At 57.9% G+C, this 115343-nt stretch carries 100 protein-coding genes and 2 pseudogenes (1 of these 102 running past the window's edge); 78 read left to right on the top strand and 24 right to left on the bottom strand.

Features of this window, described 5'->3' with window-relative positions; translation table 11 throughout:
• Nucleotides 1-143, top strand: partial view of a DegV family protein gene (locus CDO73_RS23165; RefSeq protein WP_088490893.1) — the 3' portion only. Its footprint begins 700 nt before the window's first position; the window shows 143 of its 843 coding nt (coding positions 701-843); its start codon lies off the left edge, out of view; the stop codon is at nt 141-143.
• 131 nt (nt 144-274) lie between these two features.
• Here CDO73_RS23165 and CDO73_RS23160 read toward each other — a convergent pair whose 3' ends face one another.
• The 4 genes from CDO73_RS23160 to CDO73_RS23145 all read right to left on the bottom strand — a co-directional run bounded on the left by CDO73_RS23160 (nt 275) and on the right by CDO73_RS23145 (nt 5069).
• Nucleotides 275-1636, bottom strand: a complete 1362-nt coding sequence (locus tag CDO73_RS23160; RefSeq protein WP_088490892.1) for a dipeptidase — start codon at nt 1634-1636, stop codon at nt 275-277.
• Nucleotides 1637-1773: 137 nt separating this feature from the next.
• Nucleotides 1774-2214: a hypothetical protein gene (locus CDO73_RS23155; RefSeq protein ID WP_088490891.1), complete on the bottom strand. Its 441-nt coding sequence runs from the start codon at nt 2212-2214 to the stop codon at nt 1774-1776.
• Between the two features lie 178 nt (nt 2215-2392).
• Entirely contained in the window at nt 2393-2584 is a 192-nt protein-coding gene (locus CDO73_RS23150) for a hypothetical protein (protein WP_088490890.1), read from the bottom strand.
• A 94-nt stretch (nt 2585-2678) separates the two neighbouring features.
• Complete coding sequence (locus tag CDO73_RS23145; protein WP_088490889.1) at nt 2679-5069, bottom strand: outer membrane protein assembly factor BamB family protein; 2391 nt, start codon at nt 5067-5069, stop codon at nt 2679-2681.
• A 323-nt stretch (nt 5070-5392) separates the two neighbouring features.
• Between CDO73_RS23145 and CDO73_RS23140 the strand changes: the two genes are divergently transcribed.
• The 10 genes from CDO73_RS23140 (at nt 5393) to CDO73_RS23095 (ending at nt 14136) form a co-directional block, all read left to right on the top strand.
• Complete coding sequence (locus tag CDO73_RS23140) at nt 5393-6343, top strand: alpha/beta fold hydrolase (RefSeq protein WP_088490888.1); 951 nt, start codon at nt 5393-5395, stop codon at nt 6341-6343.
• A 37-nt stretch (nt 6344-6380) separates the two neighbouring features.
• Complete coding sequence (locus CDO73_RS23135) at nt 6381-7349, top strand: aldo/keto reductase (protein ID WP_088490887.1); 969 nt, start codon at nt 6381-6383, stop codon at nt 7347-7349.
• A gap of 29 nt (nt 7350-7378) precedes the next feature.
• Nucleotides 7379-8128, top strand: a complete 750-nt coding sequence (locus CDO73_RS23130) for a DUF1361 domain-containing protein (protein WP_088490886.1) — start codon at nt 7379-7381, stop codon at nt 8126-8128.
• Nucleotides 8118-8741, top strand: a complete 624-nt coding sequence (locus CDO73_RS23125; protein ID WP_088490885.1) for an HAD-IA family hydrolase — start codon at nt 8118-8120, stop codon at nt 8739-8741. The genes CDO73_RS23130 and CDO73_RS23125 overlap by 11 nt, the downstream gene beginning before the upstream one ends.
• A gap of 55 nt (nt 8742-8796) precedes the next feature.
• Nucleotides 8797-8994, top strand: a complete 198-nt coding sequence (locus CDO73_RS23120) for a hypothetical protein (protein ID WP_088490884.1) — start codon at nt 8797-8799, stop codon at nt 8992-8994.
• A 43-nt stretch (nt 8995-9037) separates the two neighbouring features.
• Nucleotides 9038-10354 carry a VWA domain-containing protein gene (locus CDO73_RS23115; protein WP_088490883.1) on the top strand — a complete coding sequence of 439 codons (1317 nt, stop codon included), beginning with the start codon at nt 9038-9040 and terminating at the stop codon, nt 10352-10354.
• A 39-nt stretch (nt 10355-10393) separates the two neighbouring features.
• Nucleotides 10394-10918, top strand: coding sequence for a hypothetical protein (locus CDO73_RS23110; RefSeq protein WP_088490882.1), 525 nt, complete (start codon nt 10394-10396; stop codon nt 10916-10918).
• A gap of 245 nt (nt 10919-11163) precedes the next feature.
• Nucleotides 11164-12117, top strand: coding sequence for a phosphotransferase family protein (locus CDO73_RS23105; protein WP_179218809.1), 954 nt, complete (start codon nt 11164-11166; stop codon nt 12115-12117).
• A 137-nt stretch (nt 12118-12254) separates the two neighbouring features.
• On the top strand, nt 12255-12890 hold the full coding sequence (locus CDO73_RS23100) for a DJ-1/PfpI family protein (RefSeq protein WP_088490880.1): 636 nt from the start codon (nt 12255-12257) through the stop codon (nt 12888-12890).
• Nucleotides 12891-13071: 181 nt separating this feature from the next.
• A complete protein-coding gene (locus CDO73_RS23095; protein ID WP_088490879.1) occupies nt 13072-14136 on the top strand; it encodes a lactonase family protein in 1065 nt (354 codons plus the stop codon).
• A 96-nt stretch (nt 14137-14232) separates the two neighbouring features.
• Here CDO73_RS23095 and CDO73_RS23090 read toward each other — a convergent pair whose 3' ends face one another.
• Both CDO73_RS23090 and CDO73_RS23085 read right to left on the bottom strand, forming a co-directional pair.
• Entirely contained in the window at nt 14233-15159 is a 927-nt protein-coding gene (locus CDO73_RS23090; RefSeq protein ID WP_088490878.1) for an AEC family transporter, read from the bottom strand.
• Between the two features lie 115 nt (nt 15160-15274).
• Nucleotides 15275-15586: a hypothetical protein gene (locus CDO73_RS23085; RefSeq protein WP_088491035.1), complete on the bottom strand. Its 312-nt coding sequence runs from the start codon at nt 15584-15586 to the stop codon at nt 15275-15277.
• A 184-nt stretch (nt 15587-15770) separates the two neighbouring features.
• On the opposite strand from CDO73_RS23085, the gene CDO73_RS23080 reads away from it, so the two are divergent.
• The gene (locus CDO73_RS23080; protein WP_088490877.1) at nt 15771-16655 is read left to right on the top strand and encodes an NAD-dependent epimerase/dehydratase family protein; all 885 of its coding nucleotides are present in this window, start codon (nt 15771-15773) and stop codon (nt 16653-16655) included.
• A gap of 143 nt (nt 16656-16798) precedes the next feature.
• Here the strand turns inward: CDO73_RS23080 and CDO73_RS23075 are convergent, their stop codons facing one another.
• Both CDO73_RS23075 and CDO73_RS23070 read right to left on the bottom strand, forming a co-directional pair.
• Entirely contained in the window at nt 16799-17221 is a 423-nt protein-coding gene (locus CDO73_RS23075) for a threonine/serine exporter family protein (RefSeq protein ID WP_088490876.1), read from the bottom strand.
• 13 nt (nt 17222-17234) lie between these two features.
• The gene (locus CDO73_RS23070; RefSeq protein ID WP_088490875.1) at nt 17235-17990 is read right to left on the bottom strand and encodes a threonine/serine exporter family protein; all 756 of its coding nucleotides are present in this window, start codon (nt 17988-17990) and stop codon (nt 17235-17237) included.
• A 345-nt stretch (nt 17991-18335) separates the two neighbouring features.
• Here CDO73_RS23070 and CDO73_RS23060 point away from each other — a divergent pair, with 345 nt between their 5' ends.
• The 5 genes and pseudogenes from CDO73_RS23060 (at nt 18336) to CDO73_RS23040 (ending at nt 24371) form a co-directional block, all read left to right on the top strand.
• Nucleotides 18336-19415: an FUSC family protein gene (locus tag CDO73_RS23060; RefSeq protein WP_088490873.1), complete on the top strand. Its 1080-nt coding sequence runs from the start codon at nt 18336-18338 to the stop codon at nt 19413-19415.
• A gap of 126 nt (nt 19416-19541) precedes the next feature.
• Nucleotides 19542-19880 carry a four-helix bundle copper-binding protein gene (locus tag CDO73_RS23055; protein WP_088490872.1) on the top strand — a complete coding sequence of 113 codons (339 nt, stop codon included), beginning with the start codon at nt 19542-19544 and terminating at the stop codon, nt 19878-19880.
• A 261-nt stretch (nt 19881-20141) separates the two neighbouring features.
• On the top strand, nt 20142-22496 hold the full coding sequence (gene helD, locus CDO73_RS23050) for an RNA polymerase recycling motor HelD (protein WP_088490871.1): 2355 nt from the start codon (nt 20142-20144) through the stop codon (nt 22494-22496).
• Between the two features lie 182 nt (nt 22497-22678).
• A pseudogene (locus CDO73_RS23045) lies at nt 22679-23608 on the top strand (DUF2268 domain-containing putative Zn-dependent protease).
• On the top strand, nt 23580-24371 hold the full coding sequence (locus CDO73_RS23040) for a MerR family transcriptional regulator (protein ID WP_088490870.1): 792 nt from the start codon (nt 23580-23582) through the stop codon (nt 24369-24371). Before CDO73_RS23045 ends, CDO73_RS23040 begins: the two are co-directional and overlap by 29 nt.
• On the opposite strand, the gene CDO73_RS23035 is transcribed toward CDO73_RS23040, so the two are convergent.
• Nucleotides 24338-25273: an AraC family transcriptional regulator gene (locus CDO73_RS23035; RefSeq protein ID WP_088490869.1), complete on the bottom strand. Its 936-nt coding sequence runs from the start codon at nt 25271-25273 to the stop codon at nt 24338-24340. The two genes, CDO73_RS23040 and CDO73_RS23035, sit on opposite strands and share 34 nt — an antisense overlap.
• A gap of 285 nt (nt 25274-25558) precedes the next feature.
• Between CDO73_RS23035 and yicI the strand changes: the two genes are divergently transcribed.
• Entirely contained in the window at nt 25559-27874 is a 2316-nt protein-coding gene (gene yicI / locus CDO73_RS23030) for an alpha-xylosidase (protein ID WP_088490868.1), read from the top strand.
• 181 nt (nt 27875-28055) lie between these two features.
• Nucleotides 28056-28784 carry an MBL fold metallo-hydrolase gene (locus tag CDO73_RS23025; protein WP_088490867.1) on the top strand — a complete coding sequence of 243 codons (729 nt, stop codon included), beginning with the start codon at nt 28056-28058 and terminating at the stop codon, nt 28782-28784.
• A gap of 170 nt (nt 28785-28954) precedes the next feature.
• On the opposite strand, the gene CDO73_RS23020 is transcribed toward CDO73_RS23025, so the two are convergent.
• The 3 genes from CDO73_RS23020 to CDO73_RS23010 form a co-directional block, all read right to left on the bottom strand.
• Nucleotides 28955-29452 carry a MarR family winged helix-turn-helix transcriptional regulator gene (locus CDO73_RS23020; RefSeq protein WP_088490866.1) on the bottom strand — a complete coding sequence of 166 codons (498 nt, stop codon included), beginning with the start codon at nt 29450-29452 and terminating at the stop codon, nt 28955-28957.
• Between the two features lie 238 nt (nt 29453-29690).
• Entirely contained in the window at nt 29691-31454 is a 1764-nt protein-coding gene (locus CDO73_RS23015; RefSeq protein WP_088490865.1) for a sensor histidine kinase, read from the bottom strand.
• On the bottom strand, nt 31451-32179 hold the full coding sequence (locus CDO73_RS23010; RefSeq protein WP_088490864.1) for a response regulator transcription factor: 729 nt from the start codon (nt 32177-32179) through the stop codon (nt 31451-31453). The genes CDO73_RS23015 and CDO73_RS23010 overlap by 4 nt, the downstream gene beginning before the upstream one ends.
• Nucleotides 32180-32362: 183 nt before the next feature.
• On the opposite strand from CDO73_RS23010, the gene CDO73_RS23005 reads away from it, so the two are divergent.
• The gene (locus CDO73_RS23005; RefSeq protein WP_088490863.1) at nt 32363-33604 is read left to right on the top strand and encodes a DUF418 domain-containing protein; all 1242 of its coding nucleotides are present in this window, start codon (nt 32363-32365) and stop codon (nt 33602-33604) included.
• An 81-nt stretch (nt 33605-33685) separates the two neighbouring features.
• Here CDO73_RS23005 and fsa read toward each other — a convergent pair whose 3' ends face one another.
• On the bottom strand, nt 33686-34369 hold the full coding sequence (fsa, locus tag CDO73_RS23000) for a fructose-6-phosphate aldolase (protein WP_088490862.1): 684 nt from the start codon (nt 34367-34369) through the stop codon (nt 33686-33688).
• A 392-nt stretch (nt 34370-34761) separates the two neighbouring features.
• On the opposite strand from fsa, the gene CDO73_RS22995 reads away from it, so the two are divergent.
• From CDO73_RS22995 to CDO73_RS22960, 8 genes are all read left to right on the top strand, one after another.
• Nucleotides 34762-35580 carry a DsbA family protein gene (locus CDO73_RS22995; RefSeq protein ID WP_179218808.1) on the top strand — a complete coding sequence of 273 codons (819 nt, stop codon included), beginning with the start codon at nt 34762-34764 and terminating at the stop codon, nt 35578-35580.
• 184 nt (nt 35581-35764) lie between these two features.
• Complete coding sequence (locus CDO73_RS22990) at nt 35765-36112, top strand: DUF2500 domain-containing protein (RefSeq protein ID WP_179218807.1); 348 nt, start codon at nt 35765-35767, stop codon at nt 36110-36112.
• Between the two features lie 55 nt (nt 36113-36167).
• On the top strand, nt 36168-36731 hold the full coding sequence (locus CDO73_RS22985; RefSeq protein ID WP_088490859.1) for an O-acetyl-ADP-ribose deacetylase: 564 nt from the start codon (nt 36168-36170) through the stop codon (nt 36729-36731).
• 28 nt (nt 36732-36759) lie between these two features.
• A complete protein-coding gene (locus CDO73_RS22980; protein WP_088490858.1) occupies nt 36760-37728 on the top strand; it encodes an acetylxylan esterase in 969 nt (322 codons plus the stop codon).
• Between the two features lie 234 nt (nt 37729-37962).
• Nucleotides 37963-38817, top strand: a complete 855-nt coding sequence (locus CDO73_RS22975) for a VOC family protein (RefSeq protein ID WP_088490857.1) — start codon at nt 37963-37965, stop codon at nt 38815-38817.
• A gap of 142 nt (nt 38818-38959) precedes the next feature.
• Nucleotides 38960-39550, top strand: coding sequence for a phage holin family protein (locus tag CDO73_RS22970; protein WP_088490856.1), 591 nt, complete (start codon nt 38960-38962; stop codon nt 39548-39550).
• Nucleotides 39551-39604: 54 nt separating this feature from the next.
• Entirely contained in the window at nt 39605-40318 is a 714-nt protein-coding gene (locus tag CDO73_RS22965; RefSeq protein WP_088490855.1) for a uracil-DNA glycosylase, read from the top strand.
• Nucleotides 40315-41049, top strand: coding sequence for a YjjG family noncanonical pyrimidine nucleotidase (locus CDO73_RS22960; protein ID WP_088490854.1), 735 nt, complete (start codon nt 40315-40317; stop codon nt 41047-41049). Before CDO73_RS22965 ends, CDO73_RS22960 begins: the two co-directional genes overlap by 4 nt.
• Nucleotides 41050-41145: 96 nt before the next feature.
• Here the strand turns inward: CDO73_RS22960 and CDO73_RS22955 are convergent, their stop codons facing one another.
• Nucleotides 41146-41973: a GNAT family N-acetyltransferase gene (locus CDO73_RS22955; protein WP_088490853.1), complete on the bottom strand. Its 828-nt coding sequence runs from the start codon at nt 41971-41973 to the stop codon at nt 41146-41148.
• Nucleotides 41974-42219: 246 nt separating this feature from the next.
• On the opposite strand from CDO73_RS22955, the gene fumC reads away from it, so the two are divergent.
• The 6 genes from fumC (at nt 42220) to CDO73_RS22925 (ending at nt 48577) form a co-directional block, all read left to right on the top strand.
• Entirely contained in the window at nt 42220-43599 is a 1380-nt protein-coding gene (fumC, locus tag CDO73_RS22950) for a class II fumarate hydratase (protein WP_088490852.1), read from the top strand.
• A gap of 125 nt (nt 43600-43724) precedes the next feature.
• Nucleotides 43725-44141 carry an RrF2 family transcriptional regulator gene (locus CDO73_RS22945; RefSeq protein WP_179218806.1) on the top strand — a complete coding sequence of 139 codons (417 nt, stop codon included), beginning with the start codon at nt 43725-43727 and terminating at the stop codon, nt 44139-44141.
• An 82-nt stretch (nt 44142-44223) separates the two neighbouring features.
• A complete protein-coding gene (locus CDO73_RS22940; protein ID WP_088490850.1) occupies nt 44224-45084 on the top strand; it encodes an aldo/keto reductase in 861 nt (286 codons plus the stop codon).
• A gap of 119 nt (nt 45085-45203) precedes the next feature.
• Nucleotides 45204-45761 (top strand): YfiT family bacillithiol transferase, encoded by a 558-nt coding sequence (locus CDO73_RS22935; RefSeq protein WP_088491034.1) that lies wholly within the window; start codon nt 45204-45206, stop codon nt 45759-45761.
• A gap of 198 nt (nt 45762-45959) precedes the next feature.
• Complete coding sequence (gene bglS / locus CDO73_RS22930; protein WP_088490849.1) at nt 45960-46673, top strand: beta-glucanase; 714 nt, start codon at nt 45960-45962, stop codon at nt 46671-46673.
• 266 nt (nt 46674-46939) lie between these two features.
• On the top strand, nt 46940-48577 hold the full coding sequence (locus CDO73_RS22925; protein ID WP_256972835.1) for an extracellular solute-binding protein: 1638 nt from the start codon (nt 46940-46942) through the stop codon (nt 48575-48577).
• A 377-nt stretch (nt 48578-48954) separates the two neighbouring features.
• On the opposite strand, the gene CDO73_RS22920 is transcribed toward CDO73_RS22925, so the two are convergent.
• Nucleotides 48955-50595: a response regulator gene (locus CDO73_RS22920; protein WP_088490847.1), complete on the bottom strand. Its 1641-nt coding sequence runs from the start codon at nt 50593-50595 to the stop codon at nt 48955-48957.
• Nucleotides 50596-50603: 8 nt separating this feature from the next.
• Nucleotides 50604-52313: a sensor histidine kinase gene (locus tag CDO73_RS22915; RefSeq protein WP_088490846.1), complete on the bottom strand. Its 1710-nt coding sequence runs from the start codon at nt 52311-52313 to the stop codon at nt 50604-50606.
• A 211-nt stretch (nt 52314-52524) separates the two neighbouring features.
• On the opposite strand from CDO73_RS22915, the gene CDO73_RS22910 reads away from it, so the two are divergent.
• Genes CDO73_RS22910 through CDO73_RS22900 form a run of 3 tightly spaced genes read left to right on the top strand, consistent with a single transcriptional unit; the run spans nt 52525 to nt 58829 of the window.
• Entirely contained in the window at nt 52525-53409 is an 885-nt protein-coding gene (locus CDO73_RS22910) for an ABC transporter permease (protein WP_256972834.1), read from the top strand.
• Nucleotides 53410-53424: 15 nt separating this feature from the next.
• A complete protein-coding gene (locus CDO73_RS22905) occupies nt 53425-54303 on the top strand; it encodes a carbohydrate ABC transporter permease (protein WP_088490844.1) in 879 nt (292 codons plus the stop codon).
• A 41-nt stretch (nt 54304-54344) separates the two neighbouring features.
• A complete protein-coding gene (locus tag CDO73_RS22900; RefSeq protein ID WP_088490843.1) occupies nt 54345-58829 on the top strand; it encodes a carbohydrate binding domain-containing protein in 4485 nt (1494 codons plus the stop codon).
• Nucleotides 58830-58945: 116 nt separating this feature from the next.
• Here CDO73_RS22900 and CDO73_RS22895 read toward each other — a convergent pair whose 3' ends face one another.
• The gene (locus CDO73_RS22895; RefSeq protein WP_179218805.1) at nt 58946-60025 is read right to left on the bottom strand and encodes a S8 family peptidase; all 1080 of its coding nucleotides are present in this window, start codon (nt 60023-60025) and stop codon (nt 58946-58948) included.
• A gap of 538 nt (nt 60026-60563) precedes the next feature.
• Here CDO73_RS22895 and rpiA point away from each other — a divergent pair.
• The 8 genes from rpiA (at nt 60564) to CDO73_RS27510 (ending at nt 73175) form a co-directional block, all read left to right on the top strand.
• Nucleotides 60564-61235 (top strand): ribose-5-phosphate isomerase RpiA, encoded by a 672-nt coding sequence (rpiA, locus tag CDO73_RS22890; RefSeq protein ID WP_088491033.1) that lies wholly within the window; start codon nt 60564-60566, stop codon nt 61233-61235.
• 58 nt (nt 61236-61293) lie between these two features.
• On the top strand, nt 61294-61929 hold the full coding sequence (locus CDO73_RS22885) for a GNAT family N-acetyltransferase (RefSeq protein WP_088490841.1): 636 nt from the start codon (nt 61294-61296) through the stop codon (nt 61927-61929).
• A gap of 170 nt (nt 61930-62099) precedes the next feature.
• Nucleotides 62100-63209, top strand: a complete 1110-nt coding sequence (locus tag CDO73_RS22880) for a cobalamin B12-binding domain-containing protein (RefSeq protein WP_179218804.1) — start codon at nt 62100-62102, stop codon at nt 63207-63209.
• Nucleotides 63209-64885 carry an ATP-binding protein gene (locus tag CDO73_RS22875; RefSeq protein WP_088490839.1) on the top strand — a complete coding sequence of 559 codons (1677 nt, stop codon included), beginning with the start codon at nt 63209-63211 and terminating at the stop codon, nt 64883-64885. The genes CDO73_RS22880 and CDO73_RS22875 overlap by 1 nt, the downstream gene beginning before the upstream one ends.
• Before the next feature lie 71 nt (nt 64886-64956).
• Complete coding sequence (locus CDO73_RS22870; RefSeq protein WP_088490838.1) at nt 64957-65385, top strand: GNAT family N-acetyltransferase; 429 nt, start codon at nt 64957-64959, stop codon at nt 65383-65385.
• 174 nt (nt 65386-65559) lie between these two features.
• Nucleotides 65560-66048 (top strand): MarR family winged helix-turn-helix transcriptional regulator, encoded by a 489-nt coding sequence (locus tag CDO73_RS22865; protein ID WP_088490837.1) that lies wholly within the window; start codon nt 65560-65562, stop codon nt 66046-66048.
• Nucleotides 66045-69191 carry an MMPL family transporter gene (locus CDO73_RS22860; RefSeq protein WP_088490836.1) on the top strand — a complete coding sequence of 1049 codons (3147 nt, stop codon included), beginning with the start codon at nt 66045-66047 and terminating at the stop codon, nt 69189-69191. The genes CDO73_RS22865 and CDO73_RS22860 overlap by 4 nt, the downstream gene beginning before the upstream one ends.
• 159 nt (nt 69192-69350) lie before the next feature.
• Complete coding sequence (locus tag CDO73_RS27510) at nt 69351-73175, top strand: IPT/TIG domain-containing protein (RefSeq protein ID WP_088490835.1); 3825 nt, start codon at nt 69351-69353, stop codon at nt 73173-73175.
• A gap of 121 nt (nt 73176-73296) precedes the next feature.
• On the opposite strand, the gene CDO73_RS22850 is transcribed toward CDO73_RS27510, so the two are convergent.
• Nucleotides 73297-75378, bottom strand: a complete 2082-nt coding sequence (locus CDO73_RS22850) for a GTP-binding protein (protein ID WP_373447024.1) — start codon at nt 75376-75378, stop codon at nt 73297-73299.
• A gap of 209 nt (nt 75379-75587) precedes the next feature.
• Entirely contained in the window at nt 75588-76016 is a 429-nt protein-coding gene (locus CDO73_RS22845) for a hypothetical protein (protein WP_088490833.1), read from the bottom strand.
• A gap of 181 nt (nt 76017-76197) precedes the next feature.
• Between CDO73_RS22845 and CDO73_RS22840 the strand changes: the two genes are divergently transcribed.
• On the top strand, nt 76198-77877 hold the full coding sequence (locus CDO73_RS22840; protein ID WP_088490832.1) for a glycoside hydrolase family 13 protein: 1680 nt from the start codon (nt 76198-76200) through the stop codon (nt 77875-77877).
• Between the two features lie 53 nt (nt 77878-77930).
• A complete protein-coding gene (locus tag CDO73_RS22835; protein WP_088490831.1) occupies nt 77931-78860 on the top strand; it encodes a Yip1 family protein in 930 nt (309 codons plus the stop codon).
• Between the two features lie 108 nt (nt 78861-78968).
• Here CDO73_RS22835 and CDO73_RS22830 read toward each other — a convergent pair whose 3' ends face one another.
• Nucleotides 78969-80996: a beta-galactosidase gene (locus tag CDO73_RS22830; protein ID WP_088490830.1), complete on the bottom strand. Its 2028-nt coding sequence runs from the start codon at nt 80994-80996 to the stop codon at nt 78969-78971.
• Nucleotides 80997-81119: 123 nt separating this feature from the next.
• On the opposite strand from CDO73_RS22830, the gene CDO73_RS22825 reads away from it, so the two are divergent.
• The 6 genes from CDO73_RS22825 to CDO73_RS22795 all read left to right on the top strand — a co-directional run bounded on the left by CDO73_RS22825 (nt 81120) and on the right by CDO73_RS22795 (nt 86168).
• Nucleotides 81120-81947, top strand: a complete 828-nt coding sequence (locus CDO73_RS22825; RefSeq protein WP_088490829.1) for an AraC family transcriptional regulator — start codon at nt 81120-81122, stop codon at nt 81945-81947.
• Nucleotides 81948-82112: 165 nt separating this feature from the next.
• Entirely contained in the window at nt 82113-82766 is a 654-nt protein-coding gene (locus tag CDO73_RS22820; protein WP_088490828.1) for an SGNH/GDSL hydrolase family protein, read from the top strand.
• Nucleotides 82767-82822: 56 nt separating this feature from the next.
• The gene (locus CDO73_RS22815) at nt 82823-83719 is read left to right on the top strand and encodes an SMP-30/gluconolactonase/LRE family protein (protein WP_088490827.1); all 897 of its coding nucleotides are present in this window, start codon (nt 82823-82825) and stop codon (nt 83717-83719) included.
• A gap of 263 nt (nt 83720-83982) precedes the next feature.
• The gene (gene rsmD, locus CDO73_RS22805; RefSeq protein ID WP_088490825.1) at nt 83983-84582 is read left to right on the top strand and encodes a 16S rRNA (guanine(966)-N(2))-methyltransferase RsmD; all 600 of its coding nucleotides are present in this window, start codon (nt 83983-83985) and stop codon (nt 84580-84582) included.
• Entirely contained in the window at nt 84579-85088 is a 510-nt protein-coding gene (coaD, locus tag CDO73_RS22800) for a pantetheine-phosphate adenylyltransferase (RefSeq protein WP_088490824.1), read from the top strand. The genes rsmD and coaD overlap by 4 nt, the downstream gene beginning before the upstream one ends.
• 48 nt (nt 85089-85136) lie before the next feature.
• Nucleotides 85137-86168 carry a YlbL family protein gene (locus CDO73_RS22795; protein WP_306437544.1) on the top strand — a complete coding sequence of 344 codons (1032 nt, stop codon included), beginning with the start codon at nt 85137-85139 and terminating at the stop codon, nt 86166-86168.
• On the opposite strand, the gene CDO73_RS22790 is transcribed toward CDO73_RS22795, so the two are convergent.
• Complete coding sequence (locus tag CDO73_RS22790) at nt 86165-87409, bottom strand: tRNA(Met) cytidine acetate ligase (RefSeq protein ID WP_088490823.1); 1245 nt, start codon at nt 87407-87409, stop codon at nt 86165-86167. The genes CDO73_RS22795 and CDO73_RS22790 overlap by 4 nt on opposite strands.
• 306 nt (nt 87410-87715) lie before the next feature.
• Between CDO73_RS22790 and CDO73_RS22785 the strand changes: the two genes are divergently transcribed.
• From CDO73_RS22785 to trmD, 19 genes are all read left to right on the top strand, one after another.
• The gene (locus CDO73_RS22785; protein ID WP_179218802.1) at nt 87716-88225 is read left to right on the top strand and encodes a YceD family protein; all 510 of its coding nucleotides are present in this window, start codon (nt 87716-87718) and stop codon (nt 88223-88225) included.
• A gap of 110 nt (nt 88226-88335) precedes the next feature.
• Complete coding sequence (gene rpmF / locus CDO73_RS22780) at nt 88336-88509, top strand: 50S ribosomal protein L32 (protein ID WP_018975076.1); 174 nt, start codon at nt 88336-88338, stop codon at nt 88507-88509.
• Nucleotides 88510-89043: 534 nt separating this feature from the next.
• Nucleotides 89044-89718: a transcription factor FapR gene (gene fapR / locus CDO73_RS22770; RefSeq protein ID WP_256972819.1), complete on the top strand. Its 675-nt coding sequence runs from the start codon at nt 89044-89046 to the stop codon at nt 89716-89718.
• Nucleotides 89715-90740, top strand: a complete 1026-nt coding sequence (plsX, locus tag CDO73_RS22765) for a phosphate acyltransferase PlsX (protein ID WP_088490819.1) — start codon at nt 89715-89717, stop codon at nt 90738-90740. Before fapR ends, plsX begins: the two co-directional genes overlap by 4 nt.
• Nucleotides 90740-91729: a beta-ketoacyl-ACP synthase III gene (locus CDO73_RS22760; RefSeq protein ID WP_088490818.1), complete on the top strand. Its 990-nt coding sequence runs from the start codon at nt 90740-90742 to the stop codon at nt 91727-91729. Before plsX ends, CDO73_RS22760 begins: the two co-directional genes overlap by 1 nt.
• A 76-nt stretch (nt 91730-91805) precedes the next feature.
• Nucleotides 91806-92741: an ACP S-malonyltransferase gene (gene fabD, locus CDO73_RS22755; protein ID WP_088490817.1), complete on the top strand. Its 936-nt coding sequence runs from the start codon at nt 91806-91808 to the stop codon at nt 92739-92741.
• 41 nt (nt 92742-92782) lie between these two features.
• Entirely contained in the window at nt 92783-93532 is a 750-nt protein-coding gene (fabG, locus tag CDO73_RS22750; RefSeq protein WP_088490816.1) for a 3-oxoacyl-[acyl-carrier-protein] reductase, read from the top strand.
• A gap of 110 nt (nt 93533-93642) precedes the next feature.
• Nucleotides 93643-93876, top strand: coding sequence for an acyl carrier protein (gene acpP / locus CDO73_RS22745; protein WP_037282458.1), 234 nt, complete (start codon nt 93643-93645; stop codon nt 93874-93876).
• Between the two features lie 120 nt (nt 93877-93996).
• The gene (gene fabF / locus CDO73_RS22740) at nt 93997-95241 is read left to right on the top strand and encodes a beta-ketoacyl-ACP synthase II (protein WP_088490815.1); all 1245 of its coding nucleotides are present in this window, start codon (nt 93997-93999) and stop codon (nt 95239-95241) included.
• Nucleotides 95242-95253: 12 nt separating this feature from the next.
• Entirely contained in the window at nt 95254-95943 is a 690-nt protein-coding gene (gene rnc, locus CDO73_RS22735; protein ID WP_088490814.1) for a ribonuclease III, read from the top strand.
• 134 nt (nt 95944-96077) lie between these two features.
• Nucleotides 96078-99647, top strand: coding sequence for a chromosome segregation protein SMC (smc, locus tag CDO73_RS22730; protein ID WP_088490813.1), 3570 nt, complete (start codon nt 96078-96080; stop codon nt 99645-99647).
• A 63-nt stretch (nt 99648-99710) separates the two neighbouring features.
• Complete coding sequence (gene ftsY / locus CDO73_RS22725; RefSeq protein WP_088490812.1) at nt 99711-100724, top strand: signal recognition particle-docking protein FtsY; 1014 nt, start codon at nt 99711-99713, stop codon at nt 100722-100724.
• A gap of 286 nt (nt 100725-101010) precedes the next feature.
• Nucleotides 101011-101652: a PAQR family membrane homeostasis protein TrhA gene (trhA, locus tag CDO73_RS22720; protein WP_088490811.1), complete on the top strand. Its 642-nt coding sequence runs from the start codon at nt 101011-101013 to the stop codon at nt 101650-101652.
• 271 nt (nt 101653-101923) lie between these two features.
• Nucleotides 101924-102280, top strand: coding sequence for a YlxM family DNA-binding protein (ylxM, locus tag CDO73_RS22715; RefSeq protein WP_088490810.1), 357 nt, complete (start codon nt 101924-101926; stop codon nt 102278-102280).
• 79 nt (nt 102281-102359) lie between these two features.
• Entirely contained in the window at nt 102360-103736 is a 1377-nt protein-coding gene (ffh, locus tag CDO73_RS22710) for a signal recognition particle protein (RefSeq protein ID WP_088490809.1), read from the top strand.
• A gap of 62 nt (nt 103737-103798) precedes the next feature.
• Nucleotides 103799-104071 (top strand): 30S ribosomal protein S16, encoded by a 273-nt coding sequence (rpsP, locus tag CDO73_RS22705; RefSeq protein WP_087800849.1) that lies wholly within the window; start codon nt 103799-103801, stop codon nt 104069-104071.
• Between the two features lie 23 nt (nt 104072-104094).
• Nucleotides 104095-104325 carry a KH domain-containing protein gene (locus CDO73_RS22700; RefSeq protein WP_087800850.1) on the top strand — a complete coding sequence of 77 codons (231 nt, stop codon included), beginning with the start codon at nt 104095-104097 and terminating at the stop codon, nt 104323-104325.
• 132 nt (nt 104326-104457) lie between these two features.
• Nucleotides 104458-104979 carry a ribosome maturation factor RimM gene (gene rimM, locus CDO73_RS22695; RefSeq protein ID WP_088490808.1) on the top strand — a complete coding sequence of 174 codons (522 nt, stop codon included), beginning with the start codon at nt 104458-104460 and terminating at the stop codon, nt 104977-104979.
• An 11-nt stretch (nt 104980-104990) separates the two neighbouring features.
• Nucleotides 104991-105860, top strand: coding sequence for a tRNA (guanosine(37)-N1)-methyltransferase TrmD (gene trmD / locus CDO73_RS22690; protein WP_088491031.1), 870 nt, complete (start codon nt 104991-104993; stop codon nt 105858-105860).
• Between the two features lie 141 nt (nt 105861-106001).
• On the opposite strand, the gene CDO73_RS22685 is transcribed toward trmD, so the two are convergent.
• The 3 genes from CDO73_RS22685 to CDO73_RS22675 are packed head-to-tail and all read right to left on the bottom strand — an operon-like array spanning nt 106002 to nt 107883.
• The gene (locus CDO73_RS22685; RefSeq protein ID WP_179218801.1) at nt 106002-106955 is read right to left on the bottom strand and encodes a DUF4097 family beta strand repeat-containing protein; all 954 of its coding nucleotides are present in this window, start codon (nt 106953-106955) and stop codon (nt 106002-106004) included.
• A gap of 2 nt (nt 106956-106957) precedes the next feature.
• Entirely contained in the window at nt 106958-107560 is a 603-nt protein-coding gene (locus tag CDO73_RS22680; protein ID WP_179218800.1) for a DUF1700 domain-containing protein, read from the bottom strand.
• Nucleotides 107557-107883, bottom strand: a complete 327-nt coding sequence (locus CDO73_RS22675) for a PadR family transcriptional regulator (protein WP_088490805.1) — start codon at nt 107881-107883, stop codon at nt 107557-107559. The genes CDO73_RS22680 and CDO73_RS22675 overlap by 4 nt, the downstream gene beginning before the upstream one ends.
• 204 nt (nt 107884-108087) lie before the next feature.
• Between CDO73_RS22675 and CDO73_RS22670 the strand changes: the two genes are divergently transcribed.
• The 6 genes and pseudogenes from CDO73_RS22670 to CDO73_RS22645 all read left to right on the top strand — a co-directional run.
• Entirely contained in the window at nt 108088-110493 is a 2406-nt protein-coding gene (locus CDO73_RS22670) for a TPM domain-containing protein (protein WP_088490804.1), read from the top strand.
• A gap of 171 nt (nt 110494-110664) precedes the next feature.
• Nucleotides 110665-111009 carry a 50S ribosomal protein L19 gene (rplS, locus tag CDO73_RS22665; protein ID WP_088490803.1) on the top strand — a complete coding sequence of 115 codons (345 nt, stop codon included), beginning with the start codon at nt 110665-110667 and terminating at the stop codon, nt 111007-111009.
• Nucleotides 111010-111220: 211 nt separating this feature from the next.
• The gene (lepB, locus tag CDO73_RS22660; RefSeq protein ID WP_088490802.1) at nt 111221-111847 is read left to right on the top strand and encodes a signal peptidase I; all 627 of its coding nucleotides are present in this window, start codon (nt 111221-111223) and stop codon (nt 111845-111847) included.
• Between the two features lie 31 nt (nt 111848-111878).
• Nucleotides 111879-112742, top strand: coding sequence for a ribosome biogenesis GTPase YlqF (gene ylqF, locus CDO73_RS22655; protein ID WP_088490801.1), 864 nt, complete (start codon nt 111879-111881; stop codon nt 112740-112742).
• A complete protein-coding gene (locus tag CDO73_RS22650; protein WP_306437546.1) occupies nt 112660-113538 on the top strand; it encodes a ribonuclease HII in 879 nt (292 codons plus the stop codon). The genes ylqF and CDO73_RS22650 overlap by 83 nt, the downstream gene beginning before the upstream one ends.
• 248 nt (nt 113539-113786) lie before the next feature.
• Nucleotides 113787-115343 (top strand): annotated as a pseudogene (locus CDO73_RS22645) (hypothetical protein); the annotation flags it as partial.

Below are 115343 nucleotides of genomic sequence, written 5' to 3'. Positions count from 1 at the left end.
AAGGCTGCAAATTGGCCGAAAGCCTGCGCGACAAAATCGCCGAGCTGACCGGGTACTCGCAGATCGAGATCGATTACACGACGCCGATCATCAGCACGCATACGGGACCGGGCGCGATCGGCTTCACGTATTATTTCGAATAAGCCGGATTTTTTTCGGGGTAGAGAGCGGGATCGCGATCAAAGCGGTTCCTGCGCGAACGACGAAAAACGCCGGTTCAAAAAAAGCCTGTTTGCGGATTCCGCAAACAGGCTTTTCGGTATGAAATTCGAACTTATACGGTCTTCAAATATTGAACCAGCGTCAGCAGGCCTTTATCGAAGTTCTCCAAGTTGAAATGTTCGTTCGGGGCATGCAGGTTCTCGTCGGGAAGACCGAAGCCCATCAGCACGACCGGAGCTTGCAGCACGCGGGAGAACGCTTCGATGATCGGGATCGAGCCGCCGTCTTTGGTGAACAGGGCGCGAGTGCCGTATACGGCTTCGTAAGCGTCCGCCGCTTTTTGCAGGAACGGATGGGACGGGTCGATATTGAACGCGAACGCTTTCTCGCCCGGCACGATCGTCAGCTTGGCGCCGACCGGCGTATGAGCATGCAGATGGCGTTCGATCTTGTTCAGAATATCCTGCGGATCTTGATTCGCCACGAGGCGGCAGGTGATCTTGGCGTGCGCTTCTTTGGGAATGACGGTCTTGGTGCCTTCGCCTTGGAAACCGCCGTACAGACCGTTCAGCTCCAGCGTCGGACGCACGCCCGTGCGCTCCAAGAACGAAAATCCTTCTTCGCCGAACAGCGAGTCGAGACCCAGGTCGCCGCGCAGCTTCTCTTCGTCGTACTGCATTTTCTCGAGTTCGCCTCGCAGTTCGTCGGTCAGCGGCAGTACGTCGTCGTAGAACCCGTCCACGAGCACGCGGCCCGTCTTCTCGTCGTGCAGCGAGTTCAGCAGGCTGACGATCGCGTGCAGGGCGTTCGGAACGCCGCCGCCGAACGAGCCGGAGTGCAGGTCGGTGTTCGCCGTGTTCAGCGCCACTTCGAGCGAACAGAGTCCGCGCAGCCCCGTGCTGATCGCCGGTTTGCCGCGTTCGAGCAGCGAGGTATCGGAGATCAGGACCGCGTCGGCCGCCAACTTGTCTGCGTTCGCGTCCAAGAATTCCACCAAGTTCGGGCTGGATACTTCTTCTTCGCCTTCGATGCAGAGCTTGACGTTGACCGGCAGCTTGCCTTCCTGATCCAAGATGGCTTCGAGCGCTTTCACGTGCAGGAACACTTGGCCTTTGTCGTCCGTCGCGCCGCGCGCGTACAGTTTGCCGTCGCGCTCGGTCGGCTCGAACGGCGGCGTTTCCCACAGGTTCAGCGGATCGACCGGCTGTACGTCGTAATGGCCGTAGATCAGCAGCGTCGGCGCGCCTTCCGCATGGAGATGATCGGCCGTCAGGATCGGATGTCCCGCCGTCTCGTGCAGCGTCACGTTTTCGAGGCCCGCTGTTTCGAGCGCGTTCTTGAGCCATTCGGCGGCGCTTCGTACGTCGCCTTTGTTCGCGGACAGGGCGGAGATGCTCGGAATGGCCAGCCATTCCTTAAGCTCGCCGAGGTGCTTGTCGCGGTTCTGCTGGAAATAAGTCGTATAGTTGTTCATCGGGTTAAAAAGAAGCCTCCTTGTACAATCGTCTCGGGGCTTATTGTACTACAAAAAAACGCATGCCGGAAAGGCATGCGCGTTCGTCCTGTCAAAATGAGGTTCCGCCGTGGACGGACAGCCGCCTTGCGGGACGTTTATTCGTGCAGCGAGAAATTGATCGTGCCGACCATCGTGCCGCTGCGGGCGAAAGTCACTTCGTAAATGCCCGGTTCCCATTTCGCGTTGTCCAGATCGAGCCGAACCTGCTTCGTCGAAGCGTCTTCGTCGACTTCGGTCTTCTGGATCACTTGGCCGCTGCTCTCGGAGATGACCGACAGAATCGCCGTATGATCGAGCTTGACGCCGCTCTCCGGGTAACTGGCGATCACGTGGATCGGTTTGCTGCGGCTGAACGACGTGCCGTTATCGGTAACGCCGGTGCCGTCTTCGTTCAGCGTCTGGCCCATTTGCAGCCGGAACGGATTTTCGGCCGGAGCCGATCTTGCGTAGACCAGGAAAACGACCAATGCCGCGATCAATAAGGCGGCGACGATTCCGCCCGCGACGACAAGGGTTTGATTCTTTTTCGCATTCATCTATTTGTGCCTCCTCGGTATTCGGTTCCGTTATTCAGTATACGTCAAACGGCCGGCTTCAGGAAGCGCGGCGGCAAGCAGCGGTCAAGCGCCGGGCGAAAACGCGGCGCAAATAAGAAGGGAGCGCCCGAAGGCGCTCCCGCATATGGTCGGTCTTCCGTCGGAGTCGGCGAAGCGATTACCCGATCCGGCGGCGGCTTCTTCTGCGAAGCAGATATACTTGGTCATGCATGGCAAGGTGAAACCGAATACTGTTCATCAGTTCCGGATTGTCCTCCCGTTCGACTTCTCGGATGCGCTGCTCTTTGACGGGGTCCGGACTGAGTAGAAACTCGGTCATCCACAAAGAATAATTCGGTGTGCCTGTCATAACGGTCCCTCCTCGAAATTTGGGGTGAGGTTTGTTTGGAGCTTAATTCCATTATACGCCTCCCTCGCAAAAAAAGATGAGTCCCGGATTAAATTTATTCGTTCGGCTCCGGATTTTCGTTCGGGTTCTCGAACTGGATTTGTTCGGTCAGCGCGTCGGCGTCGAACGCCGCGAAACGTCCGTTGGCCGAACCGACGTAAAGCGTTTCGCCGTCGCGGTTCAGCGCGCCGTTTCGAAGAAGCGGGCTATCGTTTTCGACATAGGCGAACGCGACTCCGTCGATCCGCCGCAGCGGCGCGCCCGTTTCGGCGTCGAAGGTCAGCAGGTCGGGTCCGTAAGGAAGCAGCAGAATGCGGCCCGCTCGAACGAAACTTCCGGCGTCGACGCGGCCGTGCGGATTCGCGAGCGCGAATTCGGACGTCGCCGTTTTCCATACCGGCTGCCCGTCGCTCAGGGAGAGCGCCGTCGGCACGCCGCCGAGCAGTCCGTAAACGAGATCGTCGCTCAGCATGGCGCGTTCCAGCTTGCCCGGGATCTTCCAGACTTCCCGCTGCTGCTTCGTATCGTACAGCGACGTCTCGAACAGCGAGCCGCCATCGTAATTCTGCGAATCGATCGAGCGGCGAACGAGCAGATAGCTTCCTTGCAGGACTTCTGCGCGTTCGTTCGGCGAGATCGCGTAGCGGGCGAGAATCTTGCCGCCGGAAGTATCCAGACGGACCCGATCGCGGCCGAACGTCACCCAGCGCGTGCCGTCGCCCCGCTCGAACGGATCGATGCGAGGCGCGACGGGCGTTCCGGATTCCAGCGCGGAATCGGGCAGCGTATCTTCGTCGGTCTTGATGCTCCAGACCGCTTTGCCGGTACGCGGTTCCAAGGCTTGAATCCAGCGGTTCTGCTGAACCAGGACGTAAGGATCGTTTGAACCTTCGTTCAACACCTTATAAGGGTCGACGAACTCTTTGGTCCACCGAACGGAGCCGGATCGCTGCGAAAGCGCGGTCAGCGTTCCTTTGCCGCCTTCCGAAGGTTGGGTGCTGAGCAGTACGGACGTATCGGCGGCGGACAAACGGACAGGCCGCGAAGATTCCGCGGTTTGCGGCGCCGAACCTTCGGCTTCGCGGCTCCACAGCACTTTTCCGTCACTCAAACGCAAGCTGCGCAGCAGCGGCTTCCCGCCGTTTCGCGGATCGGCTCGGGTCAGTACGAGCGCGGAGCGGCCGTCTTGCCCGAGCAGCGAATCGAATCCTCCGCTTCCGGTCTCGACCTGCCACAACCGCGTGCCGTCGGAACGGTCCAGCGCGTAAAGTTCTTCGCCGAGCCCGGCACCGCCGTCCGCCGATCCGCGCACGAGAAGCGTGTCGTCCGAAGCGGCCGACAAATATTGGGCATCCAGATCGGATTGCGCCTGCCATAGCGCTTGAGGCGAGATCGAAGGCATCGGCGTCAACAGTCTGAAATCGTAAGTGAACGCGTACGGCGGTTGGTTCGGATTGACTTGCGCCTGCGCGGCTTCGGCGGTCGGAAGAATCCAATTCCAGCCGGCCAGCTTGCCGCGAGTATCGAAAGAAACGGTGAACTGCGCGACGCCGCGTTCGTACCGCCATAGTTCGCCGCGCTTCCCGGTGCCTGCCGGGTCCGAAGTGGAATAATGCGGCAAAGGCGTTCGGGAATAAGGGGTGCCGAGCAGCGCCTCCGCGTCTTCTTCCGAGGTGCCTACGGCCAGCGAAGTTTCGGCCAAGCTCCGGACCATCTCGAGCGGCACGGTGGAATCCGCCGCCAGCAGACCGGTCACGATCTGCTGCGTGCTGGCCACTTGGCTGCTCTGCACCCAGAGCAGAGAAGGACGGATCACCGAACCGCCGGCATAGGCGGGAGAAGCCGGCAGGACGACTCCGTACCAATCGCCGGAACGAACGGCGGAGATCAGACCCGAAGCGGCGTAATCGCCGGGCCAGTTCGCTTCGCTGCCCGGGTACAGATGCAGCGAGGCTTCCGGCTTAAGCTGGAGAATCAGCGGCTTCGCCGCCGAAGCTTCGTAGGCGGCGCTGCCCGTATACCAGCTTGGGACATAAGCTTTCTCGCCGCCCGGCGTCAAGACTTCGAGCATCTCGCCGGAGCGGCCCGTCACGTTCAGCGACGAACCTGCCGCTTCGTAATAGTTGACGCCGAGCGAAGCCCGGTCGCCGCTCTGCGGCAGCGCTTTGAAATAAGGCGCCGCCAGACGGAGTTCCGCCGCTTGCCGGGCGGCGGAGGCCGGGCTTGCCTGCTGCGCCGCCGGGGCGGTGCCGGCGGCAGCGGCCGTTCCCGGCAGGGCTGCCGGCAGCAGCATCAGCGGCAGACAGAGCGCCGCTCCGAAGAGGACGGCGGAACGAGGTCCCGCCTGGGAGCGGGATAGGCCGGACGCGAACCCGGGCTTCCGTGTCGTTCGGTACGCTTTGTTGCGGGTTGTTGGAACGGATGTCTCCGTGGATGAACGTTTCATTGCGACCTCCCTGTGCCGGCATGCCGCTTGACGCGAAGCTGCCGGTCTATTCTGTATATTCGAGCGTATCTCTAAATGGACGGATTAAAGCCAGCCCGTTCCCGGTTAAACAAGAAGGACTGCTTCCTCTCTTAATTAGACCGATTTTATCCGCTTAGACGCTCCGCGAAGCAAAAAAGTTCACGTTCGAGCGCAAAAATTCGCGAATTCGTAGTTTGCCTGCCGGGCGTAGTATAATATTTCCGAAATCAAAGTTTGTCCAAACGAACGGTTCGACAGCACGAGAGAAGCGGCGGCCGTTCGTTGGTCAGGAGGGGGAGCCGATGAACAAAAAGACCGAACGGAGCGTGCTCCTTCCCGCGGGGAAAAAGATCGACGGCCTGCATGCGGTGCTCGAAGGCGCGGCGGGCGATTATCCGCCCGTCGTATTCGAACACGGATGCGGCGTATCGTCCGAGGTGTGGGCGCTCGTGTATCCCGAGATCGCCCGTATTACGCAGACGCTGGTCTACGACCGCGCAGGCTACGGATTCAGCGATCCCGGCCCGCTGCCGCGCACCAGCGACCGCTGCGTGGAAGACCTGCATCGGCTCGTCGAACGTCTGGGCATCGTCCGCCCGTTCATTCTGGTCGGACATTCGCTCGGCGGGTTCTATGCCCGCCTCTATGCGGAGCGATACCCGGAAGACGTGGCCGCGCTCGTCCTGATCGACGCTTCGCACGAAGACGAGATTCGCGGCATTTTCCCGCTTCCTTACCTCAAGCGGCAGCGCTGGAGCGTTCGCCTATACGGCTTGGCGAAGCAGGCCGCGCGGATCGGGCTGCTGCCTTGGCTGGCGAAGCATCGCTGGATTCCCGGTTTCGGCAGCTTCGTGGCCAAGCTGCCGGAACGTTCGCGCGAAGCGATGTGGACGCGGGTCTTTACCGCCGAGAGCATGGAAGCGGCCGAAAGCGAATACGACTGCTTCGTCGGCGAGACGGGCAGCGTTCCCCGTTCGCGTTTCGCCCGCCTGCCGCTGGCCGTCGTCAAAGCGGGCATCTACCAGCCGCCGCGTTCGCGCAAGATCTCCGGACGCGAAGAAGTGAAGCGCAAGCTTTACGACACCGCCGTCAAAATGCAGAAATTGTCGGCGTCGGGCCGACTGATCGAAGCCGACGGAAGCGGACATCACGTGCAGGTGGACAAGCCGGGGACCGTGATCGGCATCGTCAAGAGGCTGCTGGAACAGACGAGAACGACATCCGTATCGACAGAAGGACAGAGCGAAGGTTGACCCACAAACGGCTTCGGCCGAAGGAGGAGACGAAAACATGAAACAAATGCCTTTGAACGCAAGAGGAATTCCGGCCAGCCGATTGGTGCTGGGCTGCATGCCGTTCGGCGGGGAATGGGATCATTCCCCGCTGACGGACGAACGGGCTAAGCTGTCGGAAGCCGCCGTCGAAGCGGCGCTGTCGATCGGCATCAACATGTTCGACCATGCGGACATCTATACGCGCGGCAAATCGGAAGAAGCGTTCGGCCGCATCCTCAAAGCCAGACCGGAACTGCGCGATCAGATCGTGCTGCAATCCAAATGCGGCATCGGCTTGGCCGACGAGACGCTGCCGGCCCGTTTCGATTTCTCGCGCGATCATATTCTGGAGTCCGTGGACGGCTCGCTGCGGCGGCTCGGCACCGACTATCTCGATATTCTGCTGCTGCATCGCCCCGATCCGCTGATGGAACCGGAAGAGATCGCCGAAGCGTTCGGCCGTCTGAAAGCATCCGGCAAAGTGCGTTATTTCGGCGTCTCGAACATGAGCGAAGCGCATATCCGCTTTATCGAGAGCGCGTTGACGGACCGGCTGGTGGTCAATCAATTGGAGATGGGACTCGGAAGGCTGGACTTCGTGGAAGAAACCGTGCGCGTGAACCAGACCAAAGGCACGGACGTGAATTTCTCGCACGGCCTGATGGAATTCAGCCGCGCGGAAAATATTCAGCTTCAAGCTTGGGGACCGCTGGCCCAAGGGCGTTTCACCGGCAAAGACGTCAGCAGCGAGTCGGAAGCGGTCCGCAAAACGGCCGATCGGGTCGCGCAGATGGCCGACGAACGCGGCACGACGCGCGAAGCGATCGTGCTCGGCTGGCTGATGAAACATCCGGCATTGATCCAGCCGGTGATCGGCACCATGAACCCGGAACGGATCAAAGCCTGCGCGGACGCGCAGCGTCAAGCGGATCAGATGAGCCGCGAAGACTGGTACCGGCTGTACATGACGGCGCGCGGAGACTGAAGCCTCCGCCGCTCGACGGAGGAGGGCTTATGGACAAACTCAAATCGCTGCAGTATCCGTGGAAACTGTATCTGTGGCTGACGTTATTGCTGTTGACGGCGATCGACCTGGCCGTGCTGTTCGATATTCGTACCGGGGCGGGAGGACGACCGTACCGGTTCATGATCTGGAATTTCTTTCTCGCATGGCTGCCCGCGGCGGCGGCGGTCGCTCTGGACGGATTGGCGCTGCTGCGCAAAGGAGCGGCGAAGATGATCCTGACGGCGGGAATGGGACTGCTCTGGCTCTTTTTCTTTCCGAACTCGGCGTACGTCGTGACGGATCTGCTGCATGTGTTCCGCAATTACGATTTCGATCCCCGGCAGCGTTTCTGGAGCGAGATCGGCTTCTGGCATCAACTGCTGCCGATGCTGCTCGCCGCCGTGCTGGGTCTGCTGATCGCGTGCGCTTCGCTTTATTCGGTGCATAAGCTCGTCGCGCGGGCGTACGGCAGGGCGACCGGCGCGGCTTTCGCCGTCGTCGTGCTGCTGCTGTCGAGTTTCGGCATCTATATGGGCCGCTTCGTGCGTTGGAACAGTTGGGACGTCGTGTTCGATCCGCTCATGCTGCTGCGCGACATGCGGGATTTGTTCGGCGACCCGGATTGGGTACGGCATCTGATGCTGTTCGGCGGAGGGATACTGGTTCTTCAAACCGGCGTATATGTCGTGCTGTACCTGTTCACCAAACTGAACGACTACGCGCGGACGACGAAGGAGGAACCCGGACATGGCCGCTGATCGGACGAGACCTCAGCTCGTGTTCGACGTCGGCGGGGTGCTGGCGGCGAATCTGGACGAGTTCTGGATCGGAATGGCCGAATCCTCCGGCCTGCCGCTGCCCGTTCTGCGCGCTCGTTACAAAGCGGAGATCGGAGCCGAACTCTGGCGCGGCACGGTCGCCGAGGCGCAGTTCTGGGCGTGGCTGCGCGGCGTTTGTCCGGCGGTAACGACGGCCGAAGCGGAAGCGCTGCTGCGCGGCGTTCTGATGCCTCTGCCCGCGATGGGCAGATTGGAGCATTGGAGCGAACGCGCGGACATTCATATTCTGAGCAACCATGTGCAGGCATGGATCATGCCTTTGTTCGCCGGACTCGAACACGTCCTGTGCAGCGTGACCGTATCGAGCGAAGCCGGATTCGAGAAACCGGATCTTCGGCTGTTCGAAGCGGCCGCGTCCCGTCTGAGAAGCGCCGAAGTCTGCTTTGTCGACGACAAAGCCGCCAATCTGGAGGCCGCCCGGCATCTCGGTTGGGATACGCTGCTCGCCGATCCGGAGCATGCTTGGATCGGCGAGTTGGAACGCCGGCTCGCGCTGTCCGCCGATTCCGTTCAGCCTCGCGAACGCGCCTGAGCGTTTGCGGCGCAAGGCACACGGTAATCGGAACGGGGGAAAGGGGTTGGGGAGGTTGACCTTTATTTGGGGACTGGCGATGTTGGCGATCGGATCGAACTTCCTGTACGGCATCGTTCGGCGGGGCAAGTCGCCGATTCGGGTCCGGCTGCTCGGCATCGCCGTCCCGCTTCGACTGATTCAGGCGGCCGCCGCTTTGCTGCTGCTCGGATGCGGCATGTATCTGATCTTCGGCGGTCGATTTTTCGGATGATCGATAGCTTTCATTCAGACCAAGAAAGCGGGGAACGCCATTCATGGAACAGCGAACGGAACATTTGACGCAAGGCGCCAATACGGCGCTGGGAAAGTCGGGACGCGCGCTCGTCGAACTTCGTTGGGACTCGTCGCCTTCGCCGGTGGACGCGAGCGCGTTTCTGCTCGGAGACGGCGGCCGCGTGCCTTCGGACGATTATTTCGTGTTCTACAATCAGCCGGAAAGCCCCGGCGGAAGCGTGAAGCTGATCGCTTCGGACGAGCGTTCCGCGACGTTCGAGATCGATCTGGAAGGCCTGGCGGCCGGACAAGCGCGGCAAGCGATGTTCGCCGCCGCTTTGGACGGTCCCGGCATTTTCGCCGACGTCCGCGGGCTGTCGGTTCGCGCGAAGTACGCCGGACGGGAGATCGAATGCGGTTTGGGAACGCCAGGAAACGAAGCGGCTCTTGTGCTGGCGGAGATTTACCTGTATAAAGAGTCGGTGAAGCTTCGCGCGATCGGTCGAGGGTTCGACGGAGGTCTGGGGCCGCTCGCGCAATCGTTCGGCGTCGACGTGGAAAGCGAAGAACCGGCAGGCGAATCTTTTTCGTCCGCTGCTTCGTCGCCTTCCTCGTCCGACGCCGGCTCGGCGGCAGCCGTCCCGGCAGCGTCCGCGCCGCCGTCGGCCGAAGGTCTTGAGCAGCCGCTCGGACGGATCGACCTGTTGAAGAAAAAGGTCGCCGTCTCGTTGGAAAAGAAAAAGATTCCGCGTCAAAAAGCGAAAGTCGCCGTAGTGTTCGACGCTTCCGGTTCGATGAACAAGCTGTACAAAAACGGGACGGTGCAGCGCGCGTTCGAACGCATTCTTGCCGTGGCCGCCAGCATGGACGACGACGGAATGCTGGACGTCTGGATGTTCGCGTTGGAATTCGTGCGCGCAAAGCAGGCGACGGCGTCGGAATACGAAGGCTACGTGGATCGGGTCTATCCTTTTCCGGGGGCGGGCAGGCGCAATAACGAGCCCGCGGTCATGGAAGACGTGATCCGCAAGTTTACCGTCGAAGAACCCGATCCGGCGATGCCGGTGTACATCGTCTTTTTCAGCGACGGCGGCGTGGTGGAGACCAAGAAGATTTCGCGTCTGCTGACCGAAAGCTCGCTGCATCCGCTATTCTGGCAGTTCGTGGGACTCGGCGAGTCGAATTACGGGGTTCTTCGCAAGCTGGACGATCTGCCGGGCCGATTGGTGGACAATGCGGGATTCTTCGCGTTGGACGATATCGACTCGGTCGGAGACGAAGAACTGTACGACCGGTTGTTCGAAGAGTTTCCGTCCTGGCTTCAAGAAGCCCGGACCAAAAACATATTGAGGGATTGACTCCGGCTTTCGAGCCGGAGCCGTTACGGAGGGATCAAGATGAATTTGCAGCAATGGATCGGTGCCGCGCTGAGCGGCGATATCGCGGAAGACGACGTACAGCATGCGTTATGGCTGCTGTCGAATACGCCGCTGTTGTACGACGACGGCAAGACGATCGCCGAAGAAGATTATCTGAGAGGGCTGGAGCATCAGCCTTCCGCCGAAGAAGCGGAAGCTTTGAACGAACTGTTCGGCATCGCCGCCGCTCTGGCGCGCCGTTATGCCGAAGCGGCTGACTATGATCGCATGCAGGACGTGATCAGCCTGCAATTCGATCTGTGGGCGCGCGGCATCCTGCGATTGGAAGATTGGATCGCTTGGCTTCAAGGCGCGGCGGAAGGCCGAATCGATCTTCCGGTTTACGATTTCGACGAAGTGCTCGGCAGCGCGCCGGAAGGCTTCATGATCCAAGATTTCCACGACGAGTTGAATTTTCGTTTGGAAGACGCGCCGGACGACGAATGGTCGCTGTCGCATCTTGACGAATTGTATCGCAGAGTCGGCGTACGCCAATCCGCGTAAAATGGCGAATAAGGGTTGACGCCCTTGTACAAAGCCGATATGATGGGAAACAACGAGAGACGAACCGATATCGGTTTGTCTCTCGTTTTGTCGTTTTAACGGTTTTTATGTCTTTTCAGCAGCGATTTCCTCTAATTGCCTTCAAAAAGGTTTTTTTTCGGCGTATAATCAAGCACAATCTATTATTTCGGAAAAAGCGGAAAGCGCGAACACGGACAAAACGGAACCGGAAGGGAGGAACACGTTTGAACAACGAGGGGAAAAACAACGGAACGAAGGAAGATCCGGAGCTGGAGGGAAGAACGATCGCTCCGCTCGGACAGATCCTCGAAGCCTATCCCATCTTCGAAGGCGAATCCGGAGAGCGCAAGTATCGGGTACATTTCTACGGATACGACGCCTCTTATCTGCTGCGTTTGTTCGACGAATCGTCCTTTGCGTCCAAAAAGGCGGAATTCGAAGCGCTGCACCGGATGCAGTCGATCAGCGTGCATTGTTCGCGTCCGATCGCGATGGGACAGTGGGAGGCGGGCCGTCTGTATTTTCAATTGCTGTCGTACATAGAGGGAGAAAACGCGGTCCGGGCGCTCCCGGAAGCGTCGAAGCCTCAGCAGCTTCGGGTCGGCATACAAGCGGGCGAAGAGCTGCGGCGAATCGGCGGTTACGACGCGCCCGAAGAACTCGAACCTTGGGCGGAACGTTATCGCCGCTGCGCGACCCGAACATTGGCGAGAATCGAATCGGCGAACGGGCTGCCGGATTGCGCGCGAGCGGCGGTCCGCAAGGTCAAAAGCGGGCTGGCGCTCGTCGACGATCGGCCTTCGGTGTTCCGGCACGGCCGTTATCTGCCTTCGAATCTGATCGTCAAAAGCGGCCGTCTGGCCGGCGTTGTGGGATTCGGACATTTCGATTGGGGCGATCCCGTATACGAGTTCGCGATGCTCGGCTCATGCGGTCGAAACCTGAGTCCGGTATTCTGCACGGGTCAGATTCTCGGCTATCACGGAGGGCAGGAACCGGAAGCCGAGTTTTGGAAATTGTATTCGCTTTACGCGGCTTCCGGCGCGCTGTCGCTGATTGCGCACGCTCTGGACGAAACGCCGGAGAAGCTGGACGAGGCGATTGCCTGTCTTGAACGTTTGGCTCGCGACCATGAAGGATTTTCCGAAGATTCGCCGTCTTGGTTCGGTGCCTTATAATCCCTTTTTAGAGTTATTTATGACAAATTTTTGAATGGCGATTCGTCCGCTTCTTTTTCGGGTTATGTCTCAGGTAGAGGTTTTTCGGCTCGTGCTTGAAAAAGCTTTGCAGCATAACCTGAGGGGGAAGAGCAAGAATGAAAACTTACATCTTGGTATATAACGATTTTGCCCAATTCGAGGTCGTACTGGCGGCAAACCTTATGAAGACGGCAGGAGAAATCGTCACGGTCGGCTTGTCTCCCGAGCCTGTGGTTTCGCAGGAAGGCTTCCGAATCGTTCCGCATACGACGATCGAGCGGGTAGAGGCATGCGCCGTCGACCTGTTTATCGTGCCGGGCGGAGACCTGAAGCAGATCTCCCGCCTGAGCGAAGTGGAGAATCTGCTCAAAGCCGTGCAAGCGTGCGGCGGAAAAGTGGGCGCGATCTGCTCGGGCTCGCTGCTGGCGTTGGAAGCGGGCTTGGCGCGCGGACGCAAGTATACGTCTCCGCTGCCGGCAGGAAGCGACGTCGTCGCAGGCGATCGGGTCGATCTGCCCGTCGTGGCCGACGGAGGGCTGGTTACTGCGCAAGCTTACGGTTATGTCGATTTCGCGTTGGAGTTGGGACGTCTGACCGGTATTTATCGCGACGAAGCGGATTACGAAGAAACGGTACGATTCTTCAAGTTCTTCCTGCCGCCTGTCGAATCCGGCAAATCCGATTCCAAAGTAGCGGAACGCAAAGTCGAAGCGAAGCAAGAGATTCTGCATGACGCCGGAGTCGCGGTGTAAAGTTCTGAATCGTAAGAATCGGAAGCGCTCCGAGAGGAGCCCTAAGATCTTGCTCATATGCGGCCGAATCGGAGGAATTGCCGGTTCGGCCGCTTTCGCTTGGGATTTGCTCGGCATTACGATATAATTGAGCCATATCGCTCGTTTGACGAGCGGCGAATGAGGATCAGGAGGAATAGACATGACACAAGAGCAAAAAATGTTCGTTTTCGTCGGCTCGTATGCCGAATCCGCGACAAGCGGCGTATATACGTACGAATTCGACGAAAAAGAAAGCACCTTGAAGCTGCTGGACCAGACTTCGGGTCTGAAGAACCCGACATTCCTCAACGTGGACGTCGCCAACTCGCATATTTACGCGATCGGCGAAACGGAGCCGACGGACGGAAGCGCCAAAGGCGGCGAAGTCATGATGATCCGTTTCGACCAAGACGGCACCTTGACCCGGTTCAACCGCACGAATACCACTCCAACGACGACCTGCCATGTGCAGCGGGACTCGGAAAATAAATTTTTGATCGTATCCAGTTACCACGGCGGCAGCGCCGGTCTGGTCTCGCTCAAAGACAACGGGCATGTCGGCGAACTGCTCGACGTGCAGACGCACCGTTCGGCGGAAGGAGAGACTTCGCACGTCCACTCCGCATTCTTCAGCCCGGACGAAAAATTCTTGTTGGTGCAAGATTTGGGTCTCGACTTGATCCGCACGTATTCGATCGACCGCGAAGCGGGACGCTTGGTTCCTCACGGCGACACGCATGCGGCAAAAGGCGCAGGCCCTCGCCATCTCGCGTTCCATCCGAGCGGCAAATTCGCGTTCGTGATCAACGAGCTGAACTCGACGATCGCTTCGTACCGTTACGACGCGGAAGTCGGCACGCTGAGCGAAATCGAAGTCGTGCCTACGCTTCCTTCCGACTATACGGGAGAAAACGGCTGCTCCGAGATCGCGGTATCCGCGGACGGACGTTTCGTCTACGGCGCCAACCGCGGTCATGACAGCATCGTCGTCTACGCGTTCGACGAAGCTGCGGAGAAACTGTCGCTGGTCGAACACGTATCGACCGAAGGCGGACATCCGCGTCATTTCGCGTTGACGCCGAGCGGCGACCACCTGCTTGCCGCGAACCGCGACGCCAACAATATCGTCGTGTTCAAGGTGGACAAAGCCACCGGCCGCCTGACGTCCACGGGCAACAGCGTTAGCGTGTCCAAACCGGTCTGCGTCCGCCCTTATTACGTATAAGCCGAATTTTCGGCCGAGCCCAAACGAAAAGCCCTCCGCTTTCCCTGTCGAACGGGAAAGGCGGAAGGCTTTTCTTTTTTCGACGATAAAAAGGCGTTAAGGCATCGTCCATACCAACAGCAGAGGAAGGACGAGGAACGACGCCAACGTCGTCCATAAGATGCAGCGGGAAACGAATTTGGGCGACGCGCCGAACTGTTCGGCCAGAATGACCGCGTTGACCGCCGTCGGCATGGACGCGAGCACGAGCAGCACGCCGAGCAGCAGCGGATCGGCGCCGAGCAGCAGCAGGATCAGCCAACTGAGCAGCGGAGCGACGGCCAAGCGCAGCGCCAGACCGGCGCGGAACGCTTTTTGCAGATTCGGCTGCCATTCGCCCGGAGCGGCTCCGATCATCTGCGCGCCGAGGATCACCAGCACGACCGGGGAATAGGCGTCGGCCAGCAGGTTGACGCCGGTCCACATCGGCGGAGGCAGCGTGATTTCGGTCAAGCGCAGCAGAACGGCGAATACGGCGACGTACAACGAAGGCAGCTTCAGCACGGCAAGGGCTGCCCGGCGGGCGGAGAATTGCGAACGGGCCGCGAAGAAGACGCCGACCGTATTGACGATGATGATCTGCAAGACCACGTAGACCGCGGCTTTGTCGAGTCCGGCCTGTCCGAACGCCAGCAGCACGAGCGGAAGACCGTAATTGACGCAGTTGGTAAACGAAGCGACCAGCGTCAATCCCGATCGTTCCGCGTCGCCGAGTCGGAGCAGCCGACCCAGCAGCAGGGATACGCCCCACATGGCCAACAGATTGATCAAGCTGAACGCGACCGTGATCCCGACGTCGTCCGCGGTCACGCGCGCATTCGTCAGCGTGGTGAACAGAATGGCCGGACTCAGCAGATACAGCGACAATAGGGATAGCGGCTTCGTGTCGAGTCCTTTGAAGCGCCGAAGCAGAATGCCGGCGAGCACGGGAAAAGACAGCGGCACGAATACATGATAGAACGTGGCAAACAAAGCGAGCAGCATGGCAACCATCCTTCGGCAGCCGGCGGCGGACGGGGAAATTCCGCCGGGTTCCGGTGTAATGCCTTTTACTTTACAGTCTGAGGCTCCGAGCGTCCAATATGCGCTGCCTATCCGTTTATAGGCGGCCCCGTTCCACGAACCGGCGAAGTTGATCGGTCAAGCCTTCCCGCCGCAGGATCTCGGCTTGTTTCGGCCCGATCAGATCGAAGTGCGGATAGCGGTCGCGGCGATGGATATAAGCGGGGTTAAGCCCGTTGTCCCGGCACCAATCCGCCAAGCGATCCAGATCGGAGCAGCCGACCTTGGTGACCGACGTGACGCCGGGAAACCGGGGGTCGAGCCAGAAATGGGTCAAATACGCGATCTCGCCCCGCTCCACGGCTTCTTTCCAGCGGGAGAGTTCTTGCCTGTCGATTCCGAATGCCATGAAATTCCCTCTTTTCTTCAAACGTTCTTTCATTATAACAATCCTTTCGCCATCGCGAAAAGACGAGGAGATCGCCGGATTTGCCGGAAGCGGGGTTTTATTCGCAAGCGGATTCGTATATGCTGTTCTACGTAAAAGAAAAGTTGCAGCGACCTTTTGGCCGACGAAGAGGAGGACCTACATAATGACGCAAAATGTGCTGGTGTTGGGCGGAACGCGTTTTTTCGGCAAAGACCTGGTTGAAAAACTGCTTGAAGCGGGGCACTCCGTGACGCTCGCGACGCGAGGCCTGACGGAAGATTCTTTCGGAGATCGCGTGGAGCGCCTGCGTGTGGACCGTACGGACGAAACGGCGCTGGAAGCTGCGGTTCAAGGACGTTCTTGGGACGTCGTTTACGACAATATCTGTTATACGGCGGACGAAGCGCGTGCGGCGATCCGGGTATTTACGGGCAAGGTCGGCCGTTACGTATTGACGTCCAGCCTGTCGGTCTACGAACCGGGCTCGGCCGAACATCGGGAAATCGACGTCGATACCGCCGCGCTCGAAGTACCGCCGAGTCCGGTAGGCAAAGTGCCGTACGGCGAAGGCAAAGCGCAGGCGGAAGCCGTTTTGTTTCGGGAAGCGCCGTTCCCGGCGGCTGCCGCGCGATTCCCGATCGTGTTGGGGCCGAACGATTACACCAAACGGCTGCATTTCCATGTGGACCGGATCAAAAGCGGCGTGTCGTTCGTCATGCCGAATACCGACGCGCGCATGTGCTTCATCCATGAGCGGGAAGCGGCGGATTTCCTCGAATGGTTAGGCGGGAGCGACGTTACGGGACCGTTCAACGCTTCTTCGGTCGGCAAGCCGAGACTTCGCGAACTGATCGCGGCGATCGATCGCGAGACGGGCGGTCAAGCGATCGTCCTGCCGGAAGGCCCGGAAAGCGAGACTTCTCCTTTCGGCGTTCCGGAAGATTGGGCGATGGATCTGTCGCGCGCCGAAAAAGCGGGATTCGTTTTCCGCGAGCTGGACGATTGGCTTCCCGAACTGATCGGAATATTGGCGCGGGGCGAAGCGTAAACGGAACGTTCGACGCTTAGTGCTGCACGGGTATCGTTAACCTTACCCGAGCTTCGCGTTATCTGCATATCGAAAACCGCCTCGCAGAAGATCCGCGGGGCGGTTTTGTTCGTTCCTTCGAAGCTGTACGGCTTCTTCGCCGATCATATTTTTTTCGGCCGCATCATCTGGTTCAGTACTTCGGACAGCACCAGACCGGCGGCGATCGCGCCGGCGATCATCAAGGTCTGCGCGCCGATCTGAAGCGCTTGGTCGTACTGGTTCTCGACGAAACGCCGCATGGCGTTATAAGCCATGCCGCCCGGAACGAGCGGAATCACGCCCGCGACGCTGAAGATGATGACCGGCGTACGGTAGATCTTCGCGAACAACTGGCACAGAATGCCGACGAGCAGCGAAGCGGCCAGCGTGGCGGGCGCTTCGCCGATCTCGCCGCGCACGGCCACGTAGAGCACCCAGCCGAGCATGCCGACAAGCCCGCATTGCAGCAGCGATTTCTTCGGGGCGTTGAACAGGATGACGAACGAAGAGGCGGCGAAGAAGCTGGTCAGAAAATGAGCCCACATAAACGTTGTCCTCCTAATGGAAAAAGATGATCGCGACGGCGATTCCGGCCCCGATCGCGAACGCGGTCAAGCAGGCGTCGGCGCCTTTGGAGATGCCCGACACGAGATGGCCGGCCATCAGGTCGCGGATCGCGTTCGTGATCAGCAGTCCCGGCACGAGCGGCATGACCGAACCGACGGCGATCCGGTCGAACTCGCGGCCCAGTCCGGCCCAGACGAACAGCAGTCCGAGCAGGCCGACGAGCAGCGCGGCGGAGAATTCCGCGAAGAACTTGACCTGCACGATCCGGTGCAGGTAGACCGAAGCGGCGAACCCCGCGCCGCCCGCGATGAACGCGGCCGCGAAATCGTACCAGATACCGCCGAACATGATCAGGAAGCACGCGCTGGTCAGCGCGGCCGCGAGAATCTGTACGGGCAGTTTATAATTGAACGAAGCGGCTCCGGCCTTGAGCAGCAGCGCTTTGGCTTCGGGCGCGGACAGCTCGCCGAGCGCGATGCGGCGCGAAATGGAATTGACTTCGGCGATCTTGTGCAGATCGGTCGTCCGCTCTTCGATCCGGATCAGCTTGGCGGGCTGCTCGCCGCTGGTCGAGAAGATCAAGGCGGTCGGCGTGACGTAGCTGTGGCTTTCCGTCAGTCCGAACGCGGTCGCGATCCGTACCATCGTGTCTTCGACCCGGTAGGTCTCGGCGCCGCTCTGAAGCATGATTTTCCCGGCCAACAGGCAGAGTTCGATCGTTTCGTAAATGGAAGTTTTCTGATCCAACGTTTTCGTTCCTTTCGATCGCAAATAAAAACATGACGCGCGTTGAAACATTCGGCAACTCATTGTAACACAACTGAAATCTGTTTTTCAGCTCCTCTTAATCTTTGCGGGGTAATCTATGAATACAACCCCCTTTGGAATATATATCTTGGACCGTCGGCGAGAAAATCGCCCGGCGGTCCCTTTTTTTGCGCCGGATATCGCGCAGCGGTTATACTTAGAAATCAAGCTTTCGATCCGGGCGCTGCGTAGTTTCGCGGTACAAACGGGTAATATTGGAAAACGAAAAACGAAAGCGGGCTTTTTCGCGGAGAGAAAGTCCGAACGAACAAAGGAGGAATCGGCTTGAATTTCGGCGCGCGTATGCTGAAAACGGGGATCGCGGTAACCCTGGCTTTATACCTGACCATGCTGCTCAACCTGACGCCGCCCGTAATTGCCGCGATCGCGGCCATTTTTGCCATGCAGCCGACGATCTACAAATCATGGACGTATTTTCTCGATCAACTGCTCACCAATACGCTGGGCGCGGTGATCGCGGTGGCGGCGGGGCGTCTGTTGTCCCATGAACCGATCGCGGTAGGCTTGACCTGCATCGTCGTGATCATGATCTGTCTGAAAATGAAACGCGCCGATACGATCGGTCTGACGTTGGTCACGGTCATCTCCGTCATGGAAGCTTCGGGACAATGGGACTTTGCGCTGAACCGTTTCCTGATCAACGTCGTCGGTATTTTTTCCGCGTTCATCGTCAATGTAGTGGTGCTCCCGCCCAATCCCAGAAGCCAATTCTTGGGGCAGATCCAATCGACGTTCAATCAGCTCTCGCTGCTGATGCGAACGGCCGTCTCCGACGAGATCAAAGAGAACGTGTTCCGCGATCAGCAAAAAGAGCTGGAAGGTTCGATCCAATCGTTGGCGGACAAATACAATCTGCTCGAAGAAGACCAGCACAAACGCAAACGTCCTTCTTACACGGAGAGCCGCCATCTGGTCGTCTACAAACAGATGCTGCGAACGCTGCGCAAAGGAAGCGAGGTCGTGGAAGCGGTAGAAGAGCATTATTTCCCGGCTTCCCGAACCCTGCCGCTCGACCAATTGTTCGATCAACAGCTCGAGTATATGGTCAAATACCATGAACACGTGCTGTTGAAATTCGAAGGCAAACTGAAACGCGACGACGAACCGTGGCAGAATCTGGAGGAAGAGAACGAACGGTTCGCTCGGGCGATGCAGGAGTATATGGAACAGCGCGAAGACAGCACGATGCGCCTGTCGATCGTGGCCGCGGAGATCCATGCGTACGGCTACCAGCTGGAGCGGCTCAATCGGCTGGTCGAACATTACGGAGAAGGCGATCGCGGAGAAGGCAAACCGTGGACGCACTGGCTCAATCCGAAAAATTGGCGCGGCGAAAAATCGTGACGCGTCGGGAACGATGCAGGTTCGGCGCTTTTTCCGTCGCTCCCGTTCCGTTTACCTCCGGACAAGAAGGGTAATGAGATACAGAAGCTTGACCCTGATCCGTCCATTACAAGGAGGAATTCGAACATGACGAAGGAAGAAATGCGCCGCTGCATCGACGAATGCCTGAAATGCATGGAAGCTTGCAACCATTGTTACGACGCCTGCTTGCAGGAAAAAGACGTGGCGATGATGAAAGATTGCATCCGACTGGATCGCCTTTGCGCGGATACGTGCGAGTTCGCTGCCCGGTCGATGACTCAAAACAGTCCGTACGCGGCCAAGGTCTGCGCTTTGTGCGCCGAGATCTGCGAAGATTGCGCGGCCGAATGCGGCAAACACGACATGGATCACTGCCGACGCTGCGCGGAAGCTTGTCGACGCTGCGCCGAAATCTGCCGGGAAATGGCTTCTCAGGCGGCTTGAACGCGGTCGTTCCGACGTGCGGAAAGGGAAGGAAACCCGGGTGTCCGGCGCTCCTTCCCTTTCTTTATGGCCGAAACGGCAGAGCGCATAGTAAAATGATACCCGGAAACGCTTTGCGGATTCGCTGCGAAATCGGTTGATTTCGAACGTACGCAGGCGTACAATAAAATTCTGTCCGTATGAAAAAGTACTTAAATTAACAAATATTCCATAATTATATATTTCGCTATAATCGATGCGAAGGGTCAGGAGGGGACGGGTATGGAAATCACCGATTCGGAATGGAAACGGGAGCAAGAACGCGTAAGCGAGGTGACGTCGAAGATCGTCCGGCGCATAAGCGGTCTGGAAGCGCAGGTCGGCGAGATGAGAGGCGACGTCGTGGGGCTGCGCAAAGAATTCTGGGACGAAGTCACGATGAACTTCGCCGAGCCCGACGATCTGGGCGAGACGTCCACCAGCATGCGGCAGCAGTCGCAGGTGTTGGCGGAGCGGGAGTTCGGCCATAAGCGCGCTTACTCGCAGCTCGGCAAACTGCGCAGGCTTCGCAATTCGCCTTATTTCGGGCGGATCGATTTTCGCGAAGAAGGGGAGAAGCAGGCGGAACCGATCTATCTCGGCATCGCTTCGCTGCTCGACGATAACGAACAGGACTTCTTGATCTACGACTGGCGCGCGCCGATCTCGAGTCTGTATTACGACGGTTCTCCGGGCGGCGTCTCGTACCGGACGCCGGGCGGAAGCGTCGAAGGCGAGATGGAATTGAAACGCCAGTACGTGATTCGCGACGCGAAGATCCGGGTCATGTTCGACACCGGCATGACGATCGGAGACGAGCTGCTCCAAGAAGTCTTGAGCCAGAGCGCCGACGACAAGATGAAGAGCATCGTCTCGACGATTCAGCAGGAGCAAAACGCCATTATCCGCAACGAGCAGAGCCGCCTATTGGTCGTGCAGGGCGCGGCGGGCAGCGGCAAGACCTCGGCGGCGCTTCAGCGGGTCGCTTACTTGTTGTACCGCTATCGGGACACGCTGAGCGCGGATCAACTGGTGCTGTTCTCGCCCAACTCGCTGTTCAACAGCTACGTCTCGACGGTGCTTCCGGAGCTCGGCGAAGAGAATATGCTGCAAACGACGTTCCAAGCGTATCTGGAACGGCGGATCGGCCGCGAATTCGAATTGGAAGACGCGTTCGATCAGCTCGAATACCTGCTGCGCGGCGACGATTTCGATTACGACGCAAGATTGGCCAGCATCCGCTACAAATCTTCGCTTCATTATCTGGAAGTGATTCGCGCTTACCGGGAACACTTGGCGGAACGCGATATGATGTTCCGTCCGATCCGCTTCCAAGGGCACGAGATCGTGTCCGCCGAAGACATGCGCCGCCGATTCTACGAATTCGATCCTTCGATCAAGATTCCGAGCCGGATCGAGCAGATGGGCAAATGGCTGCTCAAAGAAGTCGGCGATTACGGCAAAAGCCAGCGCGACGAGGAATGGGTGGACGACCAGATTCAACTGCTCGATTCCAGCGCGCTGCACAAAGCGTACAATCAGATGCGCCGCAACCAAAAAGGCGCGGCCGACACGTTCGACGATTACGATCAGCAGCGCGAAGCGGCGGCCCGCATGATCGTCAACGACTGGCTGAAGCCGGTGCGCAAATGGATCAAACGCCAGCGTTTCGTCGACGTCAAAGGCATGTATCGCAGGCTGTTCAAAGACGAAATGCTGTTCATGCGCTTATCCGGCGGCCGTCCGCTGCCCGCGATGTGGCACGAATTCGCGCGTTTGACGCAGGACAAACTGGCGAAGTCGGAATTGTTTTTCGAAGACGCCACTCCGCTGCTGCTGCTCCGCGAGCTGCTGCAGGGGTTCATCACGAATACCTCGATTCGCCATATCATCGTCGACGAGGTGCAGGATTACACCCCGTTCCAGCTCGAATTCCTAAAAAGGCTGTTCCCGCGAGCCCGCATGACGGCGCTCGGCGACCTGAACCAAGCGATCTACGGCCACGATTCCGCGCTGGACGATTACGATCCGCTGCTGAACCTGTACGGACGCGAAGAAAGCATGGTGCTGCGCTTGACCCGAAGCTACCGTTCGACGCGCGAGATCACGGAGTTCACCAAAGCCATGCTGCCGGAAGGCGAAGCCATTCAAGCCTTTACCCGCAGCGGAGAAAAGCCGGTGCTGAGGCGGTTCGAGCCGAATGCCCGAGCCGACATGGACGACGCGATCGTGGCGGATATCGAAGACCTGCGGGAGCGCGGACTGGATTACACGGCGATCATCTGCAAGACGCAGAGCGAATGCAACGAACTGCAAGAGCGGCTCAAAGACCGTTTGCATACGCGTCTGATCACCAAAAACACGCCGGCGTTCGAAAAAGGGACGGTTATCGTTCCAGCTTATCTGGCGAAAGGCATCGAATTCGACGCGGTGCTGCTGTACGGCGCGTCGGCCGATCGCTACGCCCGCGAATCCGAACGCAAACTGTTCTATACCGCGTGCACCCGGGCGATGCATATGCTGCATCTCTATGCGGCAGGCGAAATCAGCCCGTTCGTGACCGAAGTGGATCAAGCGCTGTACCAGATTCGGCAGTAGGCGTAAATTTCGGCCTGCTTCCTCTGCCGGACCGACTTTCTCGCCAGCCTGAGAACCCCGAAAATATCGGGGTTCTTTTTTTCGGTATGCCGCGCTTTCTTTCTGGACGGGCCTCTTGACTCTGACGCTGCGTCATCCTTTAGAGTGGGAAGCGGATCAAGAGAGGAGAGAAAAACATGAAGATCAATATTGCGATGCTGCGTTCCGACCAAGTCTATAACCGAATCGTGTCGGCGCCGCGCGAAGACAAGCAAGAGCTGTATCGAACCGAGATGTTGGGGCCTTTCGGAGGGAAATGGGAGATTCAGCAGATTCCGTTTCGGGCCGACGCGCCGGGCGGATTCGACGTGCTGACGTTAAACGATGCGATGTATCTGCCGCCGTTCGATATCGACGAATCGACGGTTCCTCAAATACGGGCGATCTCGTCCGAACGCTTCTGGCAAGAGTGCGAGCAGACGGTCCGAGACAGTCTCGAAGCGTTCGAGCGGCAGGGAATCGAGCTTCCGGTGCGGAATTACGTATGTACGGTGCTGCTCGGCAATCCGAAAAGCGAGATCTTGCGCTTGAACGAAGGGTATACGGGGGACGGCGGAATTCCGGGTTACGTCTTGACCGCATTGACGCCGAATGCTTATACGCTGCCGCGGATCCGGGCCGCGCTCGCGCATGAATGCAATCATAATGTTCGTTACCAATTCGTGCGTTGGGACCGGAACGTGACGCTCGGCGAACTGCTCGTCGGCGAAGGGCTGGCGGAGAATTTCGCGGTGGAACGCTGAGGGGAAGAACGGCTCGGACCGTGGGTCGGCAAGACGGACGGGAAGACGTTGAACGGAATCGTCAAACCGGCTTTGAAGACGATGCTGAACGTCACGGGCTGGGAGCGGATCGCGCCTCGGTTATACGGAGACCAGATCGCTTCGCTGCAAGGGTTCGCGCCCGCCGGTCTGCCTTACGGAGCCGGCTATGCCTGCGGTTATCACTTGATTCGCCATTACCTGCGGAAAACGGGCGAACCCGTCGAACGGGCCACGCTGAAAAGCGCCGACGAAATCTTACGAGTCGCGGAGGATTATTGGGATGTCCAAACGATGGTTGACGGTGCATGAAGTCGCCCGCATTACCGGCGCGACCGTTCGCGCTCTGCATCATTACGACCGGATCGGTCTGTTGAAACCGGCATCCGTAGGAGAGAACGGGTACCGGTTATACGATCGGGATAATCTGGAGAGGCTTCAAATCATCTTGTTTCTGAAAGAAGCCGACGTGAGCCTTCAAGAAATAGCGGCGCTGCTGGAGCGTCCCGAAGCCGAACGGCGTCAGGCGCTCCATAAACACCGGGAACGATTGACGGAGCGAAAACGCGAGCTGGAACGTACGATCGACGCGTTCGACCGTTACCTCGCGGCCGGGACGATCTTCGGTCCCGAACCGCCGGAACTCTCGGGCGTGCCGCTGCGCGAACAGTACGAGCGCGAAGCCGAAGCCGTTTACGGCCGAACGGAGGCTTACGCGGAATACAAACGGCGGGAGGAAGAGCGCGAGCGTCTGCCCGCGGCCGAACGGGAACGCGCTTTTTCGGAAACGGAGCGGCGGATGAACGGCATTTTCGCCGAATTGGCGTCGTTCATGGAAGGTCGGTCTGCCGGCAGCCCGGACGTGCAAGCTCGAATCGCCGATTGGCACGAGACGTTGAAGCCCTACGTGGACGCGAACCCGGAACTGCTGCGGCATATCGCGGAGAATTATCGGAACGACCGGCGTTTTCGCGCTTATTTCGATGCTTTCGGCGGCCGGGACGGCGAATTCGGACGTTTCCTGCACGAAGCGATCGACATTTACTGCCGTTCGCTGACAAGCGGACCCGAATAGCCGAAGGCCTGCTGAACCGCCGCGGTTCCGGCCAGCCGTTTCCGGTACTGCGAAGGCGTGCATCCTTGATGCTGCTTGAAGACGGAGATAAAATAGCTCAGGCTGTCGAAGCCGACTTCCATCGCGATCTCGACGATCTTGTGGCCGCTGGTCTCGAGCAGCCGGCAGGCCTGTTGGATGCGGTAGCGGTTGAGATAATCAACGGGACTTTTGTGGACCATGCTTTTGAAAAAGCGGCAGAAATGCCCTTCGCTCATATCCAGCAGTCCCGCCAATTCGCCCAGCTTGATCGGGGACGGATAATGCTCGTGCATATACCCCAGCACCGTCTTGAGCCGTTCGACTTTCTCGCGATCGCCGGCGGGGGAGACTTGCGCCTGCTCGCGCATATGCCCTTGCAGCACGGCGAAGATCTGCAGCAGCCGGGCTTTGGTCGTCAGTTCGAAAGCGGGAGACCGGCGTTCGTTATCGGCGATCACGGCGGCGATCAGCGCGAGGACTTCGCGTTCCCAAGCTTCGTTTCGGCTGATAAAAGCGGGCGGAAGCACTTTTTTTTGCAGCAGGGGGTCGATGAATTTGTCTTGAAGCGCGTCATAACCCCGGCTCGACAGAAACTCGGGAGCGAACACGACCGCCGAGAAAGCGCACGGTTCTTCGCCGACGCGGTAACCCGCATGAAGTTCGCCGCCGTGGACGAACATCGCTTCGCCCGCGGAGACTTCGTAGTATTCGGTTCCGATCTGGAATTTGACCTTGCCTCGGGTGACGATCGTGAATTCCCATTCTTCGTGCCAATGGCAGTCCATGATCGTCGTGTAGTCCAGATCTTCCATGACGTAAGAACTGACCGGATACATAGGATTGCCGTGAATACGCTGTTCTTTGAGCAAAGCTCGGTTCATAACGGCTGAGTCTCCTTCGGAAGCGGGACGCAGAGTCCGAACGGTATCACACCTGCGCCGCCGAATATGAAATCGTTTCCAAATAGTGGCGGATTGAAAAGCGTGAATCGAATAAAAGATCAAAATATTGATAGTTTAGATCAAAATAGCGGAAGAAATTTAGCTAAAAGATCAATATCATTATAAACGTAAAGACCGCGAAACGAAAGCGGTCCCGAAGATTCCCGCATCGGCGGGCCGATCGGCTCCCGAGCGCTTCCACAACTGCCAAGGAGGCTGTAACGAATGAAATTTACCGATGGATATTGGTTGGTCCGCGACGGATACAACATGCAAAGTCCGGTGGACATCCGCGACGTCGTAAAGAAAGACGATTCCTTTACCGTATACGCGGCAACCAAAAAGGTAGAAAAACGCGGCGACACGCTGAACGCGACGCTGCTTAAAGCAACCTACAGCTCGCCGATGCCGAACGTGATCCGCGTGCGTCTGAACCGTCACGCCGGCGGCGTGAAAAAATCTCCCGAATTCGAACTGTACGGGTCCGAGACGAACGTGCAGATTACCGATAACGACGACCTGCTGGCGCTGCAAAGCGGCGAGCTGAAAGTCAGCATTCAGAAAAATACCGGTTTCGCGAGCGAGTTCCATTACGGCAGCCGCCGCTTGACGGGCAGCGCGTTCAAGCGCGCCGCGCATATCGAAGCCAAAGCCGAAGGCAAAACGTATTTCCGCGAACAGCTCGATCTGGGCATCGGCGAATACGTCTACGGTCTGGGCGAGCGGTTCACTCCGTTCGTCAAGAACGGCCAGACGGTCGACATCTGGAACGAAGACGGCGGCACGAGCAGCGAGCAGTCTTACAAGAACATTCCGTTCTATATTTCCAACAAAGGCTACGGCGTGTTCGTCAACCATCCGGAAAAAGTATCGTTCGAAGTCGCTTCGGAAAACGTGTCGAAAGTGCAGTTCAGCGTCGAAGGCGAAACGCTCGAATACTTCATCATCGGAGGCGAGACGCCGAAAGACGTGCTCGACAACTACACGAAGCTGACCGGCAAACCGGCGCTCCCGCCGGCTTGGACGTTCGGTCTGTGGCTGACGACTTCGTTCACGACGAACTACGACGAAGAAACGGTCAACCATTTCGTCGACGGCATGAGCGAACGCGATCTGCCGCTGTCCGTGTTCCACTTCGACTGCTTCTGGATGAAAGAATACCAATGGACGGACTTCGAATGGGACAAGGACGTTTTCCCGGACCCTGCGGGCCTGCTGAAGCGTCTCAAAGAAAAAGGATTGAAAATCTGCGTCTGGATCAACCCGTACATCGCGGAAAAGTCGATCTTGTTCGAAGAAGCGATGGAAAACGGCTATCTGCTGAAATGCAAAGACGGCAGCGTCTGGCAGTGGGACATGTGGCAGGCGGGCATGGGCATCGTGGACTTCACGAACCCGGCCGCGGTCAAATGGTACCAAAGCAAACTCGAAGAGCTGGTCGATCAAGGCGTGGACTGCTTCAAAACGGACTTCGGCGAACGGATCCCGGTGGAAGACGTCGTCTACTTCGACGGCTCCGATCCGGTGAAAATGCACAACTACTACACGTTCCAATACAATAAAGCGGTCTTCGAAGTACTGGAGAACAAACTCGGCAAAAACGAAGCGGCGCTGTTCGCCCGTTCGGCCACGACCGGCGGCCAACAATTCCCGGTTCACTGGGGCGGCGACTGCTCGTCCACGTACGAATCGATGGCGGAAAGCCTGCGCGGCGGCCTGTCGCTCGGCGTATCCGGCTTCAGCTTCTGGTCGCACGACATCTCCGGTTTCGAACAAACGGCTCCGGCCGACGTCTACAAACGCTGGGTCCAGTTCGGCCTGCTGTCTTCGCACAGCCGCCTGCACGGCAGCGATTCGTACCGCGTGCCTTGGCTGTTCGACGAAGAAGCGGTGGACGTGCTGCGCAAATTCACGAAACTCAAAAACTCGCTTATGCCGTACCTGTTCAACCAGGCTGCGGAATCGGCGGAACGCGGAATTCCGATGATGCGTCCGATGTTCTTGGAGTTCCCGGAAGATCCGACCTGCGCGCCGCTGGATCTGCAGTACATGTTCGGCGATTCGATTCTCGTCGCGCCGATCTTCAATGCGGAAGGCGACGTGACCTATTATCTGCCTGCGGGCAAATGGACGGGCCTGCTGGACGGCCAAACGAAAGAAGGCGGCCGTTGGTACAGCGAGAATCACGATTTCATGAGCCTGCCGGCCTTCGTCAAAGAAGGCACGCTGCTCGCGGTCGGCGGCGAAAACGGCAAACCGGATTACGATTATGCGGACGGCTTGACGCTGCACCTGTTCGAGCTGGCGCCGGGACAATCGGCTTCGGCGAACGTCGTAGGCTTGGACGCGAAGACGGCGGTCGAAGCTTCGGCGGTCCGCAGCGGCAATACGATCAAGATCGAAGTCAAAGGCGGACGGAACGTCAAAGTCGCGCTCCGCGGCATCGATACGATCGAAAGCGCCGAAGGCGCTTCGCGCGAAGCGGGCGAACAAGGCATCGTTCTGACGCTTGAAGGCGGCAGCGCGACGGTGAAACTGTAAGATCTCAGTCCGGCGAAAAGAGGGCAGGGCCGCGTTTCCGAAAGGAGACAAGGCTCTGCCCTGTTTGCGTATGCTTTCCGTTCGATTCGGCGGTCTTCGGGAAAACGCTTGACAGCTTCCCGGCCGACTCTTATGGTCAAAGAGCGAAGAAGTATAACAAGCGGAACGGAGCGATCGAAACATGAGCGTCAAGAAAATCACGGAATCGATTCGAAGCGTAAGCGTCTGGGTGGGCCTGCAAATCCAAGTCTGGTTGGTGATCGAGCCGGACGGCATCACCTTGATCGATACGGGGATGGGTTTCATGGCCAAGCCGATCCTCAAAGAGATCGACCGCATGAACGCGGGACCGCTCAAACGGATTCTGCTGACGCACGGCCATTCCGACCATGTGGGCGGGTTGAAGAAGATCTTGGCGGCGCATCCGGTGCCCGTCTACATGCATGCGGCGGAGATCCCGTACGCCGAAGGCGACCTGGCATACCCGGGCAAAGACAAAGCGATGGTTTACGTCGAAAAAGGCATTCTTCAGCCGATTCCGACCGTTCAGGGGCGCGGCGGAGAGTTGGCGGCATTCGATTCGCTTAAGCCTTATTTCACGCCGGGGCATTCGCCGGGCCATACGGTCTACTTCCGTCAGGCGGACCGCGTGCTGCTGGCCGGCGATCTGTTCAACGCCAAGCGCGGACGGCTGATTCCGCCGAGATTCACGCCCGACCCGGATCAGGCGCTGCGCAGCGCGGACATTCTGCATAAGCTGAATCCGGAGCAGCTTCAAGTGTGTCACGGCGGCGCGGTCTACAGTTCGCCGGCGAAGCTGGACGATCTGCTCGAACAGGATCGGCAGGCCAAGCTCGTAGCCGAGCGGATGAAAGCGCGCAAAAACAAAAAGGCCAAGCAGGCCCGCTGAAACCTGCAATAGCGGGGGCGAGAACGAACGGGAATCGAGCCGACCGTTCGAGCTTCAGGACGCCGCAAACCGGCTCGGCAGAAAGACAACAAAGGCCGCAGAACCGCGAAATATCGCGTTCTGCGGCCTTTTGCGTAAGCCAAAGTCCGTGCGCCAAGCCGGGCCGGCAGCTATTCGTCTTCCGCTTCGAATCCGTCCTCTTCGTTGGACTCGGCATGAGGATCGATCGGCGATCCTTCGTCGTAGCGCTCGGCGTTGCGTTCGATCTTGCGAAAAGCGTCCGCGAGCAGCTCGAGCTGCTCGGGCGTGAAGTTCTCGATCATGGCGGCGTTATGGTGCCGTTCGATGACGGCCGTTTCTTCCGTGACCTTGCGTCCTTTTTCGGTCGGGTAGATCAGATAGGCCCGACGGTCGGCGCGGTCGCTGCTGCGCATGATCAGCCCTTTGCGGTGCAGAACGTTGAGGATGCGGGTCACCGTCGGCTGGTCTTTGACGGTGCGTTCGGCGATCTCTTTCTGATTCATGCCTTCCTTGAAGCAGATGCAGCACATGACCGACCATTGTTCGGGCGTCAGGTCGTAATCTTTGAGCCGGGCGGCGAGTCGATTGCTGACTTTGCGATAGATGACGCCCAGTTGAAAACCGATGGAATCTTGCGGCTGGTACAAGGTAGTTCCCCCTCTAGAGCGGCCGAATATCGCCCGCTGGTACCTGATCGACTCCGGATCGGAGCGTCGATCCCGGATCAGGTAGGGGGCCGGCCTGCTGATTCTGGCTTTGCTGCTTGCACACGCAAGTATACGAAGTTCGGTAAGCGGTGTCAAATCTTGGGCGGCCGAAAAAAGCTCGAGCGTTCCGCTTCGGGCACGGGAACGGAAACCGCGCAAAGCGTTCCGCCGCTTTCTGTCACAAAGCGGGGAACTTCAACGCGATCACCGTTCCGTTTCCCGGACTCGATCGTACGGCGATCGTTCCGAGATGCGCCGTAACGACCGCGTGCGCGATGCTCATGCCGAGCCCGGAACCGTCGACGTTCTCGTCGGTGCTGGTGCCGCGGTAATAACGGTCGAACAAACGGGCTTGGGTCTGTTCGTCCATGCCTACGCCGTCGTCGCGCACGGTCACTACGGCGCTGCCTTCTTCGCGCCGCACCTCGATCGAGATAGCGGTACCCGCTCCGTTATGTTTCACCGCGTTGGAGATCAGATTGTCCAGCAGCCGCTGGAACCATTTGGCGTTCGCCATGATCCGGATCGGCGCGCCGTTCTCTTCGAATTCGAACGAGACGTCGGACCAAGCGGGATCGTTGACGTAGCGAAGTACGGCCCGCCGCACGAATTCGTTAAGTTCCATCGGTTCGAGCCGTTCGCCGGGCGTATGGTTTTTGAGTTCGAACGTCAGCGAGAAGTCCTGCAGCAGTTCCAGCATATAGCTGCTTTTCTCGCGGATCGTCGCACCCATCTCCAGAAGTTCCTGCTCGCTCCAGCGGAACTGCCCGCTTTCAAGCAGATGCCCGTAACCTTGAACGGCCGAAAGCGGCGTACGCAGATCGTGAGAAATGCCGGCCATCCACTCTTCGCGCGAACGCTCCAGCCGAAGACGTTCGTTCCGGGCTTCGGCCAGCCGATCCGCCATATCCGAAAATCCGTCGATCACCTCGCGGTACAATTTGTAGCGGGCGCGAAAACGTCCGTTTTTGCGGAAAATCCGCCGCTGTTCTTTCTCGGTGAAGACCTGCTCGTATTCGCCGCGGCCCATTCGTTCGAAGCCTCGGATAAACAGCAGCAGCGGGCCGCCGTAGCGGTAGCCGTGCCAAGCCGCGAGGCCTAACGCCAGCAGCAGGATAACCGCGCCTACGACGGCGGACACGAGGATCACGGTCCGAAGAAGAGGCTGTTCGGGCTGCGCGGCATCGGTACGGGGCGTTTCGAGCAGCCAAGTGTACCCGGTCGTTTCGTCGTAGAAAGAAGAATATTTGATCTTCGACTTGGCCGGTTCGAAACGGTTGGCGACCAGATCCAGCGCTCCGTAATTCTGAACGCCGCCGTCTGTTCCCGCGCTCTGAACGATCCGACCGTTCGAATCCAAAACGCGCAGCGAACCTTGTCTCTGTCGGACTTCGGCGTCCAGCGCGCGCAAGCCGTCCGGAGTCCGGATCTTTCCTTCGTCCGCATATTGCCCGAACCATCGTTCCAGCACTTTGCGGTTCTGATCGAGCCGTCCGAGCAGATAGAGACTGCTTACGCCGTCGAATTCTTCGTACAGCGTCGCTACGTCGTATTCGTCCCATTGTCCCGTGCTGTCGATCCGCAGCAGGTCGACCGCCGAATAACGACCGGGCACTTCATTGGGCGCGTTAGCCGAATAGACGACGCTGCCTTGCCGGTTTACGATTTGCAGCCAATATCCCATATCTTTCAGTTGGTCTTTCCATGTATCCGGCAGGTCCGCGCCGTCCGGATCGATGACCGCTTCCAACGACAAAGAACTGAGTACTTCGTCCGGAAGATCGCTTCGGATCTGATCTCTGGCCGTAAAATAAAACAAGGCGAACACCGACACGAATACCGTGATCAGCACGGATACCCAGATCGCGAAAAATTGGGCCGTAAAATGCAGGCCGAGCCTTCCGGCGATCCGTCGGGTTTTGGCTTCGGGAGGATGCTTCATGAACGGTTCACCCGTACCAGCTTATAGCCGAGCCCGCGAATCGTCAGCAGGTAGCGCGGATTGCTCGGGTCGGGTTCGATCCTTTCCCGGATCTTGCGGATATGGACCATGACGGTGTTGTCGTCGCTCATCCCGTCGAATCCCCATACCTCTTCGTAGAGCTGCGATTTGGAGAAGACGATATCGGGATTGCGGCATAAAAACAGCAGCAGTTGATACGCCTGAGCGGGGCAGGGCACGGGGGTTCCCTCCACGCTTAACTCGCCTGCGCGTTCGTCCAGCACGAAGCCGCCGAAATCGTAACGGCGCCGGGCATCGGAGAAAGCGGGAGCGGCGGGCGAAGCGATCGGCTCGGCGCCGTCCCTGCGCAGTCTGGCTTTGATCCGCGCCGCGATCTCCAGCGGATTGAACGGCTTGGTGACGTAATCGTCGCCGCCGACGGCAAATCCGGTCAGACGGTCGAGATCGGTCGTGCGCGCCGTCAAATAAATCAGATGAGCGTCGGATAACGCGCGGATTTGCGGGCCTAATTCGAAGCCTGTCCGGTCGGGCAGCATCACGTCCAGCAGAATGACGTCCGCTCCGTTGGCGCGCAGCAGTTCCATCCCTTCCGCGGCGGTGCCTGCCGAATACAGATGTTGAAAACCTTCTTTGCGCAGCGCGATCTCGATCATCTGCACGATGGCTTTTTCGTCGTCGACGATCAGAATTCGGGTGGGGTACATCTCGGGTTCCTCCTTGCAAATAGGGATAAGTCGGCTTTAGCGGTTTCCGACAGTGTACCAGACAAACCTTAACACGCGTTAAACGGAAAAATCTCTTTTCCCGGAGAGTTAAGCGAATGTTAAGGCGGCGTTTAGCGGTTCTTCAAAGCGGAGCGTTAAGCTGAACGCAGAGGTGATTGAGGAATGAATACCAACAAAAGAGTAACCCTGATCGACGCGTTAAGGGGATTCAGCTTATCGGGAATCATCGTGGCGAACATGCTGATTTTCCAATACGGAAGCTTCGGAGAAAACCATCCCGAATGGTTCGGCATCTCGGGAGCGGATCTTGCGTTTCATTCGTTTCTGTTTATCGCGGTAGTCGGAAGCTTTATGCCCATCTTCGCGTTCATGTTCGGATTCGGCATGGCGAAATCGGCGGACAGTCTCCGAGCGCGCGAACTGAGACCCAAATGGCATCTGGCCCGCCGCTTTCTGCTGCTGTTTATTTTGGGGATGCTGCATGCGACGTTTTTATGGGAAGGCGACATTCTGACTTTTTACGGAATGACCGGATTTTTCCTGCTGCTGTTCCTGAACCGCAAACCGAAAACGCAGTTGGTCTGGGCCGTCGTGCTGATGATCGCGACCGGCGCTCTCGGCTTCGTGCCGGACGAACCGGGCGTGCCCGCATTCGGCGAATCGGAACATACGAAAGCTTACGTGATGCAGAGCCGGGATGTCTACGGCAGCGGCACTTATGCCGAGATCAAAGACTTCCGCAACAACGCCGACCCGTTCGACGAAGGAGAAGGTTGGTTGTTGGCGCTCGGAGGCCTGCTTGCGCCGCTGCTGATCGCGCCTATGTTCCTGCTCGGCATGAGAGCCGCCAGAACGGGAACGTTCGACGATCCTCGGGCTTCCCGCAGGCTGTATATGCGCAGGGCCGCGGTCTTGATTCCCGTAGGTTTGCTGACCAAAACATTCAGCGTATTGGCTCCTCAGATGGGCGCGGCGCATATCCCCGGAGCGGCACTCGGCTCGACGATCGGCGGTTCGCTGCTGGCTTTGGGTTACATCTACGCGTTCGCGCTGGCCTATCCGCGGATTCGCGATTTTTCGCTCACGGCAAGGTTCGAAGCGGTCGGCAAACTGTCGCTGACGAACTATTTGATGCAGACCGTAATCTGTACGACGATCTTCTACGGATACGGCTTGGGATTGTTCGGCCGGGCGGGCGTATTCGTCGGCACGGCGATCGTGCTGGCCGTCTACGCGGTTCAACTCTGGCTCAGCCCGCTGTATCTCAAGAAGTTCCGCACGGGCCCCGTGGAGAAGCTGCTGCGGATCTGGACGTACTGGAGTTGGACAGGGCAGCCTCGCAAAAAGCGCAAGCTCCCGGCCGCGCAATCCGAAGAAACGCGCGTTTCCCGACAAACTTCGTAAGCCGGGCATCGCCGACGGCAAAAAAAAGGTCCTCCCCGCAAAGGGAGGACCGTTCGGCGTTCGGATTTCCGCGCGTCGGTTTTAAGATTTGGTATCCGCTTTTTCTTTGACGGCTTCGGCGGCTTTCGGTACCGTTTCCCAGTCTTTGAGGAACTGGTCGATGCCTTTGTCCGTCAGCGGATGCGCCCACAGCTTCGGCAGGATCGAACCCGGGATGGTCGCGATATGCGCGCCGGCGAGCGCCGCCTGCTGCACATGGCCGATATTGCGGATGCTGGCCGCGATGATCTCGGCTTTGAGACCGTACGTATCGAGAATCTGACGCAGATCGGAGATCAGCTCCATGCCGTCCAAGCCGATGTCGTCGAGACGGCCGATGAACGGGCTGATATACGTCGCGCCCGCTTTGGCGGCCATCAGGCCTTGCGCCGCGGAGAAGATCAGCGTCACGTTGGTTCGGATGCCTTTTTGGCTCAACTGGTTGCAGGCATACAGGCCTTCTTCCGTCATCGGAAGCTTAATGACGACGTTAGGCGCCCACTGCGCGATCTCCAGCGCTTCGGCGATCATGTCGTCGCCTTTGAGCGAGACCACTTCGGCGCTCACGGGACCGGGAACGATTGCCGTGATTTCCTTGATCACGTCCTGAAATTGGCGACCTTCTTTCGCGATCAGCGAAGGGTTTGTCGTCACGCCGTCTACCAAGCCCAAACGAACGATCCGCTTGATTTCATCCAGATTACCGGTGTCCAAGAAAAATTTCACGTCAATTCCTCCTTGTATCGATTAGGCCGTGTACGCAAACTTAACGACGTGCATCTTTAGCCGCCTTTTCGCCCTCCACGGCGTCAGTGCCCCTTGACGTGCCCCGGCACGCCTTCGGAACCCTTCCTTGTTGAGAACGAAAATTCGTCTAAATCTGCTTCCTTCGAAGTTTGCGTACACGCCCTAGGAAATTACGCGTATAAGCGCAAAATCCCCGCATCTATTATTTTCCCCCGCCGGAATGCGTTTGACACATTTTTTTGCCGGACATGCTTGCAAGCTTGAATCATGGCCTCGAAACTCGATATAATCAAAAGCAGTCGGGTCTGTCCGCCAGCGGCCGAACGCGGTCGGGGTGCAGACAGGCAAACTTAAGGATAAGGGGAAAAAGAATGAGCAAAAACAAAAAGCCGGCGCCGAAAAACGGCAAGCCGCAGCAGTCCGTCAAAAAAAATACGGGAGGCGCGCCGAAACCGCAAAATCCGAGTTCGGCGGCTTCGCAGTGGACTTCGGGCTCCAAACGCAACAAAAACAATCTGGGCGCCATCGCGCTCGGGTTCGTCGGTCTGATCGTGGTGCTGGCGGTATTGATCTTCGTGCTGACCAAAGTCGGCGAGAAACAAGCGACGCCTGCCGCTTCCGCGCAGCCGCTGGTGCTGACGAGCTACGATTCGTCGAAACAGCCGACGCTGGGCAAAGCCGATTCGGACATCAAGATCGTCGAGTTCGGCGATTTCAAATGCCCGGATTGCAAAATCTGGTCGGAAACGGTGCTGCCGGAACTTCAGACGAAATATCTGGACACGAACGAAGCTTCGTTCCAATTCGCGGATTATCCGTTCCTCGCCGACGACTCCAAACTGCTGGCGTTGGGCGGACAAGCGCTGTACGAACAAAATCCCGAGTATTTCTGGCCTTATTACAAAGCCGTTTACGCCAAACAGGATACCAATAAGGTCCGCGAAAGCTGGATCACGGAAGACTATATCGTGAATCTGGTCAAAGAAAGCGTGCCGGACGCCGATATCGAGAAGTTTACCAAAGATCTCAAAGACAAAACGTATCAAGCTGCCGTGGACGCCGACGTCAAAGCGGGCGACGACAGCAAGATCACGGGTACGCCAACGATCTTCGTCAACGACAAGAAAGTCGACAACCCGACGCTGGCCAACGTGGAAGCGGCGATCGAAGCGGCCAAGACCGTAAACTGATCGGCTTTCCGGCTTGCCTATTTTCTGAACGAACCCTTCGTGGACGCCTGTCTGCCGAAGGGTTTTGTTCGTTCGCGGCCGATTTCGATTCGAAACTTTATACGATCCGGCGCGTTAATGGGATGTGAAAACATAAAAAGGAGAGAATCGAATGGATGTAGGCAGTTTTTTTGGAGGCGACCCTTTGTGGTTTACGATTCCGTTTTTTCTAATCATTCTGCTGATTTTTGCCGTCGTTATTTTCGTGATCGTCTGGGCCATCGTCAAATCGGCTAGGGAGAAAAGAAACAATGAAGCGGCAGGGCACTCCGCGACAGCGGCGCGAGTATTCGGCAAACGCGAAGAAATGCGCGGAGGCGGCGAAACCCGTATTCGGACGACTTATTATCTGACTTTCGAACTGGAAGGCGGAGAACGCAAAGAATTCGAAGTGCCGAGCGAGCTGTACGGTTTGACGGCGGAAGGCGATACCGGAACGCTGCGTTTCATGGGAACGAAATTCGAAGGATTCGACCGACATCGTAACCTGTGATTTTCGGGTAAAAAGAAAGCGTAGCGAATACGGCGAAGCCGAGGAGGACAAACAGATGGAACGAACCGTGAACGGAACGACGATCAAAATCGTGCGCGGCGACATCACGAAATACGAGACGGACGCGATCGTGAACGCGGCCAATTCTTCGCTGCTCGGCGGAGGCGGCGTGGACGGCGCGATCCATCGCGCGGGCGGCCCCGAGATTTTGGCGGAATGCCGCAAGATCCGCGATCGGCAGGGCGGATGCGACACGGGCGATGCCGTGGTCACGACGGCGGGCAAGCTTCCGGCGAAGTTCGTCGTGCATACGGTAGGTCCGGTGTATCGCGGCGGACAGAGCGGAGAACGCGAGCTGCTCGAGAGCTGTTACGTTCGCTCGATGCAGGAAGCGCGGACGGCTGGAGCGCGCCGGATCGCTTTTCCCAATATCTCGACCGGCATCTACGGGTATCCGAAAGAGGAAGCGGCCGAGGTTGCGTGGCAAGCCGTGTCGGAATTTCTTCGAGGACAAACGGACGATTCCGTCGAAACGTTTCTGGAAGAAATCGCTTTCGTCTGCTACGATGAAGAGAACGAACGTCTTTATCGGGCCCTGATGCAGCAGGAAATCGAGTAAGGCGAAACAAAGGAGAACAAGAGCAGCCATGACCAATGCAATCGAGGCGCGAATTCAAGATCTGGAACGGTATAACCCGTCCCAGACGGCGGAAGCCGATCTGGACGAATTCTGGGCGCGAACGTTGGACGAGTACGCGGGCCGGCCGTTAAACGGGCGGCGCGAAGCCGTCGGCACGCCGATGAGCGGCATGAACGTCTACTTGACGACCTACGAAGGAGCGGACGATACGCCGCTGCATGCTTGGTATTTGACGCCGAAAACGGAAGCGGGACAAGACGCCAAATTTCCGTGCATCGTCCATTATCACGGCTATACGGGCAGCAAAGGGATGCCGGAACATTTCGCCCATTATATTCTGATGGGATTCGCCGTGCTGTCCGTCGACGTGCGCGGTCAAGGCGGCGACACCGGCAACCGGCTGGAGCAGAACTACGGCGCGGTCCGAGGCTGGTTGACGCCCGGCATTCTGGACGCGGAGACGGCCTATTACCGCGCGATCACGGTCGACGCGATCCGCGCGGCCGAATGGGCGGCGGCGCAGCCGGAGACCGATCAAGATCGCGTGCTCGTGATCGGCGGCAGTCAAGGCGGCGGACTGGCGATGATCGTCGCCGCGCTCAGCAGCGTACCCAAAGCTTCGGTCGCGCATATTCCGAATATGTGCCATATGGACTTCGGCATCTTGAATTCCAACAGTTCGCTGTCCGAAGCCGCCGATTTCGTCAGCCGCCATCCCGAACATTTGGGCGCCGTGCTGAAGACGCTCAGCTACTTCGACAATCTGAATCTCGCGCCGCGCATCAAGATTCCGATCATGGTCTCCTGCGGGCTCAAAGATCCTTGCTGCATGCCGGAGACGGTCTATGCGGCGTACAACCGGATCGCTTCGGAAAAAGAGATGCAAGTCTATCCGTTCGACGGACACTGGGTCTCCGACGGGCAGAACCGCAAAGCGATGGAATTCCTCGCGCGTCATGCGGGTCTTCGGTTTTGACCGAATGGCGCTTGGCGCTGCATAAACCGGCATCTTCGCGATAGCCGGATCTCGAATCGATCAAGAAGCTCTCGAATTCGCTTGGTTAAAGCGGTTCGCGGGCTTTTTTTATGCGCTAATTTTCTTTTAATCACATACTTTACTTTTCTCACAAGCTATATTATTATGTATTCATAAAGAACATTACTCAAACTAAACAAATGACGATATAACTAAAAACGGGAGGCAATATACATGACCGCTTATCGTATTCATCCTGAAGCCCATATGGGCCGCGTACAATTGAAAGTCAGCCAATTGGAACGCTCGATCGCTTTTTATACGGAAATCATCGGACTCGAACTGCTGTCGCAAAGCGAAGGCCGCGCGGAATTCGGCGTCGAAGGCAGCGGCGTGCTGCTCGGCATCGAAGAAACCCCGAACGCGCGCATCCTGCGTCCGCAGAGCGTGACGGGACTGTACCACTTCGCGATCCTGCTGCCGAGCCGCGAAGCGCTGGGTACGACGCTGCTGCACTTGGCCCGTACGGGAATGGAGATCGGACAAGGGGATCATCTGGTCAGCGAAGCTTTCTACATGAACGATCCGGACGGCAACGGTATCGAGATCTATGCGGACCGTCCGCGTTCGCAGTGGCAGACGGACGCCAAAGGCGAATACGTGATGGCGACCGATCCGGTAGACGTCGATTCGCTGCTGAAGCTGGCGGGCGAGTGGAAAGGACTGCCTGCCGGCACGGTGATCGGACACGTCCATCTGCATGTCGGCAATCTGCCGGATGCCCGCAAGTTCTACGTGGACGGTCTCGGTTTCGACGTCGTGCTGCATTTCGGAAACGCCGCGCTGTTCGTCTCGGCCGGCGGCTATCATCACCATATGGGACTCAACACTTGGGCGGGCGTCGGCGCTCCCGCGGCTCCGGCCGATGCGGTCGGCTTGCAGTATTTCACGCTCGTTTATCCGAACGCGGAAGAACGGAGCAAAGCCGTCGCCGCGCTGCAAGAAGCGGGATTCGAAGTGTCCGAGACGCCGGAAGGTCCGTCGGCGCTCGATCCGTTCGGCAGCCGCGCCGTGTTGACCGTCGCTTAACGTTCGATATCTGCTGCGTAACCTAAGGCCTCTTCGCTTCGGCGAACGGGGCTTTTCGTTTTTTTCGGGCAAAAGTCTTTGACAACGAACAAGCGGTATGCGACCTTGTATACATGGAATTCAGCAAGCGGGAGGGATGACAATGAAAGTCATAGGCGTGATCTTGAACGTCGTAGCGGCTTTGTGGGCGGCATTCGGCGTGCTGCTCATGTTAATTCAGACCGACGGTTATACGATGGCGGAGAACGTGCTGTACGCGAGTATCGCATTCTACGTACCGGCCGCGATCGTGATCGCGGTCGGTTCGCTGCTGGTGCGCGCGGGCAACCGCAGAAAACGGCGCCAAGAATACGCCCGCTCCGATCGCGAATACGATCGCCGCTTCGGAGAAGGCGGGACGCATGATCCGGCATTCTCGGACTACAGAGACTCCGAACGTTACGGCGAGCCGGATCGGCGGCGGGATACCGGCTTTGCGCCGCCCGATCCGGGCCGGCGAACGAACGGCGAACCTTACGACTCTTACCGCGAACCTTACGATCCGCACCGCGACGCCGACGCCGGCCGTACGATCAGAGACGATTTCCGCGGTTCCGGCCGCTCGGAACCCGCGCGTCCGGCTTCGGGTGTGCTTACGGAAGCCGTCTGCCGATCGTGCGGATCGCGCAAAACGCTGCGCGCGGGCACTTCGGCGTCGTGCGATTATTGCGGCTCGGAGATTATCGCGGAGTAAGCCGGCCGCGCCGGCAATCGACGACAGATTTTTTCGGGAAAGGATACGAATGCGATGAAACCGATTTTCGACAACGATTGGGCGGATATCCTGCATCCCGAGATGCAGAAGCCTTATTACCAAGAACTGCGGAGCAAGCTGGCGGACGAATACCGTTCGCGCACCGTCTACCCGGACATGTATCGTATTTTCAGCGCGTTTCATCTGACCTCTTTCGCGGATACGCGGGTGGTCATTCTGGGGCAGGACCCGTATCACGGGCCTCGTCAGGCGCACGGCCTCAGCTTCTCGGTACAGCCCGGCATCAGCGTGCCGCCGTCGCTGGAAAATATCTATCGCGAACTGCAAGACGATCTGGGCTGCGCGCCGGTCCGGCACGGATTTCTGGAGCATTGGGCCAAGCAGGGCGTGCTGCTGCTCAACAATGTATTGACCGTGCGCCGGGGAGCGGCCGCTTCGCATCAAGGCATGGGTTGGGAGACGTTCACGGATGCGGCGATCGCCGCGATCAACGAACGGCAGACGCCGGCCGTGTTTATTTTATGGGGACGCAGCGCGCAGGAAAAAGGTTCGTTTATCGACGCGGAGCGGCACCTGATCATCAAATCGGCGCATCCGAGTCCGCGTTCGGCCGATCGCGGATTTTTCGGCAGCCGGCCGTTCTCGCGCACCAATGATTTTTTGCGATCGAAAGGTCTGCCCGAGATCGATTGGTGCCTGCCCGCCGTACCGGAAGTTTCGCAGGAAGAAGGGAAAACGACAACATGACCGCTTATCGCTATCTGTTATTCGATGCCGACGATACGCTGCTCGATTTTCGGCGCTGCGAACGCGAAGCGCTCGCGGGAGCGCTGAACGAAGCCGGCATCGACCTGGCTTACGACGACTGCTTGACCTGCTACTCGGCGATCAACCGCGCCCTCTGGCTGGACTACGAGCAGAACAAGATTACGCAAACCGAGCTGCGCGGCGAACGTTTCCGCCGCATGTTCGCGCAGCTCGGCATCGGGCAGGACCCGGAGGATTTCGGCGCGCTGTACCTTCGGCATTTCGCTGCCGGTTCTTTCCTGACGTCCGACGCTCTGGCGGTATGCGACGCGCTGAAGCCGCGTTTCGATCTGTCGATCATCACGAACGGCATTCGCGACGTGCAATATTCTCGGATCGGCGGTTCGGAGTTGAAAGACCATTTCGACCACATCATCGTGTCCGACGACGTCGGTTTCGCCAAACCCGCGCCGGAGATCTTCGATTACGCGCTGCGCCAGATCGGCTGCGAAGACAAATCTCAAGTGCTGATCGTCGGCGACTCGTTGTCTTCGGATATCCGCGGCGGATCGGCTTACGGAATCGATACCTGCTGGTACAATCCGGAGCATGCGGAGAACCGCAGCGGAGTCCGGCCGACTTACGAGATCGCGAGTCTGACCGAACTGCTGACGCTGCTCGCAGCGGAGGCGGCGGAAGGTCCGCGGGAGCTGAAGATTCGGCAGGACTGAGCCACGGATACGAAAAAGGAGCTTCCTTAGCGGAAGCTCCTTTTTTCGCAATAAGCGACCAGCGAATGCTCCGCGCAGGAGCCGCCGTTTCGTCGATCAGCGCACCCGGTAATGATGCCGGGCCACGATCTCGAAGCCGAGCTGCTCGTATAACGCGATAGCCGGGCGATTGTCTTGAAGCACCTGAAAATACAGCTCTTCCGCTCCGCGATCGGCGGCCCAACGAATCAGCTTGGTCATCATCGAAGCGGCCAATCCGCGTCTGCGGAACTGCGGCGCGACCATCAAGTTGCTGACGTAAGCATACCGGCCTTGAGCGACCGCGGTAGCGAGCGCAGCCGTCTCGCCCGCTATCGATATTCGGGCAAACGTATGCTGCGCCGCGATCCCGCCGAAGATCGCCGCGTAAGCCTCTCCTTGCTCGGCCGACATCTTTTTGAACGCAAGAAAATCTTGCATCCATGCCGCGTTGACCTGCCGGTCTTCGGCTTCCGGCAGATGGATCCGCATTTCGGCATTCGCGGCGTTCGTCGGCCTTTCGCTCATGAGCCGAAGCGCGAGTTCCGCCGATCCGGCCATCAGGTAGCAGGGTTCCGCCAGCCGATAGCCGGCGGCGTCCAACAAAGTATCCAATCCGTCCGGCGACGTCTCGCTGACGTAGAAGCAGGAAGAGATGCCGTGACGCGCGGCGAAAGCTTCGGCTCGTTCCAGCCAGTCGTTATCTTCGGCGCCGAGAACCGGGAAAGGAGCGGCCGTCCACACGCTGTTGCCGCGCCGGCTCACTCCCGCCGATGCCCGCAGCATCCAGCCGTCCAGAGGCTCCCGAACGACGGGCGGCCAAGCTTCGATCGTCAACTGTTCCAGCAGGCGAGCCTTCAGCAGCCGATCTTGATCGGAAGCCGAAGGTGCATGAATATCCGTCATCTGAAGCCCTCCCAACGAACGTTAATGTTCCCGATTATAGACCGTCTCGCCCGCCGAGACAACCGAATTCGCAATTTCCTTAAAAACTTTGGCTTCTGCCCTATCCTTTTGACTATTGAAAACGCTACAATTAGAATCAGAGTGTGAGACGACGCCGACAGCGTTCCGTCTGACCGACGCCATGCGAACGTTCGAAACGCGCGCGGCGTATTCATTTTGTGATCGCGACGAAGGAGGAGACGGATTTTGGATTACCGGATCGAAAAAGACACGCTAGGGGAAATGAAAGTGCCTGCCGACAAGATGTGGGGGGCGCAAACGCAGCGCAGCAAAGAAAACTTTCCGATCGGCCAGGAGAAAATGCCTTCCGAAGTCATTCGCGCCTTCGCCGTTCTGAAAAAATCGGCGGCGCTCGCCAATAAGGATCTGGGCAAATTGTCGGAACACCGCGCAGGAGCGATCGCTCAAGCGGCCGACGAGATTCTCGAAGGCCTGCTCGACGACCAGTTCCCGCTCGTGGTCTGGCAGACGGGGAGCGGCACGCAGTCCAACATGAACGTGAACGAAGTCATCGCGTACCGCGGCAACCAACTGCTCGAAGAGAAAGGCATCGAAGGCGAACGCCTGCATCCGAACGACCACGTGAACATGTCGCAGAGTTCGAACGACACGTTCCCGACCGCGCTGCACGTCGCCGGCGTTCTCGCCGTCGAAGAGAAGCTGCTGCCGGCGATCGCCGTGCTCAAAGCGACGTTCGACGAGAAAGTCGAAGCGTTCAAAGACGTGATCAAGATCGGCCGCACGCACCTGATGGACGCGACTCCGCTGACGCTCGGCCAAGAGATCAGCGGCTGGTCGGCGATGCTGGAGAAAAGCGGCAATATGATCAAAGAGAGCGTGCAGCATATGAAAGAGCTGGCGATCGGCGGCACGGCCGTCGGTACGGGCATCAACGCGCATCCGGAATTCGGCGACCGGGCGGCCGCTTATATCTCGCAGTTCACGGTGTCGAAGTTCACGTCCGCCAAAAACAAGTTCCATGCGCTGACCAGCCACGACGAGACGGTCTACACGCACGGCGCGATCAAAGGCTTGGCGGCCGATCTGATGAAGATCGCCAACGACGTGCGCTGGCTGGCGAGCGGTCCGCGCAGCGGCCTCGGCGAGATCCGGATTCCGGAGAACGAACCGGGCAGCTCGATCATGCCGGGCAAAGTCAATCCGACGCAGCCCGAAGCGATCACGATGGTCGTCGCGCAGGTGTTCGGCAACGATACGACGATCGGATTCGCCGCAAGTCAGGGCAACTTCGAACTGAACGTGTTCAAGCCGGTCTTGATCTACAATTTCCTGCAATCCGTCAATCTGTTGGCCGATTCGATCATCGCGTTCAACGACAAGTGCGCGGTGGGCATCGAAGCGAATCTCGACAAGATCGATCATAATCTGCGCAACTCGCTGATGCTCGTCACGTCGCTCAACCCGCATATCGGCTACGAGAACGCGGCGAAGATCGCCAAAAAAGCGCATGCCGAAGGCACGTCGCTCAAAGAAGCGGCGCTGGCGACCGGCCTGCTGACGGAAGAAGAATTCGACCGTTACGTCGATCCGACGAAAATGATCTAAAATATACGCAAATTCCAAAAGCGGACGTCCGGTTCGGTGCTATTTGCCGAGCCGGGCATTTTCAAGTTGCGAACTAAATATAATGGATATATAGTATAAGAAGAATGAAAAAGAGGATGAAGCAGATGGCCTATTCGACCGCATTATCGCAAGCGACCGCGATTTTGATCTATGTGCACGGGCTGGTCGCGGACGGCTGTTCCGATTATTTATCGACGCGCCTGATCTCCGAACAGCTCAATATTCCCGCGCCGACGACCGTCAAAGTGCTGCGAAGTCTGGCCGATGCCGGCTTGATTCGTACCAAAGAAGGCGCGAAAGGCGGCATTCTGCCCGCGAAGCCGCCGGAGCACACGACTTTGTTGGACGTATTCGACGCCGTGGAATCCGGCAAAGCGCTGTTCAAAGTGCATACCGACGTCGCTTTGAGCGGCGAAGCGACCGATACGGTAAAGCGCAAGCTGACGGAAAGTCTGGAGCAGGCGGAGACCGCGATGCGCGATTCGTTGGGAAAAGTAAAACTGAACGAGCTTCTGGGTTGAATGCCGGGAAGCCGTCCGGTTTTCTTTTTGGCTATAACTAAATAAAATTAATATCTATTTTAATTAGAATGGAGCGATCTTTATGAATTCGCCTTCGGTACAAGCGCGCAACGGCGTCGATATTCCGCTTCTCGGCTTCGGCGTGTACAAACTCGATCGGAAAGAGCAGCTCGCGCAAGCGGTAGACGAAGCGATCCGAACCGGATATCGGCATTTCGATACGGCGCGCATTTACGGAAACGAACGCGACCTCGGCGAAGCCGTTCGCCGCAGCGGGCTCGATCGCCGGGAGTTTTTTCTGACTTCGAAAATCTGGAACACGGATCTGGGGTACGTTTCGGCGAAAAAAGCGTTCGAGCGTACATTGAAGAAGCTGGGAACCGATTATCTCGATATGTATCTGATCCATTTCGCCGCTCCCGGATACCCGGAAGCATGGCGGGCCTTGGAAGAGCTGTACGAAGAAGGGAAGGTGCGGGTGATCGGCACGGCGAATTTCGGCCAAGCTCAGCTCGAACGCCTGATGGAAGGCGCGCGGGTCCTGCCGATGCTGAATCAGATCGAAACGCATCCCGAATACGCGCGCCAAGACATCCGTTCGTTCATGGACGCTCACGGTATTCTGCATGAGGCATGGGCACCGCTGGGACAAGGCAATCCGGAATTGCTCCGCCATCCGCGGCTTCGAAAGATCGCGGAGCAACACGGCAAAACGGTCGCGCAAATCATCCTCCGCTGGCATATGCAGCGCGGAACCGTCACGATTCCCAAATCCGCGAACCCGCGGCGCATTCGCGAAAACTTCGATATTTTCGGGTTCGCTCTCAACGAGTCGGATATGCGGACGATCGACGCGCTCGATCGCAACCGGAGATACGCTATCGATCCGAACGGATATATCGTCAATCCGCTGTATAACAAAGCGATGCGTTTATTCTTATGAAACTTGCGCAGCGGTTGCGCTCTTCGCCGCATCCGCATACAATCGAAGACAAGCAGCCGCTCGTTCGACGACCGAACGATTACGGCCCGAAGCTTCGCTATGCGAAAGGGGACCTATCCATGACCGAATCTATTCACGACGACAATGAACTCGAACGCCTGCGTTATCCGATCGGACGGCCCGCGGACGCGGCCGAATCGACTCCGGAGCAGCGCGAAGCCTGGATCGAAGAGATCCGCCGCCTGCCGGACCGGCTGGAAGCGGCGATCGAAGGCCTGAGCGAAGAGCAGTTGGACACGCCGTATCGCGACGGAGGCTGGACGGTCAGACAGGTCGTGCATCATCTGGCGGACAGCCATATGAACGCCTATATCCGTCTCAAGCTTACTCTGACCGAAGAAGGGCCTACGATCAAACCTTACGCCGAAGGCGATTGGGCGACAGAACCGGATGCTTCGGGGATGGCGGTAGGCGCTTCGTTGCTGATCCTGCGCGGACTCCATGCACGGTGGGCTTTCCTGTACGAATCGCTGACGCCCGAACAGTGGGAGCGGAAATTCTATCATCCCGAATCGGGCCAGTGGACGCGTCTGGATACGCAGGCTTCGCATTACGTGTGGCACGGACAGCATCATACGGCGCAGATCGCGACGCTGCGCGAGCGTTCCGGCTGGTAAACGGAAGACAAATGCAGCCGGAACGCAGCGGAGGCCTTTTCCCGGTATTTTTCGGGGAGAGGCTTTTTTGCGCATGTTCGAAAATGAATACGTTTCTTGCAACCTTGTTATGGTTCGCGGAACATACTCCTTATAATATGGAAACACAGCCTATGTAAGCGTTTTATTTTAGGTTGATATCCATTTCGGAGGTGCACGATGAAAAAGAAAACAGGATTGGCGTTCATGGCTTCGGCATGTCTTTCGTTATTGCTTTCGGTTAACGCGTTTGCCGGGTGGACATTCTGGGAACCGCTGACGTATCATAATCCGAGTACTTGGCAGAAAGCGGACGGTTATTCCAACGGTTCGATGTTCAACTGCACCTGGCGGGCGAACAATGTCAATTTCACGAACGACGGCAAGCTGCGGCTCAGTCTGACCAGCCCTTCGAACAACAAGTTCGACGGCGGCGAATACCGGTCGACGAACAAATACGGCTACGGCTTGTACGAAGTCAGCATGAAGCCGGCCAAAAACACGGGCATCGTGTCTTCGTTCTTCACCTATACCGGTCCTTCCGACGGCACCCAATGGGACGAGATCGATATCGAATTCTTGGGCAAAGACACCACCAAAGTCCAATTCAATTATTATACGAACGGCGTCGGCGGCCACGAGAAAATCGTCGATCTCGGCTTCGATGCTTCGCAAGGGTTCCATACTTACGCGTTCGATTGGCAGGCCGGGTCGATCAAATGGTACGTCGACGGCGTGCTCAAACATACGGCGACGAGCAATATTCCGAAAACGCCGGGCAAGATCATGATGAACATCTGGAACGGAATCGGAGTGGACTCTTGGCTCGGATCGTATAACGGCGCCAATCCGCTGCATGCCGAATACGATTGGGTGAAGTATACGAGCAATTAAGATAGGACGCGTTTCGGAAAAAGGAAAAGATCGGCGCGCGCGGCTCGTCTGCGTTTCGTTCTAGGCGGGCCGTTGCACAAATCCAACATCCGTATTCACTTTTTAATATCCTTTATTAGTATCATAAATGTTGCAATATTAGTATGGGCATACCCTCGGCTCATTCATTATGATGAACACGTAATCGATCACCGCACATAGACAGGGGGATACATAAGTTGAAAATCACCAAAACGAAAAAAGTCGGCGCGTTCGCGTTCGCCGGAATGTTCGCGCTTTCAGCGATCCTGAGCGGCTGTAACAGCGGAGCGACCAAAGAGGCCGCGCCGAGCACGCCGAGCGCCGCTCTGACCATGAAAGACGGGAAATACGATCCGCCCGTCACGATCAGCTACTTGCGTCCTTGGGGACCCGACGTCAAGTTCAAATCCGGCGAGGATCAAGACAACAACGTGCATACCAAATGGGCCAAAGACACGCTCGGCATCGATCTGAAGAACCAATGGATCTCGCCGTCGACCAACAACGCGTTCGAAACCAAACTGCGTTTGTCGCTCGCTTCGAACGCGGAAATGCCCGACATCATCTCGTACCGCGGCGAATTCAATCTGGTGCGCGAGCTGATCGAAACCGGAAAATTCGTGGATGCCGGCGAACTGTTCGACAAATACGCCAGCGATACGTGGAAAGCCGCGATGAACGAAGATCCTTCCGTCTGGTATCCGTACATGCAGGACGGCAAACGGATCGGCATTCCGATTCTCGATTATTCGTACAACGGCGATCCGGTGATGTGGATTCGCGAAGACTGGATGAAGAAGCTGAATCTGAAAGCGCCGGAAACGTTGGCCGATCTCGAAACGATCATGGACGCGTTCACGAACCAAGACCCGGACGGAAACGGCAAAAAAGACACGTACGGCTTGACGATCGGCTTCAAAAACTGGTTGAACACATGGATGTCCGACGCGGGCTGGATCTTCGGCGCGTACGGCACGATGCCGAACCAATGGAACCTGAACGCCGACGGCAAGCTGGAATACGGCTCCGTGAACCCGGGCACCAAGCAGGCGCTGGCTACGCTGCATGACTGGATGCAAAAAGGTTATATTCCGGAAGAAGCCGGCGTCTACGACGAGACCAAAGCGTCGGAAGAATTCACCGCGGGCAAAGCGGGAATCGTGGTCGGACCGCACTGGATGCCTTCTTGGCCGCTCGAAGACGTCAAGAAAAACGATCCGAAAGCGGAATACAAAGCGTATCCGATTCCGTCCGGACCGGACGGCAAAGCCGGAAGACACGGGACATCGAACGGCAACGGCGTCGTCCTGATCAACAAAGACATGAAGAACCCGGAAGCGTTCTTCACGTACCAGAACTACTTGTTCGACCATTACGCGAATCCGAAAGCGGGCGACGTGTTCGAGAACGGCTTCGCCGAAGGGTACGACTGGGCGATGAAAGACGGCAAACCGACGACCGACGCTAGCGCGACAGGCGGCTATGCGCCGGAGAAATATACCTTGACGTTCGACGGCGCCCGGATTCCGAGCTTGAGCATGGAGACCCTCGCCAAGCTGGCAAGCGGAGAAGAAGCGACGACGCCGTTCGAGAAAAAGATCAAATCCGGCGTGCCTCAGCCGATGATCGACGCGGCCAAAATCGTGTTGGATCAAAAAGACATCGCGATGAACCAAATGTTCACCGGCGCGCCGACCATGACGATGCAGATGAACAACGACATCTTGTCCAAAATGGAAAAAGACACGTTCTCGCAGATCATTTACGGCAAAGCCCCGGTCGACGCTTTCGATAAGTTCGTCGAAAACTGGAACGCCTCCGGCGGCGAACAGATCACCAAAGAAGTGAACGAATGGTATCAATCCGTAAGCGCTAAGAAATAAGCATTAAGAATCAAGCAACAAGCAGCAAGCTATGCTGGAATAGCCCCACGAACCCAAAACCCCAAAAAACCAAAAGCCTTGCCGGATATTTACCGGCAAGGCTTTTTGGGTCGAGAAACACCAACGTAACTGGAAGGGAGAAGACGGAGAGAAAATTCAGTGGAAGAGCTAAAGCATTTCGAAGAAATGCACTTCGGAAGCATATGCTCTAGATCGCCTTTGAAATCGGGAAGACACCTTTAAAAGTCTAATCATTCTTCCCGATTTCAACACGCGACTGGAACGAATTTTCTCGGAGTCGGCTCTCTTCCCTAGCCTACGTAACTTTCTCGACACCCAAGCCTTGCCGGTTGCTAATCCGGCAAAGCTTTTCCACGTCACACCGGCATATTCTCCCGATATTCCTGCGGCGTCACGTCATAGAACTTTTTGAACACCCGAATAAAATAAGCCGTATTGTTATAGCCGACCAGCTCCGCGATCTCGAACACCTTGGCGCCGGACGAACGCAGATAATAAGCGGCTTTCTCCATCCGAAGCCGATAGACGTAAGCCGTCAGCGCTTCGCCGGTCTCCGCTTTGTACACTTTGGACAAGTACACCGGATGCAGATGCACATGCTCCGCGATCGCCGGCAGCGACACGTCGGAAGCCAGATGCAGATCGACGAAACTTTTGACGCTGCGCACGATGACGCTGTGATTGTCTTTCAGCTCCTGCTCCGCGTCTTCGCCGATCGCCCGCAGCGTGCGCATCGACCAGTCTTTCAACTGCTGCGCCGTCGCATAGCCGGGAGCCTGAAAATATTTGTACGTTTCGGCGGGCAGGATCGAAGCGATCTGCTTGCCGTTTTTGTGAATGATATAAGCGAAAGCGCCCGCCAGCGCATGATAGACCTCGATCGTCGTTTCCGCGATATCGTGCTGCTGACCCGATTCGAGCAGTTCGTCGAAAATCATGTCGATCTTCTGCTCCACCTCGTCGAAACGGCCGGCTTCCAGCAGGCTGATCAGCGTAGGCGGTTTGTACAGAGAACGGATAGCGGGCAGAGGATGGACGTCTTTGTTGTCCGAAGCCGTCACGAACAGCCCTTGAGCGTGACCCATGCGTTTGCGCATCGAGCGGACGGCGCCTTCGTAGATCTCGCCGATCTCGTCCGGGAATTGTCCCCAATGCGACACCGAGATCGAGATCGCTCCTTTCAGATACGTTTGCACGTTCGTCTGAACTTGGGCCGCGTACTGCTCCAGCAGCGTTTGAGGATGCTCTTCTTTGCTTTTGCCCGCAGAGACGCCTTTTTTGACGCTGACCAGCACGACCAGATAATCGTGGACGTCCCGCGTATGCCAGATATGAAAATGATGCCGCATCACTTCGCTGACGATATTCGAGATCGCGTACTGCATCAGCGATTGATCGCGATCGGCCATCTCGGACAGATGTTCTTCCATGCGGATCACGAGCATGCCCATTTCTTCACCGACCGAATACGGCAGATTCAGCAGTTCCAGCTTGTCCGCGAGCGCCGAAGGCGAGTAAGTCTTGCCCGTCAGCAGTTCATGGAGCAGCGTGGATTGCAGCAAAGGCAGATTGTCGCGAAAAGCGTGCAAAGCGCGCTGATAAGAAGCGGCGGTTTCCCATTTCTGCTTGATCCGGTCGACCAGCCGCCGCACGGTCTCGATCAGGTCTTCGTCGCTGACCGGCTTCAGCAGATAATCGAAACTTTCTTGAGCCATCGCCTGCTTGGCGTATTCGAAATCCGCGAAGCCCGACAGCAGAATCGTCTGCACCTGCGGCCATTTCTCGCGGACCGCCGTGATCAGATCGATGCCGGACATCTCCGGCATGCGAATATCGGTCACGAGAATATCGATATCGTGATTCTCCATAATCTCCAGCGCGACTGCGCCGGACAACGCTTCGTGCACGGTGCCGATCCCGCAGCTTTCCCACGGAATCGTCTCCGCCAACGTTTCGACGACCGATCGTTCGTCGTCGACCAACAGAATTTGCAACATAAATTCACCTACAGATTGAGAGTATTGTGCCAAGCGATGCAGACTTGGACGCCGCCGCCCGGCGAATGCCGATAACGCAGCCCGGCTTCTTCGCCGTAGAGGAACGACAACCGCTGATGCACGTTCCACGTGCCGCAGCCCATATCGCCGTCGAGCGGTTTGCGAAGATTGCGCAGCAATTCCTGCATCTGAGATTCGGTCATGCCCCGCCCGCTGTCTTCGACCGTGATCGTACACATTCCGTCTTCCAGACGTCCGGTTACGGAGATATGTCCGTCTTCCGTGCGCGGTTCGATGCCGTGAATGATCGCGTTTTCGATAATCGGCTGAAGAGTCAGACGGGGAAGCGTATTCGACATCATTTCGTCCGGCACGTCGATCGTGAAATGCATGCGTTCCAGCCGGAGCGCTTGAATTTCGAGATAATTTTTGACCATCGTCAATTCTTCTTTGACGGTGGCCTGATCGTCTTCGGATCGGGTGATATAGCGGTAATATTCGCCCAGATTCAGCGCCATCGCCACGACGGCTTTTTCGTTTTTCATCCTCGCCATGTTTTTGATGAAAAAGAGGCAGTTGTACAGAAAATGCGGGTTGATCTGCGATTGCAGTTGTTTGAGCGTCGCTTCGCGCCGCCTTAACTGTTCTTCGTAGACGTTCTCGATCAATTGCTGAATCCGCTGCGCCATGACGTTGAACCGCTCGACCAACAGGCTGAATTCGTTGCGCGACGTCGGCCGCAGACGAACGGAGAAGTCCCCGACCGCCAAGCGGTTCGTGCCTTTGACCAGTTGGAGCAGAGGAAGCTGCACGCTGCGGTACAGCACGTAGAGCACGACGATGCACATCGCGATCAGCACGGCGATCGACGCGTAGAACAGATTCCGGCTGTTCGTGACCGGTCCCAGAATCTGCTGCATCGGGACGTAATCGACGTAATACCATCCGAGACTGCCCGAGCGAATATACGAGACGTAATATTCTTTGCCGTCAAGCGTCGTGGTAAATCCGCCTTTTTCGCCCAATCGCATGTCTTTCAGTTCGGATTGCACCACCGTCAACGCGTCGCTTCCGCTGCTGTTGCCGATCAAGCCGAGCTGCGGGTGGAACATGAACGGATCGCCTTTGTTGTTCAATTTGTTCTGATCCAGCATGTTCGTCAGGTGGCGCGCGGGAAAACTGATCTTGGTGATCAACCGCGACTTGGCCGGCGTGTCCATCGCCGTCGTCGGCTCGGTCGTGTACCACTCGAATCGGTTGCCTTGATAGACCCACGATTTTGATAGCGGTTTCGAAAATTCGCCGGTCTCGTACGGGATATAAGCATAATAATCCGTCGAAATGACTTTTTGCAACCTCGGGAAGTAGAGCGTGATCGTCGAATGCCACTTGCTGGCGGCGTTGTACAGATTCATTTTTTCCAGAATCGCGCTGCCGACTTTGACCCGTTCGTAAGGTTCGTTTTTGTAATCCGGACGCTGATATTCCTGAATGCTGGAGTCTTGGCCGATCGACATGCCGTACAGCGACAATTGGTAGATGTTGGACTCGACGGAATCGGCGAAGCTCGATAACCGGTTCGTGGTGTTGGTCTGGATCTCGTGTTCGATCACGCGCACGCTTTCCCGGTTCGAATACGTGTAGAGAAACAATACGAGGACAAGCAGCGATACGAACAGCAGCGTGATTTTGGTAAAGACGTTCAGACGAGCAAACAAAGCCCGACCTCCTCAACTCGTTAAGATATTGTTATGGTTGTTGCAATATTAGGATATAGATCGCGAACGGCCGTCGTTATAATTTTAATATACAAGTTCATAACTGCTTGTAAAATACAAATTTTGAATTATGGGGGATGTAGGGGTGAAAGAACAGACGTTGAGCGCGCCTCGCAAAGAGAGGGTCGTTAAAGCCAGACAGCGCTGGAATATGCGGCGGAACTGGTCTTTGCATATCATGCTGCTGCCGGCGGTTCTGCTGGCGATCGTGTTTCAGTACATACCGATGGGCGGAATCGTTATCGCTTTTCAAGACTTCAAACCTTACTTGGGTTTTACAGGCTCAAAATGGGTAGGTTGGGATAATTTCAAGTATTTATTTTTATATCCGGATGTCGGTCAAGTCATTTGGAACACGCTGCTGATCGCGTTCTTCAAGATCGTCGCCGGGTTGATCGCGCCGTTCTTGTTCGCGATTCTGCTGAACGAAGTCCGTTTGACCGCGTTCAAAAGAGTCAGCCAGACGTTGGTCTATCTGCCGCACTTTCTGTCGTGGGTCATCTTGGGCGGGATTCTGCTCGATATCCTCTCGCCGCAAGGGGGCATGGTCAATCAACTGATCGTCGCGCTGGGCGGCAAGCCGATCTTCTTCTTGGGCGACGGAACATGGTTCCGGGTTACGCTGATCGTCAGCGACGTGTGGAAAGAATTCGGCTTCGGCACGATCGTATTCTTGGCTTCGCTCTCCGGCATTAACCCGGCGCTGTACGAAGCGGCCGAAGTGGACGGAGCGAACCGCTTCAAGCAGACGCTGCATATCACGATTCCCGCGCTGATGCCGATCACGATCGTGCTGATGACGCTGTCGATCGGCAACATCCTGAACGCGGGCTTCGATCAGGTATTCAACCTGTACAATCCGCTCGTGTACGACAAAGGCGATATCATCGACACCTTCGTCTACCGTCTGGGCATCCTGAACGGCAAGATGAGTTTCGCGACGGCGGTCGGGCTGTTCAAATCGGTGGTCGCTACGATCCTGATCGTGATCTCGTACCGGATGGCTTACAAACTCGCGAATTACCGCGTGTTCTAGAGAGGAGCAAAAGGCTTGTATTACAAAACAAAAGGCTATCGGCTGTTCAGCATCTTCAACTATACCTTTTTGGGCATCTTGTCGCTGCTGTGCATTCTGCCGATCGTGCATATCTTGGCCGTCTCGTTCAGCAGCATGGCGCCAGCTTCCGCGAATCTCGTAGGCTTCTGGCCGAAAGGCTTCACCACGGACGCTTACGTCAAAACGTTCGGCAATTCCAACTTTATCGATTCGCTGCTGGTCTCGGTCAAACGGACCGTGCTCGCGACCGCGATCGGCATGTTCGTCATGCTGATCACCGCCTTCCCGCTGTCCAAAGAAGATCTCAGCTTCAAAGGCCGCTCGATCTATACGTGGTTCTTCGTGTTCACGATTCTGTTCAGCGGCGGCTTGATTCCGAGCTACATCCTGATTCAGAAGCTGGGCTTGATGGATACGATCTGGGCGCTGGTGCTTCCCGGGGCGTTGTCCGTATGGAACGTGATCTTGATGATGAACTTCTTCCGGGGCCTGCCCAAAGAAATGGAAGAAGCGGCTTACCTGGACGGTGCGGGCCATTTCAAAACGCTGATGCTCGTGTACATCCCGCTGTCCATGCCGGCGATCGCGACGCTGTCGCTGTTCACGATGGTCGGTCAATGGAACTCTTGGTTCGACGGCATGATCTACATGTCCGACGTCAAAAATTATCCGCTGGCTTCTTTGCTTCAGACGATTATCGTCCAGCAGGACCTCAGCAAGATCAACGTCGATCCGTCCATGCTGGAAAACGTGTCGCAGCGTACCGTTCGCGCGGCGCAGATCTTTATCGGCGCGCTGCCGATCTTGATGATCTATCCGTTCTTGCAGCGCTTTTTCGTAAAAGGCATCGTGATCGGAGCAGTCAAAGAATAGACGGCTCCTTTGAACGAAATAGATTCGCGGGAGGAATACGAGTGAAAAAAAGCTTGGTTTGTCTGGTAGCGAGCAGCATGATCGCGTCGTTGGCGGTTCCGGCAGCAGCCGGAGCGGCAGAAGGAAAACCGCAAACCGCAGCGGAACGGGGGCAGGCGTCTAGCCTGCTCTCGGCTCCCTACACAGATTTGCAAGGCCATTGGGCCGAGAACGCGGCGGCGCGCTTGCGGAGCATGGCGCTGAGCGAAGGGTACGCGGACGGCACGTTCAGACCGGGCGAACCGATCAGCCGCGCCGAATTCGCGGTCATACTCGACCGGGCCTTCGGATTCGCGGGAGATCAAGCAGCGGGGAGCTATGTCGATCTTAGCGAAAAAGATTGGTATTACGACGCGCTTACGCGGGCAAGCGGCTCCGGCATCCTTCAAGGAACCGACGCTTCGCATCTGTCTCCCAAGCTTGCGATTACCCGCCAAGACGCGATGGTGATGGCCGACCGCGCGTTCGGATTATCGACGGGCGGCGAGAACGATACGCTGAATGCCGCGTTCCGAGACGGGCAGGACGTTGCCGGTTATGCCAGACAAGCGTTGAGTTACTTCGTTAAACAGAAAATTGTAAACGGATACAACGGTGGTCTGAATCCGAAATCCGAGATTACGCGAGCGGAAGCCGCCGTGCTGCTGTCGTCGATGATCGCCGATGTCCGCAGCGTTCCGGGAACTTACGAATCCGACGTTAACGGAAATCTGATCGTGAGATCGGCCGACGCGACGTTGAAAAATATGACGGTTAACGGCAATCTGCTGTTGACGGAAGCGATCGGGGAAGGCACGGTAACGCTCGAAGGCGTGACCGTTACCGGAAGCGTGATCGTTCGAGGCGGAGGGAGCCATTCGATCAACATCCAAGATTCCAAACTGAATCGGGTCGTGGTCGACAAAAAATTCGTTCCGGTCCATCTCACGATGACGGGAACCACGCAGATCGAAGAAATGGTCGTCGAACGGCAATCCGAATTGGAACTTGCGGCGGAGAGTACGATCGCGACATTGAAAGTAAATAGTCGGGCCGCTCGTACGGCAATCGAAGGTACGGGCGTGATCAAACAGTTTGAAGTGAGCGCGGCGGACGTGTCGCTAAACGGCAAAACGGTCGCACCGGGACGATACGCGGACGGCACGGCGCCTGGAAGCGTTCAGGTTCAGTCGACGCCGTCTAAACCCGCTTCGCCTTCGGCTTCTGCCGGCGGCGGAAATTCTTCGAACACGGGCGGAAACGGGTCTTCGAATCCCGGCGGCACGACACCTTCCGTTCCCGGTACGCCTTCTGGAGAAAAGCCGGTGCCGTCCACGACCATTCCGGACGAACAGTGGCAGATGGTCTGGAACGACGAGTTCGACGGCTCCGCCGTGGACGCGTCCAAATGGACGGTCCAAGATACCGAGCTGGTGTATAACAACGAACTGCAATATTACAGCCCGGACAATACGCGCATCGCCAAAGACGGCAGCCGCAGCGTGCTGCAGATCGAAGCCAAAAAACAGCAAAAAGGCAGCAAAAATTATACGTCCGGCAAGCTGATCACCAAAGAAAAAGGCGATTGGACGTACGGGAAAGTCGTGGTCAGAGCGAAACTTCCGACGCAGCAGGGCATGTGGCCGGCGATCTGGATGATGCCGACGGACGAAGCGCATTACGGAGGCTGGCCGGCTTCCGGCGAGATCGACATCATGGAACTGATCGGCGGCGCGGGCAAAGACCACGAAACGTACAGCACGATCCACTACGATTCGGTCAAAGCGGACGGTTCGCACGGCCATGATCAAGGCAAATTCACGCTGCCGCAGGGCGAATCTTTTGCCGACGATTATCACGATTTTCAAGTCGAATGGCTGCCGGGCATGATCCGGTTCTACGTGGACGGCAAGCTGCATCATCAGATCAACAACTGGCAGACGACGGCGGCCGGGCAGCCGGAGAGCTATACGTTCCCGGCTCCGTTCGATCGGCCGTTCTATCTGATCCTCAATCTGGCGGTCGGCGGAGATTGGCCGGGAGCACCGGACAGCGCTTTCGTTTCCGAGCAGATGAACGTCGATTTCGTGCGGGTCTATTCCTATAAGAATCTGGATCAATGGCCCGACGTGACGTCGGCTCCGATCGAGCCGGAACGTCAGCGCGCGCCGCAGGCGGACGGCAATCAGATTTATAATGAAGCTTTCGCTAAAGGATCGGACGCGAGCGGCGTGCCTGCCGACTGGAAATTTATCGAGAACGCGGGCGGGAAAGGCAAAGTCGAAGTAGTCGACGATCCGGTCAAAGGCCGAGCGGCCAAAGTCTCGATCTCCGAAGCCGGAACGGAAAGTTATTCGATCCAGTTGACGCAGATGCCGATGTACCTGCAGAAAAACAAAAAGTATAAAGTCGAGTTCGAAGCGAAAGCTTCGGCGAACCGGACGCTGCGCTCCAAAGTCACGCAGTTCGAGAAAAGCTGGACGAACTATTCCGGAGAAAAATCGTTCCCGATCACGACCGATTGGCAGCCGTACAGCTACGAATTCGATATGCGCGGCGGTTCGGACAATAACGCCCGGTTCGAATTCAATCTGGGGCTGGAAAAAGGCGAGGCGTGGGTAACCAACGTCAAGTTGACGGAGATCGGCGAAGCCGATCCGGTTCAAGTCGAACGCAAAGCGCTTCCGGACGGCAACTACGTCTATAACGGCACCTTCGATCAAGGCAAAGAACGCCTCGGCTTCTGGAAGACGGAGATTCAGCCGGGAGCGGAAGCGCAGGTATCGGTCAATAACTTCTTGAAATTCCCGATCATGGAGCGGCAGCTCGTGGTCGACGTCAAGAAAACGAACGGTCAGCCGCAGCAGGTCGCCGTCGTTCAACCGGGCCTCAAGCTCGAAAGCGATACGGCTTACGGATTCTCGTTCGAAGCCAAAGCCGATACCGCAGGAATCATGGATCTCGGATTGTCGACGGCCGAAGGCCATGACGTGCAGATCACCCAAGGACAGCAGCTTCAGATCGCTTCCGAGATGAAGACCTATTCGGGCGAGATCTCGATCGGAGCGGGCGAGCAGGTCGCGACGTCGGAACTCCGACTATTGTTCGGCGGCTCGACAGGCAAAGTCTACGTCGATAACGTCCGGTTGACCAAACGCGGAAAAGCGGTCGGATTCTCGAATTACGTCCATATCCCGGCAGCCGACGCTTATGCGATGCAGGGCTTGCAGCTCGAAGATTCTAGCGAAGGCGGCAAACACGTCAGCTATATGGACGAAGGCGATCGCCTGCAATTCAAGATCACCCCGGCAGGCGACGGTCCTTATATCTTCTCGACGCGGATGGCCAGCGCCAAAGCCGACGCGAAGGTTCGGTTCTCGGTGCAAGACGAGAACGGTGTCGACGTCGCGAACACGGATCTCGTATTGGGCGATACCGGCGGCTGGCAGACTTATCGCACCGTATACCTGCCCGCGGTTACGCTGGAAGCCGGCAAAACGTATTACGTGAATTTCGAAGGCAGCGAGTACAACACGCGCTGGCTCGACATTTCGCGCAGCCAAGTGAAGAACGGCGAGTTGAGCGCGGCTGCGGCGGATTGGACGATTCCTTCTGCTGCGACGGCAACGGCTTATAGTTCCGAGCAGGGCATCAGCCTGACGCTGCCGAGTACGACGCAGAACTGGTGGGACGCGATCTTGCAGCAGGGGCAGCTCTCGCTCGAAGCGGGCAAAACGTATCGTTTGAGCTTCGACGCTTCGGCTTCGGCAGACAAATCGATACAGGTCGTCGTGTCCAAGACGGGCAGCGACGAAGTCAAATATTTGGATCAGCCTGCGGCCTTGACGACGGCTTCTCAGTCGTATGCGTATACGTTCACGATGGGCGAGACGGCGGACGACAACGCTTTGCTGAATTTCGGTCTGGGCAATCCGCCGACGGCGGCAGGCGAGCATCAAGTATCGATCCGGAACGTGCGATTGTTCGAAGTCAATTCGGCCGCCGATCAAGGAGGTCAACCGGTACAAGTCAATCTGATCGCCAACGGCGACTTCTCGAACGGTACGACCGGTTGGTTCCCGTATGCCGCCGGCGACAAACCGGACGCTCTGACGATCAGCGCCGATAACGGCAAATTGCAGGCCAAGATCGCGCAGGTCGGAGAAAATCCGTGGGATCGGCAGTTGATCCAAGAAGGTTTTGCCATGCAAAAAGGCTATACGTATAAGCTGACCTTTACGGCCAAAGCGGACAAAGCGCGCAAATTGGGCTTAGGCATCGGCTGGGTAGACGTGCCCGCCAATTACGAATGGACCGGGTTCTACGGCAACCGAGTAGACCTCGCGACGGAAGAACAAGAATTCACGTTTACGTTCCCGGCGACCGAAGACAGCTACGCGAACAGCCGGATCGTGTTCGATATGGGCAAGATCGACGGGACCGAGCAGGCGGATACGACGATCGCCTTGTCCGGAATCAGCTTGGTCAATCTGGGCAAAACGCAGTAAAACGCGGCGCATCTCCAAAAACGCCCTTCCTCCGAAAAATATCCGGGGGAAGGGCGTTTGTTTTGCCGGGCAAAGGTATATCCCGGCAGTATTCGAAGCCGAACCGAGTCGCACAATCAAGGCGAAGTCGGGGCAGCGGAAGCGCTGTTGTTCGAAGCCGGCACGTTCGAAGAAGAATCCGCTGCTGTCGCTTCGGCGATGACCGAATTTTTGCCGATCAACTGGTCGAACGAAATCAGTCCGTATCCGTATTGGGGATCGCGTCCCGGCGTGCCCAGATCGATTGCACCGAGCTGCAATGCGGTCCGGATCTGGTCGGCGTTCAACGTCGGGTAAGCTTGTTTCAAGACGGCCACCATACCGCTGACGAAAGGTGCGGCCGTGGAAGTTCCTTCGCTGATCTTATATTTGCCCGAGATGCTGCTGCTGACGATGCCGACGCCCGGCGCGGAAAACTCGACTTGGTTGCCCGTGCCGGAGAAGTCGGCGCGTTTCAGATTGGAATCGACAGCCGCGATCGCGATCGTTTCCGGAGACTGGGCCGGATAAGCGAGCGTATCGCCGCTGCCGTCAGACTTGCCGGCATTGCCGGCGGCTACGATCACCGTAATTCCTTTTTCGTTCGCTTTGACAAGCAAGTCGTCAACGGCCGGGGAATCCTGCGGGTAGGATAACGACAGATTGACGACATCCATATTGTTGCGGATTGCCCAGTCGAGTCCTTCGGCTAAAGACGTCGTCGAACCGTTTCCGTCTTTATCCATGACTTTGACGGCATAGATAGAAGCGTCCGGGGCAATGCCTTTATACGCTTTGCTTTTAGCGCCGATGATTCCCGCTACGAACGTGCCGTGCCCGTTATCATCCTCGTAGGAAGAAACGCCGTCGATCGTGGAAGTTCCGCCGCTGATCTTCAGTCCCGATTCTTCGGAGATGCCCGTGTCGAGCACGGCGATCTTGACGCCTTTGCCGGTATAACCGGCTTGAGCCGCTTTAGCGGTGTCGATAGCTCCGTAACCCCATTGTCCTTGTTTCAGCTTGGAAGCGGAAGAAACCGGGGTCGAGGCAGGCGTTTGATCGTTCGGCAGGATCGAACTTTGCGGGAGACCTTTGTAATCTCGGCTCAGTTCGATCGAGGCGATCGAATCGTTGCTGCTCAGCTTGGCAAGACCTTCCGCATTCGTGCGCAGTGACATCATCTTCATATCCCAGTAGATATGGTACTGCAAATCGTGCGTGACGTTGAGAGCGGCGCGCTCTCCGGTTTGATCCGTATATTTAACGAAAATGTCGAAAACCGGTTTGGGAGATACGAAGCTGACCGGTTTATTTGTCGAATTTCGATCTGCCCATCCTTCGTGGTCGAAGCGCGTCGAAAGTTGAAAACCTACAACAGCAGTAAACAGAGTAACAGTGGTTATTATGGAGAAAAAAGCTTTTTTAGTCACATTTATAGGTTTCATATCTATTAATCTCCTCTTTTTTGCATTTTTCGATCTTATTCGATAGTTAGATATCGGATATTTTTCGAACATTTTAAAGGTCAAATGACAAATTCGACTAAAATTTCTCTAAAAAGTGATTTTATTCGACAAATTATGCAACTGTCTATGTAACGAAGCCGGCAAGCTTTCGGATCACACGAAATAAACACTGTCGCAGGAAAATTTTTTGCTTTACAATGAAGGAGGAAGGTTTTTTTACAAAATGTCGAATCGGGACGGAGTGGTAGCGATGAACACGAAAAAATTGGCCGCCGAGCGAGCGGTGGAATCGATAGAGGACGGTATGACGGTCGGTCTCGGAACGGGATCGACGGCTTATTTCGCGATCGAAAAGCTGGGGCAGCGCGTGCAAGAAGGACTGACGATCCGAGCGGTGGCGACTTCGAAACGTTCGGAAGAACAAGCGATCGGGCTCGGCATTCCGATCGTTCCGTTCGCGGAGGTCGGCATCATCGACATCACGATCGACGGCGCCGACGAAGTCGATCGCCGTCTTCAACTGATCAAAGGCGGAGGCGGCGCGCTGCTGCGCGAGAAAATCGTGGCGGCCCGGAGCGCGAAAATGTTCGTGATCGTCGGCGAAGACAAATTGGTCGATACGCTCGGCGCGTTTCCGCTGCCGGTCGAGATCGTTCCTTTTGCCCATGAGTGGACGCTGGACGCGCTGAAAGGGCTGCAGTTGAATCCCGAGCTCAGACTTGCGGACGACGGCGAACGATACATGACCGATAACGGAAATTACATCGCCGACTGCCGTGCGGAAGCGATCGAAGACCCCGCGGCGCTGCATGCCGAATTGAACGCGATTCCGGGCGTCGTAGAGAACGGTTTGTTCGTCGACATGGCGCACACGGTTATCGTGGGCCGCGAAGACGGCAGCATCGATACGCTCACGAGATAAGCCGATCGACCCGTTTCGCTTCCGATATATTCCGAAGCGGAAACGGGGGAACAGAACGATGCATGAACAGGAAAAGAAGGAATTTGCGGAAACGAACGAAAGCCGGGAAATCAAGACGCTGCTGCAAGGAGAAAAGGTTCGTCTGCGCAGCGTGACGCCGGAGGATTATCGGGAGTTGTACGCATTGGAATACGAAGACTCGGATCGACAATGGACAGAATGGGATGCGCCTTACTTCAAAGCGGAGGAACAGCAGGAGAGTTTCGAAGAATTCGTGCAGGGATACGAGCGGCTCAAGACGCGAGAACTTTCTTGGGAACCGAGGCTGCTGGTCGAGACGCCGGAGGGGCGAATGTTGGGTATCGTCTCTTCTTATTGGGAGCATCGGCCTTCCAATTGGTTGGAGGCCGGAATCGTGCTGTTTCGAAGCGATACGTGGAGCAGAGGGAGCGGGACCGAAGCGCTGAAAATGTATGTCGGTTACTTGTTCTCGCATCTGGACGTGCCTCGCGTAGGCATTACGACTTGGTCGGGGAACGAACGGATGATGCGGACCGCGTCAAGAATCGGCATGCAGGTGGAAGGTCGAATGCGCAAATGCCGAATCGTCGACGGTCAGCTGTACGATTCGATTCGGATGGGCGTCCTGCGGGAGGAATGGGAAGCGCTCTACGGTTCGCTTCGCGGAGACTGACGCGCCGCGCCGGGTTGCGCGCGGCGTTCCGGTATGGGAAGATGAACCCGAGGCGGGTGATGGAAGGCCGAAGCGCGGACATCGATAGGCATAACAACTGGGGGGGATGCGTAGATGGCCAAGCGAATACGAACAAGCCGATTGCGCCGCTTCCCGGGCGGGCGATTCGTATGACGGCGCAGGAAACGGAATCTTTGTTCGCCGATATCGAAGAATTGGCGCTCGAAGTCACGGAAGAACAGTATAAGATCCAGCCCGAGCTGATGGAGCGTTACGGTCGCCCGGGCTTCGAAAAGTCGCGAAGAGATGCGGTCTACACGCTTCATTATCTGGCGGAAAGCGTACAGATGGACAGTCCTTCGCTGTTCGTCCATTATATCGGATGGCTGAAGCAGCTTCTGGCAGGGTACGGTCTGAACGAAAAAGATATTCGGATCAAGCTGGAATTGATCCTCGGACGCATACGCGCGGCCGTGCAGGGGGAGGAACGGGAACGGGCGGTACGCATTCTGGAAATGGGGATTCTGCGAATGTCGGAACCGGCCGAACAACCGTCTTATATCTCGGAAGAGCAGCCGTTGGGTCAAGAGTGCCGAGCCTATCTCGATGCGCTGCTTCGCCGCGACCGTTCGGGCGCGTATGCGCTGATCGACGCGGCCATCGCAAGCGGGGCGAGCCTGCGCGAGGTTTATCGTCATATTTTTCAGACCTCGCAATACGAAGTGGGCCGCCTGTGGCAGACGCAGCAAATCAGCGTAGCCGACGAGCATTATTGTTCGGCGGTCACGCAGAGTGCCATGTCCCGTCTGTACGCCGATTGGATCGGTCTGAAAAAACAAGATCGCACAGGAGTTCTCGTCTCGGCTTGCATCGGCGGGGAGATGCACGAGATCGGACTTCGGATGCTGACCGACGTGTTCGAACTCGAAGGTTGGGAGACTCATTATCTGGGTTCCCGCGTGGACGAAGAAGAGTTGATCGAGACGGCGGCGAAAAGCGGTGCCGATCTGATCGCTTTGTCGGCTACGATGACTTTTCATGTCCATTTAATGAAGAAACAGATCGCGAGACTGCGAGCGGACGAGCGGCTGGCCGGCGTCAAGATCATGGTCGGAGGGCTGCCGTTCAACGTCGACGCGGCTTTGTGGCGGCGCGTAGGCGCCGACGGATATTCGCCCGATGCGGATCGGGCGCTGTTGGAAGCCGGTCGTCTCATGCGGATGAGCCGGTCGGAACGCGAGCGGACGGAAGACGTCGGCGCGGAAGGGGGACATGCTTGATGGATGTCGATCCGCAGCAAGAGATCGAGAGTCTGCGCGCCATCGTCGAAAATCTGAACGATCGGATCGTGCGCGGCCAACTTCAGGAAGAGAAGATCTTGAACGACTTTTCGGCGATGAACAGCGAGCTGGTCACGCTGCAGCGCGAACTGGCCCGCCGCAATGCGGAACTTCAGGAAGCGCTGCGCGAAGCCGAACGAGCGGGCGAAGGCAAAAGCCGCTTCTTGGCGATGATCAGCCACGAAATCCGTACGCCGATGAACGGGATACTGGGAATGACCGAGCTGCTGCAATCCAGTTCGCTTAGCGAAGAGCAACGAGGATGGACCGCGTTGATCGAGGAGTCGGCTTCGGCGCTGCTCGGCATGGTGAACGATCTGCTCGATTTGTCGAAGATCGAAGCGGGCGTACTGGATATCGAGGAGAAACCGTTCGATCTTCGCGAGGTAACCGCGCATGCCGTGCAGCTTCTTCAACCTCGGGCGGCCGCCAAGCGGAACGTGATCCGGTACGAAGTAGACGCGGCGATCGCCGAGCGTTTGAACGGCGACGCGACCCGCATTCGTCAGATCTTGATCAATCTGATCAACAATGCGAATACGTTCACGAAAAACGGGTTTATCCGGTTGTCCGTCCGTCCGGTCTTGGGCCGTACCGACACGTTCCGTTTCGAAGTGAGCGACAGCGGAATCGGCATCTCCGCGGCGAATATCGATAAGCTGTTTCGGCCGTATTCGCAAACGGAGGCCGGCAAAGCCGAGTCCGGCACCGGACTCGGGCTTACGATCTGCAAGTCGCTTGTCGAAGCGATGAAAGGACGGATCGGCGTCTTGAGCCGCGAAGGCGAAGGCTCCACTTTCTGGTTTGAACTGCCGCTGGTTCCGCTGGAGGAAGAGAAAGCGCCGGGCGCGGCGCTGCATATGATCTCGACTTTCGGAGCGGACGAAGCGGATCTGCCTATTCTTGTGGCCGAAGACAATCCGATCAATCGGCAGGTGATCGCGATGCAGCTGGGCAAATTGGGCTTGCGCGCGGTCGAGATCGTGCATGACGGACAAGAAGCTTTCGCGGCTTTTCTCAGTCGGCCTTTCGCGCTGATTCTGATGGACCGTCATATGCCGGATTCGGACGGAGTCGAAACGACTCGCCGGATTCGGGAATTGGAACGCAGCGAGATGCGGCGTCCGATTCCGATCATCGCGCTTACTGGCGATTCGCTCGAGACGGAACGCCAGATCTGCGCCGAAGCGGGCATGAACGATTTTCTGGCCAAACCGGTCGGGCTGGAAGCGCTGGGCGCGACGCTTCGGCGCTGGATTCCCAGAGCTTCCGAGCAGGCGCTGAACCCCGAGGTCGTGCGCGAGATTCTGGAATTGGACGACGGAGGCGAACCGGAAATTTTCCGCACGCTGCTTGAAGTCTACGAGCGCGAGACGCCGAACAAATTGATCGAACTCGAACGGCTGGTGCTGACGGGCGAGACGGAAGAAGGAATGCGTACCGCGCACAATCTCAAGTCCGGCAGTCTGACGCTGGGCGTTCATTATTTTGCCAAACTGCTTCAGCAGATCGAAAATTCGCTCCGCGAAAGCAGAGCGGAAGAAGCGCGCGACGTGCTGCCCAAGCTATGGGGAGCCTACGACGCGGCTTGCTCGGAACTGCGCCGGTTTGCCTGAAGAGGCGAACCGGTTGTTTCGTGTCCGAGCGAAAGACGGTACTCGAATAAACGATAGGAGGCTATACGAACATGCTGCAATCGGTCAAAAATCAGGTGCGCGATCCGCAGATCGCCGCGCTGGTAGAACTCTCGATCTTCCCCGATCCCGAACATCTGGAACGGGCTCTTGCTTTCTACGAAGAACAACCGGACGCCGAGCTTCTGGCTTACGAGGAAGGCGGAGACAAGATCGGCATCGTCGGTTTCAAGCCGAGCGGCGAAGGCGAGATCACGATCACGCATATCGCCGTGGAACCCGAAAGCCGGGGAGGCGGATACGGGCGCGGGATGCTGCTCGAACTGATGGTCCGGGAGAAGCCGCAGCGCGTTATCGCGGAAACGGACGAGGAAGCGGTCGATTTTTATCGCAACGTCGGCTTCGCCGTCGTCAGTCTGGGCATCAGCCCGTCGGGACTGGAACGTTTCCGCTGCGTGTACGAGGTCGAAGAAGAAGAATAAACCGAATCGCCTTATCGCAAGCCTGTTCCCGGATTTTCGCGGAACAGGCTTTTTGCCGCGTTCGCCGAGAGTTGACAGAGATAAGCAGAAAATATATAGTTTCATTGTTGAATAGTTTTATTATCGAACAGTTCGCGTGGAGAACCAATAGCAGGCGAAAAAGGAGGAGATGAGATGGACGAGCGGACTCGCCCGGATGCCGAGCTGCCGGCCGTAGACGCGAAAAAGTTGATTGATCGATTTCTCGCTTCTTGGCTGACGATCGAGAGAGGGATGGGCTCGGTGGTTCGAAGTCATATGCAGGAAGCCTTGACCAGCGATCAATATTATTTGCTTCAGCATATTATGCAGCACGGTCCTCGCACGTCGTCGGAATTGGCGGAGACGTTCAAAGTGGTCAAAAGTTCGATTACGGCGATCGTCACCCGATTGGTGGATCGCGGTCTGATCGAACGGACGCGCAGCGAAGCGGATCGCCGCGAAGTCTACCTGTCGCTGACGGAGCGCGGGCAGCAGATCGCCGAGCAGGTCGATCTGCGGATTTCGGAAGCGGTCGGCGTTTATTTGCGGCATTTTAAAGAAGAAGAAATCGAGACGGTCCTGTCCGGGTTCGAAAGACTGGCCCGTCTGGTTGTCGAAGATGGAGGCAGAGAGAAAGAATGAGAACCATACTGAAAGCGAGATGGCTGGTGCTGGTCCTCTGGATCGCGGTCGCGGTCGGATTGTTCCTGACGGCGCCTTCGATGTCGGATCTTGTCCGGGAAAAAGGCGGATTCTCCGTGCCGGACGGCTATACGTCGAAAGAAGCTTCGCAGCTGCTCGACGAATTGGCCGCTCAGGAAGGCGGTTCGGAAGGCACGACGATCGCGCTCGTGTTCCATGATCCGGCCGGTCTGAGCGCCGAAGAGAAATCGCAAGCGAAACTGGCGACCGAAGCGCTGGAGAAAAACAAAGAGAAGCTTCATATCAAATCGATTCTGAGCCCGTTCGAGCAGAGCGAGCTGGAAGAACAGATGGTGTCCAAAAACGGACAAACGATTCTCGTTTCGCTCAGCGCCGAAGTGGCCGAAGGCGAAGCGACTCAGGTGCGGGACGGCATCGAACAAACGCTGTCTTCTTATCAGGTCGACCATTATCTGACCGGTGAATCGCTGATCAGCGAAGATACCGTGCGCAGCTCGGAAGAAGGCTTGAAGAAATCCGAGTATATCACGGTCGTCTTCATCCTGTTGATCCTGATCCTCGTGTTCCGTTCGGTCGTGGCGCCGTTCGTGCCGCTGCTTACCGTGGGCATCAGTTACATCGTCTCGCAGAGCGTGGTCGCGTTCCTCGTCGACCGCTTCGATTTCCCGCTGTCGACGTTCACGCAGATTTTCATGGTCGCGGTCATGTTCGGCATCGGGACGGACTACTGCATCCTGCTGATCAGCCGTTTCAAAGAAGAAATGGGTCGGCAGGAAAACAAATGGGACGCGATCGTCGAGACGTACCGGACGGCCGGACGCACGGTGCTGGTCTCGGGGCTGGCCGTATTGGTCGGTTTCGCGGCGATCGGATTGTCGCAGTTCATGCTGTACCGTTCGGCCGTTGCCGTTGCCGTCGGCATCGCGGTCATGCTGCTGGCGATGATCACGATCGTGCCGTTCTTCATGGCCGTGCTCGGACAGAAAATGTTCTGGCCGTCGCGCAAAGCGATCGGCCATAGCGAGAACCGGCTGTGGGGCTGGGCCGGACGTTTCTCGCTGAAACGTCCGTGGGCCGCTTTCCTGATCGTGCTCGCGGTCTCGCTGCCGTTCCTGCTGACTTACAGCGGCAAGCTGTCGTTCAACAGCTTGGAAGAGATCCCGCCGAACTACGAATCGGTCGAAGGATTCAATATCATCTCCGACAGTTTCGGGGCAGGACAAGCCATGCCGGCGAAGATCGTCATCAAGAACGACGAAGCGATGGATAACGCCGAATACGTCGCGCTTGCCGAGCGGATCAGCCGCGAAGTCGGCAAGGTGGCGGGCGTGGATACCGTACGCAGCGCCAGCCGCCCGACAGGCGAAGAGATTAAAGACTTCAGCGTGGCCGATCAAGCCGGAACGCTGAAAGAAGGATTAGGCAAAGCGGGCGACGGTTTGACCAAGATTCAAAACGGCTTGGCCGACGCCAGCAAACAAATGAGCGACAATGCGCCGAAGATCGAAGAGGCGGCCGCCGGCGCGGATAAGCTGGTCAGCGGTACGAACGATCTCAAGACCGGCGTCGCCGAGCTCGGCAACGGCTTGTCGCGGATCGAGACCGGCATTCGTTCCGGAGCGACCGGCGCGGGACAGTTGAAATCCGGTCTTCAGCAGATGAAAGCCAGCGCGCAGCAGTTGGCCGATGCCAACGCCAAACTGCTCGCCGGTTACGAGCAGGTCGGAACCGGCCTGAACGCGCTGAACGGCGGGATGTCGCAGATCGGCGATCAGTTGAAAGCTCTGTCGGGCGCGCTGAACGGCGTGCAAGGCAGCTTCGGCAGTCTGGAGAAGAAATTCCCGCAGCTGCTTCAAGACCGGGATTATCTGACGATCCGCGGCACGGTGATGCAATCAGGTCAAGGCACGGCCGCTCTGGCGCAAGCTTTCGGACAGATTCAAGGTCAAGTGTCGCAGGTCGCCGCGGGAATCGGGCAGGCCAACCAAGGATACGCGCAGGCCGTATCCGGCGGGCAGCAGCTCGCGGCAGGATTCGATCAACTGATCGCGGGCATCGATCAGCTCGAAAGCGGGCTGAATCAAGCCGCGGACGGTCAAGGGCAGATCGTCGGCAACGTGCCGTCGCTGACGAACGGACTCGACCAGCTTCAAGGCGGCCAAGAGCAGCTCGCCAAAGGCTTCCGCGACCTGTCGGGCCAATTGTCTCAATTGACGGACGGCCTCGATCAGAGCGTCGACGGTCTGAAGCAGGTCGGAGACGGACTGGGCTCCGCGCAGGATTATCTGGGCCAACTGCAAGAAAACTCGGATTCGCAGCTCGGCGGTTGGTTCGTGCCGAAAGAAGCGCTGGAGAATGCGGATTTCCAGAAAGTCTTCGATACCTACATGTCGAAAGACCGCAAGATCATGACGCTGGACGTCGTGTTGAAAGATAATCCGTACAGCACGCAAGCGCTGGCGAACATCGACGATATCCGGGCGGCAGTCGACCGCGGAACGCAAGGTACCAAGCTGGAACAAGCCGACGTGGCGATCAGCGGGGTAACCAGCACGTTCGCCGATCTGCAGACGGTATCGAACAACGACTACAGCCGAACGGTCTATCTGATGATGGGCGGTATCCTGCTGATCCTGATTCTGCTTCTGCGTTCGATCGTGATGCCGATCTACCTGATGCTGTCGCTGTTCGTGACGTATTATGCGGCACTCGGCGTGACGGAAGCGATCTTCGTGCATCTGCTCGGCTACTCGGGCATCACATGGACGACGCCGTTCTTCGGTTTCGTCATGCTGATCGCGCTCGGCGTCGATTACAGCATCTTCTTGATGGACCGCTTCAACGAACATCGCGATCTCGATCCGAGAGAAGCGATCGTCCATGCGATGCGGAACATGGGCACGGTCATCTTGTCGGCCGTTCTGATCCTCAGCGGCACGTTCGCTTCGATGATTCCGTCGGGCGTGCTGTCGATGATGCAGATCGCGACGGTCGTATTGGCCGGGTTGGTCATTTACGCGCTTTTCATGCTTCCGTTCTTCGTGCCCGTCATGGTGAAGACGTTCGGGAAAGCGAATTGGTGGCCGTTCGTGAAGGAAGACGGCGGGGAAAGCAGGAAATAAACTTCGTTAAAGAATATGGAAACAAGAAAATCGGTGTCCGAATCTTTCGGCACCGATTTTTTTATTTGCGGATAAAAGGGAAGAAGCAAGATATCAGGAGATCGCAAAACATTTTTTGGATTTTTAAACTAAACAAAGAGTTTTTTAGTATAATTCAAGATGGGATTACATATTTATCTAAAACGGAGGTGTGACATGTTTTTACCGAGAAGGGTTAAAAGAAAGATTATTTCTTCTATTGCTGCATCGTCGCTGGTACTGACTCCTTTTTCGTCTGTTTTTGCCGCAACTGGTTTTACCGATATCGACAGCTCTTATGCGAAAAGCGCAATCGAAGAGTTGGCGAGCAAAGGTATACTTAACGGACAAAGCGACGGCAAGTTTAATCCTACGTCCCAAATTTCACGTCAAGATTTTGCAGTCGTGTTAGCAAGGGCTTTGAAGTTGGATACTTCGTCTCCGACACAGATGCCTTCTTTTACTGATGTTCCCAGATCAAGTTACGCTTATGGAGCTATTGAAGCATTAAGCAAAGCTGGACTTATTTCGGGTGTGGGAGATCGTAAATTTGGTATGGGTCAATCACTTACACGGGAACAAATGGCAGTACTCTTTGTTCGCGCTTTGGGTGCGAATCCAGCCGGAAAAGGAAATTCTTTGAGTTTCTCCGACGTCGCTTCTATTTCTTCATGGGCTAAAGATTCCGTGGGCTATGCAGTGAGCGAAGGTTACATGCAAGGCGTTGCAAAAGATAAATTTGATCCCAAAGGCATAGCTGACCGGCAACAGGTAGCAGTAATTACTTTGAACTTTATCAAAAACGATTCCTCTGTTCCGACAAATCCTACCGACCCGTCCGGTCCGTCAGTTCCTTCTGCTCCTCTTGCGATTCTTCCTGCCGGAACGTTAAGCGTTCCGGCAGGCGATACCCTCCAATTATCGGTAACGGGTTCAACCGGCCCGGTGGTCTGGTCGGTCGAAGGTAACGGAACTATCGATCAAACCGGGAAGTTTAGAGGATCTTCAGAGGGGACGGCTACGATTACTGCTGTTGTAGACGGTAAAACATTAACCCGATCGGTTAAGGTCACGACGGTGGGCGTTGCGGTCACAGGCATTACGCTAAATCAGACGGCTTTGACTTTATATGCAGGCGGAGGGGCGGCTCAATTAATGGCTACCTTGTCACCGGATAACGCCGCGAACAAAAATGTAACATGGAGCAGCAGCAATCCTTCTGTTGCTTCGGTCAGCGCAAACGGACTGGTCACTCCGCTTACTGTCGGAACCGCTACGATTCAGGCGACATCAAGCAATCCGTCCGTCTCGGCGGCTGCTAGCGTAACGGTTGTTCCGAGTTTTGTTCCGCCGCCGATAACCCAAACTCCGCCTCCTGTTTCTTCAAGTACTTTGACAAGCATCCAGACTCCTACGCCGATTACCGGTCTTGTGAACGGTACGGCTAAGACTGCCGTGGCTCTCGGACTGCCGAGCACAGTGTCGATTACGACCGATTCAGGAACAAAAAATGCGGCTGTGACTTGGAACGTAGCGGATTCGAATTACAACCCGTCCCAGACGACTTCTCAAACATTTACAGTAAACGGAACCGTAACTCTTCCGTCGGGAGTAGCCAATCCAAATAACGTGCCGTTAACTACGCAAATAAGCGTCTCGGTCAATTCACAATCGGCGAATGTGACAGTGACCGACGTGACTCCTTCTTCCGGACCGGCTGCAGGCGGTACCACGATCACTATAACGGGTACCGGGTTCACGCCGGGAGCGACAGTCACGGTCGGCGGAAACGCCGCAACGTCAATCACGGTAGACTCTCCTACGCAAATTACAGCAACGACGCCGGCGGGAACGGCAGGAGCGGTAGGCGTAAGCGTAACGACGACAGGCGGAACGGCAACGGCTAACGGTGCCTTTACGTATATCGCGGCACCGACGATCGCCAGCGTCAGTCCGACATCCGGACCGGCTGCAGGCGGTACGACGATCACGATCACGGGCACCGGATTCACTTCCGAATCGACGGTAATAGTCGGTGGATCAATCGGCGGGGTGAATGCCACGAACGTAAACGTGGTATCTCCGACGCAAATAACTGCGGTTACTCCGCCGGGAACCGCAGGGGCCAAAAGTGTAAGCGTGACGACGGCAGGCGGAACGGCAACGGCTAACGGTGCCTTCACGTATATCGCGGCACCGACGATCGCCAGCGTCAGTCCGACATCCGGACCGGCTGCAGGCGGTACGACGATCACGATTACCGGCACCGGATTCACTGCCGGGTCGACGGTCACGGTCGGCGGAAACGCCGCAACGGCAATCACGGTAGACTCTCCTACGCAAATCACGGCAACGACGCCGGCCGGGACGGCAGGAGCGGTAGGCGTAAGCGTAACGACGGCAGGCGGAACGGCAACGGCTAACGGTGCCTTCACGTATATCGCGGCACCGACGATCGCCAGCGTCAGCCCGACATCCGGACCGGCTGCAGGCGGTACGACGATCACGATTACCGGAACCGGATTCACTGCCGGGTCGACGGTTACGGTCGGCGGAAACGCCGCAACGTCAATCACGGTGGACTCTCCTACGCAAATCACGGCAACGACGCCGGCCGGAACGGCAGGAGCGGTAGGGGTAAGCGTGACGACGACAGGCGGAGCGGCAACGGCTAACGGTGCCTTCACGTATATCGCGGCACCGACGATCGCCAGCATCAGTCCGACATCCGGGCCGGCTGCAGGCGGCACGACGATCACGATTACCGGCACCGGATTCACTGCCGGGTCGACAGTCACGGTCGGCGGAAACGCCGCAACGGCAATCACGGTGGATTCCTCGACGCAAATCACGGCAACGACGCCGGCCGGGACGGCAGGAGCGGTAGACGTAAGCGTGACGACGGCAGGCGGAACGGCAACGGCTAACGGCGCCTTCACGTATATCGCGGCACCGACGATCGCTAGCGTCAGTCCGACATCCGGACCGGCTGCAGGCGGTACGACGATCACGATTACCGGCACCGGATTCACTGCCGGGTCGACGGTCACGGTCGGCGGAAACGCTGCAACGGCAATCACGGTAGACTCTCCTACGCAAATTACAGCAACGACGCCGGCCGGAACGGCAGGAGCAGTAGGCGTAAGCGTAACGACGGCAGGCGGAACGGCAACGGCTAACGGTGCCTTCACGTATATCGCGGCACCGACGATCGCTAGCGTCAGTCCGACATCCGGGCCGGATACGGGCGGTACGACGATCACGATTACCGGCACCGGATTCACTGCCGGGTCGACGATTACGATCGGCGGAAACGCCGCAACGGCAATCACGGTGGACTCCTCGACGCAAATCACGGCAACGACGCCGGCCGGGACGGCAGGAGCGGTAGGGGTAAGCGTGACGACGGCAGGGGGAACGGCAACGGCTAACGGTGCCTTCACGTATACCGCGGCACCGATGATCGCCAGCGTCAGTCCGACATCCGGGCCGGCTGCAGGCGGCACGACGATCACGATTACCGGCACCGGATTCACTGCCGGGTCGACAGTCACGGTCGGCGGAAACGCCGCAACGTCAATCACGGTGGATTCCTCGACGCAAATCACGGCAACGACGCCGGCCGGGACGGCAGGAGCGGTAGACGTAAGCGTGACGACGGCAGGCGGAACGGCAACGGCTAATGGCGCCTTTACGTATATCGCGGCACCGACGATCACCGGCATCACTCCAAATTCCGGATCGACAGCGGGCGGTACAATAATCACGATCACCGGTACCGGATTTGTGACGGGAGCGACGGTTACGGTTGGCGGAAACGCCGCAACGTCAATCACTGTGGATTCCTCTACACAAATTACAGCGACAACACCAGCTGGAGCAGCTGGAAATGCGGATGTCTCTGTAACTACGCCGGGCGGAACGGGTTCGTCTTTCGCAGGTTTTACTTACATTGATGGCCCCTGATAAAAAAGCATGATTCTATATAAAAAGCTGATTCCTGTAAGATACAGGAATCAGCTTTTTATATTTTATATTAGATTTTCTTTTCTGATAACTTAGGCATGACAACATCGAATCACTATTTTCACAAAGCGCTCCGCGCGCTCAAAATATATTTCGCTTCGTCCAGCGGATTGATCCCGCTTCGAGCGCGGACGGCTTCCGTGCCTTCCGGGGCGTCTCGGTAGCCTTCGAACGAAGCGGTCATGACGCCTTTGCCTCCGCTGAACGAACGCAGCGTCGCGAAGTAATCCATCGAAGTGGCGGCGGGTACGGTGCCTTCGACGACGAAGCGTGCGCCTTCCGCAGCGGGCGCGGCGAATTCGGCCCGCATGCGGGACAGATCGCTCATCACGCGGCCCGCGTATTCTTCCGGTACGGAGATGCGGAAACGAAGCACCGGCTCCAGCAGCTTGGTTCCGCCGGAGGCCAAGCCGTTCATGATGCCCATCGGCGTCGCGATCACGAAATCGAGCGGATGCGTATGCCAGACGTGATGCTGGCCGTACGTCAACGTGACGATCAGATCCGTCACCTCCCAGCCGTGCAAGCCCTGCTTGAGCGCTTCCGGCACGCGGCGTTCCACTTCGTTCTGATAAGCCGGAAGGATATCGTCCGCCCGCGCTTCGGAGCGGTAGACCAGACCGCTGCCGCGCGCTCCCGGCTCGATGCGGAAATGCAGGATCGCCCAGCAGGGCTTGGGCGCCAGATAGGCGACTCGGCCTTCGCAGACCGCGGCCGGCGTTTCTTTGTAGATGACGGCCGGCGGTCCGAAGCCGACACGGAGACCGAAACGCGAGTACATGATGCTGGCCAGCACTTCGAGCTGGATCGTGCCCATCATGCGCACATGCAGCTCCCGCAGTTCCGGCAGCCAAGCGAGACCGAGCAGCGGGTCCTCGTCCGTCAATTCCCGCAGCGCTTCGGCGGTGCGGGTATAATCGGCTTCGCTCTCCGGCAGCACGCGCGCCGTCAACAGCGGCACCGCCATCTCGGGCGTTGTCGGCACGAGCGCCGGATCGCCGATCTTGTCGCCGATGGCGGCGTCCGTCAATCCGTAGACGGCGGCGATGTCCCCCGGCTTGATCTCGCCGGCGTCCACGAGCTTCAGCCCGTCGAGCACGCGAATCTGCGTGATTTTCTGTTCGGTCTCGCGGCCTTCGAGCTTGACCGCGTCCCGATTGCGAAGCGTGCCTCCGTAGAGGCGCACCCAAGCGGCACGCCCCATCGAACGGTCGCGTTCGATCTTGAACACGATGCCGGACAGCGCAGGCCGAGGCGGCGGAGCCGGAAGAAAAGCCAGCATCGCGTCGAGCAGCTCGCCGATGCCGATCCCTTTCGCCGAGCAGCCGCAGCAAACCGGGAAGATGCGCCCCGACGCGGCGTACTCGGCAAGAAGAGAAACGGTCTCGTTCAGTTCCGGAACGTCGCCTTCGATATAACGCAGCAGCAGTTCTTCGTCGAACTCGGCGAATTTTTCGGCTGCGGCCGACCGGAAAGCGTCCTCTTCGTCAGTGGAAAGACCGGAGTCATCGGAAGGCGGCCCGGTTCGAGCCAGCGCGGAATGGGCCAGCCCGGGTTCGGCGAATGCGTTTTCGGCGAATCCGGCGTTTGCCGCGTTTTCTCGGCTTCGCCACAGCTCGCGCACGCCCGCGAACCCGCCTTCCTCGTCCGGCAGCGGACGCTGCACGGCCAGCGCGTTCGGCGACAGCAGGCGGGCGATGTCTGCCAAGGTACGCTCGAACGAAGCGCCGACCCGGTCCAGTTTGTTGACGTAAATCAGCGTGGGAATATTCATCAGGCGCAAAGCTTCCCACAGCACTTCGGTTTGAGCCTGCACGCCTTCGGCGGCGGAGACGATCAGCACCGCGCCGTCCATGACGCCGAGCGAGCGTTCGACCTCCGCCAGAAAATCCGCGTGGCCCGGCGTATCGACCAGATTGATCCGGGTTCCTTGCCAGAGCAGCGAAGCCGAAGCCGCTTTCACGGAAATGCCTCGTTCCCGTTCCACGTCGAGCGAATCGGTAGAGGTCGTGCCGTTGTCCACGCTGCCGGCGGCGCGAATGCTGCCGCTTCGGTAAAGCATATATTCGGTAGTCGTCGTCTTTCCGGCATCGATATGGGCGAAGATGCCGATATTGCGAACGGTTAAAGGCGAATGCAAGATGTCTCGACCTCGATTCTGCACGGATTGCCGAAACGACGTCCTTCAAGCGGATCGTCGGGACTCGGCATGTTATTGTACCATGCGGGCGGAAGTTGTTCGAAGCCTCCGCGATCACAAAAAAACGCTCGCCGACAAGGAAATTCCCGCGGCGGGCGTTTTTCGTCATTGTCTCCGAAACCGATTATCCGTTTTCTCGAGACGATCTCGAATTATTTTTGCTTTTTGATCGTATACGTGAATTCCCAGACGGCGGTATGGCCGGAATAGCGTCCGCGATTTTCCGTAACCGTGACTTGCAGTTTGACCGTTTTGCCCGAAGCCGATACGGACGACGCTTTGATCGTTCGGCTCGTTTCCGCGACATCGGGAATTTTGTCTTGCTCTTCGGCGTAGGCGTACAACTTGATGTTGTCCGCCGAGACGTTGACGCTCACGCCTTCTTCGATGTTCTTTCCGTTGACCTGCGCCTCCGTGTACCATTCGTTGCCGACATGGCTGTTCGAGATCAATCTCGCGCTTTGGAACGTGACCGAATACGTACCTGCGGCGGATGCCGCGTGCGGCGCGAAAAGACCTCCCAGCGCAAGCGCGAACACGACCAGCAGGATTCCCGATGCTTTCGTAACCATCCTGTTCATTGCTCAAACTCCTTCTTTTATAGGAAATGGGAAACAAACCTATTTTATAGAAAAATGAAATTTGCGTGTAGAGGCTTTTTAAGAAAACAAGCTTCCTTTTTGTGGGTAAATGGGTTAAGACGGTGCTTGCTTCCGCCATGCGGAGCAAAAGAAAAGCGACAGCGAGGAGGCAGATATCAAAATGGAACGCGCATCTTGGAAAGAAGCGGTGGTGTACCAGATCTATCCGCGAAGCTTCATGGACAGCAACGGGGACGGCATAGGCGATCTGCGGGGCATCATCATGAAGCTCGATTATCTCAAAGAATTGGGCGTGGACGTGATCTGGCTGTCGCCGGTGTACAAATCGCCTAACGACGACAACGGCTACGATATCAGCGATTATCAAGACATCATGGACGAATTCGGCACGATGGCGGATTGGGACGAACTGCTCGCCGGTCTGCACGAACGCGGCATCAAATTGATGATGGACTTGGTCGTCAACCACACGTCGGACGAGCATCCGTGGTTCGTCGAGTCCGTTAAGCATCCGGAAGGCGAATACGGGGATTATTACGTCTGGCGCGACGCGGCTCCGGACGGCGGCCTGCCGAACAACTGGGAATCGTTTTTCAGCGGTCCGGTCTGGGAATACAACGAGGAGCGCGGGCAATATTATCTGCATCTGTTCTCCAAGAAGCAGCCGGATCTCAATTGGGAGAATCCCAAGGTACGCCGCGCCGTCTACGACATGATGAAGTTCTGGCTGGACAAAGGCGTGGACGGATTCCGCATGGACGTCATCAACCTGATCTCCAAAGTGGAAGGGCTGCCTTCGAACGGAGAAGCTCCCATCGCGGACGGCAGCATGTATTACGTCGACGGACCGCGCATCCACGAGTTTTTGCGGGAGATGAACGAAGAAGTGCTGTCGAAATACGACGTGATGACCGTCGGCGAGATGCCGGGCGTCACGGTCGAAGAAGCGAAGAAGTATACGGCCGAAGAACGGCGCGAGCTTCAGATGATCTTCCAATTCGAGCATATGCGTCTGGACGGCGGTCCCGGCGGCAAATGGGATATCGTGCCGTGGAAGCTGCCGCAGTTCAAAGCGGTCATGCATAAATGGCAGATCGGACTGGCGGAAAAAGGCTGGAACAGCCTCTATCTGAACAACCACGATCAGCCTCGGATGGTCTCGCGTTTCGGCAACGACGGCGAATACCGCGTTCCGTCGGCCAAGCTGCTCGGCACGCTGCTGCATACGCTCAAAGGCACGCCGTACGTCTATCAAGGCGAAGAGCTCGGCATGACGAATGTGAAGTTCGCGATGATCGACGATTACAAAGACATCGAGAGCTTGAACATGTACAACGAGCGGGTCACGCACGGCGGCGCCGATCCGGGCACGGTCATGGCGGCGATCCAGACGCGAGGACGCGACAACGCGCGGACGCCGATGCAGTGGAACGACGGCGATTACGCGGGCTTCACGACAGGGACGCCGTGGATCGAGGTCAATTCGAATTACGTGACGATCAACGCGGAGCAGCAGACACGCGATCCCGATTCGGTGTTCGGTTATTACCGGAAGCTGATCGCCCTGCGCAAAGAACATCTCATCTTGACCTACGGCGATTACGAGCTGCTGCTGCCGGATCACGAGACGATCTACGCGTATACCCGTACGCTCGGCGAAGAGACTTGGCTGATCGTGCTGAACTTCAGCACGGAGCCGACGGTTTTCGACTGGCCGCCGAAGCTGGCGAACGGCGAGAAATCGCTGATCATCGGCAACTACGGCGAAGACGGAATGGACGACGCGCAGTGGAGACCTTACGAAGCCAGGGTCTATTCGATCAAGCAAGCAATCGGTTAAAATAGCAATAGGCAGAAGATGCCAAATCAGAAAAAGAAACGGTGGGGCTGGCTATGGACGGAAGGTACGGAGGAAGCGGCGGAGACGACGATCGCGCGCGCCGCGCGGCAAGAAGAGAAGACGACGGGCCGGAAGGAGGAGGACGTCCGCGTATCGAATTGGATAAGCGTCCGGGCGGCGAACCTTATCGCGACGCTTACCGGGACGATCGCGATCGGCAGGGCCCGTATCGGCAGGACCCTTACCGAAGAGATCCTTACAGGGAAGATCGCTATCGCGACGATCGTTACCGTCATGCCGGAAACGGCCGGATCTCGCGCGCGGATTACGTGCCCAGCGGCTTGTCGCCGTGGCGGCATATCTGGCTGCATCCGAGATTGGTAGCCCGGGATTTTCTGTATTCGGCCGACCCGCTGCGGAACGCGCTGCTGCTCGCTCTGATCGCGGGATGTTTTACCGCGCTGAACACGGCGTCTACCCGAAACTGGGGAGACGATATGTCTACCGGCGGGCTGATCGCGAGCGTCGTCATCGTCGGCTTGATCGGCGGACTGTTGACCTATTATCTGGGCGCTTGGCTGCTTAAGGTGGTCGGCGGATGGTTGGGCGGAGTCGCTTCGACCTCCGAGATGCGGATTATCAGCGGCCGGATTCAAGGCATGCTGTCGATCATGGTCGGTTTGTTCTGGATTCCGGAACTGCTCATCGCGGGCAAAGAGAATTTCACGCTGCTCACGCCCGTCTTGGACGCAAACTTGACTCGAAGCCTGCTGTATTTCGGCGTGAGCATGCTCGAATTAGCAGGCAGCGTGTGGTCGGGGATATTGATTCTGCACGCGACGGGCGAAATTCACGGGTTCTCGGCTTGGAAAGCGCTGCTCATGTACGTGATCGTCACCATTATCGGAATGCTGATCGCCTTCATTCTGATATTCTTGGTGATCATGATCGTCGGGACCGTCATCACCGGATTCAGCTTGTAAAAGATCCAACCGGAAAAAGACTTTCAACAAGAAAGGCGCTCTATGCAAAAACGTCCGCGTATCGGCAGCCGATCGCGGACGTTGCTTACTCTTTTTTCTTTTTTCGGCTTATTCGGCAGGGCTCAAGATCTGTACGTCGCGCCCGGCGATGGTCGTCGAACCGCTCAGCGAATCGCCGGTCAGCAGGTTCGCGTAGCGGCCGCCGAGCTCGTAAGACGCTTCGTCGGCATTGTGGTTCATGACGAACAGGAATTCTTGGCCGTCTTTGACCCGTTTGGTCACCTCGACGCCCTGCGGCGTATCGAGCAGCGGCTTGATGCCTTTGTCCGCGCAGAGGTGTTCCAGCAGTCCGTCCAAGAACGGCTGCTCCGGATCGGAAGCGACATAGTAGGCTTGACCTTTGCCGAAACGGTTGCGGGTGAGTACCGGCATGTCTTTGTAGAAATCTTCTCCGTAACGGGCCAGCGTCTCGGCGCCTTCCGTATGCAGCAGATCGCACAGCATGCCGCACTCGTATTCGCCGTTCAAGCTGCCCAGCTCGCCTGCGAGCACGATTTTGTTGCGCATATCCGGGAACAGCGCGTCGATTTCTTCGACCCAGATGCCCAGCAGTTCGCGGAGTTCGCCCGGGTAGCCGCCCGTCGTGACGAGGTCCGATTCGTTGACGATGCCGCTGAAGAACGTGGTCAGGAAAGTGCCGCCCGACTGAACGAAAGCTTCCAGCTTGCCGCTCAGTCCCGGCTTGACCATATACAAGACCGGCGCGATGACGATATCGTAGCCGCCGAAATCGGAATCGACGCTGATCAGATCGACCGGCACGTTGCGTTCGTAGAACGATTTGTAATACTTGTGGATCTGATCGACGTAGTTCAGCGCGACGGTCGGTCCGCTGGATTTCTCGACGGCCCACCAGTTTTCCCAATCGAACAGGATGCCCACTCTGGCCGGAAGGCGCGAGTCGAGCAGGCGATCGCCGAGATCGCCGAGTTCGCGTCCGAGTTCCGACACTTCGCGGAAGACGCGGGTGTTCTCGTGGCCGACGTGTTCGATGACCGCTCCGTGGTATTTCTCGCACGCGCCGACCGAACGGCGAAGCTGGAAGAACATGACCGTGTCCGCGCCGTGCGCGACTGCTTGGTAGCTCCATAAACGCATGACGCCCGGACGTTTGAGCGAGTTGTACGGCTGCCAGTTCTGTTGGCTCGGCGTCTGCTCCATCAGCATGAACGGATCGCCGTTTTTGAGCCCGCGCATCAGATCGTGGGCCATGGCGGTGTAGCTCACCGGCGTCTGAAGGCCCGGGTAGTTGTCCCACGAAACGATGTCCATCTCTTTGGCCCACTTGAAGTAGTCGAGCTGCTTGAAGAAGCCCATCAGGTTGGTGGTGACGACGGAATTCGGGATATGCTTTTTGATCGCGGCTTGTTCCAGCTTGTAGCAGTCCAACATGCTGTCGGAATTGAAGCGGGAGTAGTCCAGCGAGATTCCTTGGAACGTGGAATTGTTATTTCCCCAATGCTCGCTCAAATTGTTCGGCACGACGATCTCGTCCCAATCGTAGAACGTATGCCCCCAGAAATTCGTGTTCCATGCCCGGTTCAGGCGGTCGATCGTGCCGTAGCGTTCTCTCAGCCAGACCCGGAAAGCCTTTTCGCAGTTCTCGCAGTAGCAGTCGCCGCCGTATTCGTTGGAGACGTGCCAGACGAGCACCGCCGGATGGTCTTTGTAACGTTCGGCGAGCTTGTCTGCAATCGCTTCCGAATATTTGCGGTAAGTCGGGCTGTTCGGGCACGAGTTGTGGCGTCCGCCGAATTTGCGCTTGCGGCCGTCCGCGTCCGTGCGCAGAACGTCGGGATACCGTTTGGCCATCCATGCCGGATGCGCGGCCGTGCTGGTTGCCAGGCAAACGTAGGTGCCGTTCGCATGCAGGCCGTCGATCAGTTCGTCGAGCCATTCGAAATTGTAGGTCGTCTCGTTGGGTTGGTTCAAAGCCCAAGCGAATACGTTAACCGTGGCGATGTCGATCCCTGCCAATTTGAACATCCGAAGGTCTTCGCGATGGGTGGCTTCGTCCCATTGTTCCGGGTTGTAGTCGCCCCCGTAAAAAATTTTGGGGAGTTTGGTGCTGATCATTTAGGTCACCTCGACATATAAGAATAATTCTATGTTAATCCAAGTCGAAATATTATAAAATATAATAAAAAGGGAGAAGCGTATAAGAAAAAAGAAATATTCGGTTCCGAAGGGGATACAGCGATGAACAGCGCGCACAGAAGATATTTTACGGAACTCAAAGACCAGCCTCTGCCGCTCTACATGGAGAGCATCGGGTACAATCCCGATCAGGAATCGTTCGTGCGTCCGGACGGATATAACTGTTACCATTGGCTGCAAACGGTCGGCGGAAGAGGCGAATTCACGATGGGCGGCGTTCGATATTTGCTCGAGAAAGACTCGGGCATCCTGCTGCTTCCGGGCGAAGCGCACGAATACCGGCCGCTGGAAGGACGCTGGGAAACGTATTACATGACGTTCGGCGGAGCGCAGGCCGGAGCGATCCTCGGGACGCTGGGCCTGCCGGTATCGTCGTATTACGGATGGGACAGAGAAGCGGAATTGGGCACTTTCGTGCCTTCGCTGCTAGGCGGGATCGGCGGCGAACGCGACGTGTCCGGGCTCAGCATCTCCGTCGAAGTGTATCGGTTCTTGACGCTGCTCAAGAAGGACGGGCGGGTCAACCGGCTGCCTTCGCTTTCGAATTCGGTCAGAAGACTGACGCCGGTGCTGGAATTTCTGGACCGCTACTATGCCGATGCGGATATCGGACTCGAAGACATGGCCCGTCGCGCGGATATCACGCCGCGGCATCTGAATACGCTGTTCAAGCAGGCGTTCGGCATGACCGCCTACGCTTACTTGATTCTTTTGCGGCTTCGCAAGGCCAAAGAGATGATGACGCTGCATCCCCGCATGACGGTCAAAGAAGTCTCGGGACTGGTCGGGTTCCGGGACGCCAGCCATTTCGTGGCGACGTTCCGCAAACAGGAAGGCGTGACTCCGGAGCAGTTTCGCGCTTTGCATTAAGAGGTATAGGCATTAAGAGGTGCAGGAAGGAATCGCGGCGACGAACCGCGAATTGCTGTTCAAGCGCGTTTTGATCCTCCGAACGTCGGCGGGGCGCCGTTTCGGCCGGTTTCCGGTAGGGTCGCGTGCGGAATGAAAGGTACAAGCCGAGGAGATGGACGCAGAATGAAATTAGGAAAAAACGAAAAGCTGCTGCTGATCGGAGATTCGGTGACCGACGCGGGAAGAGCTTTTCCGATCGGTTACGGAAACGGTCTCGGGAACGGTTACGCGGCGCAGGTCAACGCTTTGCTGCAGACCGGATATCCCGAACTGAACGCGCTGGTGCTGAATACGGGCATCAGCGGCAATACGGTGCGCGACCTTAAGAAACGTTGGCAGACCGACGTGCTGGATCTGAAGCCCGACTGGCTCTCGATCATGATCGGCATCAACGATGTCTGGCGGCAGTTCGATACGCCGGGCGAGATGCAGCCGTTCATCGCGCTGGACGAATACGAAGCCGCGCTGCGCGAACTGCTGGATGCCGCGCAGCCGGGATTGAAAGGCCTGATTCTGATGACCCCGTATTATATGAGCGGTCAAGAAGATTCGATGCGTTCGACGATGGACCGCTACGGCGCCGTGATCAAGCGTCTGGCCGGCGACTACGGCGCGGAACTCGTCGATACGCAGGCGGCGTTCGACCGGATGGGGCATCACGTCATTCAAGCGTCGCTGTCCAACGGTTGGGACCATGTGCATCCCAATGCCGTCGGAAGCATGCTGTTGGCGCGAGGCGTGCTGAACGCGTTGGATTTCGAGTGGGAACGCAGTTAAGCGGCGCCAAGGCGAATCTGTAAACGACCATTTCACGATGCGGAGGGAACAAGCTTATGAACGAACACGAATGGAAAGGCGTCAAACCGGAACCGGTATCCCCTTACCGGGCGGTGCTCGGAGAAGGCCCTTGCTGGCTCGAAGACCGTCAGCAGTTGATGTGGATCGATATCGAAAGCAAACAGCTTCGGTTCTACGATCCGGAGAGCGGCAGCGAAGACGTTCACGAACTGCCTTCGAGAATCGGGACGGCAGCCGGATATTCGGAAGAACAAGTGGTCGTCGCGCTCGAAGACGGCTTCGCTTTCTATGACTTGAAGACCCGCGAACATCAAGCGATCCATGATCCGGAACGCCGCGAAGACAACCGGTTCAACGACGGCAAATGCGACGCGGCCGGACGTTTCTGGGCCGGTACGATGAGCTTGGTCGGCAAAGACAAGCAGGGCGCTTTCTACCGCATGGACAACGATCTGAGCGTCCGGCACGTGTTCGGCGAAGTGTCGACCTCCAACGGTCTGGGTTGGAGTCCGGACGGAACCGTGATGTATTACATCGATACGGGTACCAAGCAGGTGCGGGCTTTCGAATTCGACGTCGAAAAAGGCGAACTCGGCGCGGACCGGATCGTGGTTTCGTTCGAAGAAGAGGAAGGTTGGCCCGACGGCATGACAGTGGACGCGGACGGCGATCTGTGGATCGCTCATTACGGCGGAGGCCGCGTCAGCAAATGGGATCCCGTCGCCGGATTGAAACTCGGCGAGATTCTGCTGCCGGCCGACAACGTGACGAGCTGCGCGTTCGGCGGCGCCGACCTCGGCGATTTGTATATCACGACCGCGCAGGACGGCTTGTCCGACGAGCAAAAAGCGCAGCAGCCGCTTGCCGGCGCGCTGTTCGTTTGCCGGCCGGGACCGAAAGGTCAGCCGATGCATTCTTTCAAACGGTCGTAAGCGAAGGCAGGGAACGCGAAGCCCGGATCGATGCGGGCGGCGCGAAGCTGCTTAGCTCGGCGCGGCGGCCGCACGGCAAGGGCAAGCAAGGTCAGACCGGTTTCGACGGCAGGCTCCTTATCGGGAGCCTGCCGTTTTTCTTTATGCCCGGACATCGTCTTTTCCCGGGCAAAAGAAGCGCTGCGCATGGTCGCCGCCGCCCGCGTATGGTACGATAGTCGATGAAAATACAGCAGTTCGACAGAACGGGAGGACAATCTAGCGTGAGAGTAGTAGCGGGGGAAGCCAAAGGAAGACCCCTTAAAGCGGTGCCGGGCAGCGGAACGCGTCCGACGACCGATAAAGTCAAAGAAGCGATATTCAGCATGATCGGTCCGTTCTTCGAGGGAGGAACGACGCTGGACCTGTTCGCCGGAACCGGAGGATTGGCGATCGAAGCGCTCAGCCGCGGCATGGAGCATGCGATCTTGGTCGACGCCGATGCGAAAAGCATCGAAGTCGTGCGCGCCAACCTCAAAGCGACGGGATTCGAACGGAGAGCCGAAGTTTACCGCAACGATGCGCAGCGAGCGCTCAAAGCGTTGAGCAAACGGGATACGAAACTCGACCTGATCTTTCTCGATCCGCCTTACCGCATGAAGAACGGCGACGAACTGATGCGGCAGATGGAAGAAACGGGACTGCTCGAGTCCGGCGCGGTGGTGGTGCTGGAATACGAATCTTCGTACGAATATCCCGAGACGGTCGGTTCTTTCTCGCTCAGACGCAAAGCGGTTTACGGCGAGACGGCCGTCTCGATCTACCATTGGGAACCGGAGAACCGCGAAGCGTCGCGGCCGGAAGAGGAGGAATCGGAGTCGTGAGCGAACAAGAAAGCAGAATCGAACGGATCGCCGTATACCCGGGAAGTTTCGATCCCGTGACGCTGGGGCATATGGACATCATCCATCGCGCCGCCAAACAGTACGACCGCTTGATCGTTGCCGTGTTGAACAATTTGAGCAAAAAGCCGCTGTTCAGCGTCGAAGAACGGGCCGAACTGCTTCGTCAGGCGACGAGCGATCTGCCCAACGTCGAAGTGGACGTGTTCCGCGATCTGCTCGTCAACTATGTGGAGCAGAAAAAAGCGCAGGTCGTCGTGCGCGGCGTGCGTTCGGTCACGGATTTCGAGTACGAGCTGCAAATCGCGACGACCAACCGCAAGCTGAACGAAAACGTGGAAACGATCTTCATGATGACCAATCCGCTGTATTCGTACTTGAGTTCGAGCGTGGTCAAAGAAATCGCGCAGTTCGACGGAGACGTAAGCGAGCTGGTGACGCCCGAAGTCCAAGCGGCGCTCAAAGCCAAACTGCACGGCGGCGAATAAGCGGCGCGTTCTCGCGGGAACTCAGCAAGCGGGAGGAGATGAACGACCATGATGACGCTGCGCTCCAAACTGCCGCGGATCCGGACTTTGGCTTATTTGGCGTGTCTGGCCCTGCTGGTCTACGTCATGGTGTATATGCCTACGCCTTACACGATCGAACGGCCGGGCAGCGCGGACGAGATTCGTCCGATGGTGCAGGTCGCCGGCGGCGACGAGCAGGAACGGGGGACGTTCATGATGACCACGGTCTCGGTGACCTACGCCAATCTGGCGCTGCTCGGTTTGTCGTTGTTCGACGACAATGCGGATATCGGCAAACGCAATACGGACCAAGACGACGACGAGTACCGGATCACGCAGCAGTATTACATGAATTCGTCCCAATCGTCGGCGATCGCGGCGGCTTACCGGGAAGCGGGCGTCAAGTTCGACGTGAAAACGGAATACGTGTTCATCACGACGGTACCGGATCGCGACCCGCAGCAAAAAGAATTCGTGGCCGGAGACAAGATTACGGCCGTGGACGGCCGCAAAGTCGCCACGTTGGAAGGATTGCGCAAACTGCTGGAAAACTATTCGGCCGGAGATTCGGTCGAAGTGTCGTTGGATCGGGGAGGAAATGCGGTCAAGCAGCGGGTGAAGCTGGTCGATATTCCGAACGAAGACGGCACGACCCGGGCCGGGTTCGGCGTATCGACGGGCGAAGTGCTCAGCATCGAACCCGGAAGCCGAGCGGACGTCGTGCATTTTATTCAGACCCAGGTCGGCGGGCCTTCGGCGGGCTTGATGTTCACGCTGGAGATCTACAATCAGTTGACGCCGGGCGACTTGACGCGGGGGTACCGCATCGCGGGCACCGGCACGATCAAGTCCGACGGAACGGTCGGCGAGATCGGCGGCGTGCAGCATAAGATCGTCGCGGCGGAGCGCAAGAACGCGGATATCTTTTTCGTGCCGGAAGCCAATTACGCCGACGCGAAAAAGAAATTGGACGAGACGCGCGGCCGATTGGAGCTGGTGTCCGTCAAAACGCTTCAGGACGCGCTCGATTACATCGACCGGCTGCCGGTCAAAAATTAAAATTCGGCGATCGGCGGCGCGTAATAGTCGGCGTACATCTCCCGAATATCCGGCGAAGGAAACGCCGAAGCGTGAACGGCGGAAGCTTGAACGTCCAGGGCGAGCTGCGGATGAGGAAAATCCGCGGCGCGCACGACGACGGGAAGCTTCGCCGTTTTTTTCATGGTTTTGAGCAGCCGTCTTCCTTTCGGCGAGAAGCCGAGCACGCGGAGATACTGCGGTCCGCGGGCGAGGCTGTCGCGGCCGAACGTCGGGCCGCGGTGGTTCAGCAGCGCGTGCGCCAGCAGCCGCTGAAGCCGGGTGCGCGTATAGCGCTTGGTCTTGATAGCGGCGAGCAGCGCCTCCACGCCCGGTTCGGGCAGGCGCGGCAGCGCGGCCGCGATGCGGTGTTCCAAGCCCTCGGCGGCTTCGGGGACGAGGGCCAGCTCTTCCGGCGCGCGGGTAATCAGCGCGGCGAAGAGAGGCTGCGCCAGCGCCTCCCAGCCGGAAGGCAGCATGCGGCCGGCTTCGGCTTCTCGCCGCAGCACGCGCAGCGAGGAGGCGGGCAGGTACGCGGCGGCCTCGTTTAGGCCGCTTTCGCCGCGGGCGATCGCGGCGCGCACCGCGGTCGCGCTGGCGATGCTCCCGCCCGCGGGCAGGCCGGCGTCGTGGTAGCCGGCCTGTTCGCGCCGCACGGCGAGCGGCGTCATGGTGCTGGCGAGGCGGCGCAGCGCCAGCACGTAATGCAATCCGAGCGTATCGTTCGGATTGCCCAGCAGGGCGGCGGCCGCGGCGGAATCGCCGCCGCCCTGCTCGGAGGCCGCCTTCGCGTAGGCGGCCGGGAAGCTCAGGCCCGCGGCCAGGGCCTGACGCAGCGCTTCGCGCATAGCGGGCGTCTCGCCGCCTTCCATGCGCGAAGCCAGCAGGGCGAGCGGCGCGATCTCGCCGCTCTCGCTGCCGAAACAGACGCTGTCCGCGACGCCCGTGGCGTCAAGCAGCGACACCGCGCCGAATGCGAACCATTCCGCGGGCTGCATCGCGTAGAGAATCGGCAGTTCCAGCACCAGATCGACGCCCGCGGCCAGCGCCATCTCCGCGCGCGCCCGCTTGGACAGCAGCGCGGGTTCGCCGCGCTGGGTGAACGGGCCGCTCATGACGGCGATCGACGCTTCGGCGCCCGAAATTTCGAGCGATCGCCGCAGATGCAGCAGGTGTCCGTTATGGAACGGGTTGTATTCGACGACCAAACCGACGGTTTTCATGGAAATTCAGGCTCTCCTCTCTTAACAGGGAACAAAAGATATGATAGAATAAAGATTCGTCCGGCGTGACAAGGTCTGCCGCTTGGCAGTCCGGAATTCAATGCCGCAAGGAGTCGCGAGCGAATGGCGCGAAGCGATCCGCGCTTCTCCTAAGCTTACACGCGCGAAAGCTCGGGCGAAAGGGCGAAACTTCGTCTTAACCCGCGCCGTGCGCCGAAAAGGGCGTAAATGAAAAATACTTGACTGACTGTTGACAAAACGGAAGTGAAGTCGATATAATAACTTTGTTTGTTTGGAGTGATGAATATGCGTCTGCATTTGCGCAGAACGATTCAAAACGGCGAACCGGTTCGTTTGGACGGCAATGTGCCGGTCGAACGATCGATCGAAGGTCGCACGGACGTGATTTCCGCTTCTCCTTTCCAAGCCGATTTGACGGCTTATCCGTCGCTGGACGGCATGGTTGAAGTTCGCGGAACGCTGACGGGACATTTGGATATGGTTTGCTCGCGCTGTCTGGAGCCTGCTCACGTCGATCTGCATATTCCGTTCGAAGAACGGTTTAAGGAGCGCGAAGAGGGCGAGGAAGACCTCGAAGACGAAGAAGATTTCATCTTTTCGGATGAAGACGCCGTCGAATTGTCGCCGTATTTGGAAGAATACGTGACGCTGGGAATTCCGGCTGCTCCGCTCTGCAAGGAAGACTGCAAGGGCTTGTGCCAGACTTGCGGAACCAATCTCAACGAAACGGCCTGCGGCTGCGACAATACGGTAATCGACCCCCGGCTTGCCGGGCTTAAAGATTTCTTTAAGTGAGTATCGATACCGCCGCATGAATGAAGGCGGTTCGGCATGAACGCGACAGCGTTTCAGGCATGATGCACCCGGCCCTCGGGCCGGTTGACTTGAATAAGGAGGTGTTAAACATGGCAGTACCTCAACGTAGAACGTCCAAGACGCGCCGCGACAAACGTCGCACGCATTTCAAGCTGGCGGTGCCAGGCATGGTAAAGTGCGAACAATGCGGAGAGCTGAAACTGGCTCACCACGTATGCAAAGTTTGCGGAACTTACAAATCCAGAGAAGTTATTTCTCAATAATGAATGACGGAGCGCGAGCTTGAGTTCGCGGCTTCGGAATTCGCCAGCTTCACGGAAGCCTCGCCTTTTCGGCGGGGCTTTTCTTGTGCGCCGAAGTTGGCTCGAAGAGGAATCGGGTACGACGGAACGATTCGCTCCGCCGGAGCGATCTCGGGCCGTACGCTCCCGGCTTTTTCGTTTCTGCCTTTGCCGACGACGAAAGACGAGCTTTCCTCAAACGGACCGCCGGTTCGGAGCACCCCTTTCTTTTTCCGGAAGAATGATTTATACTAGCGGTTAGTACCAGGTTCTAAAAGTCGGCGCGGCGGACCTACATAATGAAGCGCACTGGATTGCGCGGCTTTCGCGAAGGCTCTGATTCAAAGGGGAAGCGGCCCGGAAACGGGCGCGAAATCGGATCGGCGCGTTCCCGGCGGATTTCCGTCCACGGATGGATTTCGCCGGGAACGCGCATGCATGAAAAGATACGGGCGGCGTAGGGCATGCCTTCAAATACGGGACTGTATGTGGAGCGCGCGTCCTAGGGAACGGCCGGTGTTCGGCGAACACCGGCATAAGGAGGAGACCGGCATCGAACGTTTACCGAAACGTCAGCGTCAGCAGAGGCTCGTCGAACTGATCGACGAGAATCCGTTCGTTACCGACCGGGAACTGACCCGCCGCCTCAAAGTCAGCATTCAGACCATTCGTCTCGACCGGATGGAGCTCGGGATTCCCGAGCTCCGCGAGCGAATGAAGCTGATGGCGGAACGTTCTTACGATCAGGTGCGGTCGTTGGCTGCGGAAGAAGTCATCGGCGACATTATTGATCTTCAACTCGACCGGAGCGGGATTTCGATCTTCGAGATCCGCGAGGAGCATGTATTCAGCCGCACGCAGATCGCGCGCGGACACCATATTTTCGCCCAAGCCAATTCGCTCGCCGTCGCGGTGATCAACGACGAGATCGCGCTCACGGCTTCCGCCGATCTGCGCTTCGTCCGTCCGATTCATCTCGGCGAGAAATGCATCGCCAAAGCGTATGTCCGGAGCAGTCCGGGCAAAGCGGGACGGGCCAAAGTCGAAGTCTTGTCTTACGTGGGCGAAGAAATGGTTTTTCAGGGCAATTTCATCATCTACCGTTCCGACGACAAAAAGCCGGCGGACTACGGACTTGCTCCGCCTGAACGGCAGGAACAAGCCGCGAACGAGGAGGACACGCGGACATGATTATTGCAATAGACGCGATGGGCGGCGATCACGCGCCGGAGAGCACGGCGGCGGGGGCTCTTGCGGCCGCCGCCGAATGGAGCGACGTCACGATCAAACTGATCGGCGACGAGAACAAGCTGAAGCCGCTGATCGGCGAAGGAAGACCGAATCTGGAGATCGTGCACGCGGGAGAAGTCATCTCCGGCGAAGACGAACCGGTTCGGGCCGTGCGCCGCAAGAAGGACGCTTCGATGGTGGTAGCCGGACGGATGGTCAAAGAAGGCGCTGCCGACGCGATGATCTCGGCGGGCAACACCGGCGCCCTGATGACGACCGGACTGCTGGTGGTCGGCCGCATGAACGGCGTGGAACGTCCGGCGCTCGCGCCGATGATTCCGACGCTCGACGAGAGCGGCCGAGGGACGCTTGCGCTCGATCTGGGAGCCAACATGGACGCCAAGCCCGAACATCTGGCGCAGTACGCGCTGATGGGCAGCTTGTACCGCGAGAAAGTGCACGGCATCAAGCAGCCGCGAGTCGGTCTCTTGAACGTCGGCACCGAACCGGGCAAAGGCAACGAACTGACCAAAGCGGCGTTCCCGCTGCTGTCGGAACTGCCGATCAATTTCGTCGGCAACGTCGAAGCGCGCGATATTCTCGAAGGCGTCTGCGACGTGCTGGTATGCGACGGTTTCGCGGGCAACATTCTGCTGAAGGCGCTCGAAGGCACGGCCGGAGCCGTATTCAAGCTGCTAAAGCAGGAATTGACTTCTTCGTTCAAAGCGAAGATCGGCGCGGCGCTCGTGATGCCGCAGCTGCGCGGTCTTCGTTCCAAGATGGATTATAAAGAACACGGCGGCGCGCCGCTGCTCGGTCTGCACGGCCTGGTGATCAAAGCGCACGGGTCGTCCGACGCCGAAGCGATCAAGAACGCCGTGCGGCAGGCGCGTACGGCGCTGGAACATCGGCTCGTGCCGAGCATCTCGGCCAGCATGGAAACGGTAAATCAGCAAATCAGCGGGAAGCGAGTGACAGATTAATGAAAAACTTACGGCCGGTCGGCGTGATCGGAACGGGCAAATACGTGCCGGAACGCATTTTGGATAACGCGGAACTGGAGAAAATGGTAGAGACGAACGACGAATGGATCGTCAGCCGTACGGGGATTCGCGAGCGTCATATCGCGGCTCCCGAACAAGCGACATCCGATCTGGCTTACGAAGCTTCGGTCAAAGCGTTGGCCGCGGCGGGCCTCAAGCCGGAAGAACTGGACCTGATCATCGTGGCGACGATCACGCCGGACACGTCGTTCCCTTCGACGGCCTGCATTCTGCAAGAGAAGTTGGGCGCGAAAAAAGCCGCGGCGTTCGATCTGAGCGCGGCCTGCTCCGGCTTCGTCTACAGTCTGGCGGCCGCGACGGGATTCATTCAGAACGGCATGTATAACAACGCGCTGGTCATCGGCGCCGATACGCTGTCGCGGATCACGGATTATACGGACCGCAATACCTGCGTGCTGTTCGGCGACGGCGCGGGCGCGGTCGTGCTGGGCGAAGTCGCGCCGGGGCGCGGTTTCCAGTCGTTCGATCTGGGCGCGGAAGGCGCGGGCGGCGATCTGCTGAAGCTGCCTGCCGGCGGTTCCCGTCTTCCTTCTTCGGCGGACACGGTCGAAAACAAGCTGCATTTCATTTCCATGAACGGCCGCGACGTGTTCAAGTTCGCCGTGCGCGTCATGGGAACCGCGACCGAAGAAGTGCTGCGCAAAGCGGAGCTGACCAAAGACGATATCGATCTGTTCATTCCGCACCAAGCGAATATCCGGATCATCCAATCCGCGATGCAGCGCCTGAACCTGTCGGAAGATCGGGTCATGATCAACGTGGACAAATACGCGAACACGTCGGCAGCTTCGATTCCGCTGGCATTGGTCGAAGCTTACGAAGAAGGCCGGATCAAAGAAGGCGACCGCGTCGTGATGGTTGGCTTCGGCGGCGGCTTGACTTGGGGCGGCGCGGCGCTGATCTGGTAAGAGACGTTCGATCGGCGCTCGGAAGCCGCGGAGTTCGGCCCGAGCGCGACTTCAACGGAAGCGAGGAATAATGACGATGGGTAAAATAGCATTCGTGTTTCCGGGTCAAGGCGCGCAAAGCGTCGGCATGGCCCGCGACGCTTACGATACGTTGCCGGAAGCGAAAGCGTTGTTCGAATCGGCCGACGCGAAGCTCGGATTCGAACTGACGAAGCTGGTCTTCGAAGGACCGGCGGAAGAATTGAAGCAAACGGCCAACACGCAGCCTGCGCTGCTGACGGCAAGCTTGGCGCTGCTGCAAGCCGTGCAAGCCAAAGGCATCAAGCCGGATTACGCGGCCGGACACAGTCTGGGCGAATACAGCGCGCTCGCCGCGGCGGGCGTACTCTCGTTCGAAGACGCCGTGTCGATCGTCCGCGCGCGCGGGCAATTCATGGAAGCCGCCGTTCCGGGCGGACAAGGCGCGATGGCGGCCGTGCTCGGCGCGGAACGCGCCGCGTTGACCGAACTGTGCGCGGAGATTTCGGCGGCCGGCACGGTCGTCGAACCCGCCAACATGAACTGCCCGGGTCAGATCGTGGTCTCCGGTTCGGCCGAAGGCGTGGAAGCGCTGAGCGCCCGCGTCAAAGAAATCGGCGCGAAACGCGCGATCGCGCTGGAAGTCAGCGGTCCGTTCCACTCTTCGCTGATGAAAGAAGCGGCAGAGAAGTTGGGAGCGAAACTTGCCGAGGTTGCTTTTAACGAAGCGTCCGTTCCGGTCGTCGCCAACGTCAGCGCGCGTCCGGTAAGCGGCAGCGATGCCGTTCGGGAATCGTTGATCGCGCAGGTCTATTCCCCGGTACTGTGGGAAGACAGCGTGCAGTGGTTGATCGGCGAAGGCGTCGACACGTTCGTCGAGATCGGTCCCGGCAGCGTATTGGCCGGCCTGATCAAGAAGATCGACAAAACCGTGCGCGTATTCAGCGTGAACAGTCTGGAAAGCGCGGACGCGCTGGCCGAGGCTCTTGTCTAAGGGCGGAAACGACCACGACCAAACGGGAGGTTAACGGAAATATGGAACAGTCTATCCAAGGACAAAACGCGCTGGTCACCGGCGCTTCGCGCGGCATCGGCCGGGCGATCGCGCTCGAACTGGGACGCCGCGGCGCCAACGTGGCTGTGAACTACGCGGGCAACGAAGCCGCCGCGCTCGAAGTCGTGCGAGAACTGGAAGCGCTCGGCGTCAAAGCCGCCGCTTTCAAAGCGAACGTAGGCAAAAGCGCGGAAGCCGAAGAGTTGGTCAAAGCGGTAACCGCCGAATTCGGCAGCCTCGACATCCTGATCAACAACGCGGGCATCACCCGCGACAATCTGGTTATGCGGATGAAGGAAGAAGAATTCGACGACGTGATCGAAACGAATCTCAAAGGCGTGTTCAACTGCATCAAAGCCGTAACCCGGCCGATGATGAAGCAGCGCTCCGGCAAGATCGTCAACATCTCGTCGGTCGTCGGCGCGATCGGCAACGCCGGACAGGTGAACTACACGGCGGCCAAAGCCGGCGTGATCGGCATGACCAAGTCGTGCGCGCGCGAATTCAGCAGCCGCGGCATCACGGTCAACTGCGTCGCTCCGGGCTTTATCGACACGGATATGACCGACGTATTGTCCGAAGACATCAAGACGGGGCTGCTCGCGGGAATTCCGCTGAACCGTCTCGGCCGTCCGGAGGAAGTCGCGACGGCCGTCGCTTTTCTGGTTTCGCCCGACGCTTCTTACATGACAGGTCAGGTCCTGCATGTGGACGGCGGTATGTATATGTAGGCCGGTCTTGCGGCAGGGTTACAAACGCCTGTTTGCAAACCGGGTCCGTAAACAGTGGCATTTTGGCGAAGCTTCTCGTATAATACCATTTGAAGAGGAGGTGAATCGGAATGTCTGATGTAATGGAGCGCGTGACTCGCATCGTCGTGGACCGTTTGGGTGCCGACGAGGCTGAAGTTACGCCGACGGCTTCTTTCAAGGAAGATCTCGGAGCGGACTCGCTCGACGTGGTCGAATTGGTAATGGAGCTTGAAGACGAGTTCGACTTGGAGATCTCTGACGAAGACGCAGAGAAAATCACGACCGTAGGTGACGTTGTGAGCTACATACAATCGCATACCTAAGGGCGTTTAAGAGTCCCGCTCCGCGCTTTTTTATAGAGCCGGCTCGGGACTTCTCCTTCATTATGGAACAATAATAAGAAATCCCGACAGCGGGGATTCGCAAATATAGAGGTGACCCATATGGAGCAGCAGCATAGAGTAGTCGTGACCGGTATGGGAGTCGTGACTTCCCTCGGCAAGGACGTGGAAACGTTTTGGAACAGTTTGCTCGCGGGCAAATCGGGGATCTCGAAAATCGAGAGCTTCGACGTCAGCGAGTATCCGACGCAGATTGCCGCGGAGATTCACGACTTCAATCCGGAAGACTACGTGGAACGCAAGGAAGCGCGCAAGATGGACCGCTACGTGCAGTTCGCTTACGCGGCATCCTCGCAGGCGCTGCAAGACAGCGGCCTGAAGATCGGCGAGACGATCGAAGCGGAACGGATCGGCGTCATCGTCGGTTCGGGCATCGGCGGACTCGGCACTTGGGAAGACCAGTTCACGACGTTGATGCAAAAAGGACCGAAGCGGGTCAGCCCGTTCTTCATCCCGATGATGATCGCGAACATGGGATCGGGCGACGTATCGATCAAGCTCGGCGCCAAAGGCCCGAACACGTCGGTCGTGACGGCCTGCGCGACGGGCACGCACTCGATCGGCGATTCGTTTAAGCTGATCGCGCGCGGCGACGCCGACGCGATGATCTGCGGCGGCGCGGAAGCGACGATCCGTCCGACGGGCCTTGCCGGATTCTGCGCGATGCGCGCGATGTCCACGCGCAACGACGATCCGTCCAAAGCCAGCCGCCCGTTCGACAAAGACCGCGACGGTTTCGTCATGGGCGAAGGCGCCGGCGTATTCGTTCTCGAATCGCTGGAACACGCTCGGGCGCGGGGCGCGCATATTTATGCGGAAGTGGTCGGCTACGGCCTCAGCGCGGACGCGCACCACATGACCGATCCGGACCCGGACGGCGCCGCGCGATGCATGACCATGGCGCTGAAGAGCGCCGGCCTGAAGCCGGAAGAGATGGATTATATCAACGCGCACGGAACGTCGACGCCGGCAGGCGACAAGTCGGAAACGACCGCCGTCAAAAAAGCGTTCGGCGACCATGCGTACAAGCTGGCGGTCAGCTCGACCAAATCGATGACGGGACACCTGCTCGGCGCTGCCGGCGGCGTGGAAGCGGTCATCTGCGCCTTGTCGCTCGAACATCAGATGCTGGCGCCGACGATCAATATCGAAAATCAGGACGAAGAATGCGATCTCGATTACGTGCCGAACACGGCGCGCAAGGCGGACCTGAACGTGGTCATGTCCAACTCTTTCGGGTTCGGAGGCCATAACGCTTCCGTCATTCTCAAAAAATTCGAAGCGTAAGGAGCCGGAACGTTGAGCGGAGATCTGAAACAACTGCAGCAAAAACTAGGAATCCAGTTTGCGGACAAGCCTCTGCTTAAACAGGCTTTCACGCATGCGTCGTACGTCAATGAACACCGGTTCAGCCAGCATCACGACAATGAGCGGCTCGAATTTTTGGGCGACGCGGTACTAGAGCTGACGGTGTCGGAATTTCTCTACAATCGTTTTCCCGGCCGTCCGGAAGGCGAACTGACGAAGCTGCGCGCGGCGATCGTCTGCGAGCCTTCGCTGGTCAAGTTCGCGGAGGTGCTGAATTTCGGCGCTTACGTGCTGCTCGGCAAAGGCGAAGAACTCACGGGCGGCCGCAGCCGCCCCGCGCTGCTCGCGGACGTGTTCGAATCGTTCGTGGGAGCGCTCTATCTGGATCAGGGATTGGAAGCGGTGCGGTCTTTCCTTGATCGCTACGTGTTCCCGGAAGTCGCTTGGGACGGCAAACTGCAAATGAGCGATTTCAAAACGGAACTTCAGGAACTGACCCAACACCACAATCTCGGCGTGCTCGAATACCGGATCGTGGAAGAACGCGGCCCGGCGCACGAGCGCGAGTTCGTGTCCGAAGTTTATATGGGCGATCGCAGTCTGGGTCGCGGAACCGGACGTTCCAAGAAGGAAGCCGAACAGCAGGCCGCGGCTGCGGCGCTGGAGACGCTGAAACTGTAATACAAGTGAAGAGCAAAGAGCGGCCGCATGTTCGACATCCGGGATGATCCCGATTTGCCTGTGCCGCTTTTTGCTCTTTTCTTATTTTAAAAGAAGGCACGCATCAAGAATATAAGGGGAGGTGAGGGCCGGTCATGTATCTGAAACGGATCGAACTCGCCGGATTCAAATCGTTCGCCGACAAGACGGAGATGGAATTCGTGCAAGGAATCACCGCGGTTGTCGGCCCGAACGGAAGCGGAAAAAGCAATATCTCCGACGGCATCCGCTGGGTTCTGGGGGAACAAAGCGCGAAAAGCCTTCGGGGCGGCAAAATGGAAGACATTATTTTCGCCGGAAGCGATTCGCGCAAAGCGGTCAATTACGGCGAAGTTTCGCTTACGCTCGATAATGCCGACCATGCGCTGGCTTTGGATTTTTCCGAAGTGACCGTTACGCGGCGGGTGCATCGCAGCGGGGACAGCGAATATCTGATCAACCGTCAGCCCTGCCGGCTCAAAGACATCACGGAGCTGTTCATGGACACGGGCATCGGCAAAGAAGCGTATTCGATCATCGGCCAAGGCCGGATCGAAGAGATTCTGAGCACGCGTTCGGAAGATCGCCGGGGCATTTTCGAAGAAGCGTCGGGCATCGTCAAATACAAATCCCGCAAAAAAGAAGCCAATCGCAAATTGGCCGATACCGAGCAGAACCTGCTGCGGATTCACGACTTGGTGACGGAGCTGGAAGACCAGATCGCTCCGCTCAAAGCCCAAGCCGAGAAGGCGCTGCGCTACAAGGAACTGCGGGAAGAACTGAAAGACAAAGAGATCGCTCTGTTCGTCTATCAGATCGGCGAGATCCACGAAGCTTGGACGGCCGCATCCGAGAAACTGGCGGAGTTCGAACGTCAGCGGCTTCGTCTGGCCGAGATCGTCGACGAACACGACCGGACGCTGAGCGGAGATCGCGAAGCGCTGCGCGCCGTGGAAAACGAGATCGAAGAGCTGCAAGGCCGTCTGCTTCGCTACAGCGAACTGTCGGAGAAATCCGAAGGTTACGCGCAGCTGCTCGAAGAGCGCCGGCGCAATCTGGAACAGTCGCGCGAACAGCTTAAGGAAGCGATCGAGAACGAAGGCGAACGTTTCGACCAGCGCAAGCAGGAGAGCTTGTTCGTGCAGAACAAACTCGACGGCGCGCGAATCGAGCTGGAGCGGCTGCGGACCGAGCTGTCGGCCGAACAGGCCAAGCTGACGGGCGTCACCGAAGGGATCAGCCACGAGCAGGAAGAAGCGCTCAAAGGCGAGCTACTCGAATTGATGAACAAGATGGCGCAGACCCGCAACGAGATCCGCTACGCGGACCAGCAGAAGGAAGGCGTCATGCGGCGGATGAACCGCGTCGACGAAGAATCCGGACGCTGGGAAGCGGAGAAGCAGCGGCTCGAGCAGGAACATGCCGAGCGCAAAGCCGCATTGGAAAAAGCGTCCAAAGACATCGCGGAGATGCGCCGGAGCTATATCGCCGAGAGCGAGCAGCTGCACAAGCTGCAAAAAACGGCTTCGGACAGTTCCGCTTCGGCGCGCAAATGGGAACAAAAACGCGAAGCGCTCGTTTCCCGCCGCGATACGATGCAGGAGATGCAGGAAGATTTCGAAGGCTTCATGGTCGGGGTCAAAGAAGTGCTGAAAGCTTCGCGCGACCGACGTCTCGAAGGCGTGCACGGCGCGGTCGCGGAACTGATGACCGTTCCGCAGCATGTCGAAACGGCGATCGAGACCGCGCTGGGCGCTTCGCTCCAGCATGTCGTCATGGAGAACGAAGCCGTATCCCGGCAGGCGATCGCGTACCTCAAGCAGCGCCAATTGGGCCGGGCGACGTTCCTGCCGCTGGACGTCATCCGTCCGCGGCATATCTCGGAAGCCGATAAACGCGCGGCAAGCTCCGCGGAAGGCTTCGTCGGCATCGGCGCCGAGCTGGTGCAGGCCGACGAACGGTACGCCGGCATCGTCGGCAGCCTTCTCGGCGGCCTCGTGGTGGCCGAGACCTTGGAGGACGCGAACCGAATCGCGTCCCGGTTGAATTACCGTTACCGCGTGGTCACGCTGGACGGCGACATCGTCAACGCCGGCGGTTCCATGACCGGCGGCAGCCAGAACCGCCGAGGCGGCAGCCTTCTCGGCCGCAAGCGCGCGCTGGAGCAGCTTGATCTGGAGATCAAGGAAAGCGAACGCGAGATCGCGCGCTTGACTCGCGAAGAGCGCGAGAGCGGCGAGCAGGCCGCCGCCAGCGAACAGCGCCTTGCCGCGCTGCGCGAACGGGGCGACGCGCTGCGCGCGGAGCAGCAGAAGCTGGACGGCGAACTCAAGCAGACCGAACACGGTCTGCGGCACGTGAACGAGCAGTTCGCGCTGCACGGCGAAGAGCGCTCGGGCTATCACGAAGAGCTGGAGAACGCCGGCGAAAGCCGCAAAAAGGCGGAAGAAAAGCTCAAAGAGCTGGAAGCGGAAGAAGCAGCCACCCGTCAGGCGATCGCCGCCGCGGAATTCGCGCGCAAAGCCAGCGAATCCGCGAAGGAAGAACTTCAAGGGCTGCTTACGGAGCTGCGGGTTCAAGAAAGCCGTCTGGTGCAAGAGACGGCGTCGCTCGAAGAGCGGCTGAGCCGGCTGAGCGAAGAGACCGGCACGGTCTCGGGGCAGTTGGCCGATCGGCGCAAGATGCTGCGCGCCGCGGAAGCGGAACTCGCGGCGAACCGCCGGGACGCCGAAGAGCATGTGCGCGAACTGCAGGAAGCCAAAGAGCGCAAAAGCGGCACGCAGGAAACGCTCGAACAAAAGCGGGGCGAACGTGCCGAGCGCCAGCGCAAGCTGGAAGAGCGCGAGCACGAGACGCATAAACAGCGCAGCGAACTGAAGACCGTCGAAGACAGTATTCGGCATACCGAGATTCAAGCGACACGTCTCGACGTCGAACTGGAGAATACGCTTCAGAAGCTGACCGAAGAGTACGGGATCGGCTACGAACTGGCGAAGCAGCGTTACGAGCTGCCGGAAGATCCGGAAGCGGCCCGCCTTGACGTACGCGAGATCAAACGCAAGATCACGATGCTGGGCGAAGTGAACTTGGGCGCGATCGAAGAATACGAGCGGGTCAGCGAACGCTACGAATTCTTGAGCGAACAGAAAAACGATCTGATGGAAGCCAAAGCGCAGCTCTATCTCGTCATCCGCGAGATGGACGAAGAAATGTCGAAACGGTTCAAAACGACGTTCGACGCGATCCGCCGACAGTTTGGCACGGTATTCTCGAAATTGTTCGGCGGCGGCCGCGCCGATCTGGTGCTGCTCGACCCCGAACATCTGCTGGAAACGGGCATCGATATCGTCGCTCAGCCTCCGGGCAAGAAATTGCAGAATTTGCAATTGCTTTCGGGCGGCGAGCGGGCATTGACGGCGATGGCGCTGTTGTTCGCGATCCTGCACGTCAAACCGGTTCCGTTCTGCGTGCTAGACGAAGTGGAAGCGGCGCTCGACGAAGCGAACGTGACCCGTTTTGCCCAATACTTGCGGGAATTCGCGGAACAAACGCAGTTCATCGTCGTCACGCACCGCAAAGGCACGATGGAAGAAGCCGACGTTTTGTACGGGGTCACGATGGAAGAAGGCGGCGTATCGAAACTGGTCTCGGTCAAGTTGGAAGACGAAGAGATCGGAATCGCTTGAAAATTCGAACGTGCTTCATACGGATTTGAATAGAAACGACTGACGACTGGAGGAAAAATACGCATGAGCTTTTTTCGTAAGCTGAGAGACAGCATCGCGGGCAAGACCGAAGAAGTGACCAAACAGTTCAAAGACGGCTTGGAGAAAACGCGCAAAGGATTCGTGGAGCGCGTCTCCAATCTGATGGTCCGCCGCCGCAAGATCGACGAAGAATTTTACGAAGAGTTGGAAGAAATCCTGATCGGGGCCGACGTAGGCGTCAACACGGTCATGACTTTGATCGAAGACCTGCGCGTCGAAGTCAAAAAACGCCGTTTGAGCGACGCGAGCGAACTGCGTCCGGTCTTGTCCGAGAAATTGGTCGAGCTGCTGCGCGGCGAACAAGACAATTCCCTCAAGATGAATCCGGACGGCTTGACGGTCATCTTGTTCGTCGGCGTCAACGGCGTCGGCAAAACGACGACGATCGGCAAGCTGGCCCACAAGTTCAAAAGCGAAGGCAAAAAAGTACTGCTCGCGGCCGGCGATACGTTCCGCGCGGGCGCGATCGAGCAGCTCGAAGTCTGGGGCACGCGTACCGGCGTGGAAGTCATCAAGCACAGTGCCGGTTCCGACCCGGCGGCTGTCATGTACGACGCCGTGCAGGCCGCCAAGCAGCGCCGCGCCGACGTGCTGATCTGCGATACGGCGGGCCGTTTGCAGAACAAGTCCAATCTGATGGACGAGCTCAACAAGATCTTCCGCGTGATTCAGCGCGAAGTGCCCGACGCGCCGCACGAAGTATTGATGGTACTCGACGCGACGACCGGCCAGAACGCGCTGAGCCAAGCCAAGCTGTTCGGCGAAAAAAGCGGCGTGACCGGCCTCGTGCTGACCAAGCTCGACGGCACGGCCAAAGGCGGCATCGTCGTGGCGATCCGTCAGGAGCTGAATATTCCGGTCAAGCTGGTCGGACTCGGCGAGAAGATGGAAGATCTGCAAGAATTCGATTCGGAACAGTTCGTGCACGCGCTGTTCGCCGGTCTGATCGAAGAAGAAATGGTCGACGAGAACGGCGAACCGCAGCAGCCGGAATAACCGCGATTCCGAAGCGGAGAAAATTACCGAATGCATAAGCTGCGCCTTCTTTTTCGTTTATACGATAGCGGCCCGCAGCGGCAAAAACACGGCCTTTTCGCGATGTTCCGATCGCGGGAAGGCCGTTTGCCGGCTTAAGGAACTTACGTCCGCCCTATGTTCGCCCGCTTCAAGCGAAGGTGGCAAAGCGCGGCTTGAACGGTTATAATCGAAACATGAGCTTTTACAAGAAAACGGACGGTTTTTTCAGAAAACAGGTCTGACGGAGAAAGGGAGGAATGTTCATATGGCCAACACGCATACGTATTCCCGCCGGGAAGAAGTCGCCAACGCGGTGACGCACGGGATCGGAGCCGCGCTCAGCGTAGCCGCGCTGGTGCTGCTGATCGTTTTCGCCAGCATCAAAGGAAACGCTTGGCACGTCGTCAGCTTCACGGTCTACGGGGTCACCATGCTGCTGCTGTACATGAACTCGACGTTGGTGCATAGTTTCAAAGAAGGCAAAGTCAAAGATTTCTTCGAGTTCATGGATCATTCCTCCATCTACTTGTTTATCGCGGGGACGTATACGCCGTTCCTGCTGACCGCGATCCGCGGACCGCTCGGCTGGACGCTGTTCGGTCTCGTCTGGGGCATCGCGCTCGGCGGCGTGATCTTCAAAGCCTTCTTCGTCAAAAAGTTCCTGTTCATGTCGACGGTGTTCTATCTGCTGATGGGCTGGCTGATCGTGCTCGCTTGGGGAGCTTTGAAAGTGTCCGTTCCGGCCGAAGGCTTGAACCTGCTGGTCGCGGGCGGCTTGATGTATACCGTAGGCACGATCTTCTACGTCTGGCGCGGATTCCGTTATCATCATGCGATCTGGCATTTGTTCGTGCTGGCGGGAAGCATCCTGCATTTCTTCTCGATTTTGATGTATCTGCTTCCTTAAAGCTTTCTCAAAATCCACAAGCGACTCCCATCAAAGGATTAAAAGTCGGACGGTTCAACCGACTTTTAATCCTATCCCGAGAGCGATCCAATCGAATTTGGGAAAGCCCGCTTCTTCGAACAAATCCCTTAAATCTTTTCACGAAAATGATTTTTCACAAACCTCTGAAGATGTTAAGCCTAAACGCTTGACATCTTCTTTTGTTTTCGGTATGATAAGGAACGTTGATTGGTGTGTAAAGTGTTTTTCCTTGACGAGAGGAGCGTTTCGTATGACACAGGAAACCCGTCTGGAAAAGACGAATCGGATCAACCTGCTGTTCGCTTTCTACGAACGACTCTTGACGGAGAAGCAGCAGACCTTCCTGAAGTATTACTTCCACGACGACTTCTCGCTGGGCGAGATCGCCGCGGAATTCGAAATCAGCCGCCAGGCGGTGTACGAACATATCAAGCGGGCCGAGCAGACGCTGGAGAATTACGAAGCGAAGCTTGAACTGCTGCGGAGACACGAGAGCCGCATGCAGGAGATCCGCGAACTGGAAGTCCTGTCCGCAAACGAAGGGCTGCCGGAAGAAACGCGAAGCAAGCTCGGAGTCATCGCGGGCAAGCTGCAAGCGCTGGAATAGCGTCGCGATTCGCAAATTCGATTATAGAGTACCGTTCGATATATAATAGTAGAGAAACAAACGGAACGGGGGTGAACGTATGGCATTCGAAGGATTGACCACGAGGCTGCAGAACGTATTCGGCAAGCTTCGCGGCAAAGGCAAAATATCCGAAGACGACGTGAACGACGCGATGCGCGAGGTACGCTTGGCGCTGCTCGAAGCGGACGTCAACTTTAAAGTCGTCAAAGACTTCATCGCCAAGGTGAAAGAAAAAGCCCTCGGCAAAGAAGTGACGGAAAGCTTCACTCCGGGCATGGTGATCATCGATATCGTCAACAAAGAATTGACCGAATTGATGGGCGGCACGCAGTCGAAGCTGAACAAAAACAACCGGCCGCCGACCGTCGTCATGATGGCGGGTCTTCAAGGGGCAGGTAAAACGACCACGACCGGGAAACTGGCAAAGATGCTGCAAAAGCAGGGCAGCCGTCCGCTGCTCATCGCCGGCGACATTTATCGTCCGGCGGCGATCAAGCAGCTGCAGGTTCTGGGCGAACAGCTGAACGTTCCGGTGTTCTCGCTCGGCGATCAAGTCAGCCCGGTCGAGATCGCGCGCAAAGGTCTGCAAGAAGCCAAAGACAAAGGTCATGACTATGTGATCATCGATACCGCGGGCCGTCTGCATATCGACGAGCAGTTGATGGACGAGCTGAAGCAGATTCATTCGGAAACGAAACCGGACGAAGTGCTGCTGGTGGTAGACGCCATGACCGGTCAAGACGCGGTTAACGTCGCGCAGAGCTTCAACGAGCAGCTGACGCTGACCGGCGTCGTGCTGACCAAGCTCGACGGCGATACCCGCGGCGGCGCGGCCTTGTCGGTCAAAGCCGTAACCGGCTGCCCGATCAAGTTCATCTCGCTCGGCGAGAAACTGGACGCGCTCGAACCGTTCCATCCGGAACGGATGGCTTCCCGGATTCTCGGCATGGGCGATATGCTGTCGCTGATCGAGAAAGCGCAGGCCGGCATCGACGAGAAGAAAGCGAAGGAAATGGAGCGCAAGATGCGCAACGCGGAATTCACTTTCGACGACTTCCTGGAGCAGATGGAGCAGGTCAAGCAGCTCGGACCGCTCGATCAGATCATGGACATGATCCCGGGGATGAACAAGATGAAGCAGAAGACGGACCTGAAAGTCGACGACAAACAGGTCGGTCGGATCGAAGCGATCGTTCATTCGATGACGAGCGCGGAGAAACAATCGCCGGACATCATCAACCACAGCCGTCGCAAACGGATCGCGGTCGGCAGCGGAACCTCGCTGGCGGAAGTGAACCGCTTGATCAAGCAGTTCGACGAGATGAAGAAGATGATGAAGCAGCTTTCGGGCATGATGGATCCGAAAGGCGGCAAGAATAAAGCGATGAAACAGATGCAGAAGATGAGCAAAGGCATGAGGTTCCCGTTCCGTTAAGCGGAGCCGGAACATTCCATACAGGCCTGACGGCCGTTTATTTCTTGAAGGAGGTGATTTTCTTGGCAACTCGCATTCGTCTGAAGCGCATGGGTGCACACAAAGCGCCTTTCTATCGTATCGTGGTATCGGACTCCCGTTCCCCGCGTGATGGACGCTTTATCGAAGAGATTGGTTACTACAACCCGGTCGCTGAACCGCAAGTGGTAAACATCAACGAAGAGAAAGCTCTGGCTTGGCTGCAAACCGGCGCGCAAGCGTCCGACACCGTTCGAAACCTGCTGAGCAAAGCTGGAATCATGAAGAAATTCCATGAATCCAAACTGCAAAAATAAGACAGTGACTCGGAGGGGTTGACATGGAACAGTTAGTAGCGGTCATCGCAAAAGCTCTGGTCGATCATCCGGAAGACGTCAAGGTCCGTACCGTAGAGAAAGAGTCTTTGGTCGTATACGAACTCTCCGTGCATCCCGACGACATAGGCAAGATCATCGGGAAGCAGGGGCGGATCGCCAAGGCGCTGCGCACGGTCGTGACGTCGGCAGCAGTCAAGCTGGATAAACGCGTCACCGTGGATATCCAGTCCTAAAGGGAAGGCGCGGCGCGTTTCGGCGCAAAGCGCTTCCGGTCTTAAAGATATACGAAAAGGGGTTAGGAGGTTATCTTCCTAGCCCCTTTTCGTACGTAATGAAGACTTTCGAAGAAAGGAACGATACAAACGATGGAATTCAACTTTTTGAGTGTAGGCAAAGTCGCGAATACGCACGGCGTGCGCGGCGAGCTGAAAATTTTTCCTTTTACCGACTTTCCGGAGGTTCGTTTCGCCAAAGGCAAAGAGCTGCTGTTCATCTCGCCCGAAGACGGCACGCAGCTTAAAGTAAAAGTCGTTTCCGCGCGCGAGCAAAAAACGGTCTTCGTCGTCAAGCTGGAAGGCTTCGATAATATCAACCAAGTCGAGAAATACAAAGGTTGGGATGTCAAAGTGCCCAAAGAAGAAGCGGTAGAAGCCGAAGACAACGCGTATTATTTCCACGAAATCATCGGCTGCGCCGTAACGACGGAAGACGGCGAAGAACTGGGCGTCATCACCGATATTCTGACGCCGGGCGCCAACGACGTATGGGTCGTGAAACGCAAAGGCGGAAAAGAGCTGCTGATTCCGTTTATCGAAGACATCGTCAAAGACGTCAATATCGCCGAGAAGACCGTCAAGATCGAAGTCATGGAAGGACTGCTGGACTGATGGGCGCTCGGATACGGATCGACGTGCTGACTTTGTTTCCGGAAATGTTCGACGGCGTGTTCGGAGCCAGCATTCTGGGCAAAGCCAGAGATAAAGGGATCGTGCAGCTGTCGGCCGTGAATTTCCGTCAGTATTCGACCAACAAGCACGGTCAAGTCGACGATACGCCGTACGGGGGAGGCGGAGGCATGGTACTGAAGCCCGAACCGATCTTCGATGCGGTGGAAGACCTGCTGCGCAAGCGCGAAGCGGAGACGGCATCGACAGAAGAGCGGCGTCCGACGTCCGAACGGCTGCCGAGCTCGGAAGAAGCGGAAAGATTGCCGCTCGACGAGCAGCAGGCATCGTCGCCTGCCCGTCCGCGCATCGTGCTGCTTTGCCCGCAGGGCGAGACGTTCACGCAGAAGAAAGCCGAAGAATTCGCGCGCGAAGAACATCTGATCTTTATCTGCGGCCATTACGAAGGCTATGACGAACGGATCCGTACCGGATTGGTCACCGACGAGATCTCGATCGGCGATTATGTCCTGACGGGAGGCGAACTTCCGGCGATGGTGATGATCGACAGCACGGTCCGCCTGCTGCCGGGCGTGCTCGGCAACGAAAACAGCGCGGTGACCGATTCGTTCAGTACCGGACTGCTGGAATACCCGCATTATACGCGTCCTACCGAATACCGGGGGATGAAAGTGCCGGATATTTTGCTGTCGGGACATCATGCCAACATCGAAGCCTGGCGCCGCCGGGAGTCGCTGCGGCGCACGTTGGAACGGCGTCCGGATCTTTTGGACCGCATGGAACTGACGAAGCAGGAGTCCAAATGGCTGGAAGAGCTGAAACGCGAACTCGCGGAGCCGAACACGGAAGCTTCTTCCGAGTGAGTATCCGGTTCCGGCAGTTTTTCCTCGACCGGTCATATGCTACCGCCTGCTCGAACTATGGAAATCGACATGCAAAAGCCCTGCTTCTCCTTAAGCGAATCGGAGACGCAGGGCTTTTTTGCGAAAAGAAAACGGGTTTATTTATTGTTTGACCGTGATCATGCCCGAAGTGGCGCGGGCTTTGATCGTATCGCCGTCCGTGCCGGGAGACTCCGGAGCGTTGATCAATCCCGAGGTTACGCGCAAATCGTAGACGCCTTTGAAATCTTCCGCGGTTCGAATATCGATCTTGCCGGAAGAGACTTCCGCGTCGAGGTTGCCGCTTTTACGCTGCGTCACGTCGATCATGCCCGAAGTGGCCCGTATAACGGAATCGCCTTCGAGCGCGGCGATTTTGGCCATGCCGGAAGACAGCTTGATTTGGCTCGCGCCGATCAGTTCGTTCACGTCGAGGCTTCCGGAGGTCAGATTCAACGCGATATCGTCGCCGCTCAGCCGGTCGGCTTTGAGCTGTCCCGAACTGAGATCGACTTCGATACGCCCGGCATGGAAATCGCCGAAGTCGCCCGTGCCGGATCCGATCGAAAACTCGGCGCTCCGAAGCTGGTCCGCATCGCGCAGTCCCAACGTCAGATAAACTTCGTTATTGCCGGAGCCGAAAGAGATCAGGCGGATCCGCGAAGGCCCCGTCAGATCGAGCTTGATGCCGTCGGCTTCGCCGGTCGTCTTGAGAGTCCGCTCGGCGGCTTCCTTGGACACTACGCCGCGCAGCTCGAGATAATCGGTATCGGCATCGGTCTTGACTTCGATATGTACGTCGTCCGTGCTGGACAGCGAGAGATTCTGGAACGCGCCGGAATCGAACTCCCAACGTTTGCGAACTTCCTGCCAGCGCTCGTCTCCTTGCAGAGAAGCATTATCCACCGCGGCAAGAGCGGAAGCCGAACTTCCGGCCTGCTGCACATGATCCGGCGCGATCGCGGCTGTCCGGTCGACTTGAGCCTCCGCCCCCCGAAGATTCGAGAAATTCATGGCCAGTCCCACCCCGCCTACAACGATCAGCGCGATCGCGGTCCATTTGGGTATACGTTTCATTTCTAATTCCTCCCCATGACGAATCTGGCGTTCCATAACGCGTAACGTCCCGTCGAGCGCGCAACGAAGCGCAGCAGGTCGAGAAACGGGCCGACGACCCATATTCCGATTCCCAGCATCAACAGAACGGCATAAAATTGCGCGGTATTCCAATCCCGGTTAAGCGCGAAATCGGCGGCGAACAGCAGCGGGCTGGCAAGAAGGGCCAACACGACGGCCGCAAGTCCGGCGGCGAGCGCCCAAGCGGACACCCAGAGCGGAACGGCGATCAAGTTCCAGAGCACCGACAGGACCAACCGAACGAAACTGAACGAAGCTTGGCGCTTCGGACCGGCGTTCGAGGAAACGATACCGGACGAAGGAACGTCGGCGCGTGCCGTGGCGGCACGTTCGGCGTGTCCGTCGGTCTTAGGCTGCAGTTCCAGCGCCTCCTGCGCCAGTTCTTCGGGACTTCCGAGTTCGAACGCGATTTCTTCTTCGCTTTTGCCGTGTTCCAGCCCCGAACGGAAATGATCTTCGTAGTCCGCCATCAATTCTTTGCGCGTCTCGGAAGGCAGTACGGCCAATCCTTTTTGCAGGCGAAACAGAAATTGTTCCTTGTTCATTCCTCTTCTCCTTCCTCCAACAACCGGGCCACGCCCGCAACGAACGAGCGCCATTCGCCTACCGTCTGCCGGGCGTATTCTCTGCCTTGAGGCGTGATCCGATAATACTTGCGCGGCGGACCGCCGGACGATTCCTGCAAATAAGTCGTGCAGTAGCCGTCGCCGACCAGCCTGCGCAGCAGGGGATACAACGCCCCTTCCGCGACTTCGATGTGCCGGGAGACTTCTTGGGCCAGTTCGTAGCCGTAGCGGTCTTTGCGTTCGATCAACACAAGCACGCAGAGTTCGAGCACGCCTTTTTTAAACTGAGTATTCACATTCATGCAGCGGGCCCCCTTTGCGACTCTTCGGGATCATCATATCACTAGGTACTGAACAATGCAAGGTAGTGATCGAAGATGGGTTCCGTCTGCTTTTTTCCTGCAAAAATGGTAAACTGAACAGGAAGGATGCGCGGCACGGGTACATAAAGAAAAGAACGTTCCTGCAAAAGTGTCGGCGGCAGATCGGGATAGGGAGGGCGACATATGCGAAAAAAGCAAAGATTGAGGTTGGCGATGCTGACCATGGCGACGCTGCTGCTGATCTCGGGGCTTCTGGGGGCGGCAGGGTCCGCATGGGCGGCCGCTGCGCAGCGGAGCGGCATCGTGACGGACGAGGCGGGGCTGTTTACTTCCGCTCAGGTCAAACGGTTGGAGAACGAATTGGACGGAGGAACTTACCGCGTATACGTATTGACGGAAAGCGGGCTGAGCGACGGCGAAGCGGCGCGTTTGTCGAAGCAAACGTACGATTCTTGGAATTTGGGCAAAAACGAGCTGCTGCTGCTGATCGTGACCGATCCCAATTCGGCGCATCTGGAGTTGAACAATCAGGCTTTAGGCAGCGCGCAGCGCATTCTTGATCGCGCTTTCGTTCCGGCCGCGGGCGAGGACGGACCGGCAGCCGGAGCTTTGGCCGTCGGCGAATACGTAAACGGAATCGGAGGCGCGGGCGCTTCTTCCGGAAAAGGATTCATGGCCGGCGGCAGTTGGTTGTATGTCGTATTGGCGCTCGGCGTCGTCGCGATCGCGCTGTATGTGCTGATTAGCATGTTCCGGGCCGGTTCCCGGGTGAAGAAACGGGCGCAGGACCTGCGCGGGGAACAGCAGGCGGCTTCGGCAGCCGTGGACGGCATCATGGTCTCCGAGCTGTTCCGCGAAGTCGAGAGCGGCTTCGTGCAGGGCGAGACGCTGAAAGAAGCCGAAAGCATCAGCCGAGAAGCGGTAGAGCTTCATCAATCGGGCGGAGAGCTGGCGGCGAAAATCGCGGCGTACCGTCCCGGAACGTTCGCTTCCGGCTCGCAGCGCCGAACGCTGGATCAATTGACGGCCGAAACGAAAAGCTGGACGGAAAAGGTAGCGGGACTGAACGAACGCTTCGAGCGCGTATCGGCCAGCTTCGCGGAAGTCCGCCGCCGGGTGAAAGAAGGCAAAGCGCTGGCCGAAGAGACCGGACGGTCGATCGACAGCCTTCGCGAATCGACCGGTTATCCGCTCGACGTGCTGGGGCGCAGATTCGACGAGGCTTCCGCGCTGCTTCAGAAAGCGGACAATCTCGACGAATTCGACGTGATGCAGGCAGCCGGACCGGCGGAAGAAGCTTTGACTTTGCTGCAAGAATTGTCGGGCGAGACCGAAGAGCTGAATAAGTTGGCTGCGGAAGCGCGGGAGTGGCCCGGACGGATCGTCTCCGCCGAACGGGAACTGCGTCCGATTACGGAACGGGAAAATCTGCTGCTGACCGAAGAAGACCCTTTCCGGGTGCTCAGCGAAGCCGGCGGGGAAACGGAACGTCTGGGCGATCTGATTCGCGCGGGCGACGTCAAACAGGCCCAAGCCTGCGCGGCAGGCATCGCCGCCCGGATCGCCGAAGCTCGAGACATCGTGAACAGGCGTCTGCGGAGCCGCACCACTTCGGCAGAATCGCTTCGGGACGCCGAAGCGCTGCTTCGGGAGATCGAAGATTTCGGTCCTCGTTACGAGCAGGAATCGGCTGAACTGCTCGGCCGGTACGCCGAGAGCCACATCCGCGAACAGCGAGCCCGGAAAAGCGAGATCGAGCAGGCCGAAGAAGAGATCCGGCGCATGCTGCCGGAGATCCGTTCGGCGTTGAATCCGCAGGTACAGTACTATAAGGCGGCTCGCGAGAAAAGCGACCGGGTCGACGAACTGGCGCTTCGCGCGCGCGAACGCATGCGCGAAGCTCTGGGTTACGGAGACGAGTTGGAAGCGCAGCGCCGGGCCGCGGAGCAGCGTCTGCAAGGCGCGCGAAGCGTGCTGCGCCAAGCGGAAGAGGCTTATCGCTCTACGGGAGTCCAGATGCCCGAATACGATCGGGCGTTAGAGACGGCGCAGCGCGAAGGCGAAACGGCGGAAGCGGCGCTTCGGGCGCAGCCGACCGACCTTCTGCGTGCGGAACCTATGCTTGCGGCTTACGAACGCGGGGCGTCGGAACTTGCGCAGCAGATTCGCGAACTGCAAGCAAAGCGCAACGAGGTATACGGCCAGTTGGAACGTCTCAGCACCGATTTCCTGAGCCGGGAACGATCTTATCAAGGACGGATGCAGACTCGGCCTTTCGCCGGACGTTACGGCGATTACGAAGCGGAAGCCCGGCGGCTGATCGCGATCGGACGCTTCGAAGAAGCGCTTGCCCAAGCCGGTCTCGCGCGTCAGGTCATCGAAGACATGGAACGCGAATACCGCCGAGCGGTTCAAAGAGCGAATCAAAACAACCGCGGAGGCGGAGGCGGTTTCGGAGGCGGCTTCGGCGGCTCGGGCGGACGCTCTTCCGGCGGATCGAGCTGGGGAGGAAGCGGGCGTTCCGGGGGCTCGTCGTCATGGGGCAAAGGCGGAGGAGGAGGCCGTTCGTCCGGCTCGGCCAAGTGGTAAATACGCAAAACGTAATTTTTCGGGATTTTTTATGCGTATGGCTTGCCTTTTTGCATGGTTACGTGGTAGAATCAATCCGTTGTGTAATCTTGCGGTCCTCTGCGAATGATGAGGCGGGACACAGGTTCCGAAGAAGACGTACGAACGCATGTGTGGAAGGAGGAAACAAATATGAATTTGATTCAAGCTCTGACTCAAGAACAGCTTCGCACAGATATCCCGAGCTTCCGTCCTGGCGACACCCTGAAGGTGCACGTTAAGGTTATCGAGGGTTCGCGCGAGCGCGTTCAGCTGTTCGAAGGTGTCGTGATCAAACGTCAAGGCGGCGGTATCGCCGAAACTTTCACCGTTCGTAAGATCTCTTACGGCGTAGGCGTTGAAAGAACGTTCCCGATCAACTCGCCTAAAATCGACAAAATCGAAGTCGTGCGTCACGGTAAAGTCCGTCGCGCGAAACTGTACTACCTGCGCGATCTGCGCGGTAAAGCAGCCAGAATTAAAGAAATTCGTCGTTAATCGGCGCTTCCTTCGGGGAGACCTGACGGACGAACATGGGGAGCTTGGAAACAAGCTCCTTTCGTTTTATTCTCGTAAGCTCGGCAAACGGGAGCAGCCTCAGAAATATGAGCATTTCTCAAAACCGGACGGCTTGCGGAGACTTGACGCCGCCCCGGACGGTTTTGCAAAATGCTGATATTGGACACCATGCGTAAGGAGAGGGCAAGCTATGGAAGAGAACGTGAACCAATCCGCGGGAGCACCCGAGGATGCCCCGAAGAATCCCAAAAACAAAGTAAAAAGCGAGACGCTCGAATGGGTCAAAGCGATTGCGATCGCTTTGGTACTGGTGTTCGTGATCCGTTGGCTGTTGTTCGCGCCTTATATGGTCGACGGCTCCTCGATGCAGCCGAACTTCCATAACGGCGAACGAGTGATCGTCAACAAGATCCTCTACGACATCCGGGCTCCGAAAAAAGGCGAAGTCATCGTGTTCAAAGTCCCTTCGGAAGACAACAAGGAATTCATCAAGCGCGTTATCGCGCTGCCGGGCGATACGGTCTCTGTCGAAGGCGACGTCGTGAAGGTCAACGGGCAGGTCATCAGCGAACCTTATATTCAGGACATGATCGACAAAGCCAAAGCCAACGGCGAAACGTACAACAACAATACGAATTTCCCGAACGCGAACTATCCGGACGGAACCGTGCCGCCGGGCCATCTGTTCGTTATGGGCGATAACCGCCCGAACAGCAAAGACAGCCGCATGATCGGTTATGTGCCTTACGGCGATATTACCGGCCGAGCCGACCTGGTCTTCTGGCCGTTCAGCGATCTGCATATCGTCAACCATTAACAGCTTGAAGTAATAAGAGGTGAAACACCCCATGACAATCCAATGGTTTCCCGGTCATATGACGCGGGCGCGCAGGCAGATCGAAGCGAAGCTGAATCTGATCGATCTGGCGATCGAACTGCTTGACGCCCGTTTGCCGCTGTCCAGCCGCAATCCGATGATCGGAGACATTTTGAAAGAAAAGCCCCGCCTGATCCTGCTCAACAAATCGGATCTGGCGGACCCGGAAGTCACGCGCAAATGGATCGAATATTTCCGCGAAGAAGGCCATCTGGCGATCGAGACCGATACGCCGGGCGGACGCGGAGTCAAAGACATTTCGGTCCATGCCAAAGCGCTGCTCAAAGAAAAGATCGACCGTCAGATCGCGAGAGGCATGAACCCGCGCGCGATCCGCGGGCTGATCGTCGGCATTCCGAACGTCGGGAAATCGACGCTGATCAACAAATTGGCCGGCAGAAGCATCGCCGAAACGGGCGACCGTCCGGGCGTGACCAAAGGCCAACAGTGGATCAAGATCGGCAAAGAAATGGAACTGCTCGATACGCCAGGAATTCTGTGGCCGAAGTTCGAAGATCAGAACGTCGGCATGAAACTGGCCGTAACCGGCGCGATCAAAGAAGACGTGCTGAACGTGGAAGAAGTGACCTTCTTCGCGATCAAGTATTACGCGGAGCATTACTGGGAGCGTTTGTCCGAGCGTTTCTCGCTGGGCGAGCGTCCGACGGTGTTCGACGACGCGGACGAGATCGTGAAGATCATGGAAGCGATCGGACGCAAGCGCGGCTGCTTGATGAGCGGCGGACGCGTCGATCTGGAGAAAACGTCCGTATTGTTCCTGCGCGAACTGCGCGCGGGCAAGATGGGCCGTTTCTCGCTCGAAGAACCTTTCTGAGCTGTTCGTTAATCGCATAATCGAATCGTACATCTATCGGCCGCGCGCACCGCGGTGTCGGACCGCCGAACTCGGCGGTCTTTTTTCGTGTAAATCCAACAGAAAGCGGGTAACGCATATGCCAAAAGCCAAAAAAGAAGCCGAAACGCCGAAAAAGCCGAAAAAAGAAAAAATCGAGATCGATCGGCTGCTGCTGGAAAAGGAGTTGTGGTCGGAAGGATTTCAGCAGATCGCCGGCGTCGACGAAGTCGGCCGCGGCTGCATGTTCGGCGACGTGGTCGCCGCCGCGGTCATTCTGCCTGCCGGGTTGAAGATCGAAGGCATCGACGACTCCAAAAAGCTGTCCGAGAAAAAGCGCGACGAATTATACGATATCATTCTGCAAGAAGCGGTTGCCGTAGGCGTAGGGCGGGTCGATCCGCGGACGATCGATCGGATCAATATCAAGCAGGCGTCGCGTCTGGCGATGAAAACGGCGATCGAAGCGTTGGAAGCGAAGCCTGACGTCCTGCTGGTGGACGCGGAGAAAGTGGACGTGGAACTGCCGCAGCGCGCCGTCATCAAAGGCGATTCGCTCAGTCAGAGCATCGGAGCCGCTTCGATCGTCGCTAAAGTGACGCGCGACCGGCTCTGCGCCGGCGAATGGGAACGGGATTATCCGGGTTACGGCATCGCCGTGCACAAAGGTTACGGAACGGCCGTTCACCGGGAAAAGATTCTGGAGCTCGGCATCAGCGATCTTCACCGGCACAGCTTCCTCGTCAAGATGAAAGCGGAGTTCGAAAACCTGAAATAAGAAGGGTTCGATACGAAGCGTAGGCGCAATGCCGTTTCGGGCAAGCTTATGGTATCCTGAACGTATCCGATCCGTGCGTCCGAAACGCGGGGGCCTCGGCGAAAACAGGCCTTCGCCGCTTATCGGACAAAGCGTTTCGGCCGATATAAGGGAATAGTATCCTTTCAACTCGTAATCCTGCTTTTAGTGTTGACAAGGTAATCATAGACGAACGTTTGCGAAAAACAAAAGGAGAGAGGTGACGCGGAATGAACATCGGTTCGTTGTTCAAAAGCATGATGGGCGACGCCAAACCCGGCGAGCTGAAACAGCTTGACCTCAAAGAAGGCCAAGTCGTTCGCGGCGTGGTTCAATCCGTATCCGACGACGGGAAAGAAGCGGTGATTCAGATTCAGGGCGTCAAAGTCAATGCCAAGCTGGAAACGCCGCTTCAAGCCGGGCAAACGGCTTTTATGCAGGTTCAACCCGCGGCCGAAGACGGCTCGATCGTAATGAAGCCGGTCTCCGCCCCTGCGGGAAACGCCGGCGCGCAAACGATCGAAGATACGCTGAAGCAGGTCGGGCTGACCGACACCAAGCAGAACCGCGAAATGATTCGCATGATGCAGCAGGCGGAGATCCCGGTAACGAAAGAGCAGACCGCCGAAGTTCGCAATCTGCTGGCGCAGAAGCCGGCCAACGTCAATGCGCAGGAATGGGTCCGTTCGATCGGCGTTCTTCAACAACGCGGGCTGCCGGTAACTCCGCAGAGCGTGGCCGGCATGCAGCAGGCCATATTCGGTCCGCCCGCATCCGCTGTGCTTCAGAATCTGGAGCAGCAGGTGGCGGCCGCGCTGGCGCAGCTCGGCGGCGAGACCGGCGAAGAGCCGGCCGCGCCCGGCAAGATGCAAGGAACCGTGCCGAGCGCGGCGCAGAGCGGCCAGCCGGGCAGTCCGGGCTCGAACGGAGCCGGCGGCTCGGCGGGCGCAGCGGCGCAAAGCGCGCCGAATGCCGGAGCTTCCTCCGGCGGTCCGGCTGCCGCGGCGGCTCAAACGTCGGCTTCGTCCGCGGGAACGCCGACCAGCCCCGCGGCAAGCGCGGACGGAACGGGCGAACCGGCAAACGCGGCTCGTCCTGCCGCTCAGACCGCAGCCGGCGCGGCTTCGAACGCCGCGGGCCGTTCCGATTCGGCGGCGCAAACAGGCGGCTCGGCCGCCGCTGCGCAAGCCGGTCAGACGCCGGCAACGCCCGGCGGCGCGGCGTCCGCTTCGCCCGACGCCGCGCTGCTGCGCAAAGTGCAGGCGCTGCTGAGCGAGCTGCGCTCCGCGGCCGCGAGCGGCACCGATGCGGCGAATCCGGCCGCATCCGCCGCGGGAACTGCCGCGCAGACCGGAGCGCCGCAGGCAGGCGCTCCGGAAGCCGGCCCGTGGGTAGGCCGGCTGCTCAAGATGCTCGGCGCGGAGCACGAGCAGCAGACCGCGCGTTCCACGCTGCTGAACGCCGCCCTTGCGCCTTCGGCTTCGGCCGGGCAGCCGCCGGCAGGAACGCCGCAGACCGCCGCGCAGACGGCGGCTTCGCAGCCTGCGGCCGGCGCGGCCGCGGCGCAGCAGGCCGCTCCGCAGGGCGGCGCCGCTTCGGCGCAGTCCGCCGCCGCTCCTGCCGCGGTGGGAACCCCGGCCCCCGCCGAGCAGGCGGCCCCCGCCCCGAACGCGGATTCTCGTCCGGGAGTCTCGGCGGCCGTGCGTGCCGCAGCCCAGCACGCGCTGCGCGCGGTTCCAGGCGCCGAGCGTCGCCCCTACCCCGCGACCGCCCCCCGCCAACCCGCC

The organism is Saccharibacillus sp. O23 (assembly GCF_002205895.1).
Classification (GTDB): Bacteria; Bacillota; Bacilli; order Paenibacillales; family Paenibacillaceae; genus Saccharibacillus.
The sequence above is the reverse complement of the archived record's forward strand: the minus strand, read 5'-3'. Positions and strand labels throughout refer to the sequence as shown.

What these genes read in the sequence shown, in the direction of transcription:
- ylxM (WP_088490810.1), top strand. Translation starts at nt 101,924, where the DNA reads ATGACACAGGAAACCCGTCTGGAAAAGACGAATCGGATCAACCTGCTG.
- CDO73_RS23130 (WP_088490886.1), top strand. Translation starts at nt 7,379, where the DNA reads ATGGACAAACTCAAATCGCTGCAGTATCCGTGGAAACTGTATCTGTGG.
- CDO73_RS23100 (WP_088490880.1), top strand. Translation starts at nt 12,255, where the DNA reads ATGAAAACTTACATCTTGGTATATAACGATTTTGCCCAATTCGAGGTC.
- CDO73_RS22790 (WP_088490823.1), bottom strand. Translation starts at nt 87,409, where the DNA reads ATGAAAACCGTCGGTTTGGTCGTCGAATACAACCCGTTCCATAACGGA.
- CDO73_RS22885 (WP_088490841.1), top strand. Translation starts at nt 61,294, where the DNA reads ATGCATGAACAGGAAAAGAAGGAATTTGCGGAAACGAACGAAAGCCGG.
- trhA (WP_088490811.1), top strand. Translation starts at nt 101,011, where the DNA reads ATGGCCAACACGCATACGTATTCCCGCCGGGAAGAAGTCGCCAACGCG.
- bglS (WP_088490849.1), top strand. Translation starts at nt 45,960, where the DNA reads ATGAAAAAGAAAACAGGATTGGCGTTCATGGCTTCGGCATGTCTTTCG.
- CDO73_RS23015 (WP_088490865.1), bottom strand. Translation starts at nt 31,454, where the DNA reads ATGAAGCATCCTCCCGAAGCCAAAACCCGACGGATCGCCGGAAGGCTC.
- CDO73_RS23090 (WP_088490878.1), bottom strand. Translation starts at nt 15,159, where the DNA reads ATGCTGCTCGCTTTGTTTGCCACGTTCTATCATGTATTCGTGCCGCTG.
- CDO73_RS22970 (WP_088490856.1), top strand. Translation starts at nt 38,960, where the DNA reads ATGAAAGTCATAGGCGTGATCTTGAACGTCGTAGCGGCTTTGTGGGCG.
- CDO73_RS22835 (WP_088490831.1), top strand. Translation starts at nt 77,931, where the DNA reads ATGGACGGAAGGTACGGAGGAAGCGGCGGAGACGACGATCGCGCGCGC.
- CDO73_RS22820 (WP_088490828.1), top strand. Translation starts at nt 82,113, where the DNA reads ATGAAATTAGGAAAAAACGAAAAGCTGCTGCTGATCGGAGATTCGGTG.
- CDO73_RS22760 (WP_088490818.1), top strand. Translation starts at nt 90,740, where the DNA reads ATGAAAAACTTACGGCCGGTCGGCGTGATCGGAACGGGCAAATACGTG.
- CDO73_RS22870 (WP_088490838.1), top strand. Translation starts at nt 64,957, where the DNA reads ATGCTGCAATCGGTCAAAAATCAGGTGCGCGATCCGCAGATCGCCGCG.
- CDO73_RS22865 (WP_088490837.1), top strand. Translation starts at nt 65,560, where the DNA reads ATGGACGAGCGGACTCGCCCGGATGCCGAGCTGCCGGCCGTAGACGCG.
- CDO73_RS22955 (WP_088490853.1), bottom strand. Translation starts at nt 41,973, where the DNA reads ATGACGGATATTCATGCACCTTCGGCTTCCGATCAAGATCGGCTGCTG.
- CDO73_RS23085 (WP_088491035.1), bottom strand. Translation starts at nt 15,586, where the DNA reads ATGGCATTCGGAATCGACAGGCAAGAACTCTCCCGCTGGAAAGAAGCC.
- acpP (WP_037282458.1), top strand. Translation starts at nt 93,643, where the DNA reads ATGTCTGATGTAATGGAGCGCGTGACTCGCATCGTCGTGGACCGTTTG.
- CDO73_RS22960 (WP_088490854.1), top strand. Translation starts at nt 40,315, where the DNA reads ATGACCGCTTATCGCTATCTGTTATTCGATGCCGACGATACGCTGCTC.
- ylqF (WP_088490801.1), top strand. Translation starts at nt 111,879, where the DNA reads ATGACAATCCAATGGTTTCCCGGTCATATGACGCGGGCGCGCAGGCAG.
- CDO73_RS22700 (WP_087800850.1), top strand. Translation starts at nt 104,095, where the DNA reads ATGGAACAGTTAGTAGCGGTCATCGCAAAAGCTCTGGTCGATCATCCG.
- CDO73_RS22825 (WP_088490829.1), top strand. Translation starts at nt 81,120, where the DNA reads ATGAACAGCGCGCACAGAAGATATTTTACGGAACTCAAAGACCAGCCT.
- CDO73_RS22920 (WP_088490847.1), bottom strand. Translation starts at nt 50,595, where the DNA reads ATGTTGCAAATTCTGTTGGTCGACGACGAACGATCGGTCGTCGAAACG.
- CDO73_RS23010 (WP_088490864.1), bottom strand. Translation starts at nt 32,179, where the DNA reads ATGTACCCCACCCGAATTCTGATCGTCGACGACGAAAAAGCCATCGTG.
- CDO73_RS22985 (WP_088490859.1), top strand. Translation starts at nt 36,168, where the DNA reads ATGGAACGAACCGTGAACGGAACGACGATCAAAATCGTGCGCGGCGAC.
- CDO73_RS22995 (WP_179218808.1), top strand. Translation starts at nt 34,762, where the DNA reads ATGAGCAAAAACAAAAAGCCGGCGCCGAAAAACGGCAAGCCGCAGCAG.
- CDO73_RS22910 (WP_256972834.1), top strand. Translation starts at nt 52,525, where the DNA reads ATGCGGCGGAACTGGTCTTTGCATATCATGCTGCTGCCGGCGGTTCTG.
- CDO73_RS23125 (WP_088490885.1), top strand. Translation starts at nt 8,118, where the DNA reads ATGGCCGCTGATCGGACGAGACCTCAGCTCGTGTTCGACGTCGGCGGG.
- CDO73_RS23080 (WP_088490877.1), top strand. Translation starts at nt 15,771, where the DNA reads ATGACGCAAAATGTGCTGGTGTTGGGCGGAACGCGTTTTTTCGGCAAA.
- ftsY (WP_088490812.1), top strand. Translation starts at nt 99,711, where the DNA reads ATGAGCTTTTTTCGTAAGCTGAGAGACAGCATCGCGGGCAAGACCGAA.
- CDO73_RS22680 (WP_179218800.1), bottom strand. Translation starts at nt 107,560, where the DNA reads ATGAACAAGGAACAATTTCTGTTTCGCCTGCAAAAAGGATTGGCCGTA.
- rimM (WP_088490808.1), top strand. Translation starts at nt 104,458, where the DNA reads ATGGAATTCAACTTTTTGAGTGTAGGCAAAGTCGCGAATACGCACGGC.
- CDO73_RS23055 (WP_088490872.1), top strand. Translation starts at nt 19,542, where the DNA reads ATGACGAAGGAAGAAATGCGCCGCTGCATCGACGAATGCCTGAAATGC.
- CDO73_RS23075 (WP_088490876.1), bottom strand. Translation starts at nt 17,221, where the DNA reads ATGTGGGCTCATTTTCTGACCAGCTTCTTCGCCGCCTCTTCGTTCGTC.
- CDO73_RS22880 (WP_179218804.1), top strand. Translation starts at nt 62,100, where the DNA reads ATGACGGCGCAGGAAACGGAATCTTTGTTCGCCGATATCGAAGAATTG.
- CDO73_RS22925 (WP_256972835.1), top strand. Translation starts at nt 46,940, where the DNA reads ATGTTCGCGCTTTCAGCGATCCTGAGCGGCTGTAACAGCGGAGCGACC.
- fabG (WP_088490816.1), top strand. Translation starts at nt 92,783, where the DNA reads ATGGAACAGTCTATCCAAGGACAAAACGCGCTGGTCACCGGCGCTTCG.
- smc (WP_088490813.1), top strand. Translation starts at nt 96,078, where the DNA reads ATGTATCTGAAACGGATCGAACTCGCCGGATTCAAATCGTTCGCCGAC.
- CDO73_RS22940 (WP_088490850.1), top strand. Translation starts at nt 44,224, where the DNA reads ATGAATTCGCCTTCGGTACAAGCGCGCAACGGCGTCGATATTCCGCTT.
- CDO73_RS23115 (WP_088490883.1), top strand. Translation starts at nt 9,038, where the DNA reads ATGGAACAGCGAACGGAACATTTGACGCAAGGCGCCAATACGGCGCTG.
- CDO73_RS23135 (WP_088490887.1), top strand. Translation starts at nt 6,381, where the DNA reads ATGAAACAAATGCCTTTGAACGCAAGAGGAATTCCGGCCAGCCGATTG.
- CDO73_RS22830 (WP_088490830.1), bottom strand. Translation starts at nt 80,996, where the DNA reads ATGATCAGCACCAAACTCCCCAAAATTTTTTACGGGGGCGACTACAAC.
- CDO73_RS23095 (WP_088490879.1), top strand. Translation starts at nt 13,072, where the DNA reads ATGACACAAGAGCAAAAAATGTTCGTTTTCGTCGGCTCGTATGCCGAA.
- fabF (WP_088490815.1), top strand. Translation starts at nt 93,997, where the DNA reads ATGGAGCAGCAGCATAGAGTAGTCGTGACCGGTATGGGAGTCGTGACT.
- CDO73_RS23025 (WP_088490867.1), top strand. Translation starts at nt 28,056, where the DNA reads ATGAGCGTCAAGAAAATCACGGAATCGATTCGAAGCGTAAGCGTCTGG.
- CDO73_RS23035 (WP_088490869.1), bottom strand. Translation starts at nt 25,273, where the DNA reads ATGAACCGAGCTTTGCTCAAAGAACAGCGTATTCACGGCAATCCTATG.
- CDO73_RS22785 (WP_179218802.1), top strand. Translation starts at nt 87,716, where the DNA reads ATGCGTCTGCATTTGCGCAGAACGATTCAAAACGGCGAACCGGTTCGT.
- CDO73_RS22975 (WP_088490857.1), top strand. Translation starts at nt 37,963, where the DNA reads ATGACCGCTTATCGTATTCATCCTGAAGCCCATATGGGCCGCGTACAA.
- CDO73_RS27510 (WP_088490835.1), top strand. Translation starts at nt 69,351, where the DNA reads ATGGGATTACATATTTATCTAAAACGGAGGTGTGACATGTTTTTACCG.
- CDO73_RS22815 (WP_088490827.1), top strand. Translation starts at nt 82,823, where the DNA reads ATGAACGAACACGAATGGAAAGGCGTCAAACCGGAACCGGTATCCCCT.
- CDO73_RS23005 (WP_088490863.1), top strand. Translation starts at nt 32,363, where the DNA reads ATGAATACCAACAAAAGAGTAACCCTGATCGACGCGTTAAGGGGATTC.
- rpiA (WP_088491033.1), top strand. Translation starts at nt 60,564, where the DNA reads ATGAACACGAAAAAATTGGCCGCCGAGCGAGCGGTGGAATCGATAGAG.
- fabD (WP_088490817.1), top strand. Translation starts at nt 91,806, where the DNA reads ATGGGTAAAATAGCATTCGTGTTTCCGGGTCAAGGCGCGCAAAGCGTC.
- CDO73_RS22670 (WP_088490804.1), top strand. Translation starts at nt 108,088, where the DNA reads ATGCGAAAAAAGCAAAGATTGAGGTTGGCGATGCTGACCATGGCGACG.
- CDO73_RS23150 (WP_088490890.1), bottom strand. Translation starts at nt 2,584, where the DNA reads ATGACAGGCACACCGAATTATTCTTTGTGGATGACCGAGTTTCTACTC.
- ffh (WP_088490809.1), top strand. Translation starts at nt 102,360, where the DNA reads ATGGCATTCGAAGGATTGACCACGAGGCTGCAGAACGTATTCGGCAAG.
- yicI (WP_088490868.1), top strand. Translation starts at nt 25,559, where the DNA reads ATGAAATTTACCGATGGATATTGGTTGGTCCGCGACGGATACAACATG.
- rplS (WP_088490803.1), top strand. Translation starts at nt 110,665, where the DNA reads ATGAATTTGATTCAAGCTCTGACTCAAGAACAGCTTCGCACAGATATC.
- CDO73_RS23110 (WP_088490882.1), top strand. Translation starts at nt 10,394, where the DNA reads ATGAATTTGCAGCAATGGATCGGTGCCGCGCTGAGCGGCGATATCGCG.
- CDO73_RS23140 (WP_088490888.1), top strand. Translation starts at nt 5,393, where the DNA reads ATGAACAAAAAGACCGAACGGAGCGTGCTCCTTCCCGCGGGGAAAAAG.
- CDO73_RS22980 (WP_088490858.1), top strand. Translation starts at nt 36,760, where the DNA reads ATGACCAATGCAATCGAGGCGCGAATTCAAGATCTGGAACGGTATAAC.
- CDO73_RS22965 (WP_088490855.1), top strand. Translation starts at nt 39,605, where the DNA reads ATGAAACCGATTTTCGACAACGATTGGGCGGATATCCTGCATCCCGAG.
- CDO73_RS23145 (WP_088490889.1), bottom strand. Translation starts at nt 5,069, where the DNA reads ATGAAACGTTCATCCACGGAGACATCCGTTCCAACAACCCGCAACAAA.
- CDO73_RS22795 (WP_306437544.1), top strand. Translation starts at nt 85,137, where the DNA reads ATGATGACGCTGCGCTCCAAACTGCCGCGGATCCGGACTTTGGCTTAT.
- CDO73_RS22675 (WP_088490805.1), bottom strand. Translation starts at nt 107,883, where the DNA reads ATGAATGTGAATACTCAGTTTAAAAAAGGCGTGCTCGAACTCTGCGTG.
- CDO73_RS23040 (WP_088490870.1), top strand. Translation starts at nt 23,580, where the DNA reads ATGTCCAAACGATGGTTGACGGTGCATGAAGTCGCCCGCATTACCGGC.
- CDO73_RS22685 (WP_179218801.1), bottom strand. Translation starts at nt 106,955, where the DNA reads ATGAAACGTATACCCAAATGGACCGCGATCGCGCTGATCGTTGTAGGC.
- CDO73_RS22945 (WP_179218806.1), top strand. Translation starts at nt 43,725, where the DNA reads ATGGCCTATTCGACCGCATTATCGCAAGCGACCGCGATTTTGATCTAT.
- CDO73_RS22875 (WP_088490839.1), top strand. Translation starts at nt 63,209, where the DNA reads ATGGATGTCGATCCGCAGCAAGAGATCGAGAGTCTGCGCGCCATCGTC.
- helD (WP_088490871.1), top strand. Translation starts at nt 20,142, where the DNA reads ATGGAAATCACCGATTCGGAATGGAAACGGGAGCAAGAACGCGTAAGC.
- CDO73_RS22935 (WP_088491034.1), top strand. Translation starts at nt 45,204, where the DNA reads ATGACCGAATCTATTCACGACGACAATGAACTCGAACGCCTGCGTTAT.
- CDO73_RS23160 (WP_088490892.1), bottom strand. Translation starts at nt 1,636, where the DNA reads ATGAACAACTATACGACTTATTTCCAGCAGAACCGCGACAAGCACCTC.
- rpmF (WP_018975076.1), top strand. Translation starts at nt 88,336, where the DNA reads ATGGCAGTACCTCAACGTAGAACGTCCAAGACGCGCCGCGACAAACGT.
- CDO73_RS22860 (WP_088490836.1), top strand. Translation starts at nt 66,045, where the DNA reads ATGAGAACCATACTGAAAGCGAGATGGCTGGTGCTGGTCCTCTGGATC.
- plsX (WP_088490819.1), top strand. Translation starts at nt 89,715, where the DNA reads ATGATTATTGCAATAGACGCGATGGGCGGCGATCACGCGCCGGAGAGC.
- CDO73_RS23155 (WP_088490891.1), bottom strand. Translation starts at nt 2,214, where the DNA reads ATGAATGCGAAAAAGAATCAAACCCTTGTCGTCGCGGGCGGAATCGTC.
- CDO73_RS22845 (WP_088490833.1), bottom strand. Translation starts at nt 76,016, where the DNA reads ATGAACAGGATGGTTACGAAAGCATCGGGAATCCTGCTGGTCGTGTTC.
- lepB (WP_088490802.1), top strand. Translation starts at nt 111,221, where the DNA reads ATGGAAGAGAACGTGAACCAATCCGCGGGAGCACCCGAGGATGCCCCG.
- CDO73_RS22840 (WP_088490832.1), top strand. Translation starts at nt 76,198, where the DNA reads ATGGAACGCGCATCTTGGAAAGAAGCGGTGGTGTACCAGATCTATCCG.
- CDO73_RS22895 (WP_179218805.1), bottom strand. Translation starts at nt 60,025, where the DNA reads ATGTCACTGCGCACGAATGCGGAAGGTCTTGCCAAGCTGAGCAGCAAC.